At 60.6% G+C, this 89,208-nt stretch carries 79 protein-coding genes (1 of these 79 cut by a window edge); 36 read left to right on the top strand and 43 right to left on the bottom strand.

The genetic code is table 11. The features are described 5' to 3' along the window. Positions 1-75: 75 nt before the first annotated feature. The 10 genes from hisC to HU743_RS15160 form a co-directional block, all read right to left on the bottom strand. Positions 76-1,128 (bottom strand): histidinol-phosphate transaminase, encoded by a 1,053-nt coding sequence (hisC, locus tag HU743_RS15205; RefSeq protein ID WP_186649491.1) that lies wholly within the window; start codon positions 1,126-1,128, stop codon positions 76-78. A 2-nt stretch (positions 1,129-1,130) separates the two neighbouring features. Further along, positions 1,131-2,468 carry a histidinol dehydrogenase gene (hisD, locus tag HU743_RS15200; RefSeq protein WP_186547251.1) on the bottom strand — a complete coding sequence of 446 codons (1,338 nt, stop codon included), beginning with the start codon at positions 2,466-2,468 and terminating at the stop codon, positions 1,131-1,133. A gap of 125 nt (positions 2,469-2,593) precedes the next feature. Further along, on the bottom strand, positions 2,594-3,229 hold the full coding sequence (gene hisG / locus HU743_RS15195) for an ATP phosphoribosyltransferase (RefSeq protein ID WP_095180378.1): 636 nt from the start codon (positions 3,227-3,229) through the stop codon (positions 2,594-2,596). A gap of 124 nt (positions 3,230-3,353) precedes the next feature. After that, positions 3,354-4,619 (bottom strand): UDP-N-acetylglucosamine 1-carboxyvinyltransferase, encoded by a 1,266-nt coding sequence (gene murA, locus HU743_RS15190; protein ID WP_186618695.1) that lies wholly within the window; start codon positions 4,617-4,619, stop codon positions 3,354-3,356. A 22-nt stretch (positions 4,620-4,641) separates the two neighbouring features. Beyond that, on the bottom strand, positions 4,642-4,893 hold the full coding sequence (locus tag HU743_RS15185) for a BolA family protein (RefSeq protein WP_186618694.1): 252 nt from the start codon (positions 4,891-4,893) through the stop codon (positions 4,642-4,644). 114 nt (positions 4,894-5,007) lie between these two features. Further along, positions 5,008-5,313 (bottom strand): STAS domain-containing protein, encoded by a 306-nt coding sequence (locus HU743_RS15180; RefSeq protein ID WP_186618693.1) that lies wholly within the window; start codon positions 5,311-5,313, stop codon positions 5,008-5,010. After that, positions 5,310-5,963 carry an ABC transporter substrate-binding protein gene (locus HU743_RS15175; RefSeq protein ID WP_186547254.1) on the bottom strand — a complete coding sequence of 218 codons (654 nt, stop codon included), beginning with the start codon at positions 5,961-5,963 and terminating at the stop codon, positions 5,310-5,312. Before HU743_RS15175 ends, HU743_RS15180 begins: the two co-directional genes overlap by 4 nt. Before the next feature lie 11 nt (positions 5,964-5,974). Next, positions 5,975-6,442 (bottom strand): outer membrane lipid asymmetry maintenance protein MlaD, encoded by a 468-nt coding sequence (gene mlaD / locus HU743_RS15170; RefSeq protein ID WP_186547255.1) that lies wholly within the window; start codon positions 6,440-6,442, stop codon positions 5,975-5,977. After that, positions 6,442-7,239: a lipid asymmetry maintenance ABC transporter permease subunit MlaE gene (gene mlaE / locus HU743_RS15165; RefSeq protein ID WP_186547256.1), complete on the bottom strand. Its 798-nt coding sequence runs from the start codon at positions 7,237-7,239 to the stop codon at positions 6,442-6,444. The genes mlaD and mlaE overlap by 1 nt, the downstream gene beginning before the upstream one ends. Next, positions 7,239-8,048: an ATP-binding cassette domain-containing protein gene (locus HU743_RS15160; RefSeq protein WP_186547257.1), complete on the bottom strand. Its 810-nt coding sequence runs from the start codon at positions 8,046-8,048 to the stop codon at positions 7,239-7,241. Before HU743_RS15160 ends, mlaE begins: the two co-directional genes overlap by 1 nt. 274 nt (positions 8,049-8,322) lie before the next feature. Here HU743_RS15160 and HU743_RS15155 point away from each other — a divergent pair, with 274 nt between their 5' ends. The 10 genes from HU743_RS15155 (at position 8,323) to HU743_RS15110 (ending at position 15,345) form a co-directional block, all read left to right on the top strand. Beyond that, positions 8,323-9,297, top strand: a complete 975-nt coding sequence (locus tag HU743_RS15155; RefSeq protein ID WP_186618692.1) for a KpsF/GutQ family sugar-phosphate isomerase — start codon at positions 8,323-8,325, stop codon at positions 9,295-9,297. Next, positions 9,297-9,821, top strand: a complete 525-nt coding sequence (locus HU743_RS15150) for an HAD family hydrolase (protein WP_186547259.1) — start codon at positions 9,297-9,299, stop codon at positions 9,819-9,821. Before HU743_RS15155 ends, HU743_RS15150 begins: the two co-directional genes overlap by 1 nt. Before the next feature lie 8 nt (positions 9,822-9,829). Next, on the top strand, positions 9,830-10,402 hold the full coding sequence (gene lptC, locus HU743_RS15145; RefSeq protein ID WP_186631019.1) for an LPS export ABC transporter periplasmic protein LptC: 573 nt from the start codon (positions 9,830-9,832) through the stop codon (positions 10,400-10,402). Then, complete coding sequence (gene lptA / locus HU743_RS15140; RefSeq protein ID WP_186618689.1) at positions 10,389-10,934, top strand: lipopolysaccharide transport periplasmic protein LptA; 546 nt, start codon at positions 10,389-10,391, stop codon at positions 10,932-10,934. Before lptC ends, lptA begins: the two co-directional genes overlap by 14 nt. Continuing rightward, complete coding sequence (gene lptB, locus HU743_RS15135; protein WP_186547262.1) at positions 10,934-11,659, top strand: LPS export ABC transporter ATP-binding protein; 726 nt, start codon at positions 10,934-10,936, stop codon at positions 11,657-11,659. The genes lptA and lptB overlap by 1 nt, the downstream gene beginning before the upstream one ends. A gap of 185 nt (positions 11,660-11,844) precedes the next feature. After that, positions 11,845-13,335, top strand: coding sequence for an RNA polymerase factor sigma-54 (locus HU743_RS15130; protein WP_186630946.1), 1,491 nt, complete (start codon positions 11,845-11,847; stop codon positions 13,333-13,335). Positions 13,336-13,408: 73 nt separating this feature from the next. Further along, positions 13,409-13,717, top strand: a complete 309-nt coding sequence (gene raiA, locus HU743_RS15125; RefSeq protein ID WP_090281780.1) for a ribosome-associated translation inhibitor RaiA — start codon at positions 13,409-13,411, stop codon at positions 13,715-13,717. Positions 13,718-13,729: 12 nt separating this feature from the next. Beyond that, a complete protein-coding gene (ptsN, locus tag HU743_RS15120) occupies positions 13,730-14,194 on the top strand; it encodes a PTS IIA-like nitrogen regulatory protein PtsN (protein WP_186630947.1) in 465 nt (154 codons plus the stop codon). A 2-nt stretch (positions 14,195-14,196) separates the two neighbouring features. Next, positions 14,197-15,054 (top strand): RNase adapter RapZ, encoded by an 858-nt coding sequence (rapZ, locus tag HU743_RS15115; RefSeq protein ID WP_186547265.1) that lies wholly within the window; start codon positions 14,197-14,199, stop codon positions 15,052-15,054. 15 nt (positions 15,055-15,069) lie between these two features. Further along, positions 15,070-15,345 carry an HPr family phosphocarrier protein gene (locus HU743_RS15110; RefSeq protein WP_186630948.1) on the top strand — a complete coding sequence of 92 codons (276 nt, stop codon included), beginning with the start codon at positions 15,070-15,072 and terminating at the stop codon, positions 15,343-15,345. 120 nt (positions 15,346-15,465) lie between these two features. On the opposite strand, the gene HU743_RS15105 is transcribed toward HU743_RS15110, so the two are convergent. The 6 genes from HU743_RS15105 to pmbA all read right to left on the bottom strand — a co-directional run bounded on the left by HU743_RS15105 (position 15,466) and on the right by pmbA (position 20,829). Further along, positions 15,466-16,359: a ZIP family metal transporter gene (locus tag HU743_RS15105; protein ID WP_186649488.1), complete on the bottom strand. Its 894-nt coding sequence runs from the start codon at positions 16,357-16,359 to the stop codon at positions 15,466-15,468. 30 nt (positions 16,360-16,389) lie between these two features. After that, a complete protein-coding gene (locus HU743_RS15100; RefSeq protein ID WP_186618683.1) occupies positions 16,390-17,001 on the bottom strand; it encodes a superoxide dismutase in 612 nt (203 codons plus the stop codon). A 1-nt stretch (position 17,002) separates the two neighbouring features. Further along, positions 17,003-17,443 carry a hypothetical protein gene (locus tag HU743_RS15095; protein WP_186649486.1) on the bottom strand — a complete coding sequence of 147 codons (441 nt, stop codon included), beginning with the start codon at positions 17,441-17,443 and terminating at the stop codon, positions 17,003-17,005. Positions 17,444-17,470: 27 nt separating this feature from the next. Then, entirely contained in the window at positions 17,471-18,847 is a 1,377-nt protein-coding gene (locus HU743_RS15090) for a class II fumarate hydratase (protein ID WP_186649483.1), read from the bottom strand. After that, positions 18,828-19,235, bottom strand: a complete 408-nt coding sequence (locus tag HU743_RS15085) for a FagA protein (protein ID WP_186649480.1) — start codon at positions 19,233-19,235, stop codon at positions 18,828-18,830. Before HU743_RS15085 ends, HU743_RS15090 begins: the two co-directional genes overlap by 20 nt. 241 nt (positions 19,236-19,476) lie before the next feature. Next, entirely contained in the window at positions 19,477-20,829 is a 1,353-nt protein-coding gene (gene pmbA, locus HU743_RS15080) for a metalloprotease PmbA (protein WP_186649477.1), read from the bottom strand. A gap of 102 nt (positions 20,830-20,931) precedes the next feature. Here pmbA and yjgA point away from each other — a divergent pair, with 102 nt between their 5' ends. Further along, positions 20,932-21,456, top strand: a complete 525-nt coding sequence (gene yjgA, locus HU743_RS15075; protein ID WP_025109468.1) for a ribosome biogenesis factor YjgA — start codon at positions 20,932-20,934, stop codon at positions 21,454-21,456. A 51-nt stretch (positions 21,457-21,507) separates the two neighbouring features. Here the strand turns inward: yjgA and tldD are convergent, their stop codons facing one another. From tldD to mreB, 8 genes are all read right to left on the bottom strand, one after another. Further along, complete coding sequence (tldD, locus tag HU743_RS15070) at positions 21,508-22,950, bottom strand: metalloprotease TldD (RefSeq protein WP_007961588.1); 1,443 nt, start codon at positions 22,948-22,950, stop codon at positions 21,508-21,510. Between the two features lie 4 nt (positions 22,951-22,954). After that, a complete protein-coding gene (locus HU743_RS15065; RefSeq protein ID WP_186649474.1) occupies positions 22,955-23,815 on the bottom strand; it encodes a carbon-nitrogen hydrolase family protein in 861 nt (286 codons plus the stop codon). Between the two features lie 58 nt (positions 23,816-23,873). Beyond that, on the bottom strand, positions 23,874-27,677 hold the full coding sequence (locus HU743_RS15060; RefSeq protein ID WP_186649472.1) for a YhdP family protein: 3,804 nt from the start codon (positions 27,675-27,677) through the stop codon (positions 23,874-23,876). A gap of 75 nt (positions 27,678-27,752) precedes the next feature. Next, positions 27,753-29,210: a ribonuclease G gene (gene rng, locus HU743_RS15055; protein ID WP_016771696.1), complete on the bottom strand. Its 1,458-nt coding sequence runs from the start codon at positions 29,208-29,210 to the stop codon at positions 27,753-27,755. Positions 29,211-29,268: 58 nt separating this feature from the next. Next, positions 29,269-29,865 carry a Maf family protein gene (locus HU743_RS15050; RefSeq protein WP_186649470.1) on the bottom strand — a complete coding sequence of 199 codons (597 nt, stop codon included), beginning with the start codon at positions 29,863-29,865 and terminating at the stop codon, positions 29,269-29,271. 37 nt (positions 29,866-29,902) lie between these two features. Beyond that, on the bottom strand, positions 29,903-30,394 hold the full coding sequence (gene mreD, locus HU743_RS15045) for a rod shape-determining protein MreD (RefSeq protein ID WP_024011608.1): 492 nt from the start codon (positions 30,392-30,394) through the stop codon (positions 29,903-29,905). After that, entirely contained in the window at positions 30,394-31,455 is a 1,062-nt protein-coding gene (gene mreC / locus HU743_RS15040; protein WP_186631020.1) for a rod shape-determining protein MreC, read from the bottom strand. Before mreC ends, mreD begins: the two co-directional genes overlap by 1 nt. Before the next feature lie 305 nt (positions 31,456-31,760). Continuing rightward, positions 31,761-32,798 (bottom strand): rod shape-determining protein MreB, encoded by a 1,038-nt coding sequence (gene mreB, locus HU743_RS15035; protein WP_002555108.1) that lies wholly within the window; start codon positions 32,796-32,798, stop codon positions 31,761-31,763. Between the two features lie 211 nt (positions 32,799-33,009). Between mreB and gatC the strand changes: the two genes are divergently transcribed. From gatC to HU743_RS15005, 6 genes are all read left to right on the top strand, one after another. Continuing rightward, positions 33,010-33,297: an Asp-tRNA(Asn)/Glu-tRNA(Gln) amidotransferase subunit GatC gene (gene gatC / locus HU743_RS15030; RefSeq protein ID WP_007976465.1), complete on the top strand. Its 288-nt coding sequence runs from the start codon at positions 33,010-33,012 to the stop codon at positions 33,295-33,297. Between the two features lie 16 nt (positions 33,298-33,313). Next, complete coding sequence (gene gatA / locus HU743_RS15025; protein ID WP_186649468.1) at positions 33,314-34,765, top strand: Asp-tRNA(Asn)/Glu-tRNA(Gln) amidotransferase subunit GatA; 1,452 nt, start codon at positions 33,314-33,316, stop codon at positions 34,763-34,765. 10 nt (positions 34,766-34,775) lie between these two features. Then, positions 34,776-36,221, top strand: coding sequence for an Asp-tRNA(Asn)/Glu-tRNA(Gln) amidotransferase subunit GatB (gatB, locus tag HU743_RS15020; RefSeq protein WP_186649466.1), 1,446 nt, complete (start codon positions 34,776-34,778; stop codon positions 36,219-36,221). A gap of 195 nt (positions 36,222-36,416) precedes the next feature. Continuing rightward, positions 36,417-36,788, top strand: a complete 372-nt coding sequence (locus HU743_RS15015) for a septal ring lytic transglycosylase RlpA family protein (protein ID WP_186547278.1) — start codon at positions 36,417-36,419, stop codon at positions 36,786-36,788. 40 nt (positions 36,789-36,828) lie between these two features. Next, positions 36,829-37,896, top strand: coding sequence for a calcium/sodium antiporter (locus HU743_RS15010; protein WP_186649494.1), 1,068 nt, complete (start codon positions 36,829-36,831; stop codon positions 37,894-37,896). Beyond that, positions 37,893-38,273: a carboxymuconolactone decarboxylase family protein gene (locus tag HU743_RS15005; protein WP_186547279.1), complete on the top strand. Its 381-nt coding sequence runs from the start codon at positions 37,893-37,895 to the stop codon at positions 38,271-38,273. Before HU743_RS15010 ends, HU743_RS15005 begins: the two co-directional genes overlap by 4 nt. Before the next feature lie 136 nt (positions 38,274-38,409). On the opposite strand, the gene HU743_RS15000 is transcribed toward HU743_RS15005, so the two are convergent. From HU743_RS15000 to kdgD, 5 genes are all read right to left on the bottom strand, one after another. Then, positions 38,410-39,351: an AEC family transporter gene (locus HU743_RS15000; RefSeq protein WP_186547280.1), complete on the bottom strand. Its 942-nt coding sequence runs from the start codon at positions 39,349-39,351 to the stop codon at positions 38,410-38,412. Between the two features lie 186 nt (positions 39,352-39,537). Beyond that, positions 39,538-41,091 (bottom strand): galactarate dehydratase, encoded by a 1,554-nt coding sequence (gene garD, locus HU743_RS14995; RefSeq protein ID WP_186649464.1) that lies wholly within the window; start codon positions 41,089-41,091, stop codon positions 39,538-39,540. 11 nt (positions 41,092-41,102) lie between these two features. Continuing rightward, positions 41,103-42,464 carry an MFS transporter gene (locus HU743_RS14990; protein ID WP_186649462.1) on the bottom strand — a complete coding sequence of 454 codons (1,362 nt, stop codon included), beginning with the start codon at positions 42,462-42,464 and terminating at the stop codon, positions 41,103-41,105. A gap of 153 nt (positions 42,465-42,617) precedes the next feature. Beyond that, on the bottom strand, positions 42,618-44,063 hold the full coding sequence (locus HU743_RS14985; protein ID WP_186649460.1) for an aldehyde dehydrogenase family protein: 1,446 nt from the start codon (positions 44,061-44,063) through the stop codon (positions 42,618-42,620). A gap of 70 nt (positions 44,064-44,133) precedes the next feature. Beyond that, entirely contained in the window at positions 44,134-45,045 is a 912-nt protein-coding gene (gene kdgD, locus HU743_RS14980) for a 5-dehydro-4-deoxyglucarate dehydratase (RefSeq protein WP_039759443.1), read from the bottom strand. A 298-nt stretch (positions 45,046-45,343) separates the two neighbouring features. On the opposite strand from kdgD, the gene HU743_RS14975 reads away from it, so the two are divergent. Both HU743_RS14975 and HU743_RS14970 read left to right on the top strand, forming a co-directional pair. Continuing rightward, the gene (locus tag HU743_RS14975; protein WP_186649458.1) at positions 45,344-45,724 is read left to right on the top strand and encodes a hypothetical protein; all 381 of its coding nucleotides are present in this window, start codon (positions 45,344-45,346) and stop codon (positions 45,722-45,724) included. 130 nt (positions 45,725-45,854) lie between these two features. After that, the gene (locus tag HU743_RS14970) at positions 45,855-46,217 is read left to right on the top strand and encodes a hypothetical protein (RefSeq protein WP_186649455.1); all 363 of its coding nucleotides are present in this window, start codon (positions 45,855-45,857) and stop codon (positions 46,215-46,217) included. A 7-nt stretch (positions 46,218-46,224) separates the two neighbouring features. Here HU743_RS14970 and HU743_RS14965 read toward each other — a convergent pair whose 3' ends face one another. From HU743_RS14965 to HU743_RS14950, 4 genes are all read right to left on the bottom strand, one after another. Further along, positions 46,225-46,971 (bottom strand): FadR/GntR family transcriptional regulator, encoded by a 747-nt coding sequence (locus HU743_RS14965; protein WP_186547286.1) that lies wholly within the window; start codon positions 46,969-46,971, stop codon positions 46,225-46,227. Positions 46,972-47,162: 191 nt separating this feature from the next. Continuing rightward, positions 47,163-48,890 carry an ABC transporter ATP-binding protein/permease gene (locus tag HU743_RS14960; protein WP_186649452.1) on the bottom strand — a complete coding sequence of 576 codons (1,728 nt, stop codon included), beginning with the start codon at positions 48,888-48,890 and terminating at the stop codon, positions 47,163-47,165. Between the two features lie 96 nt (positions 48,891-48,986). Continuing rightward, positions 48,987-49,547, bottom strand: a complete 561-nt coding sequence (locus tag HU743_RS14955) for a response regulator transcription factor (protein WP_003221630.1) — start codon at positions 49,545-49,547, stop codon at positions 48,987-48,989. Beyond that, entirely contained in the window at positions 49,540-50,802 is a 1,263-nt protein-coding gene (locus HU743_RS14950; RefSeq protein WP_186547288.1) for an ATP-binding protein, read from the bottom strand. Before HU743_RS14950 ends, HU743_RS14955 begins: the two co-directional genes overlap by 8 nt. A gap of 420 nt (positions 50,803-51,222) precedes the next feature. Between HU743_RS14950 and HU743_RS14945 the strand changes: the two genes are divergently transcribed. Then, positions 51,223-51,939 carry an SIMPL domain-containing protein gene (locus HU743_RS14945; protein ID WP_186649449.1) on the top strand — a complete coding sequence of 239 codons (717 nt, stop codon included), beginning with the start codon at positions 51,223-51,225 and terminating at the stop codon, positions 51,937-51,939. A gap of 197 nt (positions 51,940-52,136) precedes the next feature. Here HU743_RS14945 and HU743_RS14940 read toward each other — a convergent pair whose 3' ends face one another. Then, positions 52,137-52,499: a DUF6124 family protein gene (locus HU743_RS14940; RefSeq protein ID WP_186649446.1), complete on the bottom strand. Its 363-nt coding sequence runs from the start codon at positions 52,497-52,499 to the stop codon at positions 52,137-52,139. Positions 52,500-53,738: 1,239 nt separating this feature from the next. On the opposite strand from HU743_RS14940, the gene HU743_RS14935 reads away from it, so the two are divergent. The 8 genes from HU743_RS14935 (at position 53,739) to HU743_RS14900 (ending at position 64,509) form a co-directional block, all read left to right on the top strand. After that, a complete protein-coding gene (locus HU743_RS14935) occupies positions 53,739-55,364 on the top strand; it encodes an ABC transporter substrate-binding protein (RefSeq protein ID WP_186618664.1) in 1,626 nt (541 codons plus the stop codon). 301 nt (positions 55,365-55,665) lie between these two features. Next, a complete protein-coding gene (locus tag HU743_RS14930) occupies positions 55,666-57,264 on the top strand; it encodes an ABC transporter substrate-binding protein (protein WP_186649443.1) in 1,599 nt (532 codons plus the stop codon). Between the two features lie 176 nt (positions 57,265-57,440). Next, the gene (locus HU743_RS14925; RefSeq protein ID WP_186630967.1) at positions 57,441-58,856 is read left to right on the top strand and encodes an OprD family porin; all 1,416 of its coding nucleotides are present in this window, start codon (positions 57,441-57,443) and stop codon (positions 58,854-58,856) included. Between the two features lie 76 nt (positions 58,857-58,932). Further along, positions 58,933-60,528, top strand: coding sequence for an ABC transporter substrate-binding protein (locus HU743_RS14920; protein WP_186649441.1), 1,596 nt, complete (start codon positions 58,933-58,935; stop codon positions 60,526-60,528). A 73-nt stretch (positions 60,529-60,601) separates the two neighbouring features. After that, the gene (locus HU743_RS14915; RefSeq protein ID WP_186547295.1) at positions 60,602-61,612 is read left to right on the top strand and encodes an ABC transporter permease subunit; all 1,011 of its coding nucleotides are present in this window, start codon (positions 60,602-60,604) and stop codon (positions 61,610-61,612) included. A gap of 11 nt (positions 61,613-61,623) precedes the next feature. Beyond that, entirely contained in the window at positions 61,624-62,550 is a 927-nt protein-coding gene (locus tag HU743_RS14910; RefSeq protein ID WP_186547296.1) for an ABC transporter permease subunit, read from the top strand. 10 nt (positions 62,551-62,560) lie between these two features. Further along, positions 62,561-63,529, top strand: coding sequence for an ABC transporter ATP-binding protein (locus tag HU743_RS14905; RefSeq protein ID WP_186649439.1), 969 nt, complete (start codon positions 62,561-62,563; stop codon positions 63,527-63,529). Next, positions 63,529-64,509 (top strand): peptide ABC transporter ATP-binding protein, encoded by a 981-nt coding sequence (locus tag HU743_RS14900; protein ID WP_186618661.1) that lies wholly within the window; start codon positions 63,529-63,531, stop codon positions 64,507-64,509. Before HU743_RS14905 ends, HU743_RS14900 begins: the two co-directional genes overlap by 1 nt. Before the next feature lie 219 nt (positions 64,510-64,728). Here the strand turns inward: HU743_RS14900 and HU743_RS14895 are convergent, their stop codons facing one another. The 3 genes from HU743_RS14895 to HU743_RS14885 all read right to left on the bottom strand — a co-directional run bounded on the left by HU743_RS14895 (position 64,729) and on the right by HU743_RS14885 (position 68,981). Next, complete coding sequence (locus HU743_RS14895; protein ID WP_186649437.1) at positions 64,729-64,992, bottom strand: hypothetical protein; 264 nt, start codon at positions 64,990-64,992, stop codon at positions 64,729-64,731. 159 nt (positions 64,993-65,151) lie between these two features. Next, positions 65,152-66,333 (bottom strand): MFS transporter, encoded by a 1,182-nt coding sequence (locus HU743_RS14890; RefSeq protein WP_186649435.1) that lies wholly within the window; start codon positions 66,331-66,333, stop codon positions 65,152-65,154. 1,064 nt (positions 66,334-67,397) lie between these two features. Beyond that, positions 67,398-68,981 carry a peptide chain release factor 3 gene (locus tag HU743_RS14885; RefSeq protein WP_186618658.1) on the bottom strand — a complete coding sequence of 528 codons (1,584 nt, stop codon included), beginning with the start codon at positions 68,979-68,981 and terminating at the stop codon, positions 67,398-67,400. A gap of 358 nt (positions 68,982-69,339) precedes the next feature. Between HU743_RS14885 and HU743_RS14880 the strand changes: the two genes are divergently transcribed. From HU743_RS14880 to HU743_RS14860, 5 genes are all read left to right on the top strand, one after another. Further along, entirely contained in the window at positions 69,340-70,029 is a 690-nt protein-coding gene (locus HU743_RS14880; protein WP_186547380.1) for an ABC transporter permease, read from the top strand. Between the two features lie 21 nt (positions 70,030-70,050). Then, the gene (locus tag HU743_RS14875; RefSeq protein ID WP_186649433.1) at positions 70,051-70,956 is read left to right on the top strand and encodes a glycine betaine ABC transporter substrate-binding protein; all 906 of its coding nucleotides are present in this window, start codon (positions 70,051-70,053) and stop codon (positions 70,954-70,956) included. Between the two features lie 13 nt (positions 70,957-70,969). Next, positions 70,970-71,623 carry an ABC transporter permease gene (locus HU743_RS14870; RefSeq protein ID WP_186649431.1) on the top strand — a complete coding sequence of 218 codons (654 nt, stop codon included), beginning with the start codon at positions 70,970-70,972 and terminating at the stop codon, positions 71,621-71,623. Continuing rightward, positions 71,620-72,777 (top strand): ABC transporter ATP-binding protein, encoded by a 1,158-nt coding sequence (locus HU743_RS14865; RefSeq protein WP_047291222.1) that lies wholly within the window; start codon positions 71,620-71,622, stop codon positions 72,775-72,777. The genes HU743_RS14870 and HU743_RS14865 overlap by 4 nt, the downstream gene beginning before the upstream one ends. Before the next feature lie 634 nt (positions 72,778-73,411). After that, positions 73,412-74,575, top strand: a complete 1,164-nt coding sequence (locus HU743_RS14860) for a type III PLP-dependent enzyme (protein ID WP_186618655.1) — start codon at positions 73,412-73,414, stop codon at positions 74,573-74,575. Between the two features lie 194 nt (positions 74,576-74,769). Here HU743_RS14860 and HU743_RS14855 read toward each other — a convergent pair whose 3' ends face one another. Both HU743_RS14855 and HU743_RS14850 read right to left on the bottom strand, forming a co-directional pair. Further along, positions 74,770-75,528: a tetratricopeptide repeat protein gene (locus HU743_RS14855; protein WP_186649429.1), complete on the bottom strand. Its 759-nt coding sequence runs from the start codon at positions 75,526-75,528 to the stop codon at positions 74,770-74,772. Further along, positions 75,525-76,205, bottom strand: a complete 681-nt coding sequence (locus tag HU743_RS14850; protein WP_186649427.1) for a Fe2+-dependent dioxygenase — start codon at positions 76,203-76,205, stop codon at positions 75,525-75,527. The genes HU743_RS14855 and HU743_RS14850 overlap by 4 nt, the downstream gene beginning before the upstream one ends. A gap of 207 nt (positions 76,206-76,412) precedes the next feature. On the opposite strand from HU743_RS14850, the gene HU743_RS14845 reads away from it, so the two are divergent. After that, the gene (locus HU743_RS14845) at positions 76,413-78,716 is read left to right on the top strand and encodes a TonB-dependent siderophore receptor (RefSeq protein ID WP_186630978.1); all 2,304 of its coding nucleotides are present in this window, start codon (positions 76,413-76,415) and stop codon (positions 78,714-78,716) included. A 235-nt stretch (positions 78,717-78,951) separates the two neighbouring features. Continuing rightward, the gene (locus HU743_RS14840) at positions 78,952-81,480 is read left to right on the top strand and encodes a PepSY domain-containing protein (protein ID WP_186649493.1); all 2,529 of its coding nucleotides are present in this window, start codon (positions 78,952-78,954) and stop codon (positions 81,478-81,480) included. 120 nt (positions 81,481-81,600) lie between these two features. On the opposite strand, the gene HU743_RS14835 is transcribed toward HU743_RS14840, so the two are convergent. From HU743_RS14835 to ptsP, 4 genes are all read right to left on the bottom strand, one after another. After that, entirely contained in the window at positions 81,601-83,142 is a 1,542-nt protein-coding gene (locus HU743_RS14835) for an alkaline phosphatase D family protein (protein ID WP_186649426.1), read from the bottom strand. Between the two features lie 187 nt (positions 83,143-83,329). After that, positions 83,330-85,063 carry a PTS fructose-like transporter subunit IIB gene (locus HU743_RS14830; RefSeq protein ID WP_186649424.1) on the bottom strand — a complete coding sequence of 578 codons (1,734 nt, stop codon included), beginning with the start codon at positions 85,061-85,063 and terminating at the stop codon, positions 83,330-83,332. A gap of 11 nt (positions 85,064-85,074) precedes the next feature. Beyond that, positions 85,075-86,016, bottom strand: a complete 942-nt coding sequence (gene pfkB / locus HU743_RS14825; RefSeq protein ID WP_186649423.1) for a 1-phosphofructokinase — start codon at positions 86,014-86,016, stop codon at positions 85,075-85,077. Next, on the bottom strand, positions 86,016-88,877 hold the full coding sequence (gene ptsP, locus HU743_RS14820) for a phosphoenolpyruvate--protein phosphotransferase (protein WP_186649421.1): 2,862 nt from the start codon (positions 88,875-88,877) through the stop codon (positions 86,016-86,018). The genes pfkB and ptsP overlap by 1 nt, the downstream gene beginning before the upstream one ends. Positions 88,878-89,181: 304 nt before the next feature. Between ptsP and cra the strand changes: the two genes are divergently transcribed. Then, positions 89,182-89,208, top strand: partial view of a catabolite repressor/activator gene (gene cra, locus HU743_RS14815; RefSeq protein WP_186547314.1) — the 5' portion only. The gene runs 969 nt beyond the window's last position; only the first 27 of its 996 coding nucleotides appear in the window; it begins with the start codon at positions 89,182-89,184; the stop codon falls past the right edge of the window.

Genomic DNA, 89,208 nt, shown 5'->3' with positions numbered 1-89,208 from the left:
GGGTCAGCCAACATGAATGTTGAATGTCCCTACGCTATCGCGAGCAGGCTCACTCCTACAGAAAAGCAGAGCCGGTCAGAGGTCGCCGAGGCCGTCGATCAGCGCCTGATTCTGCTCCGGCGTACCGATCGAGATTCGCAAGAACTGCGCAATCCGCTCTTGCTTGAAATGCCGCACGATCACGCCCTGCTCGCGCAGCTTGGCGGCCAGCCCCGCCGCGTCATGCTGCGGGTGGCGGGCGAAAATGAAGTTCGCGGCCGACGGCAGCACCTCAAAGCCCTTGGCCTGCAACCGTGCAACCACCCACTCACGGCTTTCGATGACCAGACGGCAAGTCTTGTCGAAATACTCACGATCTTCAAATGCCGCCGCTGCGCCGACATTCGCCATTCGATCCAGCGGATAGGAGTTGAAGCTGTTCTTGATCCGCTCCAGCGCTTCGATCAGATCCGGATGCCCCACTGCCAGACCAACACGCAGGCCCGCCAGTGAACGGGACTTGGACAGGGTCTGGGTCACCAGCAGGTTCGGGTAACGATCCACCAGACTGATTGCAGTCTCACCGCCGAAGTCGATATACGCCTCGTCAACGACCACCACCGAATCCGGGCTGGCCTTGAGGATTTGCTCGACCGCCTCCAGCGCCAGCAGGCAACCGGTCGGGGCGTTCGGGTTGGGGAAGATGATCCCGCCATTCGGTTTGGCGTAGTCGGCCGGGTTGATCTGGAATTGCGCATCCAGCGGCACCGCGTCGAATTCGATCCCGTACAGGCCGCAATAGACGGGATAAAAGCTGTAGCTGATGTCCGGGAACAACAGCGGCTGATCGTGTTGCAGCAATCCGTGGAAAATGTGCGCGAGCACTTCGTCCGAACCGTTGCCGAGGAACACCTGATTGGTCTGCACGCCGTAATAGTTGGCGACAGCGGTCTTCAACAGATCACTGTTCGGATCCGGGTACAGACGCAAGTTGTCGTTGAGTTCGGCCTGCATCGCCGCCAGTGCTTTTGGCGACGGACCGTAGGGGTTTTCGTTGGTGTTGAGCTTGACCAGTCGGGTCAGCTTCGGCTGTTCGCCCGGCACATACGGCACCAGATCCTTGACGAACGGGCTCCAGAATTTACTCATGCTCATTCCCCCTGCCCTTTCAAAAAATCCTGGTCTTTGATGCGGTATTCGGCGCTGCGCGCATGGGCGCTGAGTGATTCGCCACGGGCCAATACCGATGCCGTTTTACCCAACTCGGAAGCACCGGCCTCGGAGCAGAAGATAATCGACGAACGTTTCTGGAAGTCGTACACGCCCAGCGGTGAGGAAAAGCGCGCGGTGCCGGAAGTCGGCAGCACGTGGTTCGGACCGGCGCAGTAGTCGCCCAGAGCCTCAGAGGTGTGGCGGCCCATGAAGATCGCACCGGCGTGGCGGATTTGCGGCAGCCAAGCCTGCGGATCGGCGACCGACAATTCCAGGTGTTCCGGCGCAATGCGGTTGGCGACTTCGATGGCCTGGGCCATGTCATTCACCTGGATCAGCGCACCACGGCCATTGATCGAGGTTTCGATGATGGTCGCGCGATCCATGGTCGGCAGCAGTTTGTCGATGCTGGCGGCGACCTTGTCGAGGAACTCGGCGTCCGGACTGACCAGAATCGCCTGGGCGTCTTCGTCGTGCTCGGCCTGGGAAAACAAGTCCATGGCGATCCAGTCCGGATCGGTCTGGCCGTCACACACCACGAGAATTTCCGAAGGCCCGGCGATCATGTCGATGCCGACCTGACCGAACACGTGGCGCTTGGCCGTGGCGACATAGATATTGCCCGGGCCAACCACCTTGTCCACTTTCGGCACGCTTTCAGTGCCGTAAGCCAGTGCGGCAACCGCTTGCGCGCCACCGATGGTGAACACGCGGTCAACCCCGGCGATGCAGGCAGCGGCCAGCACCAGTTCGTTGATTTCACCGCGCGGCGTTGGCACGACCATGACCACTTCGGTCACGCCAGCGACCTTGGCCGGAATCGCGTTCATCAACACTGACGACGGATACGACGCCTTGCCGCCTGGCACGTAAAGACCCGCGCGGTCCAGCGGTGTGACCTTCTGGCCCAGCACCGTGCCATCGGCTTCGGTGTAGCTCCAGGAATCCTGCTTCTGTTTTTCGTGGTAGCTGCGCACCCGTGCTGCGGCTTTTTCCAAAGCCTCGCGCTGTTCGACCGTGATCCGGGTCAGCGCCAGCTCCAGACGCTCGCGCGGCAGGATCAGATCGGCCATCGAGGCGACTTCGAGGCCATCGAACTTCTGGGTGAATTCGACCAGCGCCGCGTCACCGCGCTCGCGCACCGCCTTGATGATGTCCAGCACGCGCTGATTGACCGAGTCGTCAGACACACTTTCCCAGCTCAGCAGATGATCCAGATGATGCGCGAAATCCGGGTCAGCAGCGTTGAGTCGGCGAATTGCAGTCGGTGCGGTCATAGCGAGAGCCTCATAGGAATGGCAAATAACTCAGGCGCCCGATACTGGCATTCGATCCGCTTGGGCACCTGAGAATTCTGGCTATGAGGCGGATAGACGGCGCGGCCTCGGGCCGCGCAGGTGAATCAGCCGCGGTGTCGAGACTCCACTGCGTTGCGCAGGGTGTCGATCAACGCCTGGATTCGGGCGTGCTGCATCTTCATCGAAGCCTTGTTGACCACCAGGCGCGAGCTGATCGTGGCGATCAGTTCCTGAGGTTCCAGGCCATTGGCGCGCAGGGTGTTGCCGGTGTCGACCACGTCGATGATCTTGTCGGCCAGACCGATCAGCGGTGCCAGCTCCATCGAACCGTAAAGCTTGATGATGTCGACCTGACGGCCCTGCTCGGCGTAGTAACGCTTGGCGACATTAACGAACTTGGTCGCCACGCGCAGACGGCCCTTGGGCTCGACTGCGCCGATCTTGCCGGCCGTCATCAGCTTGCACTGGGCGATCTGCAGGTCCAGCGGCTCGTACAGGCCCTGGCCGCTGTATTCCATCAACACGTCCTTGCCGGCAACGCCAAGGTCGGCCGCGCCATGCTCGACATAGGTCGGCACATCGGTGGCGCGCACGATCAGCAGACGCACGTCGTCCTGGGTCGTGGGAATGATCAGCTTGCGGCTCTTGTCCGGATTCTCGGTCGGCACGATGCCCGCTTCGGCGAGAAGCGGCAGGGTGTCGTCAAGGATGCGGCCCTTGGACAGTGCGATGGTCAACATGGGAAACGTCAGTCCTTATCAAGGTACTCATGCCCGGTCGCAATCGGCGCCGGACACACATCGAGCCGGTAACCGGCTCGACTCGAAAACTCAGCGGACACGTCCCTGTGTCCCAATGCAGCAATCAGCCCGGAACGCGACGGATCTTGGCGCCCAGCATCTGCAGTTTTTCTTCGATGCACTCGTAACCACGGTCGATGTGGTAGATGCGGTCGATCAGCGTGTCGCCTTCGGCCATCAGTGCCGAGATCACCAGACTGGCCGAAGCCCGCAGGTCGGTGGCCATCACTGGCGCGCCCTTGAGGATCTCGGTGCCGGTGACGATCGCGGTGTTGCCTTCGACCTGGATCTTGGCGCCCATGCGGTGCAGCTCGTACACGTGCATGAAACGGTTTTCGAAGATCGTCTCGATCACTGCACCGGTGCCTTCGGCAATGGCGTTGAGCGAGATGAACTGCGCCTGCATGTCAGTCGGGAACGCCGGGTACGGCGCGGTGCGCACGTTCACGGCTTTCGGACGCTTGCCGTGCATGTTCAGCTCGATCCAGTCTTCACCGCAGGTGATTTCTGCGCCGGCTTCACGGAGTTTTTCCAGAACGGCTTCGAGAATGGTCGGATCGGTGTCCTTGACCTTGACGCGGCCACCGGTCACGGCGGCGGCGACCAGGTAGGTACCGGTTTCGATACGGTCAGGCATGACTTTATAGAAAGCCGAACCCAGACGCTCGACGCCATCGATGGTGATGGTGTCGGTGCCGGCACCAGAAACCTTGGCGCCCATGGCGTTGAGGAAGTTTGCCAGGTCGACCACTTCAGGCTCACGGGCGGCGTTCTGCAGCACGCTGCGGCCTTTGGCCAGGGCGGCGGCCATCATGATGTTCTCGGTACCGGTCACACTGACGGTATCGAAGAAGAAGTGCGCACCGCGCAGGCCGCCTTCAGGCGCCTTGGCCTTGATGTAGCCGCCTTCGACGTCGATGATCGCACCCATCGCTTCCAGACCACGGATGTGCAGGTCGACCGGACGCGAACCGATCGCGCAACCGCCAGGCAGTGCGACTTCGGCTTCACCGAAACGCGCGACCATCGGACCCAGTACCAGGATCGACGCACGCATGGTTTTCACCAGTTCGTACGGTGCGATCAGGGTTTTGATGGTGCGCGGGTCGATTTCGACGCTGAGTTTCTCGTCGATGACCGGCTCGATGCCCATACGACCGAACAGCTCGATCATGGTGGTGATGTCGTGCAGGTGCGGCAGGTTGGCAACGGTCACCGGGCCATCGCACAGCAGGGTGGCGGCCAGGATCGGCAGGGCGGAGTTTTTCGCGCCGGAAATGCGGATCTCGCCATCAAGGCGAGCGCCACCGGTAATAATCAATTTATCCATTAGTATCTCGACGCCCTAGGGCTCAGGTGCGCTCGGCCCAGGCCGCGCGGCTGAAAAATTTCATAGTGACCGCATGGATGCTGCCATCAGCGATCCATGGGTTCAAATGGGCATAGATGCTCTGCTGACGCTTGACCGGGCTTAACGCCGCCAGTTCATCGCTAATCACGTTCAGCTGAAAGTTGCAGCCTTCGCCTTCAACTTCAACCTGCACTTGTGGAAAGCCGTCTGCCAGCTTTTCTTCAAGGAAGCTCTTTACTTCGTTGGCCTGCATGCTCAACCTCAATCGGCGCCCTGTGCGCACGGGTCGGACATCATACAAAAAAGCCCCGCGCCTGCGAACCCCGCAACGCAGGACTCTGACGGGGGGCTTTTAATAGATGTGGGTTCAGGGGTGCGCCAACAGTTCAGTCAGCTCACTGACCTGAGCGATTTCGCGCATGTCTTCCGGCATTGCGCGGATGCTGACAGCTTTGCCGGCCGCCTGTGCATCGCGCATGAAGCACAGCAGCAACGACAGGCCGACGCTGCTGGACTTCTTCACTGCCGAGCAATCGATCACCAACGAGCTTGCCTTGCTCGACTTGATCAGCGCCTGGCCTTCCCTTCTCAGGTCCGGCCCGGTGCGATAGTCCAGCACGCCACTGAGCACAAGCTCGTCGACATCACTCATACGCACTGCCGCCTCACTCATTGCGCTGGCTTCGCAGCAGCTTTGTCGGTTTCCTGCTTGGCCTTGGCCACTTCACCGGCCCAACCGTTGATCGTCTTGTCGAGGTCGTTGCCATTGCGCTGCATCGCGTCGGCAAACTGATCACGGAACAGCTTGCCAATGTTGATGCCATTGATGATCACGTTGCGCAGTTTCCACTCGCCGCCGATCTTCTCCAGCGTGTATTGCACTGGATAGATCGCGCCATTGCTGCCCTTGACGGTCATGTTGACGCTGGTGCGATCGCCCGACTCGTCCTTGGCAGGATCGACGGTGATGCCCTGGTTGTTGTACTCAAGCAGCGCGTTGCCGTAGAACTGGAACAGGCCACGCTTGAAGTTTTCCTGAAAGCGCTGCATCTGCTCGGGCGTCGCCTTACGCGAATACTTCACGGTCATGATGCTCTTGGAAATGCCTTCGGCATCTACCACAGGGCCGACAATGTTGTTCAGCGCGGTGTAGAAGTCCTGTGGGTCCTGCTTGTATTTCTCTTTGTTGGCCTGCAGATCGGCAAGCATCCGGTTCGTCGTGTCTTGAATCAGATCATGTGCCGATTGCCCCGGCGCAGCGTTAGCCATCAACGGCAATGCCGCGAGCAACACCAACAGGCCACGTCGCAAGATAGAGATCATTCAAAAGCTCCTCATTTGGCGTCTTTGCTAACGGTATTGAGCAGGAATTTACCGATCAGGTCTTCCAGTACCAGTGACGACTGCGTGTCGTGGATGGTTCCGCCATCCTTCAACTGGGTGTCTTCGCCGCCGACACTGATACCGATGTATTTCTCGCCCAGCAGACCCGCGGTCAGGATAGACGCTGTGGAATCAACCGGCAGGTTGTCGACCTTTTTATCCACTTGCAGAGTGACCCGACCGGTAAAGCTGTCGCGATCCAGATCGATCGCCGTGACCTTGCCGATGGTCACACCGGCCATGGTCACTTTGGCTCTGACCGTCAAACCGGCGATATTGTCGAAATAGGCATACAGTTTATAAGTGTCGGTGGACGAAGTCGCAGACAGGCCACTGACCCGCAAGGCGAGCAGCAGCAAAGCCAGGATCCCTGCCAGCAGGAACAGGCCGACACCGATTTCCAGGGTGCGGTTTTGCATCAGAAATCTCCAAACATCAAAGCGGTCAGAATAAAGTCCAGGCCGAGCACTGCCAGCGAGGCAAACACCACGGTCTTGGTAGTGGCACGACTGATCCCCTCGGAAGTGGGCTCACAGTCATAGCCTTGAAATACGGCGATCCAGGTCACGACAAAGGCGAAAACGATGCTTTTGATCACGCCGTTGAGCACGTCGTCGACGAAGTTCACGCTGTTCTGCATGTTCGCCCAGTAGGAGCCTTCATACACGCCCAGCCAGTCGACGGCCACCCACGAACCGCCCCAGATGCCCACCACACTGAAGATCATCGCCAGCACTGGCAGGGAAATAAAACCGGCCCACAGCCGCGGAGCGATGATGTACTTGAGCGGATCGACACCGATCATTTCCAGGCTGGACAACTGCTCGGTGGACTTCATGTTGCCAATTTCGGCTGTCAGCGCCGAACCGGCGCGCCCGGCAAACAGCAACGCTGTGACCACCGGACCCAGCTCGCGCAACAGCGTCAGGGCAACCATCTGCCCCACCGCCTGCTCGGAACCATAGCTCGACAAAATACTGAAGCCCTGCAGGGCCAGGACCATGCCGATAAAGATGCCGGAGACCACGATGATCACCAGCGACATGACGCCTACCGAATGCAGCTGTTTAACCAGCAGGCCAAAACCGCCGCTGATGCCGCCGCGACCCAGCAAGGCATGAAACAGGAACAAGGTCGCACGACCAAACACCGCAACGGCGTCGATCGCCGCTTCGCCAAACCGGCGCACGCGTTCTATCAATGAAATTCTGCGCATCAGCGCTTCCCCAGAAGATCTGCGCGGTAATCCGTCGCTGGAAAGTGATACGGCACCGGGCCATCGGGGTCGCCGGTCATGAACTGACGAATGCGCGGCTCTTGCGAGTTCATCAACTCGTCCGGCGTGCCCTGCCCCAGCACCTGGCCGTCGCCCACGACATAGATGTAGTCGGCGATGCTCGCGGTTTCTGCCAGGTCGTGGGAGACCACGATGCTGGTGATCCCCAGCGCATCGTTGAGCAGTCGGATAAGGCGCACCAGCACGCCCATGGCGATGGGGTCTTGGCCGACAAAGGGCTCGTCGTACATGAGAATCTGCGGGTCCAGCGCGATGGCACGCGCCAGTGCCACACGGCGCTTCATACCGCCGGACAATTCATCGGGCATCAAATCGATGGCGCCACGCAAACCCACCGCCTGCAACTTGAGCAGAACGATGTCGCGAATCATGTCTTCCGGCAATTGGGTATGCACACGCAGGGGGAACGCCACGTTCTCGAAGACATCGAGATCGGTAAACAGCGCGCCGCTCTGAAACAGCACGCCCATGTGCTTGCGCGCATCGAACAGATCACTGCGCGACAGCGTCGGCAGGTTCTGGCCGTTGACCCAGACTTCGCCGCTGGACGGGCGCAACTGCGCGCCCATCATGCGCAACAGCGTGGTCTTGCCACACCCGGAAGGTCCCATGATGCCGGTGACTTTGCCGCGCGGGATGCGAATATCGACGTTATTGAAAATGCTGCGCGCACCGCGCTTGAAGGAAACTCCCTTCAGCTCGACCGCGTAGGCGTTATCGGCACTCATCTAAACTCCTTGCGATGCAGCCTCTCACTTGGATGCCAGGCTTTCAGTGGAAAGCACCTACATCCCGGGCAGGCCGAACTGGCGGCGAACTATATCACTGCAAAGGCCAAGCGCCCAAGCCTGAACCCCTCGCAGATCAGCGACATGAGAGGGTCGCCGCTTCTTTTAGAGGGTTTTGGTAACGAGTAATGACAAAGCACGACGAACTTGCGTGAGGCTTTGCAACTAAACCGCTATAATCGCCGCCTTTTCATCGGGCTAAACGATTCCTGACATGAGCAAAACCCGCGACCTGATTCAATCGGCACAACGCACCATCCGCCTCGAAGTGGAAGCCGTCCAAGGCTTGATGCCCCATATCGACGCCGATTTCGTGCGCGCCTGCGAGATGATTCTGGCCAGCAAGGGGCGTGTGGTCGTGGTCGGCATGGGCAAATCGGGGCACATCGGCAACAAGATTGCCGCCACCCTGGCCAGCACCGGTACGCCAGCGTTTTTCGTGCACCCGGCCGAAGCCAGCCACGGCGACATGGGCATGATCACTCGCGACGACGTGATCCTGGCCCTGTCGAACTCCGGCTCGACCAATGAAATCGTGACCTTGCTGCCCCTGATCAAACGCCTGGGCATCCAGTTGATCAGCCTCACCGGCAACCCGCAGTCGCCGCTGGCGAAGGCCGCCGAGGTCAATCTCAACGTTCACGTCGAGCACGAGGCCTGCCCGCTGAACCTGGCGCCGACCTCGTCGACGACGGCTGCGCTGGTCATGGGCGATGCCCTGGCGGTTGCGCTGCTGGAGGCGCGCGGCTTTACCGCTGAAGACTTCGCCTTCTCTCATCCGGGCGGAGCGCTTGGGCGTCGTCTGCTGCTGAAAGTGGAAAACGTCATGCACGCCGGACAGGAGCTGCCGCAGGTGCAACGCGGCACTTTGCTCAAGGACGCGCTGATGGAGATGACCCGCAAGGGCCTCGGCATGACCGTCATTCTTGAAGCCGACGGCAAGCTCGCGGGGATCTTCACCGACGGCGACTTGCGTCGCACCCTGGATCGCGCCATCGATATCCGCAGCGCCACCATTGATCAGGTGATGACCGCGCACGGCAAGACCGCCCGGCCCGAGATGCTCGCCGCCGAAGCCCTGAAAATCATGGAAGACCACCGAATCAACGCCCTGGTAGTCGTCGACGAGGAGGACCGCCCGATCGGCGCCTTCAACCTCTCCGATCTGCTGCGCGCAGGAGTCATGTAATGAGCAACGATCTGCTGCAACGCGGCAAAGCGATCAAACTGGCAGTCTTCGACGTCGATGGCGTCCTTACCGACGGACGTCTGTATTTCCTCGAAGACGGCAGCGAGTTCAAGACGTTCAACACCCTCGACGGCCAGGGCATCAAAATGCTGATGAATGCCGGCGTGCAGACGGCTATCATCAGTGGCCGCAAAACCCCGGTGGTCGAACGCCGTGCGAAAAACCTCGGCATTCCTCATCTGTTTCAGGGGCGCGAGGACAAACTGGTCGTTCTCGACGGCCTGCTGGCGCAACTGGGCCTAAGCTATGAACAGGTCGCCTACCTCGGTGACGATCTGCCTGACCTGCCGGTGATCCGCCGCGTGGGCCTGGGCATGGCCGTTGCCAACGCTGCCGATTTCGTCCGCGAACATGCCCACGGCGTGACCCGCGCCCGCGGCGGCGAAGGTGCCGCCCGCGAGTTCTGCGAATTGATCCTGCGCGCCCAGGGCCGCCTCGATGCGGCCAACGCCGCGTACCTGTGAGCCTGACCATGTTTAGCAAAAAGTTTCGCAACTTCCTGCTGTTCGGCTGCATCGCTGCGATCTTCGCTGCGGTCGGCTATTGGAATATCAGCCCGGAGCGCTTTCTCGACAAGCCGCCGGTGTCGACCGCCGAAAATCCAATCGACTGGTACGCGACCAACACGCACACCATTCAGTATCTGCCGGACGGCAAAGTGCAGTACGAGATGACCTCCGACAAGGCCGAGCACGTCAAGGCCACCGACGTCACTCTGGTCACCAGACCGGACTTGAACATGTATCGCGGCACCGACTTCCCATGGCACGTGACCAGTGAGCGCGGCGAAGTGAATTCGGGCGGTACCGAAGTGGAATTGATCGACTCGGTGCGCGTACAGCGTACCGATGAGAAAAATCGCGGCACCCTGATCACCAGCACCCGCATGACCGTGTTCCCGCAGCAAGAATATGCGCAGACCGCGCAACCCGTTAGAATCGAGGGCGCTGGCGGTGTATCGACTGGCGTCGGAATGAAAGCGTACCTGAAGGAAAGCAGGATACACCTGCAATCGAACGTAAGAGGACAGTATGAGGCTCGTTAAAACCCTCCCTATTTTGCTCAGTCTGGGCGCAGCACTGGGAAGCGTGAGCGCCTGGTCCCTGCCGAACGATCAGCAGCAACCGATCCGCATTCAGGCCGACGACGCCCAACTGGACGACAAGAATGGCATTGCCACCTATAAAGGTGACGTGATCATTACTCAGGGTTCGATGATCGTCAAAGGCAACACGGTGACCATGACTCGCGCGCCGAATGGCGACATCGACGTTGTGACCTCCGTGGGCAACCTGGCTTACTTCGAACAGTTGCAAACCCAGGGCGACACCAAACCGGTACAAGGCTACGGCGTGACGATTCAGTACCACGCCCAGCAAAACCGCGTCGTGCTGATCGACAAGGCCAAGGTCGTCGACAAGGACGGCAACGTTACTCAGGGCGAGAAAATCGTCTACGACACCGTGAAGAAACTCGCCAGCGCCGGTCGCGCCACGGGCAGCAAAGTCACCGAAGCGCGTCCGCGCATCGACATGGTGATCCAGCCGAAGAAGAAAACCGACGAGAAAACCCAGTAATGGCAACTCTGAAAGCTCAGCACCTGGCCAAGGCCTATAAAAGCCGTCAGGTCGTGCGTGACGTCAGTCTGTCGATCGACAGCGGCCAGATCGTCGGTCTGCTCGGCCCGAACGGCGCCGGCAAGACGACCTGCTTTTACATGATCGTCGGCCTGGTGCAGGCCGATCAGGGTCGTGTGCTGATCGATGATCTGGACGTCAGCCACCAGCCGATGCACGGTCGCGCCAAGGCCGGTATCGGCTATCTGCCGCAAGAAGCGTCGATCTTCCGCAAACTGTCGGTGGCCGACAACATCATGGCGATCCTTGAGACCCGTCAGGAACTCGACAAGGCCGGCCGTCGCAAGGAGCTGGAAAGCCTGTTGCAGGAATTCCACATCAGCCACATTCGCGACAACCTCGGCATGAGCCTGTCCGGCGGTGAGCGTCGCCGTGTGGAAATCGCTCGCGCCCTGGCCACCGCGCCGAAATTTATCCTGCTCGACGAACCGTTCGCCGGTGTCGACCCGATCTCGGTCGGCGACATCAAGCAGATCATTCACCATCTCAAGGCCAAGGGCATCGGTGTTCTGATCACCGACCACAACGTCCGTGAGACCTTGGATATCTGCGAAACCGCCTACATCGTCAACGATGGCCAACTGATCGCTGAAGGCGATGCGCAAACCATTCTGGCCAATGATCTGGTCAAGGAAGTGTATTTGGGTCACGAATTCCGCCTGTAAGCGACAGTGCCCGGTGAGCCGCCCGGGCGCCGTATCGATTCAAGCAGGATTTAATACGCTTTAATTGTTACAGCGCTCTAGGCAAACACTTCAGTTTCAGGCATATAATTTGCTTAAGTTTGGCGCTCCGGCGCCCTGTAGTGGATGGCGCATAGCGCCGGCGAATAAGGTGTTAAGCCCCTGCCATGAAACCATCGCTAGTCTTGAGAATGGGCCAGCAGCTGACGATGACACCGCAGCTGCAACAGGCCATCCGCCTGCTCCAATTGTCCACCCTGGATCTGCAACAGGAAATCCAGGAGGCCCTGGAATCCAATCCGATGCTCGAACGCCAGGAAGAAGGCGACGACTTCGACAATTCCGACCCGCTGGCCGACAGCACCGAACAAAAGCCCGCCGAAATTCAGGAACCGTCCTACCAGGAAGCCGCCCCGACGGTGGATAACCTCGAGGAAGGCGAATGGAACGAGCGCATCCCTAACGAACTTCCGGTCGATACCGCCTGGGAAGATGTCTACCAGACCAGCGCCAGCAGCCTGCCCAGCAGCGATGACGACGAGTGGGATTTCACCACCCGCACATCGGTTGGCGAAAGCCTGCAAAGCCATCTGCTGTGGCAACTGAATCTCGCGCCGATGTCCGACACCGACCGGCTGATCGCCGTGACGCTGATCGATTGCATCAACAATCAGGGCTATCTCGACGAAACCCTCGACGAGATCCTTGAAGCATTCGACCCGGAACTGGACATCGAGCTGGACGAAATCGAAGCCGTCCTGCACCGCATCCAGCAGTTCGAACCGGCCGGCATCGGCGCCCGCAACCTCAGCGAGTGCCTGCTGCTGCAACTGCGTCAGTTGCCGGCCCGGACGCCGTGGCTGGCCGAGGCCAAACGTCTGGTCACCGATTACATCGACCTGCTGGGCAGCCGCGATTACAGCCAGTTGATGCGCCGGATGAAGCTCAAGGAAGATGAGCTGCGCCAGGTCATCGAACTGGTGCAGAGCCTTAATCCGCGTCCGGGCTCACAGATCGAGTCCACCGAAGCCGAGTACGTCATCCCCGATGTCATCGTGCGCAAGGACAACGAACGCTGGCTGGTCGAACTGAATCAGGAATCCGTACCGCGTCTGCGCGTCAACGCCCAGTACGCCGGCTTCGTCAAGCGCGCCGACACCAGCGCCGACAACACCTTCATGCGCAATCAGTTGCAGGAAGCGCGCTGGTTCATCAAGAGCCTGCAGAGCCGCAACGAAACCCTGATGAAAGTGGCCACGCAGATTGTCGAGCACCAACGCGGCTTCCTGGAATATGGCGACGAAGCGATGAAGCCGCTGGTCCTGCATGACATCGCCGAAGCCGTAGGCATGCATGAATCGACGATTTCCCGGGTGACCACGCAAAAATTCATGCATACCCCACGTGGTATTTATGAACTGAAATACTTTTTCTCCAGCCACGTCAGCACCTCCGAAGGCGGCGAATGCTCGTCCACGGCGATCCGCGCGATCATTAAAAAACTGGTTGCCGCGGAAAATCAGAAAAAGCCGTTGAGCGACAGCAAGATCGCTGGTTTACTGGAGGCACAAGGCATTCAGGTGGCTCGCCGCACGGTCGCCAAGTACCGCGAATCCCTCGGGATCGCGCCTTCGAGCGAGCGCAAACGGTTGATGTAAGCCACGTTACAGCGTTCCAGTGGCAGGCTTTTCGGCCTGCCGCTTTATGCACTGGCAACGAAGGAGAAGCTGTATGCAAGTCAACATCAGTGGACACCAACTGGAAGTGACCGAACCTCTGCGCACCTACATCGGCGAAAAACTCGACCGACTGGAGCGGCATTTCGACAAGATCACCAACGTGCAAGTCATATTGAATGTCGAGAAGCTCAAGCAGAAAATCGAAGCCACGCTGCATATTCCCGGCGGAGAAGTAGTTGCCAATGCCGAGCATGACGACATGTATGCCGCCATTGACCTGCTCACCGACAAGCTGGATCGCCAACTCAAAAAGCATAAGGAAAAGACCCAGAGCCTCCTCCAGGGCGCGACCGGTCGTTAACCCCCCTATCCCATGATCCGACTTGAAACCATCCTGACCCCCGGCCGCTCCCAAGTGAGCGCGCCGGGCGGCAGCAAGAAAAAAGCCCTCGAACAGATTGCCAACCTGATCCACCGCGAAGTGCCGGATCTGGCGATGCAGGATGTCTTCGAGGCCCTGGTTGCCCGTGAAAAACTCGGTTCCACCGGTTTTGGCAACGGCATCGCCATTCCCCACTGCCGCCTCAAGGGTTGCCAGTCGCCGATCAGCGCGCTGATGCACCTTGAAGCCCCGATTGATTTCGACGCCATCGATGGCGCCCCGGTGGACCTGCTGTTCGTGTTGCTGGTACCGGAAGCTGCGACCGATGCACACCTGGAATTGCTGCGCCAGATCGCCAGCATGCTCGATCGCAAGGAAGTGCGTGACAGATTGCGCAGCGCGCCAAGCAACGAAGCGCTGTACCAGGTCGTCCTGGACGAGCAGAACGGGCACTAATCATGCGTTTGATCATCGTCAGCGGCCGTTCGGGCTCGGGTAAAAGTACCGCCCTGAATGTCCTCGAGGACAACGGCTATTACTGCATCGATAACCTGCCGGCTGGCCTGCTGCCGGAACTGGCCGAACGCGCGCTGATCCACACCGAACTGGCACAGCCGCTGGTGGCCGTATCGATCGATGCGCGCAACCTGCCGAGCCACCTGTCGCGCTTCCCTGAACTGCTCGAAGATGCCCGGAGCAAGCACATTCAGTGCGATGTGCTGTATCTGGATGCCGACGAAGAAACCCTGCTCAAGCGTTTCTCCGAGACGCGCCGTCGTCACCCGCTGAGCAATGCCGACCGTTCGCTGGCCGAGGCGATCAAGGATGAAAGCGCCCTGCTCGGCCCCATCGCCGATCTGGCTGACCTGAAGATCAACACCACGCATCTGAACCTCTATCAGTTGCGCGACACCATCAAGTTGCGTCTGCTGAACCAGCCGGAGCCGGGTACGGCGTTTCTGGTCGAGTCGTTTGGCTTCAAGCGCGGCATGCCGGTCGACGCCGACCTGGTCTTTGATGTGCGCTGCCTGCCCAACCCGTACTGGAAACCGGAGCTGCGCGAGCAGTCCGGTCTCGACGCGCCGGTGGCCGAGTACCTGGCGGAACAGCCGGATGTCGAGGAAATGTATCAGGACATCTTCGCCTACCTGCACAAGTGGCTGCCGCGTTTCGCCGCGAGCAATCGCGCCTACGTCACCGTTGCCATTGGCTGCACCGGCGGGCACCACCGCTCTGTCTACCTGACCGAACGCCTGGGTCAGGCCCTGCAAAAAACCTTGAAGAACGTCCAGGTTCGCCACCGCGACCTCACCTAAAGGATTCACACCGCGATGCCTGCTCGTGAAATCGAAATCATCAACAAATTGGGGCTGCACGCCCGAGCGTCGGCCAAGTTCGTCGGCGTTGCCGGCAAATTTCCGAACACGACGATAAGAGTGGGCCGCACGCCCGAGAGCACAGTGGACGGTAAAAGCATTATGGCAATGATGATGCTGGCGGCGGGCAAGGGCACCAAAATCCATTTGAGCACCGAGGGCGAGCAAGCCCAGGAAGCCATGGACGCCCTGGTAGAACTGATCAACAACTACTTCGATGAAGGCGAGTGACCCTGTGGCGAGGGAGCTTGCTCCCGCCGGGCTGCGAAGCGGCCCCACTCGATTTCCTCCAGTTGCACCGTACTGACGACTGCTGCGCAGCCGAGCGGGAGCAAGCTCCCTCGCCACAGTTCAACCCAGCGCCGTATCCATGACCATCATCAGACAAAACCCGATCAACAAACCGAGACTCGCCAGCTTGTCATGACCATGACGGCGCGACTCCGGGATCACTTCGTGCGTGACCACCAGCAACATCGCCCCCGCCGCCAGTGCCAACCCCAGCGGCAACAGCACTTGCGCCAGACTCACCAGCCAGGCACACAACACTGCGAACACCGGCTCGACCAGACCTGACGCCGCGCCGATCAGGAATGCCCTGACACGCGACATCCCCGCCCCGGCCAGCACCAACGCAATCACCAACCCCTCCGGCACATCCTGCAAGGCGATACCCATCGCCAGGCTGTCCGCTTCCGGCATGCCGCCGCCAGCAGACACACCGACCGCCATGCCTTCCGGAATGTTGTGCGCGATGATGGCGAACACGAACAGCCAGATCCGCGGTGGAATCACCGGATGCTCCAGCGTGCCGATGAGCATTTGCGGCGAAGCCCCCGACAGTCTGCGATCAACCAGGTACAGACCGAGCGCGCCCAGCAGGATGCCGAAACAGATCAGTCCGCTGGCCGTCCACGGAGTCAGGCCCAGACTTTCAGCAGCGGCGATGCCCGGCACGATCAGCGAGAATGCTGTCGCCGCCAGCATGACCCCGGCACCGAACCCCAGCAAGGTGTCGCTGAGCGCTTGCGGCATGCGCCGGATCACCAGCACCGGGACCGCCCCGAGCGCCGTGCCGAGGGCGCAGATCGCACCACCCTGCAAGGCTCTGGACAGTCTCGGCGCAAAATCCAGCCAATGCAGCCCGTGCGCGACCAGCAGGGTCATGCCCGCCAACAGCAACAGCGATCCCACGGCGTAACGAAACATACGCCCACTTGTGATCGCCAGTGTCTCAGTGCCCATAGTCAGCCTTGAATTGTTGTTGTCGAAAACTCAGACCAGTGCGGCCTGGTAGCGCGCAGCGACTTCAGGCCAATTGATCACGTTGTAAAACGCATTGATGTATTCCGGACGGCGATTCTGGTAGCGCAGGTAATAAGCGTGCTCCCAGACATCGAGACCGAGAATCGGCGTGTTGCCGTTCATCAATGGACTGTCCTGATTGCCGCTGCTTTCCACGATCAGCTTTTTCTCCGGGGTCACGCTGAGCCAGGCCCAGCCGCTGCCGAAACGGGTCAGCGCGGCTTTGGTGAACGCTTCCTTGAAACGGTCGAGTCCGCCCAGTTGTTCATCAATGGCTTTGGCCAAAGCACCGTCGGGCTCGCCGCCGCCGTTGGGCACCATCACTTCCCAGAACAGCGAATGGTTGGCGTGACCGCCGCCCTGATTGATCACCGCTGCGCGAAGCTTTTCCGGCAACTGCTGCACACTGGCGACAAGTTTTTCCACTGGCCACTCGGCAAACTCGGTGCCTTCCACGGCGGCGTTAAGGTTGTTGATGTAGGTCTGGTGATGCTTGGTGTAGTGGATTTCCATGGTTTGCGCATCGATGTGCGGTTCGAGGGCATCGTAGGCGTAAGGCAAGGCAGGCAAGGTAAAAGCCATTTCAATGGACTCCATGGTGATGAGGGGCTGAGGCGCGACGTGCATTGCCGGTGTCCGGGTGCAGCAGACGCTGGGTGCGCGGGTATTCGCCGTGCTCGCTGATGAAATTCAGCAGTTCGACGTAGGTCTTGCTGCTCTGGCGCAACGCCGCTTCACGCAGGGCCGGGCGCAAGCGTTCGTTCTGCATGGTCTGCAATAACCGTTGGTGGATGGCGCACAGATACTCGGCGCTCTCCTCCGGTTGATTCAGGCGCAGGTGCAAATCGGCGAGGTTGTGGTGAGAGACGACGCAGGCCGCCACCGCTTCGTCGGCGTCCGCCCAGCGTTCGAACAACACTTGCGCCAGGGCCAGGGCTTGCAGGTAAGCCTCACGGGCATCGATCAGCTCGCCCAGCATGAAGCAGCGATTGGCCCGTTCGATCGTGCGTTTCCAGTGCTCCATGATGAACCTCCAAAGCGGTTGCGGGATTTACACGCCGCCGGCGGTGAGTTTCTCGGGGTTGAGCAACTCTTCCAGCTCGCGGCGTGACAGGTCGGTGTGTTCCAGCGCGACGTCGATCACCGCGCGACCTTCCCTGTAGGCCTGCTTGGCGATTTCGGCGGCTTTCTGGTAGCCGATGATCGGATTGAGCGCAGTCACCAGAATCGGGTTACGCGACAACGCTTCCTTGAGGCGCGCCTCGTTGACTTTGAAGCTGGCGATGGCCTTGTCACCGAGCAGGCGGCTGGCATTGGCCAGCAGCTCAATGCTGCTCAGCAGGTTGTCGGCGATGATCGGCAGCATCACATTGAGTTCGAAGTTGCCCGACTGACCGGCGACGGTGATCACCGAATCGTTGCCGATCACCTGCGCAGCGACCATGGCCGTGGCTTCCGGTATCACCGGATTGACCTTGCCCGGCATGATCGACGAGCCGGGTTGCAGGGCTTCGAGCTCGATTTCGCCGAGACCGGCGAGCGGGCCGGAGTTCATCCAGCGCAGATCGTTGGCGATCTTCATCAGCGTCACGGCGCAGGCCTTGAGCTGACCGGAAACGGCGACGGCGGTGTCCTGCGAGCCGATCAGCGCGAACAGATCCTTGCCCGGTGTGAACTGCACGTCGGTCAGTTGGCTCAAATGACGACTGAAACGCGCCGCGAATTCAGGGTGCGCATTGATCCCGGTGCCGACCGCCGTGCCGCCCTGCGCCAGCGATTGCAGGCTGGGCAGCAAATCCTGCAAATGACCGATGTTGGCCTTGAGCTGCTGCGCCCAGCCATTAAGCACCTGACTCATGCGCACGGGCATCGCGTCCATCAGATGCGTGCGGCCGGTCTTGACGTGGTGATGCACTTGTCCGGCCTTGTGCTCAATGACTTGCACAAGATGCAGCAGCGCCGGCAGTAATTGTTCATGCAAAGCCAGCGCGGCGCTGACATGGATGGTGGTCGGGATGATGTCGTTGCTGCTCTGGCCGCAGTTGACATGGTCGTTGGCATTGATCGACTCGCCAAGCAGACGGCTGGCCAGCGTGGCGATCACTTCATTGGCGTTCATGTTCGAACTGGTGCCGGAACCGGTCTGGAAAATATCCACCGGAAAATGCTGCATGAAATTGCCTTCGAGCAGCCCTTGCGCGGCATCGCTGATGGCTTTGCCTTGCGCCGCGCTGATCTGGTTCAACTCGACGTTGGCGCGAGCGGCAGCGGCTTTGGCCAGAATCAGTGCGCGGACGAACTGGCGCGGCATCGGCTTGCCGCTGATCGGGAAGTTATTCACCGCGCGCTGGGTTTGCGCGCCGTAGAGCGCGTCGACCGGCACCTGCAGTTCGCCCATGCTGTCGCGCTCAATACGTGTCTTGGTCATGCGAGTGTCCTTGCAACAGTTCAGTAAGAGGGATCGAGGGTTGCAACTCGCATGTTGCGAGTTGCCAGGTGTAGCGTTGCCAGCGCTGGAGGCGGCATTGGCAAAGCGCCAGGCGCTCCATGTCGCGCAACGGCCGCCAGGCCTGATCGAGGCAGAGGCTGCGCCAGTGCCACGGCAAGGCCATATCAGCGGCGGTATCGAGCAACAGACGGAATGAAGTTTCGGCGACGGTCCAGGGCGAGGTTGCCGTGCAACAGGACAAATAGCGCCCTTCGGCAAGGTAGTGTTCGATCAGGCGTGGCTCGTCAGGATTCAATGCGCAACGGATCTGGCGACTCATCCAGCGCCAGCTTTCGAGGTAGGGCTGCTCGTGCAAGGCAGAACTCATGATCCGGGACTCGTGCGGAGATGAGATTCATTATTAGATGATAATGAGAACCAAAACAAGCCTGCATGCATGCAACCTTGTGGGAGCGGGCTTGCTCGCGAATGCGGTGTATCAGCCAGAGATGTTGTGACTGAAAGACCGCATTCGCGAGCAAGCCCGCTCCCACGGGAGGTTTGTGCAAGCATAAAAAAAGGCGCACCACCCGATGAGGTGGCGCGCCTTTTTTGTCTAATGGCCGGGCTTAACTGCCCGCGACAGTCATCCGCTCGATCAACACCGAACCGGTGCGGATGTTGCTGCGCAGTTCCAGGTCATTCCCCACCGCGACAATCTGCTTGAACATGTCGCGCATGTTGCCGGCGATGGTCACTTCCTGCACCGCGAACTGGATTTCGCCGTTTTCGACCCAGAAACCCGCCGCCCCGCGCGAATAGTCGCCGGTGACCATGTTCAGGCCATGGCCCATCAACTCGGTGACCAGCAGTCCTCGGCCCATGCGCTTCAATAGCGCTGCCTGATCCTCGTCGCCATGGGTGACGAACAGGTTGTGCACGCCGCCCGCGTTGGCGGTGCTCGGCATGCCCAGTTTGCGTCCGGAGTACGTCCCCAGGATGTAGGACACCAACTCGCCTTTTTCGACGAACGGTTTGGCATAGGTCGCCAGGCCGTCGCCGTCATAGGAAGCGCTGCCCATGGCGCGCATCAGATGCGGGCGTTCGTCGATGGTCAACCATTCCGGGAACAGCTTTTGCCCCAGCGTGCCTTCCAGGAATGAAGACTTACGATACAGGCTGCCGCCCGATACCGCCGACAGGAAGCTGCCGAACAAACCGCCCGCCAGTTCAGCGGAAAACAGCACTGGCACTTCGCAAGTCGGCACCGGGCGCGCGCCCAGACGGCTCGCCGCTCGCTGCGCGGCACGCTGGCCGATGCTCACCGGATCGGCGAGCAAGCTGCCCTGACGGCTGACGTCGTACCAGTAATCACGCTGCATCTGGCCGTCGGCTTCGGCGATCATCACGCAACTGAGGCTGTGCCGCGTCGATGCGTAACCACCGATGAAACCGTGGCTGTTGCCATAAACACGGCAACCCTGATGGGTGCTGAGCGTGGTGCCGTCGGCGTTCTTGATCCGCGCATCGGCATCAAAAGCCGCCGCCTCGCAGCGCAAGGCCTTCTCGATGGCTTGCTCCGGGGTGATATCCCATTCGTGGAACAGGTCGAAATCCTTGATGTCTTTGGCCATCAATGCCGCATCGGCAAGACCTGACGCTTCGTCCTCGGAGGTGTGCTTGGCGATCGCCAGTGCCGCCGCGACCGTTTCACGAATCGCCTCTGGCCCGGTGGCCGAGGTGCTGGCCGAGCCCTTGCGCTGGCCGACGTACAAGGTGATGCCAAAGCCCTGATCGCGGTTGAATTCGACCGTTTCGACCTCGCGCTGACGCACCGAAGTCGACAGCCCCTGCTCCAGCGACACCGCAACTTCACAGGCGCTGGCGCCCTGGCGCTTGGCTTCAGCGATGATCTGCTCGACCTGTTCCTGCAGTGCCGGCAATGCCTGCGGGCCGACGCTTTGAACTGCACTCATGCTCATCTCCACTCAAATTCTGCTTTCGGCTGGGGTCATCGAGCGACCGGGCCGGACAAGCGGCCCCCGACTGGTTATCATGGCGGCGTTTCTTTGCGGACTGCCACCATGGTTGATTCTTACGACGACTCCCTCGATACGGGAGAAAAAAGCAAATCTCAGGTCAAACGCGAGCTGCATGCTCTGGTTGACCTTGGCGAGCGCCTGACCACACTCAAGCCCGACTTGCAGGCAAAACTGCCGTTGACCGACGCTTTGCGCCGGGCATTGGCCGATGCGCCCAAGCACACCGCGAACATCGCGCGTAAACGGCATTTGCAGTTCATCGGCAAACTGATGCGCGACCAGGACACGGACGCGATTCTGACGTTGCTCGATCAACTCGATGCCTCCACTCGCCAGTACAACGAGCGTTTCCATAATCTGGAACGCTGGCGCGACCGCCTGATCGCGGGCGATGACGCCGTGCTGGAGAAATTCGTCGTCGAGTACCCGGACGCCGACCGTCAACAGCTACGCTCCCTGATCCGCCAGGCCCAGCACGAGGTTGCGCAAAACAAACCTCCTGCTTCCAGCCGCAAGATCTTCAAATACATCCGCGAGCTGGACGATACACAGCGCGGCCTGCGTTGATATTCGCCACCGGGTGGCCGCCCTGCGCGCCACCCTAAGCTCCACGTCCTCTTATGCGCCCGTGCCACCCACGGTGATCGCATCGATTTTCAGCGTTGGCTGACCGACACCCACCGGCACCGACTGCCCATCCTTGCCGCACGTGCCCACACCGCTGTCCAGCGCCAGATCGTTACCGACCATCGACACCCGGCTCATCGCCTCGGGGCCGTTGCCGATCAACGTCGCGCCTTTGACCGGCGCGGTGATTTTGCCGTCCTCGATCAGGTAGGCCTCGCTGGTGGAGAACACGAACTTGCCGCTGGTGATGTCGACCTGACCGCCGCCAAGGTTGGCGCAGTAGATGCCTTTCTTCACCGAAGCAATGATTTCCGCCGGATCGCTTTCGCCGCCGAGCATGTAAGTGTTTGTCATCCGTGGCATCGGCAGGTGCGCGTAGGATTCGCGGCGACCGTTACCGGTGCGCGCCACCCCCATCAGACGGGCATTGAGCTTGTCCTGCATGTAACCCTTGAGCACACCGTTTTCGATCAGCGTGGTGCACTCGGTCGGGGTGCCTTCGTCGTCGACACTCAGCGAACCACGACGCCCGCTCAACGTGCCATCATCGACGATGGTGCAGAGTTTCGAGGCAACCATTTCGCCCATGCGCCCGCTGTAGGCGGAGCTGCCCTTGCGGTTGAAATCGCCTTCCAGACCGTGACCGACCGCCTCGTGCAGCAGCACGCCGGACCAGCCTGAACCCAGTACCACCGGCAGCGTACCGGCCGGCGCCGGGATCGCTTCCAGATTGACCAGCGCTTGACGCAACGCTTCCCGGGCATAGCCCATCGCGCGGTCCTCGGCTAGGAAATAACGGTAATCGGTACGTCCGCCGCCGCCATGTCCGCCACGCTCGCGACGGCCGTTCTGCTCGACGATGACGCTGACGTTGAAACGCACCAGCGGTCGCACATCGGCGGCCAGGCCACCGTCGGTTGACGCGACCAGAATGCGCTCCCAGACACCGGCCATACTCACGCTGACCTGTTGAATGCGCGGATCGAGCGCGCGCGTGGCGACGTCGATGCGCTTGAGCAATTCGACTTTTTCGGCCCGGCTCAGCACTTCCAGTGGGTTGTCCGGCGCATACAGTTGGGCGACGTCCTGGGTGCTGAACGCCTGCACGGTGCCGTTCTGCCCGGCGCGGGAGATCGAGCGCGCCGCACGGGCCGCAGCGCCGAGGGCTTCGAGGGTGATCGCGTTGCTGTAGGCAAAGCCGGTTTTTTCACCGGACTGCGCGCGCACGCCAACGCCCTGGTCGAGGTTGAAGCTGCCTTCCTTGACGATGCCGTCTTCCAGCGACCACGACTCGGAAATCTGCCCCTGGAAATACAGATCGGCGGCATCGATGCCAGGGCCGGCAAGATCGCCGAGCACACCTTGCAGGCTCTCGATCGTCACGCCACCGGGCGCCAATAGATGATCACTGACTGAGGACAACAACTCGCTCATAGGTTTACGCCTTAAATTCGTGTTCTGAAGCAGGTCGCTGGGCGCCCTGCGAGAAAAACCGCCGATGACGCGTCACCGGCATGCGCGCCCGAATGGACGCCTGTTCATCGCTGTCGCGAGCGGCCAACAACACCGCTTCGCCTTGATCCTGTTGGGCCAGCACGCGCCCCCACGGGTCGACAATTGCCGCATGACCGAAGGTTTCGCGCGGTCCCGGGTGGGTTCCGCCCTGTGCGGCCGCCAGCACATAACATTGAGTCTCGATGGCACGCGCGCGAATCAGCACATCCCAATGCGCGGCGCCGGTCACGGCAGTAAACGCCGACGGTGCGGTAATCAATTCGACACCGGCGGCACGCAATTCGCTGTACAGCTCCGGGAAGCGCAAGTCGTAACACACCGTCAGTCCGACGCGACCCACCGGCGTGTCCGCCACCACTACATTGCTGCCATAAGCATAGTCATCGGATTCGCGGTAACGGCCGCGATTGTCCGCCACGTCGACATCGAACAGATGCAGCTTGTCATAGCGCGCGACGATCTCGCCGTGTTCGTTGATCAACAGCGAGCAGGCGTTGGCCTTGGCCGTGGGTTGCCCCAGCGGCGGCAAAGGCAATGTGCCGGCGACTATCCATAACGTGAGGTCGCGGGCGGTCTGTTTCAACCATGGCAGGATCGGCCCTTCGCCCAAAGCTTCGGCGCGGCCGATATCGGCGACGTCGCGACGACCCATGGCGGCGAAGTTTTCCGGCAGTACCGCGAGCTTCGCCCCGCCAGCGGCCGCCTGTTCAAGCAGGCGCCGGGCCTGAGCCAGATTGGCCAGCACGTCACTCTGGCTGACCATTTGAATCACCGCTAAAGACATGGCGAACTCCCAAAGAGGTAGGTGGCCATGCTACTCCATCGCTTCAAGGCCGGGCCGTTCAAAAAGGCTTGTCGAAGGTGATTTTCGGCTCTTTCCATGGGCCTTTGACGGTGTACTTCACACTGGCAAAGCGCGCCACGCGGTCACCGATCAGCTTGTCGATCAGGAACAACGCACCGCCGACCGCCGGTGCGCCGACGATCAGCGCGGCGATCGGCAGGTTATTGGTCACCGGCAAGGTCACCAGCAATTTCGCATCCACCTTGTCACCCACCAGATCCAGCGTGCCGTCCAGCTCAAGATTGCTCGAAGGTCCGGTCAGGCGAATCGGTTCTCGCGTCACATAGACGCCGTTGTTCGCCACCAGCAGACCTTTGACCCGGTCATAGCTCAAGCCCTTGCCGAACAGGTCGGAGAAGTCCAGGCGCAGACGCCGGCCGATCGAGTTGAAGTTAAGCAGGCCGAACACCCGCAGCGCCTGAGCGCCGCCCTCCACTTCAACGAACTGGCCCTTGTTCAGCGAGGCATCCAGAGTGCCGGAGAAGCGCTTGGTCGCCAGCCACGCCGGCGAGCCCGGCCAGCGGCCATCGACGTCCATGTGGAATTCTTCACTGGTCACGCTCGGTGCGAAACCCCAGCCCTTGAGCACGTCAGCGAGGTTCTTGCCGCCAATGCGGCCCTTGTACCAACTGCTGGTCGATCCCGGCGCGCCTTCCCAGCCACCATTGCCTTGCAACAGGATGCCTTTGAGCCCCATGTCGAGGTTGTTCAGGGCGATGCCTTTGGCGGTCGGCCGCACTTTCAGTGACCAGCCACCGACCAGATCCGGGCCGAGGAACAGTTGGTTGAGGGTGATATCCAGTGCCGGAATTTTCGTCGGATCGACCGAGGCCAGCGGGTCAGGTGCGTTTTCGTCGGCCTGCACCGCCGGGTCGGGGGCGGGCAACTTGACGTATTGCAGATTCACCGCAATCGGCACGCCCTTGGCGTCCGGCAGGCTGGCCGTGCCTTTGGCTTGCTGGCTGTCGAGCGCCAGGTTCCAGGCTGCCGGCTTGCGATTGAGCAGCACCGAAGCCTGATCCAGCGTGGTGCCGAACGCGGTCAGCTTGCCAACCTTGAAGTCCGCACTGCTGAGTAGCTTGTTGGCGCTGCCACCGACATCCTGTCCGGCGTATTTATTCAGCACGTCCTGCCACGGTGCGACGTCCAGCTCCGACAGCACGCCACGTATGCGCAGGCCTCTGGATCCCGGCAGCAGCGCCTCGCCAGCACCGAGAAACAACTCGCCCCGACCGTCGGCAAAACTGGCCGGCGGCGCGGCGAAAGTGAAACTGGCGAGTTGATCGTAGCTGACCCAATAACGCCGCTCCTGGCCCTGCAAGGTCATGCGGAACACGGTGTCGCGCCCGACATCGGCGGCCATGCCGAACGGCGCCGGCAGATCCACTGCCACGCCCTTGAGGCTGGAATTAACCATCAACTGGCTGTCGGCGCCGTCGAGGGTCAATTGCAACTGATATGGAATCGTCCCCGACACCGGCAACGGCTGCGTCACGCCAAGCCAGTCGGTGAGTTTCTTGACTTCAACCTGCCCCGACGCTGCGACGCGGGTCCTGAGCTTGTTGGGGCTGCCGTCGGCAAAGATCTGCGCGCTCACCGGTTTGTCGAAAGCCCGCGCGGTGATGTTCTGCCCGCTCAAGCCTTTGGCGCTGTCGAAGCGAAAATCGCCCTTGAGCTGGGCCAGCTCCAGCGTCGGCTCGGCCAGCTTCAGTCGTGCGTTGGCGGTCTTGAAATCGACGAGAATTTTCGGCTGATCGCCCTTGGCCAGCGGAACGTCCAGTTTGAGCTTGCCACTCAGATCACCGGCGCCTTCCCAGCCGGCAAAGGTTTCGGCCGTACCGATCGGCGCTTCCTGAAGAATTTTCAAACCGTCGCCCAGACCACCGGCGAATGCGCCATCGAGCAGCAGGCGGGTGTTCTGCCCGGCGGGCACGTGGGGAATATTGACGAAGACATCGCTGACTTGCGTATCGAGCAACTGGCCCTTGCTAGCCCAGATGCGCACGCCGCTGTCTTCAATGAACACGTCACCGCTGACCTTGCTCACGTGCGGCCAGCCCGGCTGAAACGCCAGCTCGGCGTCATGCACCTTGAAAAACAGGCTGATGCTGCGGTCGGCCTCACCGGCATTCTTGCTCAGTGATCCCTGATACTGGAAGAAACCCTGATCCACCGCGCCCTTGAGAATCGCCGTGCGCAGCCATTGATCCAGCGCCGGGCTCAACACGGCGGGCAGGTATTTGGCCGTGTAGCGACCGTCTCCCTCGACCAGGCCGACGCGCAGGTCCATGTAGTCTTCCTGGCTATGGTCGAAGTGCAGGCGAATCAGGAAGTCGCCGGCAATCTTGCCCTCCTCGCCCAGCACTTTCAGGTAGGGCGCGATCAGGGTAAAACCGTCCTTGTCGAGCTTCCAGGTCAGCCGCGCATTGGCCTGCAGGTATTGCCACGGCTTGGCGAAAATCGGGTCGAGGTGCAGGACAAAATCCTTGCTGTCCAGGCGCAGCTCGCCGCCGTCGAGATTGCCGGCGAGGCTGCCGCTGACATTTCGCGCCGCTGGCGCACCGTGGTAGGCGTCGAAACCGACGTTATCCAGGTTGGCGGCAAAGCCGAATTTGTTGCCGTCGGTGGCGTTCGGGCGAAAATCCAGCAGGACATTGCGCAAGCCGCCGGTCACCTTCAAGCGCTCAACCGCCGTGGCGACACCCTGTGGCAACGGTCCCAGCGCATTGAGCAGCGGCGTGATCGGCGTCAGGTCGAGGCGGTCGGCCTGCAAATGCCAAAGCTCTTCAACCGTGTCGCTCGCCCGGGTCTGTTGTACCTGAACGCGGGACTCCCAGCGGGTTTCACCGAAGCTCATCGCCAGCGAGTCGAGGGTGATCGTCGCGCCTTTGGGGCTGTTCTGGTAATACGCATTCAGCGCCAGATTGTCGATCTGGATCGGTTTGCGCTCGGCGTAGGCACCGGTGACTTGCGGTGCATTCAGGCGTAGCGCAGCGCTTTGCAGGGCGCCTTCGGCCCAATTGACCCACAACTCACCGCCGGCCTTGATCCGGGAAAAATTCCACTGCTGTGTCAGACGCTCGGGCAACCACTTCGACCAATCGCTCTGCGGCAGGCTGGCGTATGCCTCGATGGCGCTGTTCTGCCATTGATCGGGACGAATTCGCGTGCGCAGGTTCAGCGCGACAGGCTGGCCGTCAGGCAGGGTCAAACGGGCATCGAGACGTTGGCGGCTGGCGCCGGTGTGCAGATTCAGCCCGACATAAGTCAGCGTCATTGGCGGGTGATCGAGCGGTTGCAAAGTGACCTGGCTGTCGAGCACCGACAATTGTCTGATCATCTGCGAACGCTGGAACAACTGGACCGGATCGAACGGCTGATCCTTCTGCACCGGCAGGCCTTCCAGTGCCCAGCTACCGTCTTCGGCTTCCTTGAGGCTGATCTTCAAACCGTTGAGTTCGATATGCGCGAGGCGTACTTCGCGGGCCAGCACACTGGCCCACAGGTCCGGCACCACCCGCACGCGGTCCAGCCGCAACGCGTTGGCGCCGTCGCCGACCATCACGTCATGGGCCAGCAAGATCGGCGCGAAACCGCTCCAGTTGCCTTCCAGCTCGCCAATCTGCAACGGCATACCGAGGGCGGCGCTGGCCTTGTCTTCAAGATCGGCGCGGTATTCGGCCACCAGTGGGGTCAGCTCGCGGCCCAGACTGACGTACAAGGCCATCAACACCAGAACCAACGCGCACAGGCCCAGGCCCCAACGGGTGAGTGCGGCCAAAATGCGTGTCAGACGCTCCATGTCAGTTGGCTCCCATGGCAAAAATACTGCGAAAAGCTGAGGCCAGCCGCGTTGAATGAAAGGTGACGCAGGGCTTCAGAGCAGCACCACGTCATATTGTTCCTGGGAATACATGGTTTCGACCTGGAAGCGTATGGTGCGACCGATGAAGCCTTCAAGCTCGGCGACGTTACCGGACTCTTCGTCGAGCAGGCGATCGACCACTTTCTGGTTGGCCAGCACCCGATAACCCTCGGCCTGATAGGCCCGCGCCTCGCGCAGAATCTCGCGGAAGATCTCGTAACAGATGGTTTCGGCGGTCTTCAATTTGCCCCTTCCCTGGCAACTGCTGCACGGTTCGCACAGCACTTGTTCGAGGCTTTCGCGGGTGCGCTTGCGCGTCATCTGCACCAAACCCAACTCGGTGATGCCGATGATGTTGGTCTTGGCGTGATCGCGCTCAAGCTGTTTTTCCAGGGTGCGCAACACTTGCCGCTGGTGTTCTTCATCTTCCATGTCGATGAAGTCGATGATGATGATCCCGCCCAGATTGCGCAGGCGCATCTGCCGGGCAATCGCCGTGGCTGCTTCGAGGTTGGTCTTGAAAATGGTTTCTTCGAGATTGCGATGGCCGACGAAGGCGCCCGTGTTCACATCGATCGTGGTCATGGCTTCCGCCGGGTCGATCACCAGATAGCCGCCGGATTTCAGCGGTACCTTGCGTTCCAGTGCGCGCTGGATTTCGTCTTCGACGCCATACAGGTCGAAGATCGGCCGTTCGCCCGGGTAGTGTTCCAGACGATCGGCGATTTCCGGCATCAGTTCGGCGACGAACTGCGTGGTTTTCTGGAAGGTTTCCCGGGAATCGATGCGGATTTTCTCGATTTTCGGATTGACCAGGTCGCGCAGGGTACGCAGGGCCAGGCCGAGGTCTTCGTAAATCACGCTCGGCGCGGCAATGGTCTTGATCTGTTCATTGATCTGATCCCACAGGCGGCGCAGGTAGCGGATGTCCATGAGAATTTCATCTGCGCCCGCGCCTTCAGCAGCCGTGCGCAGAATGAAGCCGCCGGCCTCCTTGATGCCTTCTTTGGCCACGCAATCGCTGACCACTTGCTTGAGGCGTTCGCGTTCGGCTTCGTCTTCGATCTTCAGCGAAATGCCGACGTGCGCGGTGCGCGGCATGTACACCAGATAACGCGAAGGAATCGACAGTTGCGTGGTCAGGCGTGCGCCCTTGGAGCCGATCGGGTCCTTGGTGACCTGCACCACCAGGCTCTGGCCCTCGTGCACCAGCGAGCTGATGCTTTCCACCGCCGGCCCTTCACGCAAGGAAATTTCAGCGGCGTGAATAAACGCGGCGCGGTCCAGGCCGATGTCGACGAACGCTGCCTGCATGCCTGGCAGTACCCGGACGATCTTGCCTTTATAAATGTTGCCGACGATTCCGCGTTTTTGCGTGCGCTCGACGTGGACTTCTTGCAGCACACCGTTTTCGACCACTGCCACGCGCGACTCCATCGGCGTGATGTTGATCAGAATCTCTTCACTCATGGCAGGATCTCGTTCAGGCATGTTCACGATAGTGGCCGCATCTGGATTCGTACGACGCTCAGGGCGTGTTCAGGTTTTGCCAACAGGGTATGCCGAAATGGCCCAGCACCTCAGAGGTTTCGCACACCGGCAGGCCGACCACGGCCGAATAGCTGCCATCGAGTCCGGCGACAAACACCGCGCCGAGGCCCTGAATGCCATAGCCGCCGGCCTTGTCGCACGGTTCGCCGCTGGCCCAGTAGGCGGCGGCCTCATCGCGGCTGATCGGGCGAAAGCGCACACGACTGCGCACCACCCGCGACTCGCAGCGCTCGCCTTCGAGTACGGCGATGGCAGTCAGCACCTCATGCTCGTTGCCGGACAACATCATCAGCATGGCGCATGCGTCGGCTTCGTCCACCGGTTTGCCAAGAATTTTGCCGTCGAGCACCACAGCGGTATCGGCCCCCAGTACACAAAACGGCTGGTCGGCGGCGACCGCGCGGCGTCCGGCCTCCGCCTTGCCACGCGCGAGGCGTTCGACATAGGCCGAGGGCGATTCGTCAGGAAGCGGGGTTTCGTCGATGTCCGCGCTGATGGCGGTGAATCGCACGCCGATCTGCGCGAGCAGTTCACGGCGACGTGGCGATCCGGAGGCGAGGTAAAGCAGTTTCATCAAACCATCTCCCTGTTCAGTGCCCTGCCTCACCGGTTCAATAGATTCTGTAGCGTCGGCACATTCCGCGTAGGGCGAAGCTGACCCACGGCCAGAGCAAGGCGCTGACCAGTGCCGGCAGGACCAGCGCCAGGGTTGGCTGGCGATTGCCGGTCAAGGCGCTCAGCCACAGTTGCGCCAGTTGCGCGAGGCCGAAGATCACCAGGATCACCAGACACTGCTGCCACATCGGAAACATGCGCAGACGCTGCTGCAGTGACAGGACGAGGAAGGTGATCAGAGTCAGGATCAGCGCGTTCTGCCCGAGCAGGTCGCCCTGCAGAACGTCTTCGGCCAGCCCCAGGCAGAATGCGGTGACCATGCCAACCGTGTGCGGCATATACAGCGCCCAGAAGGTCACGAGCAGGGCCAGCCACAGCGGGCGGAGGATTTCCATGAAGATTGGCAGCGGTGAAACGCTGAGCAGGATGCCGACGAAGAACGTCAGCCAGATCATCCAGCCGTTTCCGGATTTTTTCGCGCCGACCATTATTCTCGTCCCCCGGTAGTCGCTGGCGGTTTCGCCGGTGGTTTGCTGGCTGCCGGTGGTTTGGCAGCGGCGGGTGTGACTGCGGGCGCTGCGGCTTCGGCGGCAGGAGCTGGTGCTGTCGACGGCGTCGCGGGCATGATCAGCGGTTTCGGCACACTGGCCGGCAACATCGGACCGCCACCATGCGCGTCGAGCGCTTCCTGCGCCTGGGCGGCGTCATTGGCGCGCTCTTCGGCGGTGCGGCTGTCGCTGAACACCAGCAGAAGATAGCGGCTGCGGTTCAGGGCGGCGGTTGGCACGGCGCGGACAATGGCGAACGGTTGGCCGGAATCGTGGATGACTTCCTTGACGGTCGCCACCGGATAACCGGCCGGAAAGCGCTGGCCGAGGCCGGAGCTGACCAGCAGATCGCCTTCCTTGATGTCCGCCGTGTCAGCGACATGGCGCAATTCCAGACGCTCCGGGTTGCCGGTGCCGCTGGCAATCGCGCGCAGACCGTTGCGGTTGACCTGCACGGGAATGCTGTGGGTGGTGTCGGTCAACAGCAGGACACGTGAGGTGTATGGCATCAACTCAACCACCTGGCCCATCAGCCCGCGTGCATCGAGCACCGGCTGGCCGAGCACCACGCCGTCGCGCTCACCTTTGTTGATGATGATGCGATGGGTGAAAGGGTTGGGGTCCATGCCGATCAACTCGGCCACTTCGACCTTTTCGTTGACCAGTGCGGAGGAATTGAGCAACTCGCGCAGCCGAACGTTCTGCTCGGTCAGGGCCGCGAGCTTTTGCATGCGCCCCTGCAACAGCAGGTTCTCGGTCTTGAGTTTTTCGTTTTCGGCGACGAGCTCGGTGCGGCTGCCGAACTGACTGGCGACCCCTTCCCACAACCGGCCGGGCAGGTCAGTGATCCAGTAGGCATCCATGAGCACCAGCGACGCTTGCTTGCGCGCGGGCTTGAGCAGGTCGAAACGCGCATCGACGACCATCAGCGCGACCGACAGCACGGCCAGCACCAACAGGCGCACGCCCAACGAAGGGCCCTTGGCGAAAAGCGGTTTAATAAGCCGCTCCTCCCAGGCAAATGTTCTGTTTATTCATACGGCATCAAACCGGCCTGGATGAAGACTGACAGAAGATAAACGCCAACAGGCAGCACTGCAAAGTGCTGCCTGTGCGTTCACCCACGTATTGCAACCAACGCATCAAATGGTGTGAAAGCGTAGCGAGCGACGGCAAGACAAGGCAAAAACAGGCGAGGAAGCGGAGTTTACGGGTTGTAAATGAGCATTCCGAGCCTGTTTTTAACGCAGTATTGCGCGCGTAAAGCCGAAGGCTCCCAGCCCTGAGTAGCTTTCACGCCGTTTGATTATTCGCTGGAGAGCAAATCCATGGTGTGCTTATCCATCATTTCCAGCGCACGGCCACCGCCGCGAGCCACACAGGTCAGCGGATCTTCGGCAACGATCACCGGCAGACCGGTTTCCTGAGCCAGCAACTTGTCCAGGTCACGCAGCAGCGCGCCACCACCGGTCAGCACCAGGCCACGCTCGGCGATGTCGGAAGCCAGTTCCGGCGGCGACTGCTCCAGCGCGCTCTTCACCGCCTGAACGATGGTGGCCAGCGACTCTTGCAGAGCTTCCAGCACTTCGTTGGAATTCAGGGTGAATGCACGTGGAACGCCTTCGGCCAGGTTGCGACCGCGAACATCGACTTCGCGCACTTCGCCGCCCGGGTAGGCCGTACCGATTTCCTGCTTGATGCGCTCAGCGGTGGATTCACCGATCAGGCTGCCGTAGTTGCGACGCACGTAAGTGATGATCGCTTCGTCGAAACGGTCGCCGCCCACACGTACGGATTCGGCATAGACCACACCGTTGAGGGAGATCAGGGCGATTTCGGTGGTACCACCACCGATGTCCACGACCATCGAACCGCGGGCTTCTTCAACCGGCAGACCGGCACCGATCGCAGCGGCCATTGGCTCTTCGATCAGGAACACTTCACGGGCACCGGCGCCAAGGGCCGATTCACGGATGGCACGACGCTCAACCTGGGTGGACTTGCAGGGAACGCAGATCAGCACACGAGGGCTGGGCTGCAGAAAGCTGTTTTCATGAACCTTGTTGATAAAGTACTGCAGCATCTTTTCGCAGACGCTGAAGTCGGCGATCACGCCGTCCTTCATCGGACGAATGGCAGCAATGTTGCCCGGCGTACGGCCGAGCATGCGCTTGGCCTCGGTGCCGACAGCGACGACACTTTTCTGGTTACCGTGTGTCCGAATGGCCACAACCGATGGCTCATTCAGGACGATACCGCGCTCGCGCACGTAAATAAGGGTGTTGGCAGTGCCCAGGTCAATGGAAAGATCGCTGGAAAACATGCCACGCAGTTTCTTGAACATGGGAAAGGGACCCTAGGCAACGCGTGGGTAAAAAAGTGCGGCAAACTCTAACAACGACAGGGATTTTGGGCAAGGCGCCAATATGTTAAATTGGCCGCTTTTCTGTGCACCAAGCCCCACAATCGCGGCCTTATGACCGTAGAAGTGCGGTAGTGTTCCGACAATCTAACACACGGACGCCGTCCGTTCTGTTTTCCACTGGAGAATCCCGATGGCGCTAGAACGCTCCGACGTGGAAAAAATCGCGCATCTGGCCTGCCTTGGCCTCAACGATGCCGATCTTCCACACATTACTTCCGCCCTCAACAGCATTCTCGGGCTGGTCGACGAGATGCAGGCCGTCAATACCGACGGTATCGAGCCTTTGGCCCACCCTCTGGAAGCCAGTCAGCGCCTGCGTGCCGACGTCGTGACCGAGACGAATAATCGCGAGGCCTACCAGTCCATCGCACCAGCGGTCGAAAACGGCCTGTACCTGGTTCCGAAAGTCATCGACTAAAGGGAAAGAGCCTGCAATGCATCAAATGACTCTGGCCGAGATCGCCCGCGGTCTCGCCGATAAAAAGTTTTCCTCCGAAGAGCTGACCAAAGTCCTGCTGGCGCGTATTACCCAGCTCGATCCGCAGCTCAACAGTTTCATCAGCCTCACCGAAGAGCTGGCCATCGAGCAGGCGAAAGCCGCCGATGCGCGCCGGGCCAACGGTGAGAGCGGCGCCCTGCTCGGCGCGCCGATCGCCCACAAAGACCTGTTCTGCACCCAGGGCATTCGCACCAGCTGCGGCTCGAAGATGCTCGACAACTTCAAGGCACCGTACGACGCCACCGTGGTGGCGAAACTCGCCGCCGCCGGCGCCGTGACCTTGGGCAAGACCAACATGGACGAATTCGCCATGGGTTCGGCCAACGAGTCGAGCTGGTACGGCGCGGTGAAAAACCCGTGGAATCTGCAACACGTGCCGGGCGGTTCGTCCGGAGGTTCGGCGGCGGCTGTGGCCGCGCGTCTGTTGCCTGCCGCGACCGCCACCGACACCGGCGGCTCGATCCGCCAGCCAGCCGCCTTCACCAACCTCACCGGCCTGAAGCCGACCTACGGTCGCGTTTCGCGCTGGGGCATGATTGCCTATGCGTCCAGCCTCGATCAGGGCGGCCCGTTGGCGCGCACTGCCGAAGACTGCGCGATCCTGCTGCAAGGCATGGCCGGTTTCGACCAGAACGATTCGACAAGCATCGATGAGCCGGTGCCGGATTACTCCGCCAGTCTCGGCGATTCGCTGCAGGGCCTGCGCATCGGCGTGCCGAAGGAATACTTCAGCGCCGGTCTTGACCCGCGCATCGCCGAGTTGATCCAGAACAGCATCCAGCAGTTGCAGAAGCTCGGTGCGGTGATCAAGGAAATCAGCCTGCCGAACATGCAGCACGCGATTCCGGCGTACTACGTGATCGCCCCGGCAGAAGCATCGTCCAACCTGTCGCGTTTCGACGGCGTGCGTTTTGGCCATCGCTGCGAGAACCCGGCAAACCTGATCGACCTGTACAAGCGCTCCCGAGGCGAAGGCTTCGGTGCCGAAGTGCAGCGCCGGATCATGGTCGGTGCCTACGCACTGTCCGCCGGTTACTACGACGCCTACTACCTGAAAGCGCAGAAGATCCGTCGTCTGGTGAAAAACGACTTCATGGCGGCCTTCAATGAGGTCGACATCATCCTCGGCCCGACCACGCCGAACCCGGCCTGGAAGCTCGGTGCGAAGAACAGCGACCCGGTCGCTGCCTATCTGGAAGACGTCTACACCATCACCGCCAACCTCGCCGGCCTGCCGGGCCTGTCGATGCCGGCCGGGTTTGTCGACGGTCTGCCGGTGGGCGTGCAATTGCTCGCGCCGTACTTCCAGGAAGGTCGCCTGCTCAATGTGGCGCACCAGTACCAGCTCAATACCGACTGGCACACTCGCACCCCAACCGGCTTCTGAGGAGACACATATGCAATGGGAAGTCGTGATCGGGCTGGAGATTCACACTCAGCTCACCACCCGGTCGAAAATCTTTTCCGGTAGTTCCACCACGTTCGGTTCCGAGCCGAACACCCAGGCCAGCCTGATCGACCTGGGCATGCCGGGCGTGCTGCCGGTGCTCAACCAGGAAGCCGTGCGGATGGCGGTGATGTTCGGTCTGGCGATTGACGCCGAGATCGGCCAGCACAACGTGTTCGCCCGGAAAAACTATTTCTATCCGGACCTGCCGAAGGGCTACCAGATCAGCCAGATGGAATTGCCGATCGTCGGCAAGGGCCACCTGGACATCGCGCTGGATGACGGCACGGTCAAACGCGTCGGCATCACCCGCGCGCACCTGGAAGAAGACGCCGGCAAGAGCCTGCACGAAGAATTCAACGGCGCCACTGGCATCGACCTGAACCGTGCCGGCACGCCGCTGCTGGAGATCGTTTCCGAACCGGACATGCGCAGCGCCAAGGAAGCCGTGGCGTACGTCAAGGCAATCCACGCGCTGGTGCGCTACCTGGGCATCTGCGACGGCAACATGGCCGAAGGCTCGCTGCGTTGCGACTGCAACGTGTCGATCCGTCCGAAGGGCCAGGCCGAGTTCGGTACGCGCTGCGAGATCAAGAACGTCAACTCGTTCCGCTTCATCGAGAAGGCGATCAACTCCGAAATTCAGCGGCAGATCGAGCTGATCGAAGACGGCGGCAAAGTCATTCAGCAAACCCGCCTGTACGATCCGAACAAGGACGAGACCCGTCCGATGCGCTCGAAAGAGGAAGCCAACGACTACCGTTACTTCCCCGATCCGGACTTGCTGCCGGTGGTCATTGAAGAGTCGTTCCTCGGCGAGGTGCGTGCAACTCTGCCGGAATTGCCACCGCAAAAGCGCGAGCGTTTCCAGAGCCAGTTCGGTCTGTCGGCCTACGACGCCAACGTGCTGGCCACCAGCCGTGAGCAGGCGGATTACTTCGAGAAAGTCGCCGCCATTGGTGGCGACGCGAAACTGGCGGCGAACTGGGTGATGGTCGAGTTGGGCAGCCTGCTCAACAAGCAAGGCCTGGACATCGAGGAATCGCCAGTGTCCGCCGAGCAACTGGGTGGCATGCTGCAGCGCATCAAGGACAACACCATCTCCGGCAAGATCGCCAAGGTAGTGTTCGAAGCGATGGCCAACGGCGAAGGCAGCGCTGACGAGATCATCGAAAAACGTGGCCTCAAGCAGGTCACCGACACGGGTGCGATCTCCGCCGTGCTCGACGAAATGCTCGCGGCCAACGCCGAGCAGGTCGAACAGTACCGCGCGGCTGACGAAGCCAAACGCGGCAAGATGTTCGGCTTCTTTGTCGGCCAGGCCATGAAAGCCTCCAAAGGCAAGGCCAACCCGCAGCAGGTGAACGAACTGCTGAAAAGCAAGCTCGAAGGCTGACCACAAAATGGAGCCAGCAGTAGTCATTACTGGCTCCGATCCCTGTGGCGAGGGAGCTTGCTCCCGCTGCTCTGCGCAGCAGACCCAAATCGGACAACGCATTTTTTCAGTAAGAGTGTGTTTGCTGGTTTGCGACCTCTTCGCGGCCGGGCGGGAGCAAGCTCCCTCGCCACAATTTGTTTCGGGAAACCTTGAATGAAGCGCCTGTTTCTGAGCAGCGCCCTGCTCGCCTTGCTGGCCGGTTGCGCCAGCACCGACACCATCGACCCGCACGGTTACGACCAGACCGGCGTCGCCTCCTATTACGGAGCCAGGCACCACGGGAAACGCACCGCCAGCGGCGAAGCGTTCAACCAGCATTCCCTGACCGCCGCCCACCGCCAACTGCCGTTCGGCACACGGGTGAAGGTCACCAACCTGAAAAACGATGAGTCCGTCGTGGTCCGCATCAACGATCGCGGCCCGCACACGCGCGGGCGCATCATCGACCTGTCCCGCGAAGCCGCCGACCAGATCGGCATGCTGCGCAGCGGCACCGCGCGGGTTCGCGTGCAGGCCCTCGACTGATGGAGCGCCGACCATTTTCGGATTAGCCGATTTACCGCTGATCAACGTCATCGAATTGCTCAGCGGCCTGTGTCTGTTGATCATTGGCGCCGAGTTGATGGTGCGCGCGGCCGTGCGTCTGGCCGAACGTCTGCATGTGCGCCCGCTGATCATCGGCCTGACCATCGTTGCCCTCGGCAGCAGTGCGCCGCAAATGGCGGTCAGCCTGCAAGCGGCGATGGCGAATAACCCTGACATTGCGGTCGGCAGTGTGGTTGGCAGCAGCATCTTCAATATCCTCGTGACCCTCGGCCTTTCCGCACTGGTCATTCCGCTGCGCGTGTCCCGGCAATTGGTACGCCTCGATATTCCGCTGATGATCAGCGCCAGCCTGCTGGTGTTCGTCCTGGCGTGGAACAAAGACATCGGACGCTTCGACGGCCTTCTGTTACTTGGTGCCTTGGCGCTGTACCTCGGTTTGCTGTTTCGCCAGTCGCGGCACTCGGCCCGCCCCCACACCGAACGACCGCAGAATGCGCAGCAATCCTGGTTGATCAGCGCGCTGATGATCCTTGGCGGCCTCGCCATGCTGGTGTTTGCCGGACATTTGTTGCTCGGCGCTGCCGTAGCCGTGGCAACCGACCTGGGGCTTTCGGAACGGGTGATCGGCCTGACGGTGGTGGCGGTCGGCACGTCCCTGCCGGAACTGGCCACTTCGCTGATTGCGGCATTGCGCGGGCAACGTGATATCGCCGTGGGCAACGTGATCGGCGCCAACCTGTTCAACTTGCTGGGTGTGCTCGGCCTCACCGCATTGATCGCGCCCATGCCGCTGTCGGTGTCACCCAATGCGCTGGATTTCGATCTGCCGGTGATGCTCGGCGTGGCCGCACTGTGCCTGCCGGTGTTCTATTCCGGCTACCGCGTGACCCGCGCCGAAGGCTTGTTGCTGCTCGGTCTGTATCTGGTCTACGGGCTGCACGTGGTGTCGTTCACCACTGGCATGCCGCTGGCCGGCAAGCTTGAGCGGCTGATGCTGTTTTATGTCTTGCCGCCGCTGTTGATGTTTCTGCTGTTCACGTCGATACGCGCCTGGCGCCGCCAGCACCACAAGAGGGATATGCCATGACCGAAGCGAAGCAGTCCGGGGTTGAAATCCGCCGCCAGGTAATGGGCGATGCGTTTGTTGACCGAGCCTTGGGCAACGCCACCGAGTTCACCCAGCCGTTGCAGGATTTCGTCAATGAACATGCCTGGGGCGGGGTGTGGAACCGCGACGGCCTGCCGCTGAAGACCCGCAGCCTGATCACCCTCGCGGCGCTGACCGCGTTGAAGTGTCCCCAGGAATTGAAGGGCCACGTGCGCGGCGCGCTGAACAATGGCTGCACGGTGGAAGAAATTCGCGAGGCGCTGCTGCATTGCGCGGTGTATGCCGGAGTGCCGGCGGCGATCGATGCGTTTCGCGCGGCGCAGGAAGTGATCGACAGCTACCAGAAACCGGAGTGACCTTGCGGGCCTCATCGCGGGCAAGCCCGCTCCCACAGGTTTTTCGGGTGTTAAGCAGATTTCATCAACATTGATGATCCCTGTGGGAGCGGGCTTGCCCGCGATGAGGCCGGAAAAATCACCGGAAATCTTTCGGTCAGATCCACCCACCCCACTGCAACACAAAGATCCCGACATTGGTGGTAATCGCCGCCATCAATGTGGTCATCACGATAATCGCCGCTGCCAGCTCATGATTGCCCTGCGCCGCCCGGGCCATGACGAAGCTCGCCGCTGCCGTCGGGCTGCCAAAGTAGAGAAACAGAATCCCCAGCTCCGCTCCGCGAAAGCCCCACAACCATGCGCCGAGCGTCGCCAGCAACGGCAGACCGACCATTTTCACCAGACTCGAACTGAGCGCCATCTTGCCGCTCTTGCGCAACGCCGCCAGCGACAGCGTGCCGCCGATGCAGATCAGCGCCAGCGGCAAGGTGGTCTGCGCCAGGTACTGGCCGGAAGTTTCCAGCCAACCCGGCAAGCCGATCTTGAAATAAGCAAACGGTGCCGCCGCAATCACGCTGATGATCAGCGGGTTGCTGAATACGCTTTTACAGATGCTCCACGGATCGGACTTGATCACCGGGCTGTACACCGCCAGCACAATGGTCGACAGCGTGTTGTAAAACAGGATCACCAGCGCCGCGAGAATCGCCCCGAGGGAGATCCCGTAATCGCCGTACATGCTCGCGGCCAGCGCCAGACCAATCACGCCGTTGTTGCCACGAAACGCCCCCTGGGTATAAATGCCGCGATCTTCACGCGGACACTTGAAAATCGCCCAGCCCCAAGCCACGGCAAAGCTCACCAGCGTGGCGAGGGAAAAGTAGATCAGCAGGGACGGTTGCAGCGCGGCGTGCAGATCGGCATGCAGGATGCCCAGAAACAACAGCGCCGGCATGGTGACGTTGAACACCAGCGAGGAGGCCGTGTGAATGAAGTTGTCGTTGATCCAGTCGATGCGCTTGAGCAGCACACCGAGAAACAGCATGGCAAATACCGGCGCGGTGATGTTCAGGGTTTCGAGGAAGATTGCCAGCATGCCGGGGAGCCTTGGGGTGAGCGTCATTAGTAGGCTAATGATAAGCCACTTTCACCCTGATCGTTCCCACCCGAGTGCGGGATGAACACCTGTGGCGAGGGAGCTTGCTCCCGCTGGGTCGCGAAGCGGCCCCAAAAGACGGGACTGCTACGCAGTCCAGCGGGAGCAAGCTCCCTCGCCACAGTCTCAGGTAATCGGCGCCGGGTTGAACAAGGTGATGTCGTTATGCAGCTTGTGCTTCTCCGCCCAGGTCTGTTGCTTGCCACTGGCAACGTCCAGGTAATAGTGAAACAACTCCCAGCCCAGTTCCTCGATAGTCGCGCGCCCGGTGGCGATGCGCCCGGCGTCGATATCGATCAGGTCCGGCCAGCGCTGCGCCAGTTCAGTCCGCGTCGAAACCTTCACCACCGGCGCCATGGCCAGCCCATAAGGCGTGCCACGCCCGGTGGTGAACACGTGCAGGTTCATCCCCGCCGCCAGTTGCAGGGTGCCGCAGACAAAATCACTCGCCGGTGTCGCACAGAAAATCAGCCCCTTCTGCTTGAAACGCTCGCCCGGGCCGAGCACGCCGTTGATCGCGCTGCTGCCGGATTTGACGATCGAGCCTAGCGACTTCTCGACAATGTTCGACAAGCCGCCCTTTTTGTTGCCCGGCGTGGTGTTGGCGCTGCGGTCGGCCTCGCCCTTGGCCAGGTAACGGTCGTACCAGTCCATTTCGCGCACCAGTTCCTCGGCGACGGTTTGCGTCTGTGCCCGTGAGGTCAGCAGATAAATCGCATCGCGCACTTCGGTGACTTCGGAAAACATCACCGTCGCCCCCGCGCGCAGGAGCAAGTCCGAGGCATAACCCAGCGCAGGGTTGGCGGTGATGCCAGAGAACGCATCACTGCCGCCGCACTGCATGCCCAGAATCAGCTCTGACGCCGGCACGGTTTCGCGGCGGCGCTGGTCGAGCTTTTTCAGGCGCACTTCGGCCAGCTCCATGATCTGCTCGATCATTTCGGTGAAGCCGTGACTGGAATCCTGCAAGCGGTACAGCCACGGATCGCTGAGATCCACCGACGCGTCGTCCTCGTGCATCACCTGCCCGGCCTGTAATTTCTCGCAGCCCAGACTGATTACCAGCGCTTCGCCGCCCAGGTTCGGGTTGCGCGCCAAATTGCGCACGGTGCGAATCGGGATGTAGGCGTCGGTGGCGGTGATCGCCACGCCACAGCCATAACTGTGGGTCAGCGCGACCACGTCGTCGACGTGCGGATACTTCGGCAGCAGCTCTTCCTTGATGCGCTTGACCGCGTGATCGAGCACGCCGGTGACGCACTGCACGGTCGTGGTGATACCGAGAATGTTGCGCGTGCCAACCGTGCCGTCGGCGTTGCGATAACCCTGGAACGTAAAACCTTCCAGCGGAGCCTGCGCCTGCGGCACATCGGTGCACAGCGGCAAGCTGTCCAGCGGCGGCGCGGTCGGCATGCGCAGTTGATCTTCCTTGACCCAACTGCCGCGAGGGATCGGCTGCAACGCGTAGCCAATGATCTGCCCGTAGCGAATCACCGGGCCACCTTCGGCAATATCCTCGAGATTGACCTTGTGGCTCTGCGGGACAAAATCCAGCGTCACCAGGCCATCGGCAAACTCGGTACCGGCCGGTACGCCCTGATCGTTGACCACCACCACAACGTTGTCCCGCTCGTGCAGGCGGATGTAGCGCGGCGAGTCGGAATGTTCAATCAACTGCATGACGCCGCTCCTCAGGAATGCGCTTGAGACAAATTGCCGGTGACTTCATCACCGCCCTTGGCTGGCGGCTCTTTGAGCACCACACGTTTGATCGGGCCGACGATGACCAGATAGCTGAACACCGCGACCAGTGCGTTGGCACCGACAAACACCAGCGCCCATTTGAACGAACCGGTGGAGCTGATGATGTAGCCAATCACGATCGGCGTGGTGATCGAAGCGATGTTGCCGAAGGTATTGAACAGCCCGCCGCTCAGACCAGCGATCTGTTTCGGCGAAGTGTCGGAGACCACCGCCCAGCCCAGTGCGCCAACGCCTTTGCCGAAGAAGGCCAGGGCCATGAAGCCGACGACCATCCATTCCACGTCAACATAGTTGCACGCGACGATGCTGCTCGAAACCAGCAGACCGGCGATGATCGGCGCCTTGCGAGCGAAGGTCAGCGAGTGGCCCTTGCGCAGCAGATAGTCAGAAATCACCCCGCCGAGCACGCCGCCGATAAAGCCGCAGATCGCCGGCAACGAAGCGATGAAACCGGCCTTGAGAATAGTCATGCCGCGCTCTTGCACCAGATACACCGGAAACCAGGTCAGGAAGAAATAGGTGATGCCGTTGATGCAGTACTGGCCCAGATACACGCCGAGCATCATGCGATTGGTCAGCAACTGGCGGATGTAATCCCACTTCGGGCCGTCGGACTTTTTGCCCTTCTGATCCATGTCGACCATGCCGCCGTTGTCAGCAATGTGCTTGAACTCGGCGTCGTTGATGCGTGGATGTTCGCGCGGGCTGTAGATGACTTTCAGCCAGACCAGCGAGAAGATGATGCCGAGGATACCCATGACGATGAACACGTGCTCCCAGCCGAAGCTGTAGACGATCCAGCCCATCAGCGGCGCGAACAACACGGTGGCAAAGTATTGCGCCGAGTTGAAGATCGCCGAAGCGGTACCGCGTTCAGCGGTCGGGAACCACGCGGCGACAATGCGCGCATTGCCGGGGAACGATGGCGCCTCGGCCAGGCCCACGAGGAAGCGCAGCATGAACAGCGCAACCACCGCTGTGGACATGCCGAATTCACCGACAAAGCCTTGCAGCACGGTGAACAGCGACCAGGTGAAAATGCTCAGGGCGTAGACTTTTTTCGAGCCGAAACGATCGAGCAGCCAGCCACCGGGAATTTGCCCGGCGACGTAGGCCCAACCGAATGCGGAAAAGATGTAGCCGAGGGTGACGGCGTCAATGCCCAGATCTTTTTGCAGGCTGGAGCCGGCAATGGCGATCGTGGCACGGTCGGCGTAGTTGATCGTGGTCACCAGAAACAGCATGAGCAAAATCAAATAGCGGACGTGAGTCGGCTTGGAGGATTGCATGCAGATGTACTCCCACTGATTATTTTTATGCGGGTAAAACATTCTTTGGTCTTTGTGGGAGCTGGCTTGCCAGCGATGGCATCAGCGCGGCGTGCCTGAAGCACCGCGTTGCCTGAATCGCTGGCAAGCCAGCTCCCACAGGTATTGCATGTATCAGGAACCGATGTAGGCAGTCTTCACGACCGTGTAGAACTCTTGCGCATAGCGGCCCTGCTCGCGGGAGCCATAGGATGAGCCTTTACGGCCACCAAACGGTACGTGGTAATCCACACCGGCGGTCGGCAGGTTGACCATCACCATCCCGGCCTGGGAGTGGCGCTTGAAGTGGTTGGCGTACTTCAGCGAGGTGGTCGCGATACCGGCCGACAGGCCGAATTCGGTGTCGTTGGCCATCGCCAGCGCGGCTTCGTAATCGGCCACGCGAACAACGTTGGCCACCGGGCCGAAAATCTCTTCGCGGCTGATGCGCATCGACGCTTCACTGTCAGCGAACAGAGTGGGCGCGAGGAAGTAGCCCTCGGTATCGCACGTCACCACACCACCACCGCTGACCAGACGCGCGCCTTCGGACTGGCCGATGTCGATGTACTTCATGTCCTGCTCAAGCTGCGCCTGGGACACCACCGGACCGATGTCGGTGCCGGCTTTCAGCGCGTGGCCGACCTTGATCGACTTCATGCGCTCGGCCATGGCCTCGACGAACTTGTCGTGGATACCGGCGGTGACGATCAGTCGGCTCGACGCCGTGCAACGCTGGCCGGTGGAGTAGAACGCGCTCTGCACCGACAGCTCGACCGCTTGCTTGAGGTCGGCGTCGTCGAGAATGATCTGCGGGTTCTTGCCGCCCATTTCCAGCTGCACTTTGGCCTGGCGCGAAACGCAGTTGACCGCGATCTGCCGGCCAACACCGACGGAACCGGTGAAGCTGATGCCGTCGACTTTCGGGCTCTGCACCAGGGCATCACCAACCACACGACCGCTGCCCATCACCAGGTTGAACACACCGGCCGGGAAGCCTGCACGGGAGATGATTTCAGCCAGCGCCCAGGCGCAGCCCGGCACCAGATCGGCAGGCTTGAGCACGACGCAGTTGCCGTAGGCCAGGGCCGGGGCGATCTTCCACGCCGGGATGGCGATCGGGAAGTTCCACGGGGTGATCAGACCGACCACGCCCAGCGCTTCGCGGGTGACTTCGACGTTGACGCCCGGACGCACCGACGGCACGTAGTCACCGGACAGACGCAGGCATTCACCGGCGAAGAACTTGAAAATATTGCCGGCGCGGGTCACTTCGCCAATCGCTTCCGGCAGGGTCTTGCCTTCTTCTCGGGCCAACAGCGTGCCGAGCTCTTCGCGACGGGCGAGGATTTCCGTGCCAACTTTGTCCAGCGAATCGTGACGGGCCTGAATACCCGAGGTCGACCAGGCCGGAAACGCCGCGCGGGCGGCGTCGATGGCGGCGTTGACCTGAGTCAGGTCAGCCTTGGCGTAGTCGCCGATGTTGTCGCTCAGTTCGGACGGGTTGATGTTGGCCGAATAATCGGCACCAGCGACCCATTCGCCATTAATGAAGTTGTCGTAGCGTTTTGCAGTTGTCACAGGGCAGCCCTCAACTCTAAAGCCTTTACGCAAAAAGCCGCTGATTGCTCAGCGGCTTCGTTCTTCTCGTTTATTGCGCGCCTTGCTTGTCGATCAGCGCGGCGAGCATTTCGTACTCTTCGCCGGTCAGGTCGGTCAGCGGCGCACGCACTGGACCTGCGTCATAGCCGGCGATTTTTGCACCGGCCTTGACGATGCTCACGGCGTAACCGGCCTTGCGGTTGCGGATGTCCAGGTACGGCAGGAAGAAGTCGTCGATGATCTTGCCGACGGTGGCGTGATCCTCACGAGCGATCGCGTGGTAGAAGTCCATCGCGGTTTTCGGAATGAAGTTGAACACCGCCGAGGAGTAGACCGGCACGCCCAGCGCCTTGTAGGCAGCGGCGTAGACTTCGGCGGTCGGCAGACCACCCAGGTAGCTGAAGCGATCACCGAGGCGGCGACGGATCGACACCATCAACTCGATATCGCCCAGGCCGTCCTTGTAGCCGATCAGGTTCGGGCAGCGCTCGGCCAGACGTTCCAGCAGCGGCGCGGTGAGGCGGCAAACGTTACGGTTGTAGACGACCACGCCGATCTTCACCGATTTGCACACGGCTTCAACGTGAGCGGCAACACCGTCCTGGCTCGCTTCGGTCAGGTAGTGCGGCAGCAACAGCAGGCCCTTGGCGCCCAGACGCTCGGCTTCCTGAGCGTATTCGATGGCCTGACGGGTCGAACCGCCAACGCCGGCGAGGATTGGCACGCTGGTGGCGCAGGTGTCGACGGCGGTCTTGATGATTTCCGAGTATTCACTGGCGGCCAGGGAGAAGAACTCACCGGTGCCACCGGCGGCGAACAATGCTGAAGCGCCATACGGAGCCAGCCATTCCAGGCGTTTGATGTAGCCCGCGCGGTTGAAATCGCCCTGCGCGTTGAAATCGGTCACCGGGAAAGACAGCAGGCCGGCAGAGAGGATGGACTTCAGTTCTTGTGGATTCATTATTCGAACACCCTGGTAGCAACGTTTTATTGTGAGTGGACCGTTCAGCCTTCGCCGAAGTTGTAGGTCATCGTACAACTTAAAAAATAACCGTCAACTGCATTTCATCGTTGGTGGCGATTTTTTGTCTGACAAGATCGCCTTTTGTAGTTTCGGAAATCGTCGCAGGGCCCGTGCTTGACGCTTTCGCTGGCAGAAATATCTGGTCTGGATTCGTTTAATCATCGCCGGCCGAGCTGCTCGTAAAGTACGGCGACTGCCACGAAGGATCGTGGCGGACCTTTCAAAGGAAGCCGATATGTCGATGCATTTAGCCGCCCCCACCCTCGCCCACGTCGCCCCTGCGCAGGACGATTGCGTGACGCTCCAGCTCTCGCAATTGCCAGACATCCTCACCGTGCAGGTGCCGGACTCCAGCGATTTCGCAGCGAACTGGAGCGTCTACGCGATCTTGGGTGACGATCCGGAAGAGCCGGAATGGCAAGGTGAAGAAGTGGATACCGGCGCCTGGGACGACGCTGAAGATGAGATGGAGAAACTGATAGACATCGAGGTGCAACTGCCGAAAGAGGCGCTGCAACCGTATGTGAACCGCGAGGTGGAGTTGCGTTACAAGTTTCGTGATGAGTCGAGTATGGAGCCGTATTCGCAGGCGTTGAGGTTGCGGGTTGAGATGTAAGGATTTCCGCGCTTGAGGTCTGGCCGTTGGTCGGGACTGGTATTTCTTACAGGTGCCAGGTTTTCGCAGCCCAGACTTAATTAGCATGAGCTACCAACGGCTCGTTTCGACAATTAAAAGGATTTTGAACATGACAGATAAACGTTTCGCTATCCAAATGCTGCCTGCACCTGTGCTTAAGGAAGCAATCGATGACGTCCTCTACGTACATAACTTGATTGACCCAGCTCATGGGGTAGTGCCTGCCCTCCAAGAAGCGGCCGCGGGGGACAAAATCACACTGAAAGTGTATGACTCAGACGGTGCTGAGGAGTGGTCAGGCTCCGTCGAACTGACCTCAATCTCCGCTGGAAAACCCGTTGAGCTTGCAATCCCGAAAACGCCATTTGAAAAAATGCTGAACGCTGGCAAGAACGCGCGCTTGCAGTACTCTAACGACAGAGCAGGCAACGTCCGGCAATCATTACCATTGGAAATCACGCTTAAAGACTGACCCAACCTCACCCCTGCGCCTGCGCCTCTTCATGGGCCTGGCGCAGTCTTTCGCGGCTATTGGTCAAGTGCAACCGCATCGCCGCCCGCGCTGCATCGGAATCCTGACGGGCAATTGCGTCGTAGATTTCTTCGTGCTCACGGCTCAGGCGCCCCATGTAGTGCTGCTGGTCATCGTGAGCCAGTCGCGCCGAGTTAAGCCGTGTACGCGGAATGATGCTGGTGCCCAGGTGGGTCATGATATCGGTGAAATAGCGGTTGCCGGTGGACAGGGCGATTTCCAGGTGGAAAGCGAAGTCCGACGACACCGCATCGCTGGCATGCGAGGCGCTTTCGTTCAGCGCGTCGAGGGCGGCGCGCATGGTTGCCAGTTGCTCAGGCGTGCGGCGTTGCGCGGCGAGGCCGGCGGATTCCACTTCGAGGCTGATGCGCAATTCGAGAATCGCCAGCACATCACGCAGGGTGACAACGGTGGCCGGATCGATGCGGAAACCGCTCGGGCTGGGCGTGTCGAGTACAAAGGTGCCGATGCCGTGGCGGGTTTCCACTTGTCCCGCAGCCTGCAGACGGGATATCGCTTCACGCACCACGGTGCGGCTGACGCCATGGGCTTCCATGATTGCCGACTCGGTCGGCAACTTGTCGCCGCGCTTGAGCAGACCGTCGCGGATCTGCTCACTCAGCACCGTCACCAATTCCTGGGCGAGGCTGCGGCGCTTGCGGGGGAGGCGCGGGGTGTCCATCAGCTTTTCCATGGTCTGCATCTTGTCTCGAAAGTTCGGCTTGGGGCCATCATAGCTCAAGCGGGTTGTACGATCACTGCTCAGATCACATCGCCCTTTGTAGGAGTGAGCCTGCTCGCGATGGCGTTCTGTCAGTCACATCAATGTTGAATATGCCGACGCTATCGCGAGCAGGCTCGCTCCTACAGGGGGTTGTGTGGGTGTCAGGCAGTCACGGGTTGCTCCACCAAACGCCCGCTGTCGATCCTCACATGCCGCGGATGGAATCGTTTCAAACTGCTTCGATGGCCGACGCTGACAATGCTCAACCCGGGAATCTGATCGATCAACGCCTGATACAACGTCGCCTCGTCTTCCTCATCCATCGCCGAAGTCGCTTCATCCATGTACAGCCATTGCGGCGCAAACAGCAGTGCACGAGCGAAGGCCAGCCGTTGTTGTTCACCGGGCGAGAGCATGCGTTGCCAGTGATTGGCTTCGTCCAGCCGCGCAACCAGATGCGGCAAGCGGCAGGTCTCGAGTACCTGTGCATAACGCTCCGGCGCGTAGATGTCGCCGGACTGTGGATAACTCAATGCTTCACGCAGGGTGCCAATCGGCAGATAGGGTTTCTGGGGCAAAAACAGATAGCGCGCAGCCGGCAAACGGATGTTGCCGTGACCCGCCGGCCACAAATGGCCCATCGCCCGCAGCAATGTCGATTTCCCGCTGCCGGACCGACCGCTAAGCATCACCCGCTCGCCCGGCTCCACGGTCATGTCTGCATCGGTCAGCAGATGACGCCCATCGGCCAGGTCCAGCCCGAGATTGTGCACCTGCAATTCGCTGCCCTGATTCTGCACGTCGATGGCCGGGGTGCGCTGCTCGTTGTCAGTCATGGCCTGACGGAAACTCAACAGACGGTCGCAGGTGGCGCGCCAGGAGGCGAGGCTCTGGTACGCACTGATGAACCAGCTGAAACTCTCCTGAACGTTGCCGAATGCCGAGCTGATCTGCATCAGTTCACCGAGTTCGATCTTGCCGGCAAGGTAACGCGGCGAGGCAACGATAAACGGGAAAATGATCGCCGCCTGACTGTAACCGGCAGTAAAAAAGGTCAAGCGCTTGGACACCTTCATGATGTCCCAGAAATTGTGCCAGACGTTGCCGAAACGGGCGCTCAACCGTCGGTTTTCGTTCGGCTCGCCGTTGTACAACGCGATGCTTTCGGCATTTTCGCGAATCCGCACCATGGAGAAACGCAGGTCGGCTTCGAAACGTTGTTGTTGGTTGTTCAGGCCGATCAAGCGGCGACCGATCAAATGCGTCAGCCAGCTACCCACCACCGCATACACCAACACACACCAGAACATGTAACCGGGAATGGTGATGCCATAGACTTCGATGCTGCCCGAAACGCCCCAGAGAATGATCGAGAACGATACCAGGCTGACGACATTGCGCAGCAGCCCGATACCCAGCTCAAGGGTGTTGGACGTGAAGTTGTTTAAATCTTCGGAAATCCGCTGGTCCGGGTTATCGGTATAACCGCCCTGCTCCAGTTGGTAGTAATTCTTGTCGGCGAGCCAACGAGAGAAGTGCTTTTCGGTGAGCCAGGCGCGCCAGCGAATCGTCAGCATCTGGGTCAGATAAAGCCTGTACACGGCACCGATAATCGCCACGGCCGCGATGCCGCAGAAATACAGAATCAATTGCCAGAACGCCGCTTCGTCCTTCTTTTGCAGAGCGTTGTAAAAATCCTTGTACCAGGTGTTGAACCACACCGAGATCCCCACGCTGAGCAGCGAGAGCGCGATCACTGCAATCAGCAGCGTCCAGGCCATGCCCTTCTCTTCACTGCGCCAGTACGGCGTGATGATCGCCCACACCTTGCGAAAAAACTGCCCGCGCACAGCATCGTTGACCGCGGAATATTCAGCGTTCTGATTCATGAATAAGGCTCGATAAAGAAAACAACAGACACGCACCGATCATAGAGGATCGGTGCGTGTCATCGCGAGGGCTGGCGATAGTCGTTCAGCGCAGGTTCAGCGACGAACCGGGCGCTTCTGCAGTTTGCGCTGCAAGGTGCGGCGATGCATGCCCAGCGCGCGGGCCGTGGCGGAGATGTTGCCTTCATGCTCGGTGAGCACGCGCTGGATGTGTTCCCACTGGAGGCGATCGACCGACATCGGGTTTTCCGGCACCAGACTGTCGAGGTCGGCGTGTTCGGAGAGCAACGCGGCCAGCACGTCGTCGGCATCGGCCGGTTTGCACAGGTAATTGCAGGCGCCGCGCTTGATCGCCTCGACCGCAGTGGCAATGCTCGAATAACCGGTGAGAATCACCACGCGCATTTCCGGATCAAGTTCCAGCAGCTTGGGTAGCAGGACAAGTCCGGAGTCGCCGTCCATTTTCAGGTCCAGCGCGGCGTAATCAGGCAGGTCGGCCTGGGCAATGGTCAGGCCTTCTTCGGCGGAACCGGCAGTGCTGACGCGAAAGCCACGGCGGGCCATGGCGCGGGCCATGACGCGGGTGAAGGTCGCGTCGTCGTCGACCAGCAGCAGGTGCGGCAGTTCTTCGCCTTCGACTTGGATTTCGTCACTCATGTTGGTCTCCTCGGGCGCCGTGGGGCAGGCGCAGCTCGGTGAGCGTGCCGCCTTCCTCATGACTATAGAGTTTCACTGAGCCGCCGGCGCGTGTCACGCTGGCCTTGCTCAAAAACAGGCCCAGGCCGAAACCTTTGCCCTTGGTGGTAAAAAACGGTTTGCCGATTTGCTCGGCAATGGCCAGCGGCACACCGGCGCCGTGGTCGCGGATACTGATGGTCAGGGTTTCCGAATCCCAGTCGAGCGTAACCTGCAGATTCTCCGGGCAAGCATCGGCGGCGTTGTTCAATAGATTCAGCAAGGCCTGGGTCAGATCCGGCGGCGGCGCCATGCGCGGCACGGTGCCCTGACCGAGACGCTGGAAGCGGTAACTGGCCTCCGGGCGCATCAAGTGCCAGCGGTTCAGCGCTTCGTCGAGCCAGTCAGTCACGTCCTGCATTTCCACAGCCAGACGTCGGTTGGCCTCGGCGGCGCGGACCAGTTGCTGCAAGGTTTCCTTGCACAGCTTGACCTGATCCTGCAGCACTTTCAGATCGTCCTGCAGCAGCGGGTCCGGGTGGTCCTGCTGCATTTCCTTGAGCAACACGCTCATGGTCGCCAGCGGCGTACCCAGCTCATGCGCCGCACCGGCGGCCTGGGTCGCAACGGCAAGCAACTGCTGATCACGCAGACCTTCCTCACGACGAATCGCGCGCAATTCTTCCTGCCGGCGCAGCTCTTCGGCCATGCGCGCGGCGAAAAACGTGATCACCGCAGCGGCCAGCGCGAAGCTCAGCCACATGCCATAGATCTGCAGATTCTCACGGGCGACCGGCAAGGTTTCCAGTGGGTAAAACCGCGTCAGCATCACGGTGTACAACGCCAGCGCGATACCCGACAGGATCACCGAATAACGCCACGGCAGCGTCACCGCCGCGATGGTCAGCGGCACCAGATAATAAGAAACGAAGGGATTGGTCGAACCGCCGGAGAAATACAGCAGCGCGCTGTGGATCACCAGATCGCAGGCCAGTTGCAGCGCGTATTCAAGCTCAGTCACCGGCCACGACGTGCGCAGTCGCACGGCGGTGAACGCGCACAGCAGAATCGAACAGCCCAGGGTCATCGCCAGTTGCACCCACGGCAACGGCAACAATTGCAGCCAGTAGGCCAGGCCCACGGACCCGGCCTGCGCGGCGAGCACCAGGGTGCGGATGAAAGTCAGCCGCCAGAGATTCTGGCGAGTGGCGGAAGTCAGTTGTACGGGGGCGAGCATGAGCTCTCCTGATGAGCGCTCCAGGCGGATCGCACGGAGTATAACCAAGGCGCGGGGGTCAGAGGCGAAAGTGCGGCAAACGACCACAGGCCTTCCCGGTCAACCGGGTTAGCGCGCAGCAACCTGTGGCGAGGGAGCTTGCTCCCGCTGGACTGCGCAGCAGGCCCAAACTCGGCAACGTGGCCCGATCGAAATTTGCGGAAACAGGTTTTACGACTGCTGCGCAGCCGAGCGGGAGCAAGCTCCCTCGCCACAAAAGCACTGCCGAGCAAGAGCAAGCTCCCTCGCCACAAAAGCACTGCCGCCCTACCAGGCTGATCTGTATAGAAGTTGTAACTGGGCGAACCGGATCATAAAAGCTAGAGTCTGATGGTTCACGCAGGCCCGACCCGACACCTGCGCCTCATTCAAGGAGCCTTCATGCACACCTTTCGCCGCAGCGCCGCCCTCCTCGCCCTGACCGTCGGCAGCGTCGCCAGCCTTCCGGCCCTGGCCACCGATGAGCTGCATTACAACCAGATTTCCCTGCGCGCCGAAGTCAGCCAGGAAGTGGCCCGTGACCAGATGATCGTGACGCTCTACACCGAAGAGCAAAACACCGACCCGGCCAAACTCGCCGCCGCCATCAGCACCACCATGAACAAGGCAACCGCCCAGGCCAAGCAAGTCAAAGACATCACCCTGCGCACCGGCAGCCGCAACAGCTACCCGATCTACGACACCAAGGGTCAGAAAATCACTGGCTGGCGCGAACGCGCCGAACTGCGCCTGGAAAGCACCGACTTCGCCGCCCTGTCCAAACTCACCGGCGAGCTGCTGACCGACCTGAAAATGGGCGGCATGGACTTCGCCATCGCCGACCCGACCCGCAAGGCCAGCGAAGACCAGTTGCTCAAAGAAGCCGTCACCGCCTTCAAGGCCCGCGCGCAACTGGCCACCGATGCTTTGGGCGGCAAGGGCTACAAAATCATCAACCTGAACCTCAACAGCAACGGTTATCCACAACCCTACCTGCGCGCGCCGATGATGATGAAAGCCGCCGCCATGGATTCCGCACCGGTCACTCCGGAAGTTGAAGCCGGCACCAGTCAGGTGAGCATGACTGCTGATGGCTCTATTGAAGTGTTGATGCAGTGATTTGAGTTTGGCTGAATGAAGGACCGGCAATCAGTAGATGGTTGCCGGTTTTTTTGTGCCTGGGATTTGTAGTGAATGATCCACCGCTTTCGCTGGCAAGCCAGCTCCCACAGGTTTTGTAGCATTTTGAAAATCGCATATACCCCTGTGGGAGCGGGCTTGCCCGCGAAAAACGATAACGCGGTGGCCCTGACTGATTACGTACGCGGATCAACCCGATCCAGCGCCCGATTCACCGCCAGCTCCGCCAGCATGATGATCTGCTGAATCGCCAGCGCCGTATTGCGCTGCGGACGACCAAGCTGATCGGCGAAATCGCTCGCCAGCGTGTTGGCTGAAGCGAGGGATTCACAGGCATGGGCCAGCAAGCTTTCGGTGTCGATGTCTGGCTGGATCACAAACATTGTGCTGGGTGGATGGGGCTTGCTGGGTGGAGGGCAGAGATAGAAATCGAGGGCACGCTTTATGGCTTCGCGGTTTTTCGCTTGATCGTCGGCACGCAGCGCGGCTTCGAGGGGGGTTGGGGTTTGTTCGGGTGGGTCGGGGACTGGTTTGGTCATGCGCTTCACCTATGAGGTTGAGCCATCTCGATGCCGTTTCTCACACGGCGAAGAGGTGGCAGCTTTGTGCGGGGTGAGAAAACCGGTCATAGGCACCCGGCCGGACATAAGCCCGCCCGCACAGAGCCGCCATAACGCACTTGCATGCAGCGGACTTGCTGGCGGCAATTATGCGGGGCTGGGCACTGAATGACTATGAATGTCGGGTTCTCACACCCGATCGCTGAACAACCAACGACGCCCCAAGCCTAGAGAGCGGACGTCCGACGGACAACCTGAAAACCTTGTGGGAAGGTTCGGGTAATTTCGCATCGGATTTAAACAATCCCAAGTCATCGGTTGCCTGAAAGGGCCTCATCGCGAGCAGGCTCGCTCCTACATGGGATCGAGTACATCCCCAAAATCAGGTCGGCTGTCAGGCCGCCTTCGCGAGCAGGCTCGCTCCCCCAGAAAAGCAAAGCAGCGCAGCTGCCCGCGGCAAAGCCGCCCCACTCAACAATGAGCGTTAGCTCGAGTACCGCTCTTGATCTTGATCCACGGGCGACGTCGGAAGGCTGAGCGCAGGGATTGATCCGGGCGTGGGAGCGCAGCGACCGTTCGACGAAGTCGAACACAGCGGTAGGAGGTGCAGCGAAGCAAACCGGAAACGCTGCGCCCGGATCAATCCCGCAGCGAAGGAACCCGAGCCTGCGAGGGCCGAACGCAGGAGCAAGCCTTTTCGGTTACCTTTTCGGCGTTTGGAAAAGGTGACTCGCCGTAAGGGCGAAACCGCCAGCCGCACTACCGCAAAAAACGGATATTCACCCCAAACCCCAAAAGCATGGCCGGCCCAAAGGCCGCCAAGCCCCAAAGGTGCCACCAATCGAAACACCCAGTTGCACCAAGTAAAACTCACCAATCCCGCGCCCCAAACCACCCCACCCCAGCCAACCCCGGAAACCCCTCAAGCCCGCCCCTACCCAACGGTATAAATAAGTAACACCAAGCCCCAGCCCAGCGCACACAACGTGACCAGCGCACCACTTTGGTGCCACGAATGCACCGCAAAAACCACCCGCAAACGGTCAAATGCGTCAAAAGTTATACGGATGCGACATTAAGGTACGTTCGTGCCACCGTTTAACGCCGCCGACCGCTCTGGATCTTGCATTGGGTATGGGGCCTGCATAAGTATCCGCAGGCACGACTCACGAGGTCGTACCTCACAACTAAAAAATGACAACAAATCATGAGGCCAACATGCTTAAACACGCGGTCATTCCGTTTCTAGTCGGCGCAGGCTTGTTAGCCTCCGCACCCTTCGCAACCGCTGCGACTAACCTGGTGTTCTGCTCCGAAGGGAGCCCGGCCGGATTCGACCCAGGCCAGTACACCACCGGAACCGACTTCGACGCCTCAGCCGAAACCATGTTCAACCGCCTGACCCAGTTCGAGCGCGGCGGCACCGCCGTGATTCCTGGCTTGGCGACCAAATGGGACATTTCCGACGATGGCCTGACTTACACCTTCCACCTGCGCGAAGGCGTCAAGTTCCACACCACCCCGTATTTCAAGCCGACTCGTGAATTCAACGCCGACGACGTGCTGTTTACGTTCAACCGCATGATCAACAAGGACGACCCGTTCCGTAAGGCGTACCCGACCGAATTCCCGTACTTCACCGACATGGGGATGGACACCAACATCACCAAGATCGATAAAGTCGACGACCACACCGTCAAGTTCACCCTGAAAGAAGTCGACGCCGCGTTCATCCAGAACCTGGCCATGAGCTTCGCCTCGGTGCAGTCCGCCGAATACGCTGCCCAGTTGCTCAAGGATGGCAAAGCCGCCGACATCAACCAGAAGCCGATCGGCACTGGCCCGTTCGTGTTCAAGAGCTACCAGAAAGACTCGAACATCCGTTACACCGGCAACAAGGATTACTGGAAGCCGGATGACGTGAAGATCGACAACCTGATCTTCGCCATCACCACCGACCCGTCGGTGCGCATCCAGAAGCTGAAGAAGAACGAGTGCCAGGTCACCCTGTTCCCGCGTCCGGCCGATCTGAAAGCGCTGAAAGAAGACAAATCGCTGAAGATGCCTGACCAAGCCGGTTTCAACCTCGGCTACATCGCCTACAACGTGATGGACAAGGTCAAGGGCAGCAACGAGCCAAACCCGCTGGCTGACCTGCGCGTACGCCAGGCGCTGGACATGGCCGTGAACAAGCCGCAGATCATCGATTCGGTTTACCAGGGCGCCGGCCAACTGGCCGTCAACGCCATGCCGCCGACCCAGTGGTCCTACGACACCACCATCAAAGACACCAAGTACGACCCTGAGAAAGCCAAACAGCTGCTCAAGGAAGCTGGCGTCAAGGAAGGCACCGAGATCGTCCTGTGGGCGATGCCGGTCCAGCGTCCGTACAACCCGAACGCCAAACTGATGGCCGAAATGCTCCAGTCCGACTGGGCCAAGATCGGTCTGAAAGTGAAGATCACCAGCTACGAATGGGGCGAGTACATCAAGCGCTCCAAAGGTGGTGAGAACCAGGCCATGATCATTGGCTGGAGCGGTGACAATGGTGACCCGGACAACTGGCTCAACGTGTTGTTCGGCTGCGACTCGCTGAGCGGCAACAACTTCTCCAAGTGGTGCGACAAGAAGTTCGACGGTCTGGTGAAAGAAGCCAAACGTACCACCGACCAGGGCAAGCGCACCGAGCTGTACAAACAGGCGCAACACGTCCTCAAAGATGCAGTTCCCATGACACCTATCGCTCACTCGACGGTGTATCAACCCATGCGCGCCAACGTGCAGGACTTCAAGATCAGCCCGTTCGGCTTGAACTCCTTCTACGGCGTCAGCGTCAGCAAATAAGGCACTGCAACGGCGACGTTTCTGACGTCGCCGTTGTTTTACCTGCCGTGAATTAGGAAATTGCCTACACCTACTTCTGTTGCAGATAACTGCATCGCATAGAACGTGTCGCCTTTTCCTACGATTATTCAGGCAATTACGCATTTACTGCCAGTAGTACGGTCCCTACCGTCGCTTACTGACCAGTGGCTGCGTGGGCTATCGGTTTTGCCGTACGTATTGGATTGAGCTCAATGTGGCCACAACGTCTCTGGATTGAGACCGCGGCGCATTGCACAACACTAAAAAAAGAGGGAGCGTCATGCGCCATACCTTGGTTTTTTCCGCATTGCTGGGCGCCGGCCTGTTGGCCGCCACGTCCGCCAGTTACGCCGCCAGCAACAGTCTGGTGTTCTGTTCCGAAGGCAGCCCGGCGGGTTTCGATACCGCGCAATACACGACGGCCACCGACAACGACGCCGCCGAACCGCTGTACAACCGCCTGGTCGAGTTTGAAAAAGGCGCGACCAATGTCGTACCCGGCCTGGCGACCCAATGGGATATTTCCGAAGATGGCCTGAAATACACCTTTCACCTGCGTGAAGGCGTGAAATTTCATACAACCCCTTACTTCAAGCCGAGCCGCGATTTCAACGCGGACGACGTACTGTTTACGTTTAATCGCATGCTCGACGCGCAGCACCCGTTCCGTAAGGCCTATCCCACCGAATTTCCGTACTTCAACGGGATGAGTCTGAACAAGAACATCGCCAAGGTCGAGAAAACCGGGCCGCTGACCGTGGAGTTCACACTCAACAGTGTTGACGCCGCGTTTATCCAGAACATCGCCATGAGCTTCGCCTCGATTCTGTCCGCCGAATACGCCGACAAACTGCTGACCGAAGGCAAACCGAGCGACATCAACCAGAAGCCGATTGGCACCGGGCCATTCGTCTTCAAGAGCTACCAGAAAGACTCGAACATCCGCTACACCGGCAACAGCGAGTATTGGGACCCGAGCCGGGTCAAGCTGAAGAACCTGATTTTCGCAATCAACACCGACGCCTCCGTACGCGTGCAGAAACTCAAGGCCAACGAGTGCCAGATCACCCTGCACCCGCGCCCTGCCGATGTTGAAGCGCTAAAGGCCGATCCGAAGCTGCAACTGATTTCCAAGCCGGGCTTCAACCTCGGCTACATCGCCTACAACGTGCGCCACAAGCCTTTCGATCAATTGGAAGTGCGTCAGGCGCTGGACATGGCGGTGAATAAACAGGGGATCCTCAACGCTGTATATCAAGGCGCCGGCCAACTGGCCGTCAACGCCATGCCACCGACCCAGTGGTCCTACGACGACACCATCAAGGACGCCGCCTACAACCCGGAAAAAGCCAAGGAGCTGCTCAAGGCTGCCGGTGTGAAAGAAGGCACCGAAATCACCCTGTGGGCGATGCCGGTGCAGCGTCCGTACAACCCGAACGCCAAACTGATGGCCGAAATGCTCCAGTCCGACTGGGCCAAAATCGGTCTGAAAGTGAAGATTGTCAGCTACGAATGGGGCGAGTACATCAAGCGCACCAAGAACGGCGAGCACGACATCAGCCTGATCGGCTGGACCGGCGACAATGGGGATCCGGACAACTGGCTAGGCACGCTGTACAGCTGCGATGCCATTGGCGGCAACAACTACTCCATGTGGTGCGATCCGGCTTACGACAAGCTGATCAAAGAAGCCAAGGTCGTCACCGATCGCGACCAGCGCACCGTGCTTTATAATCAGGCCCAGCAATTGCTTAAACAGCAAGTGCCGATCACGCCTGTGGCTCACTCGACGGTCAACCAGCCGTTAAGCGCCAAAGTCGAAGGGTTCAAAGTCAGCCCGTTCGGCCGCAACGTGTTCTCGGGTGTCAGTATCGATTAAACCAACCGATTAGCCGCAACGCTGGGGGGAGCCGTCTACTCCCCCCACGCAAGCGCTTTGCCGAAATTCGCCAATCCGGCTTTTTGCAAACGTTTGCGGTGTGTGAACGAGTTCTAAACCAATAACCGGCATACCAAAAAAAGCCGGGATAAAAAGAAAGTAAAGGAGCTTCACCCATGAAACTGAGCAGCACCGCGATACTGGCCCTGGCCATCAGCAGCATTACCGCCACGGCTTATGCGGAAACCCAAAGCCAGGCGTTCACTCCAGTGACCGTCAACGAGAAGAGCGCCCAGGCCGAAGCCACCGGTTTCCTCGAAGGGCAATCGATCAGCGGTTCGACCCGTAACTGGTACGCCAACGAACAACTCAAGCGCGGCGGCAAGTTCGCTTACCGCAAGAACGGCCAGTCCACCGAAACCGATCGCCGTATCAACTGGGTTCAAGGCACGATCGTCAAGTACAACTCGGGCTTCACCGAAGGTACTGTCGGTTTCAGCACCGAAGTGGCGGCTTACAACGCGATCGCGCTGGAGCGTGACCGCGAAAATCTCGCCGCCAACAACGGCGGTGCGCCGGGCACCCGTCCAGGCGCCGGCAACAACCGGACCCTGACCCGTGAAGGCGGTGACGCAGTAGGCCAGTGGAGCAAACTGGGCCTGGCCAACGTCAAGGCGCGCATTTCCAACACCACACTGACCGCCGGCCGCATGAACTTCAGCAGCCCGCAGGTCGATGTGATCGGTAACCGTCCGCTGCCATCGAGCTTCGAAGGTATTGCGATCCACAGCGAAGAGCTGAACAACCTGGCGTTCGACGTCGCCACCTTCGACCGCGTTTCGCCACGTACCGAAGAAAGCCTGAGCAAGTTCCGCTCCGAATACGGCGACATCAATGCCGAAGCCGATCACGTCAACACTGCCGGTATTTCCTACCAGCCGTTCGCCAGCCTGACGACCAGCCTGTGGGGCACCCAGGCCGAAGACCTGTGGAACCAATACTACTTCGGCGCCACCCATGTGCTGGGCGACAGCTCGGTGCTGAGCCTGACCACTGGCCTGAACTACTACAAAACCGTCGACGAAGGCAAAAAGCTGCTGGGCGACATCGACAACGACACCTACTCGCTGTCGTTCGGCCTGACGCATCAGGCGCATACCGTGACCTTCTCCTACCAGGAAGTGAACGGTAACGAGTACTTCGACTACCTGCACGAAACCAACGGTATCTACCTGGCCAACTCCCTGCTCTCGGACTTCAACGGCCCGAACGAGAAATCCTTCCAGGTGTCCTACGGCCTCAACATGGCCGAGTACGGCGTGCCAGGCCTGAAATTCAACATCTACCAGGCGCGCGGCTGGGGCATCGACGGCACTCACTACAAGGGTGGCGGCTACGACGGCGTGCAGGCAATGGACGGCGAGCACCACTATGAATACGGCGTGGGTGCAACCTACGCGGTACAGAGCGGCCCGCTCAAGGCCACGACCATTCGCGGCACCTACACCGCTCACCGTGCCAGCGAAAACCAGGCTGACGGCAGCATCAACGAGTTCCGTCTCGTGACCACCATCCCGTTCAACATTTTGTAAAAACGCAACCGGCGGCTGACTCATGATGAGTCGGCCGTTCGGTTTTTTGTCTTCAACCGATTGCAGAGGGTTATCGATGAAAATGCTTCCCCTACGTGCGGCCATCGCGGCTGCGTTGCTGAGCGCCGCCATGGGCGTCTCGGCCAAACCCTTGGTGGTCTGCACCGAAGCCAGTCCGGAAGGCTTCGATGTGGTCCAGTACACAACTGCAGTCACCGCCGACGCGGCGGCCGAGACCGTGTTCAACCGTCTGGTCGACTTCAAGCCAGGCACCACCGACGTGGTGCCTGCGCTGGCCGAGTCCTGGGAAATCAGCGATGACGGTCTGACCTACACGTTCCACCTGCGCAAAGGCGTCAAGTTTCACACCACCGATTATTTCAAGCCGACCCGCGAGATGAACGCCGACGACGTGCTCTGGAGCTTCCAGCGTCAACTGGACCCCAATCACCCGTGGCACAAACTGTCGAGCGTGGGCTTCCCGTACTTTGAAAGCATGGGCTTCAAGGAACTGCTGAAAAACGTGGAAAAGGTTGACGACTACACCGTCAAATTCACCCTGACCCGTCGCGAAGCGCCGTTCCTGGCCGACGTCGCCATGCCGTTCACCGCGATCTATCCGGCCGAGTACGCCGACCAGTTGCTCAAGACCAACAAGACCGGCGACCTCAACAACAAACCGATCGGCACCGGCCCGTTTGTCTTCCAGCGCTACGCCAAGGATGCGCAAGTGCGTTTCAAGGCCAACCCGGACTACTTCCGTGGCAAGCCACCGGCCGATGCGCTGATTCTGGCCATCGCCACCGACAACAACGTGCGCCTGCAGAAGCTCAAAGCCAACGAATGCCAGATCGCGCTGTATCCCAAGCCCGATGACATTCCGAGCATCAAGAAAGACAGCAAGTTGAAAGTCGACGAGTTGGACGCGATGACCGTGTCGTACATCGCCATGAACACCCAGCACAAATACATGAGCGACGTGCGCGTGCGTAAGGCCATCGACATCGCCTTCGACAAGGAAGCCTACGTCAACGCCCTGTTCGGCAAGGGCAACGCTTCGGTGGCGGTCAACCCCTACCCGCCGACCTTGCTGGGCTACAACCACGACCTGAAAAACCCGCCACGCGACCTCGACAAGGCTCGCGCCCTGCTCAAGGAAGCCGGAGTTCCGGAAGGCACCGTGTTTACCCTGTTCACCCGTAACGGCGGCGGCCCGACCAACCCCAACCCGATGCTCGGCGCGCAGATGATGCAGGCTGACCTGGCGAAAGTCGGGATCAAGATCGACATCCGCGTGATGGAATGGGGCGAGATGCTTAAACGCGCCAAGGCCGGCGAGCACGATATGGTCTCGGCCGGATGGGCCGGCGACAATGGTGACCCGGACAACTTCCTGACGCCTATGCTCAGTTGCGAGGCCGCCAAGAACGGCGAAAACTACGCACGCTGGTGCAACGAGAAATTCCAGGCACTGCTGGATGAAGCACGGGCTAAAGTAGATCCGGCCGAACGCGCCGCACTCTACGAACAGGCCCAGGTGCTGTTTAATCAGGATCAGCCATGGATCAGCATGGCCCATACTCGGATGTTTACCGCAATGCGCAATAACGTAGAGGGTTATTACATCAGCCCTCTCACCACTAATAACTTCGCCACCACCCAGGTGAAGTAGATAAGAAACGCGCGGTGGCCCTGACCCCAGGGCCACCGCGTACGCCTAACCGGCTGATGAGGTACCACACAAGATGTTTAGTTTTATTGCCCGCCGACTGGGGTTGTTGATCCCCACGTTCTTCGGCATCACCTTGCTGACTTTCGCGTTGATTCGCATGATTCCTGGCGACCCCGTGGAAGTGATGATGGGCGAACGTCGGGTCGACCCCGAAATGCACGCTCAGGCAATGGAACGCCTGGGACTGAACAAGCCGTTGTATGCCCAATATCTGGATTACATCGGCAAACTGGCTCAGGGCGACCTCGGCGAATCCCTGCGCACCCGTGAAAGCGTGTGGACCGAGTTCACCTCCCTCTTCCCGGCGACCCTGGAACTGTCCATGGCCGCCCTGCTGTTCGCCGGCATTCTGGGCCTTCTGGCCGGGGTGATTGCGGCACTCAAACGAGGCTCGCTGTTCGACCACGGGGTGATGGGCATCTCCCTGGCGGGCTATTCGATGCCGATCTTCTGGTGGGGCCTGATCCTCATCATGTTTTTCTCGGTCAGCCTGGGCTGGACCCCGGTTTCCGGCCGGATCGACCTGCTCTACGACATCGAGCCGCGCACCGGTTTCATGCTGATCGACACGCTGCTGGCCGATGACACCGGCGCGTTCTTCGACGCGCTGCATCACCTGATCCTGCCGGCCATCGTGCTCGGCACCATTCCGCTGGCGGTGATCGCGCGGATGACCCGCTCGTCGATGCTCGAAGTGCTGCGCGAGGATTACATCCGCACCGCCAAGGCCAAAGGCCTGTCGCCATCGCGCGTGGTCTTCGTGCACGGTCTGCGTAACGCGCTGATTCCGGTGCTGACCGTGGTCGGCCTGCAAGTCGGCACATTGCTGGCCGGTGCGGTCCTGACCGAAACCATCTTCTCCTGGCCCGGCATCGGCAAATGGCTGATCGAAGCCATCGGCGCCCGGGACTATCCGGTGGTGCAAAACGGCATCCTGTTAATCGCCTGCCTGGTGATTCTGGTCAACTTCGTGGTGGACATCCTCTACGGCTTTGCCAACCCACGCATCCGTCATCAGCGCTGAGGTCAATACCCATGAGCACTCCAACTTCCTCAGTAGCCACCGCCACGTCCGCCGTGGATCAAAGCCTGCTGTACCCGTCGCCGTACAAAGAATTCTGGCAGGCGTTCTCCAAGAACAAGGGCGCAGTGGCCGGCCTGCTGTTTATGCTGCTGATCGTCTTCTGCGCGATTTTCGCGCCGTGGGTCGCGCCGCATAACCCGAGCGAGCAATACCGTGACTTCCTGCTGACGCCGCCGGCGTGGCTTGAAGGCGGGCAGATGCAGTTCCTGCTCGGCACCGATGAGCTGGGCCGCGATCTGCTGTCGCGTCTGATCCAGGGTTCGCGCCTGTCGCTGCTGATCGGCTTGTCGTCGGTGGTGATGTCGCTGATCCCGGGGATCCTGCTGGGTCTGTTCGCCGGTTTCTTCCCGAAGATGATCGGCCCGACCATCATGCGTCTGATGGACATCATGCTGGCCCTGCCGTCGCTGCTGCTGGCTGTGGCGATCGTCGCCATCCTCGGCCCTGGCCTGATCAACACCGTGATCGCGATTGCCGTGGTTTCGCTGCCGTCCTATGTGCGTCTGACCCGTGCCGCCGTGATGGGCGAACTGAACCGCGACTACGTCACCGCCGCGCGCCTGGCCGGTGCCGGCTTGCCGCGTCTGATGTTCATCACCGTGCTGCCCAACTGCATGGCGCCGCTGATCGTGCAGGCGACCCTGAGCTTCTCTTCGGCGATTCTCGACGCCGCTGCTCTGGGCTTCCTCGGCCTCGGCGTACAACCGCCAACCCCGGAGTGGGGCACCATGCTGGCCTCGGCCCGCGACTACATCGAACGCGCCTGGTGGGTGGTAAGTCTGCCTGGTTTGACCATTTTGCTCAGCGTGCTGGCAATCAACTTGATGGGCGACGGCCTGCGCGATGCGCTGGACCCGAAACTCAAGAACGCCGCCTGAGGAGATTCACATGTCATTGTTGGAAATCAAGAATCTCAACGTTCGCTTCGGCGACAAGACCGCTACGCCGGTCGTCGACGGTCTCGACCTCAAAGTCGATAAGGGTGAAGTGCTGGCCATCGTTGGCGAGTCGGGTTCGGGTAAATCCGTAACCATGATGGCGCTGATGGGCCTGATCGAGCATCCCGGCATCGTCACCGCCGACTCGCTCAGCTTCGACGGCAAGGACATGCTCAAACTGAGCAATCGTCAGCGTCGGCAAATCGTCGGCAAAGACCTGTCGATGGTTTTCCAGGACCCGATGACCGCGCTGAACCCGAGCTACACCGTCGGTTTCCAGATCGAGGAAGTGCTGCGCCTGCACCTGAAAATGTCCGGCAAGCAAGCGCGCAAGCGTGCGATCGAACTGCTGGAAAAAGTTGAAATCCCGGGCGCTGCCAGCCGTATGGAGGCCTACCCGCATCAACTGTCTGGCGGTATGAGCCAACGTGTTGCGATCGCCATGGCGATTGCCGGCGAACCGAAACTGCTGATCGCCGACGAACCGACCACGGCACTCGACGTGACGATTCAGGCGCAGATCATGGACCTGCTGCTGGCGTTGCAGAAAGAGCAGAACATGGGGCTGGTGCTGATCACTCACGACCTCGCCGTCGTCGCGGAAACCGCCCAGCGCGTCTGCGTGATGTACGCCGGCCAGGCCGTGGAAGTCGGCCAGGTGCCGCAACTGTTCGACATCCCGGCGCACCCGTACAGCGAAGCGCTGCTCAAGGCGATTCCCGAGCACAGCCTCGGCGCCTCACGCCTGGCGACCTTGCCGGGCATCGTCCCGGGCCGCTACGACCGTCCGCAGGGCTGCCTGCTGTCGCCGCGCTGCCCGTATGTGCAGGAAAACTGCCGTACCCAGCGTCCGGGCCTTGATCCGAAAAGCAACAGCCTCGCCCGCTGCTTCTACCCGCTGAACCAGGAGGTGGCGTAATGGCCGTCGTACTTACCGCCCGCGACCTGACCCGTCACTACGAAGTCTCCCGTGGCCTGTTCAAGGGCCACGCGACCGTGCGCGCTCTCAACGGCGTGTCGTTCGAACTGGAAGCCGGCAAGACCCTCGCCGTCGTTGGTGAATCGGGTTGCGGCAAGTCCACCCTCGCCCGCGCATTGACTCTGATCGAAGAGCCGTCGTCCGGTTCGCTGCAGATCGCCGGCCAGGAAGTCGCCGGTGCCGACAAGGCCCAACGCAAGCAACTGCGCAAAGACGTGCAGATGGTGTTTCAGAGTCCGTACGCCTCGTTGAACCCTCGGCAGAAAGTCGGTGATCAACTGGCCGAGCCGCTGTTGATCAACACCAAGCTGTCGGCCACTGAACGTCGCGAGAAAGTCCAGGCGATGATGAAGCAGGTCGGCTTGCGTCCCGAGCACTACCAGCGTTATCCGCACATGTTCTCCGGCGGCCAACGCCAGCGTATCGCCCTGGCCCGGGCGATGATGCTGCAACCGAAAGTGCTGGTGGCGGATGAACCGACCTCGGCGCTGGACGTGTCGATTCAGGCGCAGGTGCTGAACCTGTTCATGGACCTGCAGCAGGAATTCAACACCGCGTACGTGTTTATCTCGCACAACCTCGCGGTGGTGCAGCATGTCGCCGATGACGTGATGGTGATGTACCTCGGTCGCCCGGTAGAACTCGGCCCGAAAAACGCCATCTACGAGCGCCCGCTGCACCCGTACACTCAGGCGCTGCTGTCGGCGACCCCGACCATTCACCCGGACCCGAACAAACCGAAAATCAAAATCGTCGGCGAACTGCCCAACCCGCTGAACCCGCCACCGGGCTGCGCCTTCCACAAACGCTGCCCGTACGCGACCGAGCGTTGCAGCACGGAAGAGCCGCTGCTGCGCGAGCTGGATAATCGGCAAGTGGCTTGCCACTACGCCGAGCAATTTCTCGACGGCGCGGCGTAAGCAAACCCTCAGGCGTACGCAAAACCCACTGTAGGAGTGAGCCTGCTCGCGATAGCGGTCATTCAGTCAACATTTTCAGCGACTGACACACCGCCATCGCGAGCAGGCTCACTCCTACAGGGGATTTGAGTTGATTCAGGGATTCATGCTTCAACCAGAACCCCTTCCACCTCGATTGCGCATCAGTCGAGGCAGAAGGGGTTTTCTTTCGCCGGTTATCTACGTCTGGCTATCGCCCTCATCACCCATATCGTCGGAATCCGGCTCATCGGTGGTCTCGTCGTTATCACCGGCACTGCCACCCTGCCCCTGATTCCCAGGCTCCGACTCGGACTTGGCGAGCATCACACCGCTGTGCCCGACTTGCCCATTAAACGCCTGCGAATCATGATCCTCGCACTCGGCCCAGGCCGTTGCGGTGCCGAGGGACAGCATCACCATTACTTTCAACAGCATCAAAACCCGTAGCAATCTGCTTTTCATGGCCCACTCCATCCTGTTGCGCTAAGACATGCTTGCCGGATTGGCTTCGCATGAAATCTAGTTGCGAACCGTCCGACTCACCACTTAGGACGCGAACGAGCAGGCAGAAATGCCATCGATGGACAGACTGCTTTCGAATAACGCCAATAACCGAAACAGCTAAGTGCCACGCGTGGCCTGCCAGGTCAGCGGGATGGAGATCAGCACCAACAGCGCACTCATCAGCCAGACACTGTGCCCGCCAAACTGACCATAGAGCTGACCGCTGAGCACCGGCGACAACAGCGCGCTGGCGCTCCAACTCATGAAGAACAACCCGAAGTACTGACCACTCTTGCCGCTCTGGGCAAACTGCATCGCCAGCACGTTCAATGGCGGCATGAACAACGCTTCGCCCAGCGTCCAGATCAGCGTCGACAAACAGACGAAAGCCAACCCGGAACCGAACGGCAACATGCCCAGCCCACAGGCCAACAGCACACTGCCGACGAGCATCTGCCAACGCGAGCCCCAGCGCTCGACCGAATGCGAGAGCGGGATCTGCAACGCGATCACCAGCAGCGCATTGAGCCCGAACTGCCAGCCGATCGCTTCGGTACTCAAGTGGAAGTAATCACGCAGATAATTGCCCAGCGTGCTGTAGACCGTGTCAAAAGCGATGCCCAATACGGCCGTCGCCGCCAGCAACCACAGGAACGGCTTGTCGCGATACGGCACGCTTGAGCCATCGACGGATTTTTCTTCAAGCACCAGCACTGGCCGCCGCCAAGTCGTACGCACAAACCACAGCAACGCCAGCATCGTCATCGCCGCACTGCCGAAAAATACCCAGCGAAAATCCGCCTGCGCCAACACCCCACCCGCCACCCCGGCAGCCGCCATGCCCAGATTGCGCGCGACCCGGCTCAGCGCCTGCGCTCGGGAACGTTGCGCGACCTCGCAATATTCCATGATCAAGCGTTGATGCAGCGTACGAATCGCCCCGTCTATAACACCGCTGAGCAACAACAGACCGCCGAGCCAGGGCACTTTCGTGACCAGCCCCAACAGCGTCAACACCCACACCGAAACGAAAAACAACCCCGCCGTCAGCCGCGCCGTGCGCACATGATCACTGAGCCAGCCGCCAAGCATCGAACCGACCAGCAACCCTGCGCCGTAGGCCGAGAGCAACCAGCCAACCGTCTCGATCGCCAGCCCCAACTCCTGACGCAGGTACAACGCCATGAACAGCTTGACCATCGCGCTGAGTCGATTGATGAACAACAGCGCGGCGAGGACCCAGGCCATGGGGGTGAAATAGCTTTTGAGGCGCAGCAGGTGATTCAGTCGGCTTGTCACTCCATTGACCTCTTCAAACGACTTGCGGGGAATGAACACTAACGGTCAGCATGCCAGTTGTCGTACCCAAGCACACCAAACCACAAAAAAAGGATTCGCCCTACAATCCGCTGGAGCGGCCGCAGGCTGCGAACTTTCGACTTTGCTTTTCAAAATCGCTGTCTTCAACAGCCGAGTCGGATTGAGTGCATCGAACAGAAATCGTCGGTCGCAAACCGCCTTCGCGAGCAGGCTCGCTCCCACAATTTGGATCGAGTACATCGGCTGGAAATAGGTCGACTGTCAGGCCGCCATCGCTGGCAAGCCAGCTCCCACAGGGACAGGGTGAATCTGGCAGAGACAGGTTGGCTATGAGGACGTCATCGCGAGCAGGCTCACTCCTACAATTTGAATCGAATACATCTGTGGGAAACGGGTCGGCTGTCAGGCCGCCTTCGCGAGCAGGCTCGCTCCCACAATTTGGATCGAGTACATCGGCTGGAAATAGGTCGACTGTCAGGTCGCCATCGCTGGCAAGCCAGCTCCCACAGGGACAGGGTGAATCTTGCAGAGACAGATTGGCTATGAGGACGTCATCGCGAGCAGGCTCACTCCCACAAAAAAGCAAAGCAGCGCAGCTGCCCGCGGCGAAGCCGCCCCACTCAACAATGAGCGTTAGCTCGAGTACCGCTCTTGATCTTGATCCACGGGCGACTTCGGAAGGCTGAGCGGAGGGATTGATCCGGGCGTGGGAGCGCAGCGACCGTTTGGCGAAGCCAAACACAGCGAGAGGAGGTGCAGCGAAGCAAACCGGAGACGCTGCGCCCGGATCGATCCCGCAGCGAAGGAACCCGAGCCTGCGAGGGCCGAACGCAGGAGCAAAGCCTTTTGGTTCCTTTTTGGCGTTTGAAAAAGGGACTCGCTGTAAGAGCGAAACCGCCAGCGGCAGCACCCGCAGCAACGGATTTCCCCCCAATCAACCCAAAGCCTGGTCGGCCCAGAGGCCGCCAAGACCAAAACCGGCAGCCCATAAAAAAGCCCCCAAGGCCTACACCTCAGGGGCTTTCAGAAAAACAACTCAAACCTTAATGATGTTCCCGCGTCGCACGGAATTTCACATCCGGCCAGCGCTCTTCCATCAACGCCAGATTCACCCGCGTCGGTGCGAGATAGGTCAAATGCCCCCCGCCATCCAGCGCCAGGTTCTCCACCGCCTTGTTGGAAAACTCCTCAAGCTTCTTCTTGTCGCTGCACTCGATCCAACGCGCGGAATACACAGTGATTGGCTCATACGAGCACTCAACCTTGTATTCCTCTTTCAAACGACTGGCGACCACATCGAACTGCAGCACACCGACGGCGCCGAGAATGATGTCGTTGCTGCGCTCCGGGAAGAACACCTGCGTCGCGCCCTCTTCGGCCAACTGCTGCAGACCCTGACGCAGTTGCTTGGACTTCAGCGGATCACGCAAACGCACGCGACGGAACAGTTCCGGGGCGAAGTGCGGGATGCCGGTGAAACTCAGCGCTTCGCCTTCGCTGAAGGTGTCACCGATCTGAATGGTGCCGTGGTTGTGCAAGCCGATAATGTCGCCGGCAAAAGCTTCTTCGAGCTGTTCACGCTCGGACGAGAAGAACGTCAGGGCATCGCCGATGCGCACGTCCTTGCCGGTGCGCACGTGGCGCATCTTCATGCCTTTCTCGTACTTGCCCGAGCAGATCCGCATGAAGGCGATGCGGTCGCGGTGTTTCGGGTCCATGTTCGCCTGGATCTTGAAGATGAAGCCCGAGAACTTCTCTTCCACCGGCTCGACGGTGCGCTCGTTGGCGACCCGGGCCAGCGGACGCGGTGCCCAATCGACGACTGCGTCAAGCACATGGTCGACACCAAAGTTGCCCAACGCAGTACCGAAGAACACCGGGGTCAGTTGACCGTCGAGGAATTCCTGTTGGTTGAACTCGTGGCAGGCGCCTTGCACCAGTTCCAGCTGTTCGATAAAGCGCTCGTACTCGTCGCCCAGGTGCGCGCGCGCCTCGTCCGAATCGAGCTTCTCGATGATCTTGGTTTCGGTACGTTCGTGACCGTGACCGGCGGTGTAGACAATGATGTAGTCATCGGCCAGGTGGTACACGCCCTTGAAGTCACGGTAGCAACCAATCGGCCAGGTGATCGGCGCGGCTTTGATCTTCAGGACGGCTTCGATTTCGTCGAGCAGTTCGATCGGGTCGCGGATGTCACGGTCGAGTTTGTTGATGAAGCTGACGATCGGCGTGTCACGCAGACGGCAGACATCCATCAGCGCAATGGTCCGTGGCTCTACACCTTTACCGCCATCGAGCACCATCAAGGCCGAGTCGACCGCCGTCAGGGTGCGGTAGGTGTCTTCGGAGAAGTCTTCGTGGCCCGGGGTGTCGAGCAGGTTGATCATGTGTTCGCGATAGGGGAACTGCATGACCGACGTGGTGATGGAAATACCCCGCTGCTTCTCCATCTCCATCCAGTCGGAGGTCGCATGGCGATCGGATTTACGGGATTTCACCGTACCGGCCACTGCAATCGCCTTGCCCATCAACAGGAGCTTTTCGGTGATCGTGGTTTTACCGGCATCGGGGTGGGAAATAATGGCGAAAGTGCGGCGTTTCGCGACTTCGGCGGCCTGTTGGGTCATGGGAAATCGCCTGGCGGTGATTCAAAAAAGGGCCGCGATTATAGCCCAACTCGCTGCAATAACCGAACCGTTGAGCACATTAAGGGTGGCCAAATGCTGCCGCAGATGGGAACCTTTTAACGCACGGAGACGTCCATCCCCTGTTACGAACTTTCGTCAGGGGCTGAAAAATCAGCAAGTTAGCCTGACGAGGCTGCGCTCATGGCTCGCTTTCACGCCGCTTGGCCGGTGCTGAAAAACAGCTACTTTTCGCGAATGACTTTCCCGGCAGCCAAGGCTTGGCTTGCCACTCGGGACTGCGTCCGCCGACTACAAAAAAAGGAGTCCGCCTGTGGCTATCCGCTATGGCAAAGGGCTAATGGGAGGTGCGGTGGTGATCGCGCTCCTGGCCCTGCTGGTCCACTGGATCGGCGTCAACACGATTGAGCACTACCGCGACGATTTGTTGTTTTACCTGCAAGCTCATCTGATTCTCGTCCTCGCTTCCATGCTGGCCGCCCTTGTCGTGGGCCTCCCCGCCGGCATCTTCCTCAGCCGCCCGACCATGGTCGGCCGCGCCGAACGCTTCATGCAGATCTTCAATATCGGCAACACCGTGCCACCGCTGGCCGTGCTCGCGATCGCGCTGGGCATCCTCGGCATCGGCAGTGGCCCAGCGATTTTCGCCCTGTTCCTCGCCTCCCTGCTGCCGATTGTGCGCAACACCTACGAAGGGCTGAAAAATGTCCAGGGATCGCTGAAAGAAGCGGCCGTCGGCATCGGCATGACCCCGCGTCAGGTGCTGTGGAAAGTCGAATTGCCCAACGCCGTGCCGATCATCGTCGGCGGCGTGCGTGTCGCACTGGCAATCAACGTCGGCACCGCACCGCTGGCGTTCCTGATCGGCGCCAACAGCCTTGGCAGCCTGATCTTCCCCGGCATCGCCCTGAACAATCAGCCGCAACTGCTGCTCGGCGCCGCGTGCACCGCGCTGTTGGCGTTGTTGCTCGATGGCGTGGTCACCCTCGCCAGCCGTCTCTGGCTGGAACGCGGTTTGCGCCCGTCTTAAGGCTTTTGCGAAGGAATATTTATGAAACGATTTAGCTTGCCTTTGGGATTGATAGCGGGCTGCGTCCTGCTGTTCGTAGGCATCGCCCAAGCCGCTGAAAAACCGCTCATTCGCCTCGGCGCCCGGGTGTTCACCGAACAGACCCTGCTCGCCGAAATCACCGCGCAGTACCTGCGCAGCAAAGGCTACGACGCGCAGATTACCGGCGGCCTGGGCAGCAACCTCGCCCGCAGCGCCCACGAAAGCGGGCAACTGGACCTGCTCTGGGAATACACCGGCGTGTCGCTGGTGGCCTACAACCATGTCACGGAAAAACTCGACAGCGCGCAGTCCTACGCCCGGGTCAAAGAACTCGACGCGAAAAAAGGCCTGATCTGGCTGACCCCGTCGAAGTTCAGCAACACCTACGCCCTTGCCCTGCCGAAAAAAGTCGCCGAGCAATATCCGCAGATCGGCAACATCAGCCAGCTCAACGAAGTGCTGCGCGCCGAGGCCAAGACCAATCACCTGGTGGCGCTGGACACCGAGTTCGCCAACCGCTCCGACGGTCTGATCGGCATGGTTGATCTCTACGGCATGAACCTGACCCGCAAGAACATCCGCCAGATGGACGCCGGCCTGGTCTACACCGCGCTGCGTAACGGCCAGGTGTTTGCCGGCCTGGTCTACACCACCGACGGTCGTCTCAATGCCTTCGGCCTGAAGTTGCTGGAAGACGACAAGCACTACTTCCCCGACTACACCGCAGCTCCCGTGGTACGTCAGGCCACGCTGGACGCCAACCCGAAACTGGCCGAACAACTGAAGCCGCTGGCCGAACTGTTCGATGACGAAACCATGCGCCAGCTGAACGCGCGGGTCGATGTTGATCATGAGAGCCCATCGTCCGTTGCCGCCGATTTCCTGCGCCAGCACCCACTGAATTAAGAGAGGAGAAGTCATGGAATTTCTAAACGCCTTTTCCCATCTCGACTGGCAGCAGGTACTGCACCTGACTTGGCAGCACATCACTCTGGTCGGCATCGCCGTGACTCTGGCGATCGTCATCGGCGTGCCGCTGGGCATTTTGATGACGCGCTTTCCCAGCCTCGCCGGTCCCTTGCAAGCCAGCGCCACAGTGCTGCTGACCGTGCCGTCGATTGCCCTGTTCGGCCTGCTGCTGCCGTTTTACTCCAAGTTCGGCCAAGGCCTCGGGCCGCTGCCGGCAATCACCGCCGTGTTCCTTTATTCGTTGCTGCCAATCATGCGCAACACCTACCTCGCCCTGACCGGCGTCGAGCCGGGCATCCGCGAAGCCGCACGCGGCATCGGCATGACCTTCGGCCAGCGCCTGCGCATGGTCGAACTGCCGATTGCGGTGCCGGTGATCCTCGCCGGCGTGCGCACCGCCGTGGTGATGAACATCGGCGTGATGACCATTGCCGCGACCATCGGTGCCGGCGGCCTCGGTGTGTTGATCCTCGCCTCCATCAGCCGCAGTGACATGTCGATGCTCATCGTCGGCGCGCTGCTGGTCAGTCTTCTGGCGATCTTCGCCGACCTGTTTCTCCAATGGCTGCAACGCTCGTTGACTCCAAAAGGACTCCTTAAATGATCGAACTTCAAAACCTCAGCAAGACTTTCCAAAGCAACGGCAAAGACGTCAAAGCCGTGGACTCGGTAAGCCTGACCGTCAATGAAGGCGAGATCTGCGTGTTCCTCGGGCCATCGGGTTGCGGCAAAAGCACCACGCTGAAAATGATCAACCGCCTGATCAAACCGACCTCGGGCAAGATCCTGATCAATGGCGAAGACACCACCGATCTCGACGAAGTGACCCTGCGCCGCAACATCGGCTACGTGATCCAGCAAATCGGTCTGTTCCCGAACATGACCATCGAAGAGAACATCGTCGTCGTGCCGAAACTGCTCGGCTGGGACAAACAGAAATGCCACGACCGCGCCCGCGAGCTGATGAGCATGATCAAGCTGGAACCCAAGCAGTATCTGCATCGCTACCCGCGTGAACTGTCCGGTGGTCAGCAACAGCGTATCGGTGTGATCCGCGCCCTCGCAGCCGATGCCCCGCTGCTGCTGATGGACGAGCCGTTCGGCGCCGTCGACCCGATCAACCGCGAGATGATCCAGAACGAGTTTTTCGAGATGCAGCGGGCGCTGAACAAGACGGTGATCATGGTCAGCCACGATATCGACGAGGCCATCAAGCTGGGCGACAAGATCGCGATTTTCCGCGCCGGTAAACTGCTGCAGATTGATCATCCCGACACCCTGCTCGCGCATCCGGCAGACGACTTCGTCAGCAACTTCGTCGGTCAGGACAGCACGCTCAAGCGCCTTCTGCTGGTGAAGGCGGAAGACGCGGCGGACAACGCGCCGTCGGTCAGCCCGGAAACGCCGGTTGCCGATGCGCTGGAATTGATGGATGAGCACGATCGCCGCTATGTGGTGGTCACCTGCGCCGAGAACAAGGCGCTGGGTTACGTGCGCCGTCGCGACCTGCACCGCCAGACCGGCACCTGCGCGCAATTCCTGCGCGAGTTCAACGCCACGGCGGCGTACGACGAGCACCTGCGCATCCTGTTGTCGCGCATGTACGAGTTCAACCGTTCCTGGCTGCCGGTGATGGATGCCGAGCGGGTGTTCCTTGGCGAGGTGACGCAGGAGTCGATTGCGGCGTACCTGAGCTCGGGGCGTTCGCGGGGGATGAAAACCAATATCGTCTCGCCGGCTGAGGCGGTGGTCGCGTAACCCACTGTGGCGAGGGAGCTTGCTCCCGCTGGGTCGCGCAGCGGCCCTACCTTGAAAAAGAACGCGAGGACTGCTTCGCAGCCCAGCGGGAGCAAGCTCCCTCGCCACAGGTTTTGGTTTTTTTCAAAGGCTGGAAAAAAATATCAACACTACGGTGCCCTCCGACCGTGCGAAGCCTTGCGCCACACCAGCCAAATGCGCCTCCACGTCCAACTCTCGTTGCCAACATCGCCGATGTTGCCGCTATCACACTTATCAGCAACTTGGCTGGCAACAGCCCTGAACGTGCAGGCATATTTAACACCGGCAAATTCCCCGGGAACATCTGTCCGTCATCTCGGTCGGCTACAAAGAGTGATATCCGCGACGCACGTCAGAAGCGTGCAGAAACGCGACATTTTTAGTTGATCTCAGGCCCCTCACGCCCTAAAGTTCGCGCCGAACGTCCATGCTGGAAACGATCCATCCGGCTCAAGTACTGACGACGAGACAGCAAGGCCAAGGGAAGCTTCATTCCCGTGGCCTTTTTGCTTTCGGCGACATGCCTTGGGAAGTAGGCGAACCAAAGTGGGGATACGGAGGGCGTTCATTTGCACCCATTGTTTTTTAGAGTTTGCCCATAGGAGCTCCCAGCATGTCGATCAACGTCGAAGATTATTTCGCGCGCGCCACTTTTGACAAAATGAAGGCGTTCGCCGACAAACAGGAAACCCCGTTCGTGGTGATCGATACCGCGATGATCGCCCAGGCCTACGATGACCTGCGCGCCGGTTTCGAATTCGCCAAGGTCTACTACGCGGTCAAGGCCAACCCGGCCGTCGAGATCATCGACCTGCTCAAAGACAAAGGTTCGAGCTTCGACATCGCCTCGATCTACGAGCTGGACAAAGTGATGGATCGCGGCGTCAGCGCTGACCGTATCAGCTACGGCAACACCATCAAGAAGTCCAAGGACATCCGCTACTTCTATGAGAAGGGCGTGCGTCTGTTCTCCACCGACTCCGAAGCCGACCTGCGTAACATCGCCAAGGCGGCACCGGGTTCGAAAGTCTACGTGCGCATCCTCACCGAAGGCTCGACCACCGCTGACTGGCCGCTGTCGCGCAAGTTCGGTTGCCAGACCGACATGGCCATGGACCTGCTGATCCTCGCCCGCGACCTGGGCCTGGTGCCGTACGGCATCTCGTTCCACGTCGGCTCGCAACAGCGCGACATCAGCGTCTGGGACGCGGCGATCGCCAAGGTCAAAGTGATCTTCGAGCGCTTGAAAGAAGAAGACGGCATCCACCTGAAGCTGATCAACATGGGCGGTGGCTTCCCGGCCAACTACATCACCCGCACCAACAGCCTGGAAACCTACGCCGAGGAAATCATCCGCTTCCTCAAAGAAGACTTCGGTGATGACCTGCCGGAGATCATTCTGGAGCCGGGCCGTTCGCTGATCGCCAACGCCGGTATTCTGGTCAGCGAAGTGGTGCTGGTTGCGCGTAAGTCGCGCACCGCCGTCGAGCGCTGGGTGTATACCGATGTGGGCAAGTTCTCCGGCCTGATCGAAACCATGGACGAAGCGATCAAGTTCCCGATCTGGACCGAGAAGAAAGGCGAGATGGAAGAAGTCGTGATCGCCGGCCCGACCTGCGACAGCGCCGACATCATGTACGAGAACTACAAGTACGGCTTGCCGCTGAACCTGGCGATCGGTGATCGTCTGTACTGGTTGTCGACCGGTGCGTACACCACCAGTTACAGCGCGGTCGAGTTCAACGGGTTTCCGCCGTTGAAGTCGTTTTACGTTTAAGGAGCAGCTTCGAGCTTCGAGCTTCAAGCTGTTAGCTGCAAGACAAAAGCCCATGACGTGTCATGGGCTTTTTTGTATGTGATAGACACATGAAGATCCCTTTGTGGGAGCGGGCTTGCTCGCGAAAGCGTCGTGTCAGTCAGCATCGTCTGCAATGACCCAGCGCCTTCGCGAGCAAGCCCGCTCCCACAGGGTTATGCGGTGCGGCTCAGTTCATCTGCACGCAACTGATATCGGGTCGCCAGGGCTTGGATCATCGGATCTGTCGCATCAGCGAGCGTCTGGCTAGATACTCGCATGAAATTCAGATTACCGCCGGCCAGGGCCTTCTCAAGCCAGAGAATGGCCTCATCGATACTTCCCTCGCCCGCCAACACCGCGGCATAACTGAACTGCCCACGAAAATCCCCAGCCTCAGCCGAGCGCCGATACCAGTCGCGCGCCGCAGCAGGATCGGCCGGACACACTTGCCCTTCCTCCAGATAGCGCCCGAGCAGATTCATCGATTTCGCATGGCCCAACTCAGCCGCGCGCCGATACAGCGCCAGCGCCTGGCGATGATCCACCGCCACACCGCGCCCGGTCGCGAGCAGATTGGCGAGGTTGTACATCGCCCAATCCAGCCCGGCCTGCGCGGCGATTCGATAATGCTGCGCGGCAACCGAGGCATCCGCCGCGCAACCCCAGCCATGCTCATGACAGCGCCCAAGCATGTTGCGCGCCATCAGATGCCCGCGTCCGGCGGCGATGCCGAACCAGCGCAGTGCCAAGGGTTGATCCTGTGCGATCCCATGGCCGTCGAGCAGAATCTGTCCAAGCAACGCCTGCGCTTCCACTTCGCCCTCGCCCGCCGCGAGCAAAATCGCCTGCGCGGCGCGGGCGGGACTTTCTTCAAGCATCGCCGCCAACCCCGCGGCATCGAGGATTTCTTCGCGGCGTAATTGGAAACTCATACCTCGACCCAACGCCGTAGCAGGTTGTGATACGTGCCGGTCAGGCGAATCAACGAAGGGTGATCGGGAACGTCATGCGTCAGCTGCTGAATTGCACCGTCCATCTCGAACAGCAATGCGCGTTGGCTGTCTTCGCGCACCAGGCTCTGCGTCCAGAAAAACGAGGCATAACGCGCGCCACGGGTGACGGCGTTGACCTTGTGCAAACTGGTGCCGGGGTACAACACCATGTCGCCAGCCGGCAGCTTCACCCGTTGCGTACCGTAGGTGTCCTGAATTTCCAGCTCACCGCCGTCGTAATCCTCCGGCTCGCTGAAAAACAGTGTCGCCGACAGGTCAGTGCGCACCCGCTCGATGCTGCCCTTGGGCTGGCGCACGGCGTTGTCGATATGGAAATCGAAACTGCCCCCCGCGGTGTAACAGTTGACTAACGGCGGAAACACTTTGTGCGGCAGCGCGGCAGACATGAAAAGCGGATTCTTCCAAAGCCGCTCAAGCATCGCCGCGCCGATCTCCTTGGCCAGTGGATGGCCTTCAGGCAGTTGCAGGTTGTGCTTGGCCTTCGCCGATTGAAAGCCCGCAGTGATTTTGCCATCGGCCCAATCCGCCTGCTCCAGAGCCTGGCGAATGCGCTGCACCTCTTCTTTTGCGAACAGTCCGGGGATGTGCAGCAGCATGGCAATGTCACCTGATAGCAAAGAGTCGCCAATGGTATTGATTCTTATTGGCTGTGTAAAACCCGGGAGACGAACGAAAGGGCAAAAACCGTAAGGTGAAATTGTAAAGAATGTAAATTCAGTGCAGTTAGCAATGTTTCGCAATTGATACGAATACCTGTTTACCCTATATTCCGCCGCCTCAAATCCTTGGGGAGGGGAATAAAAATGGCACGTCTACACGCTCAATTACCGGTCAGTTCACCACGTCTGCTCGCTTCTGCGATCGGTGTGGCAATCACCGCCGGCTCCGCTGGCCAGATGGTATTCGCTGCGGAAAAAACCGAGAGCAAAGCCTCCGGCAATGCCATCGCCCTGGACGCTACCGCCATCACCGGCGAAGCTCAGGACCCGACGTCCTATCAGGTCGAAAAAGCCTCCTCGCCCAAGTACACCGCCCCGCTGGTCGACACGCCGCGCTCGGTCACTGTGATTCCACAACAGGTGCTCAAAGACACCGGCGCCCTGAACATGCAGGACGCGCTGCGCACCGTGCCAGGCATCACTTTCGGCGCCGGTGAAGGCGGCAACCCACAGGGCGACCGTCCGTTCATCCGTGGTTTCGATGCCCAGGGCGACACCTATCTGGATGGCGTGCGCGACACCGGTGCGCAGAGCCGCGAGATCTTCGCCGTTGAAAACATCGAAGTCAGCAAAGGCCCGAACTCGGCCATTGGCGGCCGTGGCGCGGCGGGCGGCAGCATCAACCTGGTGAGCAAGAAAGCCCACCTGGGCAACTCGTTCGACGGCGGCTTCACCTACGGCTCCGATCAGACCCAGCGCTACACCCTCGACGGCAATTATCAGTTCAGTGACAGCGCTGCCGGCCGCCTCAACCTGATGAGCCACGAGAGCAACGTCGCCGGTCGCGACAAGGTCGACTACGACCGCTGGGGTATCGCGCCGTCCCTGGCGTTCGGCCTGGGCACCGACACCCGCGTCAACCTCGATTACTACCATCTGGAAAGCAACGACACCCCGGATTCTGGCATTCCGTATACGCTGTCGAACCCGCGCACCAAGTCCAATCCGGACAAGCCGTACGCCGGCGGTGACCATGAGAACTTCTACGGTCTGGACCGCGACTTCCGCAAGGGCCGCACCGACACCGCGACGTTCGCCATCGAGCATGACCTGAACGACGCGCTGACCATCAAGAACACCCTGCGCCACGGCACCAGCATGCAGGATTACATCCTCACTCAGCCGGACGACAGCAAGGGCAACGTCAACAACGGCAGCGTCTGGCGTCGCGCCAATACTCGGGTGAGCAACACCGAGACCACCACCAACCAGACCGACCTGTTCGGCACCTTCTACGTGGCCGGCTTCAAAAACAGCTTCTCCACCGGTGTCGAATACACCCGCGAGCAGAGCGAGAAATCCTCGTACAACGTCAACACTGACACCACGCCGCGCACCGGCGCTGTGACCACCAACTGCAACCCGGGCCTGATCGGCGCGCCGAGCGGTTACAACTGCACCTCGCTGTCGAACCCGAACCCGAACGATCCGTGGAACGGTGCGATCTCGCGCAACTACGCCGGCACCGACACTCAGGCCGACACTTACGCGCTGTACGTGTTCGACACGCTGGAGTTGTCCGAGCAGTGGCTGGTGAACATGGGCCTGCGTTACGACCACTTCGACACCGATTACAAAACCTACAACGCCGCCGGCCGCACCACCTCCAAGGGCGATGACACCAGCGAATTCGTCACCGGTCAGTTCGGCGTGGTCTACAAGCCGGCGGAAAACGGCAGCATCTATGCCTCCTACGCCACCTCGGCGACCCCGCCGGGCAACACCCTCGGCGAAGGCCAGGAAGGCAACCCGTTGGGCGGTACACCGGATCGCAGCGGCAACCTGCTGAGCAGCGACATGGAGCCGGAAACCACCAAGAACTACGAGATCGGCACCAAGTGGGATCTGCTCAACGATCGCCTGTCGCTGACCGCCGACATCTTCCGCACCGAGAAAGAAAACGCCCGCGTGCAGGTCGATACCAGCTCGTACGAGAACGCCGGCAAGACCCGCGTGCAGGGCTTCGAACTGTCGGCCAGCGGCAAGCTCACCGATAAATGGCAGGTGTTCGCCGGTTACGCGTTCATGGACAGCGAGCAGGTTGATGGTGGCCCGTTCGGTCGCGCCAACGACGGCAACGACCTGCCGAACACACCGAAAAACAGCGCCAGCCTGTGGACCACGTATCAGGTCACGCCGAAGCTGACCATCGGTGGTGGCGCGTTCTATGTCGACGACGTCTACGGCAGTACGGCAAACACCACCATGGTCGACTCGTATGTGCGTTACGACGCAATGGCAGCCTACAAGCTGACCAAGAACGTCGATCTGCAACTCAACGTGCAAAACCTGACCGACGAAACCTATTACGACAAAGCCTTCTCGACCCACTTCGCCAACCAGGCGGCGGGACGGACGGCGCTGTTGAGCACCAATTTCCACTTCTGACTTCGGTGGAAACCTGTAGGAGTGAGCCTGCTCGCGATTGCGGTGTATCAGTCAGCATCTATTCATCTGACAGATAGCTATCGCGAGCAGGCTCACTCCTACAAGGGATACGCCGTATGGCTCGGCCCCGTTCATTCAATTGGACGGGGCTTTTGTGCGTAAGAAAGAACGCTTCTCGATAACCCACGGCATAATGCGCGCCGTGATGACAATTTCCGAACGGACGGCGAGTGACGTGTTGAAGAAAACCCTGTTCCAGTTGCACTGGTTTTTTGGCATCACCGCAGGCCTGGTGCTGGCCCTGATGGGCATCACCGGCGCGGCCTATTCCTTTCAGGACGAAATCCTGCGGGCGCTCAATCCGTCAGTGCTGCAGGTGGAAAAACAGGTCGCCGGGGTCCTGCCACCGGTTGAACTGGTAGAACGCATCGAAGCCGCATCCGGCAAAAAAGTCGCGATGCTCTGGGTCGAGACCGACAGCGGCCACGCCGCGCGGGTGTTCTTCACCCCGCCCAAGGGTGAACGGCGTGGCGAGATGCGCTACTTCGATCCGTACACCGCCGAGTTCAAGGGCGACGCCACCGGCCAGGACTTTTTCGGCTTGATGCTGCAACTGCACCGCTTTCTTGCGATGGGTGATACCGGGCGCAACATCACCGGCGCCTGCACCCTGATGCTGCTGTTCTTTTGCCTTTCCGGTTTGTATCTGCGTTGGCCACGTCAGTGGAACAGCTGGCGCGTGTGGCTGACCCTGGATTGGAAAAAGAAGGGTCGCGCGTTCAATTGGGACCTGCATTCGGTGGCCGGTACCTGGTGTCTGCTGGTGTATCTGCTGCTGGCATTGACCGGGTTGTCATGGTCGTACGAGTGGTACAACAAGGGCCTGACCCGGCTGCTTTCCGACGCGCCGCAAAATGAGCGCGTGCGCGGCGGTCGCGGCCCGGCGCCGGAAGGCCCGGCGCCGACGGCCGACTACGCAGCGATGTGGAGCAGCATCTACAGCGCCGCCGGCCCCGGCCTGGCCGCGTACAACATTCGCATGCCGGCGGTGGCCGGCCAACCGGCGACGGTGTTCTACCTGCTCGACAGCTCACCGCATGACCGCGCGTTGAACCAGATCACCCTCGACCCGGCAACCGGCGTGGTAAAACGCGTCGACCGCTACGCCGATAAAAGCTTCAAGGCACAACTGCTGACCAGCATTTATGCGCTGCACGTCGGCAGCTATTTCGGTCTGGTCGGACGCATCATCGTCACGCTGGCAGCGGTGTGCATGCCGCTGTTCTTCATCACCGGCTGGCTGCTGTATCTCGACCGTCGGCGCAAGAAAAAGCACATCAAGGACGCACGAAAAGGTCTTGAACAACCGGCCAGCGAGGCTTCGGCGTGGCTGATCGGCTTCGCCAGCCAGAGCGGTTTCGCCGAGCAACTGGCGTGGCAGACCGCCGGCCAATTGCAGGCCGCCGGTCTGCCGGTGAAGGTGCAGCCGCTGGCCAATGTCAGCGAGCAGGATTTGCGTGATTCGAGCAACGCCTTGTTTGTGGTCAGCACCTTCGGTGACGGCGAAGCGCCGGACAGCGCCCGCGGTTTTGAGCGCAAGGTTCTCGGTAAGGCCTCTGCGCTCGACAGCCTGAATTATGCGGTGCTGGGTCTTGGCGATCGCCAGTATCAGCACTTCTGCGGCTTCGCCAAACGCCTGCACCAGTGGCTGAGCGAACACGGGGGCAAGTCGTTGTTTGCTCCGGTGGAAGTCGACAGCGGCGATCCCTACGCCCTGCGCCACTGGCAAACTCAACTCGGCCAGCTCACCGGGCAAGCACCGGCCGAAACCTGGCAGGCGCCGAGCTACGCCAACTGGACGCTGCTGCGCCGCGAACTGATGAACCCCGACAGCAGCGGTGCGCCGGTTTATCTGCTGGCTCTCAAAGCGCCGGACACCAGCAGTTGGCTGGCCGGCGATCTGGTCGAAGTGCTGCCGCGCAACTGCCCGTGGGCCATCGAACATTTCCTCGACGGCCTCGGCATCCGAGGCGAGACCATCGTCAAGGTCAACGGCCTCGACGAGCCGCTGGAAGTAGCTCTGGCCTCGCGCCAGCTACCGGAACACCGCGCGCACCTGGTCGGCCTGCATGCGCAAGCGCTGGTCGATGCGATGGTGCCGCTGGCCATGCGCGAATATTCGATCGCCTCAATCGCCGCCGATGGCGTGCTGGAGCTGATCGTGCGCCAGGAACAGCACAGCGACGGCAGCCTCGGCGTCGGCTCCGGCTGGCTCACCGAGCATGCGCCAGTGGGCGGCAGTATCAGCCTGCGCGTGCGACGCAACAGTGGTTTCCATCTACCGAACGAGCCGCTGCCGATGATTCTGCTGGGCAACGGCACCGGTCTGGCGGGTTTGCGCAGCTTGCTCAAGGCACGCATTGCCGACGGCCAGCAGCGCCAGTGGCTGCTGTTTGGCGAGCGCAATCGCGAACACGATTTCCTCTGCCGCGCCGAACTGGAGGAATGGTTGATCAACGGTGATCTGGCACGGCTGGACCTGGCGTTCTCGCGGGATCAGGCCGAGAAGGTTTATGTGCAGGATCGCTTGCGTGAGTTGGCGGATGAATTGAAGCAATGGCTGGCTGATGGTGCCGTCATCTATATCTGCGGCAGCCTTCAGGGAATGGCTTCTGGCGTTGATCAAGCGCTAAATGACATCCTTGGCAGCGCCGAAGTCCAGAGTCTGATCGAACAGGGCCGCTATCGCCGCGATGTTTACTGACATTTTTCACACCCAAATGTGGGAGCGAGCTTGCTCGCGAAGGGGTCGTGTCAGTCGGTATATCTATCAACTGACACACCGCTTTCGCGAGCAGGCTCGCTCCCACAGGGGGCGCGGTGTTCAGACCGGTTGTAGTTTCTGTTCGAACACCGCCACCCCATCCAGATCCCGCAACACCACACTCATCTCGCCGCTCTGCCCTTCAATATTCACCTCGCCAAAAAACTGAAACCCGGCAAACGGCGAGGTGTTTTGTTCGGCAGGCGCTTTCTCGAAAACCACCTCAGGCCCAAAGGTCTTGTCCAGCGGATTCGGCCCGAAACTACCGGCATTCAACGGTCCGGCGACGAATTCCCAGAACGGTTCGAAATCCTGAAAAGCCGCGCGATCCGGGTGATAGTGATGCGCGGCGCAGTAGTGCACATCCGCCGTCAGAAACACGAAATTGCGCACCTGCTGTGCCCGCAGATAGCCAAGCAGTTCGGCAATTTCCAGCTCACGCCCCTGCGCCGGACCGGGGTCGCCGTTGGCCACCGCTTCCCAGCGCGCAACGCCCGGACTGACCTCGCCGTCCGGTACGCCAAGGCCGATGGGCATGTCGGCGGCGATGACTTTCCACTGCGCCTTCGATGCTTTCAACTCACGCTTGAGCCAGTCCAGTTGCTCACGCCCTAGAAACGGTTTCGCCGCACCCAGGTTGTCATCGTTGGCCTCGCGATAGCTGCGCATATCCAGCACAAACACATCAAGCATCGGCCCGTAACTCAGCTTGCGATAAATTCGCCCGCCACCGTCCGCCGCCTGTAAACGCATCGGCGCATATTCGAGCCAGGCCTGTCGCGCACGGCCAACCAGCTTGTGGATATCTTTTTCCTGATAGCGCTCGTCGAGCTGCTTGCCCGGCGACCAGTTGTTGACCACTTCGTGGTCGTCCCACTGCCAGATCTGCGGCACCTGGGCATTGAAGAGTCGGACATTTTCGTCCATCAGGTTGTAGCGGTAATTGCCACGATAGTCGTCGAGGGTCTGCGCGACTTTGCTCTTGGCTTCGCTGGTGATGTTGCGCCAGATGCGCCCGTTTTCGGTGGTCAGTTGTGCGGGCACCGGGCCGTCGGCGTAGATCGTGTCGCCGCTGTGGATAAAGAAGTCCGGCAGGCGCAGGCGCATGGCTTCGTAGATACGCATGCCGCCGATGTCCGGGTTGATGCCGAAGCCTTGGCCGACGGTGTCGCCGCTCCAGACAAAACGCAAGTCACGCTTTGACGTTGGCACGCTGCGCAGATGACCAAACCATGGCTCGCTGGGGATGCCGCTTTGCGCGTCTTCGAAGTGCACGCGATAGAAAATTGCCTGGTCGGCGGGCAGGCCGCTGAGTTCGACGCGGGCGGTGAAATCAGTGCGGGCATCGGCCAGGGCCGAGACGAGACGACGCGGGTTGCCGAACAGGCTGCGGGTGTCCCATTCGACCACCATCCGTGCCGGGCGGTCGCTGCGGCTCCAGATCATCGCGCGGTCGCCGAGCAGGTCGCCGGACTGCACGCCGTCGGTGAGTTGCGGGCGATCCTTGACCGAGGCAATCACTGCCGGCGCCAGCCCCGGCAGCAACAGACCGGCACCGACGGCTTGCACGACGCGACGGCGCCCGAGGTTGAAATCGCTCATGGTGTTCTCCCTGCAAAAGGGAAAACTTAAGCATGGCTGTGTGAACCCGCCATGACATCGGCCACACAGAAAAATCAAACTGTGGGAGCGGGCTTGCTCGCGAAGACGTCGTGTCAGGCGATACTTTTTTATCTGACACTCCGCTTTCGCGAGCAAGCCCGCTCCCACAGGGATTTGGTGTTGTCGGTCAGGCGTTGACGGGTTCGACTGCCAGCTCGACAGTCTCAGGCCGCTTGAGCAGCGCATACACCACCGCCGTCACCAGGCTTCCCGCGACAATCGCCAGCAGGTACAACAGCGCATGGTTGATCGCATTCGGAATGGCCAGCACAAACAAACCACCGTGCGGCGCCATCAGCTTGCAGCCGAAGTACATCGACAGTGCACCGGTCAGCGCACCGCCGGCGATGCTCGCCGGAATCACCCGCAGCGGATCTTTCGCGGCAAACGGAATCGCCCCTTCAGAGATGAAGCACAGACCCAGCACGAAGGCCGCCTTGCCGGCCTCACGCTCAGTCTGGGCAAACTTGCGCCGCGCGATAAACGTGGCAATGCCCAAACCAATCGGCGGCACCATGCCGGCGGCCATGGTCGCGGCCATCGGCGCGTAACTCTGCGAAGCCAGCAGCCCCACCGAGAACGCATAGGCCGCCTTGTTGATCGGCCCGCCAAGGTCCACACACATCATCCCGCCAAGCAACACACCGAGCAGAATTGCGTTGGTGGTACCCATGCTGTCGAGGAACTGGGTGAGCGCGGCGAGCATGCCGGCAACCGGTTTGCCGACCACATAAATCATCACCAGACCGGTGATCAGACTGGCGAGCAACGGGATGATAAGAATCGGCTTCAGCGCTTCCAGACTCTGCGGCAATTTCACATAGCGGGCGATGGCTTTGGCGGCGTAACCGGCGATAAAACCGGCAATGATCCCGCCGATGAAGCCGGCGCCCAAGGTGCCCGCCAGCAACCCGCCGATCATCCCCGGCGCGAGGCCCGGACGGTCGGCGATCGAATAGGCGATGTAACCGGCCAGCAGCGGCACCATCAGTTTGAACGCGGTTTCCCCGCCGATCTGCATCAGCGCCGCCGCCAGCGTGCCTTCTTCCTTGTAGGCAGTGATGCCGAAGACGAACGACAACGCGATCAGCAGACCACCGGCCACGACCATCGGCAGCATGTACGACACACCGGTCAGCAGGTGTTTGTAGATGCCGGTTTTTTCTGACTTGGCCGCAGCCTTGCCTGCGTCCGCAGCGCTTTCCACAACGCCTTCGGCCAAGGCTTTTTTCAACGTAGCTTCGGACTGCTTGAGTGCAATCCCGGTGCCGCAGCGATAGATTTTCTTGCCGGCAAAACGCTCGGTGGCGACGTCGATATCCGCCGCCAGCAGTACCACGTCGGCCTCGGCTATGGCCGCTGCGCTGAGCGGAGTTTTCGCGCCGACCGAGCCTTGGGTTTCAACCTGCAATTCATAACCCAGGCGCTTGGCGGTCTGCTGCAAAGCCTCGGCAGCCATGAAGGTGTGCGCGACACCCGTCGGGCATGCCGTAACGGCGACGATGCGCGGCGCACGCGGCGCATCAATCGCCGGTTCGACTTCGCTGGCGACGTAGACTTCGGCTTCTTCAGCGCCCCGCCGCAGCACCGCTTCGACATCCTGCAACGCCTGCGCCGGAGCAATCTGGAACACCCGTTTGCCGACGAAGCGGGTCATGTCCACCGTCCCCGTACTCACCAGCAATACCCACTCGGCGGCTTCGATCGTCGCCGCCGACAATTCACGTTCCGGGTGCGCCGGATCGACCACTTCCACGCTGGTGCTCCAGCCCTGACGCTGCGCCGCCGCATCGAGCAGACGCGCGCACAGGACGCTGGTGACCATGCCGTTGGGGCAAGCCGTAACAATGGCTAACTTCATGACAAACCCTCTTATTGTTCTGTCAGGGGGCGTACGCGCACACCCTGTTCGAGCTGCGCCAGGTGCGCGGCGTCGTTGATGCCGAAACCGATCTGGGTCACCGCCATCGCGGCAATCGCCGTGGCCGTGCGCAGGGTCTGCTCGGGTGTGTCGGCACTGAGCAAGCCGTGGAGCATGCCGGCCAGCAACGAGTCACCGGCACCGACTGTGCTGGCGACGCTGACTTTCGGCGGCGTGGCATGCAAAGCCGAGCCGACACTGAACCAGTTCACCCCGTCGGCGCCGTGGGAAATCACCACGTGCTCGATGCCCTGCGCATGCAAGCGTGCAGCGGCTTGCGCTTCGGCGGCCGGCGAAACCACTTCGCAACCGAGCGCATCGGCCAGTTCCTCGGTGTTCGGCTTGATCAGCCAGGGGCGGGCCTGCAACGCGGCGCGCAAGGCTTCGCCGCTGGAGTCGAGGGCGACTTTCAAGCCAAGCTCATTCAACTTTTCGATCAACGCACGCAACCATTGCGCACTGACGCCGCGCGGCAAGCTGCCGGCGACCACGACCGCATCGTGCCCCGGTGCGATCTGCAAGAGGCGATCGAGCAAAGCCTGCTGCGCCGCCGCGTCAACGTTCGGTCCAGGACCATTGATGTCGGTGATGCGCCCGTCCTGCTCGGCGACTTTGATGTTGCTGCGGGTCTCGCCCGGCACGCGAATAAACGCATCGACAAAACCGCGTTTGGCAAACAGGGTCTCGAACGCTTGCAGGTTGTCCTCACCGAGAAAGCCGCTGACGGTGACTTGATGGCCAAGGTCGGCCAGCACCTGCGCGACGTTCACGCCCTTGCCGGCGGCATGGGTGTGCATCTCGTCGCTGCGATTGACCTGACCGGCGTCCAGCCGCGCCAGCTCGACGGTGAGGTCGAGCGCCGGGTTGAGGGTCAGAGTAAGAATCCTGGCCATTACAGGGCCTCCACTAATGCGCGCACTTCGTTGGCGCTGCCCACGGCCAAGGCCTGTTGAGCAAGGGTTTGCGCCTGGGTCAGGCTGAGTTCGCGGATGCGCGCCTTGACCTCGGCAATGCTGCGACCGGACACGCTCAGTTCGTCGACACCGAGGCCGACCAGCACCGGCACCGCCAGCGGATCGGCCGCCAGCTCGCCACAGACACCGACCCACTTGCCATGGGCATGGGCCGCGCGCACGGTGATGTCGATCAGTTGCAGCACCGCCGGATGCAAGCCGTCCGCTTGTGCAGACAGCGTTGGATGACCACGGTCGATGGCCAGGGTGTATTGGGTCAGGTCGTTGGTGCCGACGCTGAAGAAGTCGACTTCCTTGGCCAGCACCGGCGCGAGCAAAGCGGCCGACGGCACTTCGATCATGATCCCCAGTTGCAGATCAGCGACCGGAATCTCCAGACGCAGACGCTCGGTCATATCACGGGCCTGACGCCACTCATCAACGCTGCCGACCATCGGGAACATGATCCGCAGCGGACGGTTGTCGGCCGAGCGCAGCAAGGCACGCAACTGCGCTTCCATGATTTGCGGACGCTGCAAGGTCAGGCGAATACCGCGCACGCCGAGGAACGGGTTTTCCTCCTTGGCGATCGGCCAATACGGCAACGGCTTGTCGCCACCGACGTCCAGCGTGCGCACCACCAGCGGTCGCCCGGCCAGACCATCGAGGACGCGACGGTATTCAGCTTCCTGGGTCGCCTCATCCGGCGCTTGCGGGTGGGCCATGAAAATCAGTTCGGTGCGCAGCAGGCCGATGCCTTCGGCGCCCTGCTCCACCGCGCTGGTCACGCCGGCGCTTTCGCCGATGTTGGCGAACACTTCGACAGCATGGCCATCGGTGGTGTGTGCCGGTTGATGGCGTTGCTCGGCGGCAACTTTCAAGCGTTGCTCGCGGGTGTCGCGTTCCTCGGCGGCGCGTTGCAAAGTCGCGGCATCTGCATCGACATGCAGACGCCCGCGTTGTCCGTCGAGCAGCAGCGGCGTGCCCGGTTCGAGCAACAACACCGCCGCCCCCGCGCCGACCAGCGCCGGAATGCCGAGGGCGCGTGCGACGATTGCACTGTGCGCGGTGGCACCGCCGCGCGCGGTGAGAATCCCGGCGACACGCGCCGGATCGAGGCGCGCCACATCGGACGGGCCGACTTCGTCCATCACCAGAATGTACGGTTGCTCAGGCTCGTTCGCAGTTTGCACGCCACACAACTGCGCCAGCACACGACGGCCGATGTCGCGCAGATCCGCTGCGCGTTCGGCAAGCAACGCGTCCTGCAACGATTCCTGCTGTTTCGCGGCCGCTTCGATCACCGTCATCCACGCCGCCTCAGCGCTTTCGCCTTGCTTGAGGCGCGTGTCGACTTCGTCGGTCAGATCCGGGTCGTCGAGCATCTCCTGGTGGGTAATGAAAATCTCGCGAATCGCTTTGGCCTTGCTCCGTTCGATCAAGCCCTGAATGTCGCGGCGTACGTCGCTCAGCGCTTGCTTGAGACGCTCGCGCTCGATGGCGGCGGACTCACCACGCAACGGGTAATCAATGGTTTGCTGCACCTGAATATGCGCCGGGCCGATGGCGATTCCGGGGGCTGCCGGGATCGCTTGCAACTGGCTACCGGAGGCTGGGGCGACCAGCACTTCGGCGATATCGGCAATGACTTCGCGCTGCTGACTCACGGCCGGCAGCGGCTCGATTTCTTCACCGAGGCCTTCTTCAATCGCCGCGAGCAAGGCCGGCAAGGCGTCGGCGGCGATGCTGGGTTCGGCGATCAACTCCAGCACCTGACCGCGCCGGGCGCCGAGGCTCAACAGTTTGCTCAGGCTTTTCACCGACACGGCGCTGTCCTGGCTGTCGACGATGCGCACGCGAATTTCGCCGTCAAAGCTTTTCGCCAGTTGCGCCAGAATCTTCGCCGGGCGCGCATGCAAACCGTGGGCGTTGGCCAGCGCAATGCGCGCGCTCGGCCAGTCGGCGGGTAACTCGCCGCCGAGGACTTCGAGGACTTTGCGGCTGCTGGTGGCGCGGCCCAGTTCATGGCCGCGACCTTCGATCAACAGCGCGCACAAACGCTCAAGGAGCGCCTGATGCGCTTCGCCCAGACTCGCCAGGCAAAACAGACCACTGAGCGGCTGCCCGAGGTAGCGCATCGGTTTGTCCGGGGTGACGAACGCCAGACCGGGGCGCTTCACGGTTTGCTCGCTGTGCAACCACCACAGGCCATCGCCCAGTGGCAGCGCTTCGACTTGCTGCAACACGCCGGCAAACCCGTTGCTCACGCAATCGGCCTGACGCAGCAAACGCGCGCCACGCCAGACCAGCTCTTCGAAATCGTCGGCGGAGACACCGAGGCCGATCATTTGGGCGTCCAGTGCCAGTTCCTGCGGCGCGCCTTGCAGCAGTTTCAGCAGTGCTTCGGGCGAACTGGCGCGACGCAGGGCCTGGCCCAGATCGGTCTCGCCGAGGGCGCGGGTCAGCAGTTGCAGCAGGCGCAGGTGTTCGTCGGATTTGGCCGCGATGCCGATCGCCAGATAAACGATCTGGCCATCGCCCCAATCGACGCCGTCGGGAAACTGCATCAGGCGCACACCGGTGGCGAACACCTGATCGCGGGTTTGCGGGGTGCCGTGAGGGATGGCGATGCCTTGACCGAGAAAGGTCGAGCCCTGGGCTTCCCGGGCCTGCAGGCCGGCGAGGTAGCCATCGGCAACCAGACCGTCGGCGACCAGATGGCTGGCGAGCAATTGCAGGGCGGCGGGTTTATCCACGGCCGACTGGCCCATGGATATCTGCTCTATAGTGAGCTCGAGCATGCGATCTCCTTTTTGGCGCAGTTCAACGCCAGGTATTGTTTTGAATGGTCACAGCTTAGGCGCTCTGCCGCGCTTTTCAGCGGCAGTTTTGGCGGTTTCACGGCAGGACCGGCCAAAAGCGTCCGAAACGTAGAAAATACGCTTGCTGAAACGTTTAATCTAGATTGATCGGCACGTTACTCGATAATGTCCCATCCTTGAAGTCCAACTTGTCGGATGCGCGTAGGCCATAAGTCGCCTGCCCTAATCGGGTAGGATTGGCGAAAATCTCGCGGCATGCTCGAAAAAACAAGGAAATCCCGGGTTGAAACTCAGTGATATCGCACGGTTG

This window comes from Pseudomonas sp. SWRI99 (assembly GCF_014270125.1).
Taxonomy (GTDB): domain Bacteria; phylum Pseudomonadota; class Gammaproteobacteria; order Pseudomonadales; family Pseudomonadaceae; genus Aquipseudomonas; species Aquipseudomonas hamedanensis.
The sequence above is the reverse complement of the archived record's forward strand: the minus strand, read 5'-3'. Positions and strand labels throughout refer to the sequence as shown.

Excerpts from the sequence above, each read along its gene's own strand:
- hisC (WP_186649491.1), bottom strand. The coding sequence starts at position 1,128 with ATGAGTAAATTCTGGAGCCCGTTCGTCAAGGATCTGGTGCCGTATGTG.
- hisD (WP_186547251.1), bottom strand. The coding sequence starts at position 2,468 with ATGACCGCACCGACTGCAATTCGCCGACTCAACGCTGCTGACCCGGAT.
- hisG (WP_095180378.1), bottom strand. The coding sequence starts at position 3,229 with ATGTTGACCATCGCACTGTCCAAGGGCCGCATCCTTGACGACACCCTG.
- murA (WP_186618695.1), bottom strand. The coding sequence starts at position 4,619 with ATGGATAAATTGATTATTACCGGTGGCGCTCGCCTTGATGGCGAGATC.
- HU743_RS15185 (WP_186618694.1), bottom strand. The coding sequence starts at position 4,893 with ATGCAGGCCAACGAAGTAAAGAGCTTCCTTGAAGAAAAGCTGGCAGAC.
- HU743_RS15180 (WP_186618693.1), bottom strand. The coding sequence starts at position 5,313 with ATGAGTGAGGCGGCAGTGCGTATGAGTGATGTCGACGAGCTTGTGCTC.
- HU743_RS15175 (WP_186547254.1), bottom strand. The coding sequence starts at position 5,963 with ATGATCTCTATCTTGCGACGTGGCCTGTTGGTGTTGCTCGCGGCATTG.
- mlaD (WP_186547255.1), bottom strand. The coding sequence starts at position 6,442 with ATGCAAAACCGCACCCTGGAAATCGGTGTCGGCCTGTTCCTGCTGGCA.
- mlaE (WP_186547256.1), bottom strand. The coding sequence starts at position 7,239 with ATGCGCAGAATTTCATTGATAGAACGCGTGCGCCGGTTTGGCGAAGCG.
- HU743_RS15160 (WP_186547257.1), bottom strand. The coding sequence starts at position 8,048 with ATGAGTGCCGATAACGCCTACGCGGTCGAGCTGAAGGGAGTTTCCTTC.
- HU743_RS15155 (WP_186618692.1), top strand. The coding sequence starts at position 8,323 with ATGAGCAAAACCCGCGACCTGATTCAATCGGCACAACGCACCATCCGC.
- HU743_RS15150 (WP_186547259.1), top strand. The coding sequence starts at position 9,297 with ATGAGCAACGATCTGCTGCAACGCGGCAAAGCGATCAAACTGGCAGTC.
- lptC (WP_186631019.1), top strand. The coding sequence starts at position 9,830 with ATGTTTAGCAAAAAGTTTCGCAACTTCCTGCTGTTCGGCTGCATCGCT.
- lptA (WP_186618689.1), top strand. The coding sequence starts at position 10,389 with ATGAGGCTCGTTAAAACCCTCCCTATTTTGCTCAGTCTGGGCGCAGCA.
- lptB (WP_186547262.1), top strand. The coding sequence starts at position 10,934 with ATGGCAACTCTGAAAGCTCAGCACCTGGCCAAGGCCTATAAAAGCCGT.
- HU743_RS15130 (WP_186630946.1), top strand. The coding sequence starts at position 11,845 with ATGAAACCATCGCTAGTCTTGAGAATGGGCCAGCAGCTGACGATGACA.
- raiA (WP_090281780.1), top strand. The coding sequence starts at position 13,409 with ATGCAAGTCAACATCAGTGGACACCAACTGGAAGTGACCGAACCTCTG.
- ptsN (WP_186630947.1), top strand. The coding sequence starts at position 13,730 with ATGATCCGACTTGAAACCATCCTGACCCCCGGCCGCTCCCAAGTGAGC.
- rapZ (WP_186547265.1), top strand. The coding sequence starts at position 14,197 with ATGCGTTTGATCATCGTCAGCGGCCGTTCGGGCTCGGGTAAAAGTACC.
- HU743_RS15110 (WP_186630948.1), top strand. The coding sequence starts at position 15,070 with ATGCCTGCTCGTGAAATCGAAATCATCAACAAATTGGGGCTGCACGCC.
- HU743_RS15105 (WP_186649488.1), bottom strand. The coding sequence starts at position 16,359 with ATGGGCACTGAGACACTGGCGATCACAAGTGGGCGTATGTTTCGTTAC.
- HU743_RS15100 (WP_186618683.1), bottom strand. The coding sequence starts at position 17,001 with ATGGCTTTTACCTTGCCTGCCTTGCCTTACGCCTACGATGCCCTCGAA.
- HU743_RS15095 (WP_186649486.1), bottom strand. The coding sequence starts at position 17,443 with ATGGAGCACTGGAAACGCACGATCGAACGGGCCAATCGCTGCTTCATG.
- HU743_RS15090 (WP_186649483.1), bottom strand. The coding sequence starts at position 18,847 with ATGACCAAGACACGTATTGAGCGCGACAGCATGGGCGAACTGCAGGTG.
- HU743_RS15085 (WP_186649480.1), bottom strand. The coding sequence starts at position 19,235 with ATGAGTTCTGCCTTGCACGAGCAGCCCTACCTCGAAAGCTGGCGCTGG.
- pmbA (WP_186649477.1), bottom strand. The coding sequence starts at position 20,829 with ATGAGCATGAGTGCAGTTCAAAGCGTCGGCCCGCAGGCATTGCCGGCA.
- yjgA (WP_025109468.1), top strand. The coding sequence starts at position 20,932 with ATGGTTGATTCTTACGACGACTCCCTCGATACGGGAGAAAAAAGCAAA.
- tldD (WP_007961588.1), bottom strand. The coding sequence starts at position 22,950 with ATGAGCGAGTTGTTGTCCTCAGTCAGTGATCATCTATTGGCGCCCGGT.
- HU743_RS15065 (WP_186649474.1), bottom strand. The coding sequence starts at position 23,815 with ATGTCTTTAGCGGTGATTCAAATGGTCAGCCAGAGTGACGTGCTGGCC.
- HU743_RS15060 (WP_186649472.1), bottom strand. The coding sequence starts at position 27,677 with ATGGAGCGTCTGACACGCATTTTGGCCGCACTCACCCGTTGGGGCCTG.
- rng (WP_016771696.1), bottom strand. The coding sequence starts at position 29,210 with ATGAGTGAAGAGATTCTGATCAACATCACGCCGATGGAGTCGCGCGTG.
- HU743_RS15050 (WP_186649470.1), bottom strand. The coding sequence starts at position 29,865 with ATGAAACTGCTTTACCTCGCCTCCGGATCGCCACGTCGCCGTGAACTG.
- mreD (WP_024011608.1), bottom strand. The coding sequence starts at position 30,394 with ATGGTCGGCGCGAAAAAATCCGGAAACGGCTGGATGATCTGGCTGACG.
- mreB (WP_002555108.1), bottom strand. The coding sequence starts at position 32,798 with ATGTTCAAGAAACTGCGTGGCATGTTTTCCAGCGATCTTTCCATTGAC.
- gatC (WP_007976465.1), top strand. The coding sequence starts at position 33,010 with ATGGCGCTAGAACGCTCCGACGTGGAAAAAATCGCGCATCTGGCCTGC.
- gatA (WP_186649468.1), top strand. The coding sequence starts at position 33,314 with ATGCATCAAATGACTCTGGCCGAGATCGCCCGCGGTCTCGCCGATAAA.
- gatB (WP_186649466.1), top strand. The coding sequence starts at position 34,776 with ATGCAATGGGAAGTCGTGATCGGGCTGGAGATTCACACTCAGCTCACC.
- HU743_RS15015 (WP_186547278.1), top strand. The coding sequence starts at position 36,417 with ATGAAGCGCCTGTTTCTGAGCAGCGCCCTGCTCGCCTTGCTGGCCGGT.
- HU743_RS15005 (WP_186547279.1), top strand. The coding sequence starts at position 37,893 with ATGACCGAAGCGAAGCAGTCCGGGGTTGAAATCCGCCGCCAGGTAATG.
- HU743_RS15000 (WP_186547280.1), bottom strand. The coding sequence starts at position 39,351 with ATGCTGGCAATCTTCCTCGAAACCCTGAACATCACCGCGCCGGTATTT.
- garD (WP_186649464.1), bottom strand. The coding sequence starts at position 41,091 with ATGCAGTTGATTGAACATTCCGACTCGCCGCGCTACATCCGCCTGCAC.
- HU743_RS14990 (WP_186649462.1), bottom strand. The coding sequence starts at position 42,464 with ATGCAATCCTCCAAGCCGACTCACGTCCGCTATTTGATTTTGCTCATG.
- kdgD (WP_039759443.1), bottom strand. The coding sequence starts at position 45,045 with ATGAATCCACAAGAACTGAAGTCCATCCTCTCTGCCGGCCTGCTGTCT.
- HU743_RS14975 (WP_186649458.1), top strand. The coding sequence starts at position 45,344 with ATGTCGATGCATTTAGCCGCCCCCACCCTCGCCCACGTCGCCCCTGCG.
- HU743_RS14970 (WP_186649455.1), top strand. The coding sequence starts at position 45,855 with ATGACAGATAAACGTTTCGCTATCCAAATGCTGCCTGCACCTGTGCTT.
- HU743_RS14965 (WP_186547286.1), bottom strand. The coding sequence starts at position 46,971 with ATGGAAAAGCTGATGGACACCCCGCGCCTCCCCCGCAAGCGCCGCAGC.
- HU743_RS14960 (WP_186649452.1), bottom strand. The coding sequence starts at position 48,890 with ATGAATCAGAACGCTGAATATTCCGCGGTCAACGATGCTGTGCGCGGG.
- HU743_RS14955 (WP_003221630.1), bottom strand. The coding sequence starts at position 49,547 with ATGAGTGACGAAATCCAAGTCGAAGGCGAAGAACTGCCGCACCTGCTG.
- HU743_RS14950 (WP_186547288.1), bottom strand. The coding sequence starts at position 50,802 with ATGCTCGCCCCCGTACAACTGACTTCCGCCACTCGCCAGAATCTCTGG.
- HU743_RS14945 (WP_186649449.1), top strand. The coding sequence starts at position 51,223 with ATGCACACCTTTCGCCGCAGCGCCGCCCTCCTCGCCCTGACCGTCGGC.
- HU743_RS14940 (WP_186649446.1), bottom strand. The coding sequence starts at position 52,499 with ATGACCAAACCAGTCCCCGACCCACCCGAACAAACCCCAACCCCCCTC.
- HU743_RS14935 (WP_186618664.1), top strand. The coding sequence starts at position 53,739 with ATGCTTAAACACGCGGTCATTCCGTTTCTAGTCGGCGCAGGCTTGTTA.
- HU743_RS14930 (WP_186649443.1), top strand. The coding sequence starts at position 55,666 with ATGCGCCATACCTTGGTTTTTTCCGCATTGCTGGGCGCCGGCCTGTTG.
- HU743_RS14925 (WP_186630967.1), top strand. The coding sequence starts at position 57,441 with ATGAAACTGAGCAGCACCGCGATACTGGCCCTGGCCATCAGCAGCATT.
- HU743_RS14920 (WP_186649441.1), top strand. The coding sequence starts at position 58,933 with ATGAAAATGCTTCCCCTACGTGCGGCCATCGCGGCTGCGTTGCTGAGC.
- HU743_RS14915 (WP_186547295.1), top strand. The coding sequence starts at position 60,602 with ATGTTTAGTTTTATTGCCCGCCGACTGGGGTTGTTGATCCCCACGTTC.
- HU743_RS14910 (WP_186547296.1), top strand. The coding sequence starts at position 61,624 with ATGAGCACTCCAACTTCCTCAGTAGCCACCGCCACGTCCGCCGTGGAT.
- HU743_RS14905 (WP_186649439.1), top strand. The coding sequence starts at position 62,561 with ATGTCATTGTTGGAAATCAAGAATCTCAACGTTCGCTTCGGCGACAAG.
- HU743_RS14900 (WP_186618661.1), top strand. The coding sequence starts at position 63,529 with ATGGCCGTCGTACTTACCGCCCGCGACCTGACCCGTCACTACGAAGTC.
- HU743_RS14895 (WP_186649437.1), bottom strand. The coding sequence starts at position 64,992 with ATGAAAAGCAGATTGCTACGGGTTTTGATGCTGTTGAAAGTAATGGTG.
- HU743_RS14885 (WP_186618658.1), bottom strand. The coding sequence starts at position 68,981 with ATGACCCAACAGGCCGCCGAAGTCGCGAAACGCCGCACTTTCGCCATT.
- HU743_RS14880 (WP_186547380.1), top strand. The coding sequence starts at position 69,340 with ATGGGAGGTGCGGTGGTGATCGCGCTCCTGGCCCTGCTGGTCCACTGG.
- HU743_RS14875 (WP_186649433.1), top strand. The coding sequence starts at position 70,051 with ATGAAACGATTTAGCTTGCCTTTGGGATTGATAGCGGGCTGCGTCCTG.
- HU743_RS14870 (WP_186649431.1), top strand. The coding sequence starts at position 70,970 with ATGGAATTTCTAAACGCCTTTTCCCATCTCGACTGGCAGCAGGTACTG.
- HU743_RS14865 (WP_047291222.1), top strand. The coding sequence starts at position 71,620 with ATGATCGAACTTCAAAACCTCAGCAAGACTTTCCAAAGCAACGGCAAA.
- HU743_RS14860 (WP_186618655.1), top strand. The coding sequence starts at position 73,412 with ATGTCGATCAACGTCGAAGATTATTTCGCGCGCGCCACTTTTGACAAA.
- HU743_RS14855 (WP_186649429.1), bottom strand. The coding sequence starts at position 75,528 with ATGAGTTTCCAATTACGCCGCGAAGAAATCCTCGATGCCGCGGGGTTG.
- HU743_RS14850 (WP_186649427.1), bottom strand. The coding sequence starts at position 76,205 with ATGCTGCTGCACATCCCCGGACTGTTCGCAAAAGAAGAGGTGCAGCGC.
- HU743_RS14845 (WP_186630978.1), top strand. The coding sequence starts at position 76,413 with ATGGCACGTCTACACGCTCAATTACCGGTCAGTTCACCACGTCTGCTC.
- HU743_RS14835 (WP_186649426.1), bottom strand. The coding sequence starts at position 83,142 with ATGAGCGATTTCAACCTCGGGCGCCGTCGCGTCGTGCAAGCCGTCGGT.
- HU743_RS14830 (WP_186649424.1), bottom strand. The coding sequence starts at position 85,063 with ATGAAGTTAGCCATTGTTACGGCTTGCCCCAACGGCATGGTCACCAGC.
- pfkB (WP_186649423.1), bottom strand. The coding sequence starts at position 86,016 with ATGGCCAGGATTCTTACTCTGACCCTCAACCCGGCGCTCGACCTCACC.
- ptsP (WP_186649421.1), bottom strand. The coding sequence starts at position 88,877 with ATGCTCGAGCTCACTATAGAGCAGATATCCATGGGCCAGTCGGCCGTG.